We start from the raw sequence: 110936 nt of genomic DNA on the forward strand, positions 1-110936 counted from the left end.
CAGGAGGCGGTCGCCTGGGGGTTCTCGATCTTGAAGGATTGCCCGATCAGGTCATTCACGAAATCGATCGTCGCGCCGCTCATGTATTCCAGCGAGATCGGATCGACGAGGACGGTGGCGCCGTCGCGCTCGATCGCGATGTCGTCGGCGGCCCGCGCCCGCTCGATGTCGAAGGCGTAGGAGAAGCCGGAGCAGCCGCCGCCGTTCACGCTGATCCGCAGGGAAGCCCCGGGGGGCTCGGCTCCCATGATCTCGTTGATGCGCTTGGCGGCGCGGGGCGTCAGGGTGATATCGGCCATCGTGATGCTCGTGAGATCCGTCGGTCGCCAGATCCGTCGATCGCTGGGAATCGTCGATTGCCAGGACTGCGATGAAACACAAGATATGCCTCGCAACCTGATGCTGCAACGCGGCGTGGCGCCGGGGGGCCGAGGGGCGGTTCGGGCGAGGAGGCGACGTGGAGCAGGTGGGCAGAGCGGGAACGGCGCAGGCGGGGCGTGACACCGGCGGCGAGCGGTCGCGCGGCGAGCGCTGGCGGGCGGCCTATGCCACCGATCCCGCTGCCACGCGCGGGCGTCTCATTCCGGAGGCCGTCTCTCCGACCCGCAGCGACTTCCAGCGCGACCGGGACCGCATCATCCATTCCTCGGCCTTCCGGCGCCTCAAGCACAAGACCCAGGTCTTCGTCCATCACGAGGGCGACCATTACCGGACGCGGCTCACCCATACCCTCGAGGTGAGCCAGATCGCCCGGGCGCTCGCCCGGGCCCTGGGCCTCGACGAGGATCTCGCGGAGGCGCTGGCCCTGAGCCACGACCTCGGCCACACCTGCTTCGGCCATACGGGGGAGGATACCCTCGATGCCTGCATGGCGGCGCAGGGCGGCTTCGACCACAATGCCCAGGCCCTGCGCATCGTGACCCGGCTGGAACGGCGCTATGCCGGCTTCGACGGGCTCAACCTCGCCTGGGAGACCCTGGAGGGCCTCGTCAAGCACAACGGCCCCCTGCTGGAGGCCGATGGCCGCCCGACTCCGCGCTGGGCGGAACGCGGTATCCCGGCCGCGATCCTCGAGTACAACGCCCTCAACGACCTCGAACTCGCCCGCTTCGCCGGGCCGGAGGCGCAGGCGGCGGCGCTCGCCGACGACATCGCCTACGACAGCCACGATCTCGACGACGGCCTGCGCGCCGGCCTGTTCGATTTCACGGATCTGGCCGAGGTGCCGTTCCTGCGCGGCCTGCTCGACGAGATCGCGCATCTCCACCCGAACCTCGAAGCATCGCGAAAGATTCACGAGCTGGCGCGGCGCGTCATCACCCGGTTCGTGGAGGACGTGATCACCGAGAGCACCCGGCGCATCGCAGCCCTGGACCCCGGCTCGGTGGCGGACATCCGCGGGGCGGCGGCGCCCGTCATTGCCTTCTCACCCGCGATCGCGCAGGCCGATGCGCAGATCAAGACCTTCCTGTTCGCCCGGATGTACCGCCACCCGGGCGTGCTCGCGGTGCGGGCCAAGGCCAATGTCATCGTGTCCGACCTGTTCGCGCGGTTCACCGCCGAACCCGGCGCAATGCCGGAGGAATGGTCGGCAGGGCTGGACGGCGCGGAGCCGGGCCGCATCGCCCGCCGGGTCGCGGATTACATCGCGGGCATGACCGACACCTACGCGGTCCTCGCCCACAAGGCCCTGTTCAGCACGACGCCGGACCTGCATTGGAGCCCGAACAGCCGGGGCCTCCCGTTGACGGAGCCGTGATCCCGCGATCTGCGCGGAGGCGGCCGCTCAGAGCGTCAGCCCCTCATGGAACAGGTCAGGGGAGATCGGCAGCATGAAGTGCACGCCGATGCCCCCCTCGAAGTAGCGCACCACCCGGCCCGGCGTGCGCCCGACCATCAGGCTCGTGCCGAGGGGCGGGGCCGTGGCGGTGGTGAGGGCGACGCCCGACATGGAGATGTCGATGATGCGGGCGGCGACCTCGCGGCCGCTCTCGAGGCGCAGGACCACGCCGGTCACGTGGGGCGTGAGACGCTCGTGGGTCCGTCCCTCCGGCAGGCCAAGGCTGTCGCGGTTGGCGAGCCAGGTGAGCTGCGAGGCGATCTTGTCGCGCTTGCGCAGGGTGGCGCTGAGCCGGACGGCGAAGCCCCCGGGCAGCAGGCGGGCGATAGTCCCCTCGATCCGCCCGATATGTTCGAGGTAGAGCACGACGCGCTCCTCGATCTCGCCGAGGGCGGCGCAGGTCAGCCGGACGCCGCCCGGGGACATATCCACGGTCTGGCACGGGAATTCCCGGCGATCCGCGAGCATGTAGCGCCCGAGCAGCGAGACCTTGACGCGCTGGTGGCGGCGCAGGTCGGCGGCCCTCGCCTCACGGCTCGGCTTCGGGGCGGGACGGACGGCGGCCTCGATCATGGGGGAGGGACGGCTCACATCGAGGACTCATTCCCCCAATACTAGGAGCCCCAGGTTACGAAAGCTTTGCTCAGCCCTCTCAGGGTGTCCGGAAAAAGCCGTGCTGCGTCCCACCCTGCAACCGGCGGACGACACCTCGCGGTCAGGCCCGGCCGCCCCGGTGGACGAGCAGATGCCCGCGCCGGAGCGGAGCGGTGTCGTTGGCGGGCTCCGGCAGGTTGCGCAGCGTCGCCCCGGCATCGGGGCGACCGGAGGCCGCTTCATGCCCCAACGTTTCGTGACCCAGGACGCGCATGGAGGTCGTCTGGAGGCGCGTGACCGGCCGGATCCCGAGCCAGTGAGGGACGCAAGTCGGACTGAGGGCACCGAGGATGCGCGCCTGGGTCTCGCCGTGGTGGCGCAGGGGCAGCAGCAGCAATTCGAGGTCGATGGCCTCCTCGCGCTCCGTGGTGCCGCGCAGGCCCGCCACCACCCCGACCGTATCGAGGGCCACCGCCTCGACCAGGCGCCAGGGATCGGCGTCGGTGACGCCCCAGATCTCGCCGAAGGCGCGCCCCCGCAACTCGCGCCCGAACAGGGCGCAGACATGGGTACCGGCGAGCCGGACCGATGCCGCCGCACGGGTCATGTCCACCTCCAGGATCAGGCTGTCCGCCAGGAGCGTGCGGATCTCGCCCGGTTCGATCTCGCTGCGCTCGGGCGCGGCACGCTCGCGGCGCAGGCGGTCCCAGTAGCTGTGGAGCATGCGGCTGGTCGGATGCTTCATGGTGTCCCACATTGGCGCGGCCCGGCGATGAACCGTCTCGAATTCGGAATCTTCGACGCGGTTCCGGCCACGCCCGAAGGATCAGGCTCCGTGCGGCGCACAGCCTATGCCGTCCGCCTTTTCCGCGCCCCGTTAAGTTTCAGTCAAGGTTAACGGCTGGGCAGGGTTGTCCACCGTCCGTTTCGGGAAGAGGGCACCACGCCGTGGCCTTCCGCTTTTCCCGCCCCGCACCTCCCGACGCTTTGGGGCCGGAGCATCGCATGAGCCGAGGCGCGTCATTTCTGCGGGCTCCCGCTCTTTCGCCCCGGCGGGGGTTGCCGCCCCGGGTCAGGGGCCGACATGGTGGCGGCATGGATGCCACCCCCGATCCGCCCCGCCGGGACCACGTTCCGATCTTCAACATGCCGGGCGTCGTCACCGCGTCGATCGGCGTGCTCGTCGGCATCCACGGTCTGCGCGAATTCGTGCTGCCGGATACCTGGGACATCACCGCGCTGATCGAACTCGCGCTGATCCCCGGACGCTGGAGCGTCGCCCTCGATCCCGCCCGTGCCGCGGACCTGCTCTCGGCCGCCGCGACCCTGGCCGGCGACCCTGAAGCGGTTCAGGCCCGTCAGGCCTTCGCCCACTACGTGGTGGCCGAGCCCGCCGCGATGCCCTGGACCTTCGCGACCTACGCGCTGCTGCACGGGTCCTGGATGCACGTGATCTTCAACACCATCTGGCTCGCCGCTTTCGGCTCTCCGGTGGCCCGGCGCTACGGTCCCTGGCGCTACGCCCTCGTGGCGCTCGTCGGCGCGGTGGCGGGCGGTATCCTGCACGTCGCCCTCGACCCGCTGAGCACGGCCCCCCTGATCGGCGCCTCGGCCGGGGTTTCCGCCCTGATGGCGGCGGCGGCACGCTTCGTGTTCCGGCCGCCCCCCGTGTACGCCGGTGGCGGCCAGCCCTGGCAGGTGCCCGCCCCGCCGCCCCTCCAGACGATACCGGAACTGATGCGCAACCGCACGGCGGTGGTGTTCCTGGCGATCTGGCTCGCGACGAACTTCCTGTTCGGGGTCATCGCCCTGCCGCTTGGGGCCGAAGCGACGTCGGTGGCGTGGGACGCGCATCTCGGCGGCTTCATCGCGGGCTTCTTCCTGCTGCCGCTGATCGATCGCTACCGGCGCTGAACCACTGCGCCATCCGGGCCAGTCATCTGAATTATGGTGCCGTCTACCCCCAGAGGATATGCGGGATCTTGCCATATGGGCGGGAGGGCCACACTATCAGGCGATGCAGCGCCGGGCGGCGGTCGTTCCCGAGCCCGGCCGCCCAGGCAATCTGAAGACTTAGGAAAGGACCCGCCCATGACCGTTGCCCGCATCCTCGCCGAGAAGGGTCGCTCCGTCGTCACGGTGGAGCCGCAGCGCACCCTCGACGAGGCCATCCACCTTCTGGCCGAGAAGCGCATCGGCGCCGTGGTCGTCAGCGATGCAGAGGGCGCGGTGCGCGGCATCCTCTCCGAACGCGATATCATGCGGGCGCTGGCCGCCAAGGGAGCCAACGCGCTCGACGCTCTGGTCTCCGAGCACATGACGGCCGAGGTCACCACCTGCACCCGTGAGAGCAGCATCGAGGACGTGATGCACCTCATGACCGAGGGCCGATTCCGCCACGTGCCCGTAGTCGAGGCGGGCCGTCTCGCGGGCCTCATCTCCATCGGCGACGTGGTGAAGCGCCGGATCGAGGCCGTCGAGGCCGAACACCAAGCGATGCGCGACTACATCACCATGGCCTGAACGGCGTCAGGTCCGCGCGGCGGCGGCCGCGGCGAGGCTGCGGATCTGCGGCAGGGCGGCGCGCGCCGCCTCGCGGCCGAGGGCGATCCCCTCGGCCGCCCGGTGGAACTCGAATAGGCCCATGCCAGCCAGGCGCGGAACGATGGCGATATCGGGGGGATCGGCGGCGAGGCGTGCCCGCGAGATCCGGTCCTGGGTGATGTTGAACGCGTCGAGCATCACCCGCGCCATGCCGGGGGTGGCGAGGCCGTTTGCCCGCTCGACCTCGGTGACGCGCGGCCCCGGACGGCGCAGAATCCAGCGTCGGGGCCGGCGAGGGACGGGGAGCACGGCCTCAGCCGTGACCCGCGCGGGCGCCGCCTCCCGCACGCCGGCGGTGCGCGGGTCGCCGTTGAGATTCACGCAGATCACGAGGTCGGCCCCGAGGGCCCGCGCGATCGTCACCGGAACCGGGTTGACCAGGGTCCCGTCGAGGAGGAGTCGGCCGCCGCAGCGCACCGGCGGGAAGATGCCCGGCAGGGCGTAGGAGGCGCGCAGGGCTTCCACGAGGCAGCCTCGCGTGAGCCAGACCTCCTCGCCACTGTCGAGGTCGGTGGCGACGCTGGCGAAGCGGATCGGCAGGCCCTCGATGCGGCGATCGGCGAGGTCGTGCTGGAGGCGCCGCTTCAGGCGGTCACCGGCGATGAGGCCGGAGCGGAGCCGAAGGTCGAGGAGGCCCATCACGCTGCGCCGGGTCAGCGACAGGGCGAAGGCCTTGAGCAGGCCGAGTTGGCCCGCCGCGTAGCAGCCCCCCACCACTGCGCCGATGGAGCAGCCCGCCACCACGGCCGGGTGGATGCCGGCCTCCTCCAGCACCTCGATCACCCCGATCTGCGACCAGCCCCGGGCCGAGCCGCCGCCGAGCGCGAGGCCGATGCGGGGACCGGGGGTTGGGGGCGCCGCCACGGGCTCGACGGCACCGGCGGGAAAGCGCGCGCGCGTGGGCGCGACCTGCCGGACCTCGACCCGGGCCGGCCCCGGGGACAGGCCATCCCACATCATCGACACGAAGCGCAGGGACAGGGGACACAGACGTCGCTGCGGGGCCGGACCCGCATCGGACAGGTCCGCATCGCGCCTCGATCAGGCATCGGCGCCCCGTAGGATCACCTGGCCGGTCGCCGGATCGTGCTCGACGCGGCGATAGAAGCAGGCCCGTCGCCCGGTGTGGCAGCAGCCGCCATCTCCGCCGACTTCGACCCGGATCAGCACGGCGTCCTGATCGCAATCGACCCGCATCTCGACCACGCGCTGGACCTGCCCGCTGGTGGCACCCTTGTGCCAGAGTTCGCCGCGCGAGCGCGACCAGTACCAGGCCTCGCCGGTTTCCAGGGTCCGTGCCAGGGACTCGGCGTTCATGTGGGCGAGCATGAGCACCCGCCCATCCGTAGCGTCGACGGCGATGCAGGACACGAGGCCGTGGGCGTCGAAGCGGGGGGTGAAGACCGCCCCTTCCTCGACTTCGGCCCGCGTGCCCGGCGCGGGCAGGACGGTCGTCATCGCAGGCGTCTCAGGACTTGTTGCGCACGAGGGTGAGGAAGCGGACCTGCTCGTTGGCGTCGTTCCGGAACGCGCCCCGGAACTGAGTGGTGATGGTCGAGACGCCGGCTTTCTGGACGCCGCGCATCGCCATGCAGAGATGCTCGGCCTCCACCATCACGGCGATGCCGCGCGGCTTCAGGATGCTCTCGATCACGTCGGCGATCTGCGCCGTCATGGTCTCCTGGGTCTGCAGGCGGCGGGCGAAGGTGTCCACCACGCGGGCGAGCTTCGAGAGGCCGACGACCCCCTTGGTCGGGTAATAGGCGATGTGCGCCAGCCCCATGAAGGGCACCATGTGGTGCTCGCAATGGGAGTAGAACGGGATGTCGCGCACGAGCACGATGTCGGAATAGCCCTCGACCTCCTCGAAGACTCGCTCCAGGAGCGCATCGGCATCCTGGCTGTAGCCGCCGAAGATCTGGCCGTAGGCCTTCACCACCCGCGCCGGGGTGTCGCGCAGGCCCTCGCGGTTCGGGTCGTCGCCGGCCCAGCGCAGGAGCGTACGCACGGCGGCCTCGGCCTCCTCACGGCTCGGGCGGCCGGTGGCGATGGCCTCCGGCACCCGCTGGGCGGACGGAGGAAGGGGCGCGATTTCCGGAACGATCTCGGGCGCGGTGGGTACGGGCAGCTCGGTGGTGCGCGCATTGTCGTTGCGCATTGCGGCGAGGCCACCATTCGGTCGGGTCGGTTCCATCCCGGATTCCTCCGTCTCGGTCAGGCGGTAGGAGAGGGATTTGAGCGCGGCATCCATGGCATCTTCCGCCCGGGCGATCCGGGTCGTCATCGGGTGGCTGTCAGGCTTTGCGTACATCGTCGAACCATGGGGCCGGAGGGCGGCCGATGCCCGGACGGTGCCGTCTGCCGTGGCGCAACCCTGGCCGTGGGCGCGGCCCGGGTCGACGAGCCGCCTCCTCGCGAAACGGTGCGTGGGGGCCTATATCGTCGTTATCGCGCCGTCGCGCAATGCGGCCCGAGCGGATCAGACCTCCGGGATCGGAAGCCGGCTTCGCGTCCGGTCGTCCCGGCGGAACGGCAAGTGGAACGGAATGCCATGCTCGACGACATCTACAACCGTCGCATCCTCGAACTGGCCGCCGACATCCCGCGTCTCGGGCGTCTGGCCGCCCCGGATGCCAGCGCCACCGCGCATTCGAAGCTTTGCGGCTCCACCGTCACGGTGGACCTTGCGGTGGCGGACGGCCGGGTCACCGATTTTGCCCACGAGGTGAAGGCCTGCGCGCTCGGCCAGGCCTCGTCCTCGCTGATGGCACGTCACGTGGTCGGCGCCACGGCCGAAGAATTGCGCGCGGTCCGCGCCGAGATGCGGCGGATGCTCAAGGAAAACGGTCCGGCGCCCGCGGGCGAGTGGGCGGACTTCGCGGTGCTGGAGCCGGTGCGCGACTTCAAGGCCCGTCACGCTTCGACGCTCCTGACCTTCGACGCGGTGGTGGACGCCCTCGACCGAATCGAGGCTGGCGTGGTGGCGGCTGAGTAGGGCATGACATCGAAGCTCCTGCTCCGCCGTTTCGCCCATGGGGCGATCCGGGGCTACCAGCTCACCCTGTCAAGCCTGATCGGGCGGCAGTGCCGACACTGGCCCTCGTGCTCCAGCTACACCGACGAAGCGATCCAGCGACACGGAATCTGGGCCGGGAGCTGGATCGGCTTCTCGCGGATCTGCCGCTGCGGCCCCTTCGGCACCCACGGCATCGATCTCGTGCCGGAGACGCTGCCGGCGCGCGCCGCCTGGTTCAGGCCCTGGACCTATGGGCGCTGGCGAGGCGTCAACGGACCGGAGTCTCAGGCGACCTGCAGGGCCGTGCCGGGATCGACGGGTCCGACCTGAACCCGGTTCCGTCCCTTCTGCTTGGCCCTGTACAGGGCCGCATCGGCGATGGAGATCAGGGTCTGCTGCGGCAGACCGGCATCCGGCACCATCGCGGCGCACCCGATGCTCACGGTGACGCCGAGTCCTCCGGGCGGGCCGCTCGGGAGGCTGATGCGGGCGGCCTCGACCGCAACCCGGATGCGCTCCGCGATCAGGCCGACCCGCTCGGCCTCCGGTCCGCTCAGGATCACGGCGAATTCCTCCCCGCCGTAGCGGAAGGTGGTCGCGGCCGGGCTGCGTATCGTCCGGCCGACGATCCCGGCCACCTCGCGCAGGCACTCGTCGCCGCCGAGATGCCCGTAGGTGTCGTTGAGACGCTTGAAGTTGTCGATGTCGATCATCATCAGGGCGACGGGCGCCTCGGAGAGACCGTTGCGCTGCCAGGCGGCCTCCAGGCGGGCATCGAACGACCGGCGGTTGCCGACGCCGGTCAGTCCATCAGTGTCGGACAGGCTGAGCAGCCTCCGGTTCCACGTGCGCAGACCCTCGGAATGCAGGGTGTCACGCAGGCCCAGGAGGTAGAAGCGGCGCTCGTTGATCTCGTTGCGGAACGCGGCGACGATCAGGTAGGCCGCCATCGAGGCGTTGAGCATGACCGCGAAGAGGCCGCCCCCGAGATCGAAGCCGGGGTGAAGGGCCACCGCGAAGGCCGTGAGGAGCGTGGCGCCGAGCGAAACGATGCCCGCCTGCAGAACCGGAAGCGGCAGGGCGATACTCGCATAGACCATGATCATCGGGATCGCGAAGGCGACCATCACGGCGTTCTGAGCACGCGAGGCCAGCATCAGGCCCAGCATCGCGAGGAGGATCGGGAACAGGAAGGCCGTGCTGGCGACGGTCGCGGGCACGATCCGCCGGTGCATCAGCCAGACCAGAACGAGCAGCGACGGGGTCAGGACCACGAAATCGACGATCATCGTCGGCACGAGGACATCGGGGATGACCAGGGCGTTGATGAAGACGAACAGATCGAACACCATCAGCCCCGAGAGATGGCAGAGGATGTAATGCCGCGTGCGGGCCCGCTCGATCGCGCCCTGATACAGACCTTCGACCGCAGGAGCGAAGTTGATCCTCGTCCAGGGTCGCCGAAGCTCAGCCTCGACCTGGCTGAGCAGCGCTCCGCCCTGATCTGCCTCCTCTTGGTCCGTCATGTTCATTAGATTGATATGCTATCGAAACATGCCAGACCTGCCCGGGAGCAGGTCTGCTCAATCGCCCTTCAGAGCATTTTGCCCTTCAGCCTGATCCAATCATCGCTAGTCCGGCATTTCTTAAAGCCCGTTTATCCGGACCGGTCGATTGCACGCGGACCGCATGAATCCAGTTGAGATCCGACGATGGGCCGCGAACATTCGATCACGATCGCGTGATAGCGCCGAACGAGGCGGCGCCCCCGGACCTCCTCGAAATCCCGGAGACCCGCGTTCCGCCACGGGGTGCGGAGGCCGAGCCAAGGTCTGGATTCAAGGCCTTGGCCCGAAGTCCGGGCGCAAGGCTCAGACCGGCGCCGCGGTGATCCACTTCAGGAACACCAGGGTTCCCGTGACCATGAGCGCGCCGCCGATGCGGGTGGCGATCTGGGCGAAGGGCATCAGCGCCATCCGGTTGGCGGCGGTGAGGATTGCGACATCGCCGGTGCCGCCCTGGCCGCTGTGGCAGGCGTTCACGATAGCGGCCTCGATCGGATACATGCCGAGGCGGCGCCCGACGAGGTAGCCGGTCCCCATCAGGGTGACGACGGTGGCCACGATGGTGATGAGGTTCGGAAGCGTGAAGGCCGCGACCAGCTTGTCCCAGGGCGTCAGCGAGACGCCGATGGCGAAGAGCAGCGGGTAGGTCATGCCGACCTGCACGAACTTGTAGACGATGAAGCCGCCGGCCTGGAGCCGGGGCGAGACCGCGCTGGCGAGCTTGGCCAGCACCGCCAGGAAGAGCATCGCCACGGGGGCGGGCAGGCCGGTGAGGTGGTGGCACATCACGCCGAGGAGATAGAGCGTCACCGCCGTGAGGCCGGCCGCCGCCACGGTGGCGGCGTCGATCGGGCCGGTCTCCGCGGGCCGGGCCGCTTCCATGTCGTTCTCGGTGTCGGGCTGCAGCCGGCCCTCGCCGGTGAGGTGGGGCTTGCGCTTGCCGACCCAGTTGAGGGTGCCGGCCAGGATGATCGCCGTGAGGCTGCCCAGCATCACCGGCGGCAGCACCTGGGCGAAGACGTCGCCCTGCGGGATTCCGAGGATGCCGCCGTAGCCGATGGAGAGGGGAATCGCGCCCTCGCCGACGCCGCCGGCCATGATCGGCACGACGATGAAGAAGAATGTGTGGTGCGCCCCGAGCCCGAGCAGCGTGCCCACCAGGGTGCCGACGCAAGCGGCCGCCAGGGAGCCGAGGCCGAGGGGCACGAAGATCTTGAGGAAGCCCTTGATCAGCACCGCCCGGTCCATGCCCAGGATGCTGCCGACGATGATCGCCGCGATGTAGAGATAGAGGAAGTTGGTGAATTTGGTGAAATCCGTGATCGCCTTGACGATCGGCCCCGGGATCAGCGCGTAGTAGACCAGCGCGGAGGGGATGAAGGTGGCGAAGATCGCCCCCGCCCCGATCTGGCGCAGCACCGGCAGGCGCTTGCCGATCTCCGCGCAGGTGAAGCCGCCGAGCACCAGGACGGCGATCATCGTCGGCGCATCGGCCTTGATCTCGCCCTCGGCGGTCAGCACCCAGAGCAGGCCCACCAGGATCAGGTAGACCGGCAGCGGGATGATGCCGATCTGGATGTCGACGAGGCGCCACCAGCCCTGCGGCCAGAACCGCGCAGCCTGTCCGCCCGGCCGGGGCGCCGTCGTGCTGCCCGCGATGCCCTCGGGATGTGCCGTCTGTGCTGGGCTCGGCATGAGCGTGTCTCCCGGCGAAAGCCCTTCGCCCCGTCAGGACCGGACTTTTCGGCTGTGGCGTGGATTTTTTCTTGCTCTCGACCGTGCGCGCGAGCGCGGCCACGGGCCAGCATCAGTCGCCTCGCGCCCACGTTGTCAATTGATCGGCCGCTACCGCGAGACGCGGTGATTGAGGATCCTCGAGAATTGTCAGGCCCGAGGGCGGACCGGGACCGCCTGCGGTTTCGCGTTCCTTCGCGCCGCGAATGGGTCTAAACGGCCCGGCGCGGCGCCGCGTCGGCGGTCGCCCCGATCCCGTCCCGCCCAACCCGCCCCCGCTTACCTGCCGCGTACGCAGGAGTGAGCCTCCCAGGAGCCCACCGGCCATGCCGACCCTGACCTTCCCCGACGGCAACACCCGCAGCTACGAGGCCGCGATCACCGGACGCGCCATCGTCGAGGGTATCGCCAAGTCGCTGGCCAAGCGCACCGTCGCGATGGCGCTGGACGGCACCGTGCGCGACCTCGACGACCTCGTGGAGCAGGATGCCCGCATCGAGTTCCTCGACCGCACCGACCCGCGCAGCCTGGAGCTGATCCGGCACGATTGCGCCCACGTGCTGGCCGAGGCGGTGCAGGCCCTGTGGCCGGGCACGCAGGTCACCATCGGGCCGGTGATCGAGAACGGCTTCTACTACGACTTTGCCAAGGACGAGCCCTTCACGCCGGAGGACTTCCCGAAGATCGAGGCGAAGATGCGCGAGTTGATCGCGCGCGACGCCCCCTTCACGAAGGAGGTCTGGAAGCGCGACGACATCCGGGCGCTCTTCGCGGAGAAGGGTGAGACCTACAAGGTCGAGCTGGTCGATGCGATCCCGCCGGGCGAGGACCTCAAGGTCTACCGGCAGGGCGACTGGTTCGACCTCTGCCGTGGCCCGCACATGACCTCGACGGGCAAGGTCGGCACCGCCTTCAAGCTGATGAAGGTGGCGGGCGCCTATTGGCGGGGCGATTCCAACAACCCGATGCTGACCCGCATCTACGGCACCGCCTGGGCCACCAAGGAGGACCTCGACGCCTACCTGCACCGCCTGGAGGAGGCCGAGCGCCGCGACCACCGGCGCCTGGGGCGCGAGATGGACCTGTTCCACTTCCAGGAGGAGGGGCCGGGCGTCGTGTTCTGGCACGCCAAGGGCTGGACCGTGTTCCAGGAGCTGATCGCCTACATGCGCCGGCGCCTGCGTGGCGACTACCAAGAAGTCAACGCCCCCCAGATCCTCGACAAGGCCCTGTGGGAGACCTCCGGCCACTGGGGCTGGTACCGGGAGAACATGTTCGCGGCCCAGAGCGCCGGCGACGAGGCCGAGGACAAGCGCTGGTTCGCGTTGAAGCCGATGAACTGCCCCGGGCACGTGATGATCTTCAAGCACGGCCTGAAGTCCTACCGCGATCTGCCGCTGCGCATGGCCGAATTCGGCGTGGTCCACCGCTACGAACCGTCGGGGGCCATGCACGGCCTGATGCGGGTGCGCGGCTTCACCCAGGACGACGCGCACATCTTCTGCACCGAGGACCAGCTGGCCGACGAGTGCCTCAAGATCAACGACCTGATCCTCTCCACCTACGCCGATTTCGGCTTCGGCGAGATCGTGGTGAAGCTCTCGACCCGCCCCGAGAAGCGGGTCGGTTCGGACGCGCTCTGGGACCATGCCGAGGAGGTCATGACCCGGGTGCTGGCCCAGATCGAGGAGCAGTCGGCCGGGCGGATCAGGACCGCGATCAACCCGGGGGAGGGCGCCTTCTACGGGCCGAAATTCGAGTACGTGCTGCGCGACGCCATCGGGCGCGACTGGCAGTGCGGCACCACGCAGGTCGACTTCAACTTGCCGGAGCGCTTCGGCGCCTTCTACGTCGACGCCGAGAGCGGCAAGAAGCCGCCCGTCATGGTCCACCGCGCCATCTGCGGCTCGCTGGAGCGGTTCACGGGGATCCTGATCGAGCACTTCGCCGGGCATTTCCCGCTCTGGCTGGCGCCGGTGCAGGTGGTGGTCGCCACCATCACGGGGGATGCCGACCCCTATGCGCGCGAGGTGGTCGCCGCCGCGACGCGCCTCGGGCTGCGGGTGGAGTCGGACCTGCGCAACGAGAAGATCAACTACAAGGTCCGCGAGCACTCCCTGGCCAAGGTTCCGGTGATGCTGGTGGTGGGCCGCAAGGAGGGCGAGGAGCGCACGGTCTCGGTGCGGCGGCTGGGCAGCCAGCACACCCGCACCGGCGGGCTCGACGAGACCCTGGCCGCCCTGGTGGCGGAGGCCACCGCCCCGGATCGCATTCGCGCGGAGGCGGTGGCCGAGGGCGTGCCGAGCGAAGATGTCGCCCTGGACGCGAAGCACGGCGAAGCCCCGACGCCCTGATTCGGTGCATCATCCGGCACGGGCGGCTGCATCAGGCGGCGCATGGGACCGCATCGCGGGCCCGGATGCGCCGCATCGCGGTGTAAAACTCCCGCGGCGCGGCTTGCGCGGTGCCGGTCCGCCGGTGACCCGCGGTCAGCTCGCCTTGGCGAGGACCTCGACGTCGCGGTTCAGGCCGCTCTCGACCTTGAACTCGCGGGTGTAGACCTGCCCGTCGTGGCGGGCGATGAGGACGTAGTCGCCCTCCGCCAGGGTGACCTGCGGGAAGGCGCCGATGGCCTCGCGGATGGTGTCGCCGCCCGGCGTCAGCACCGAGAAGGCGGTGCCGGCGAAGGCCTCGGCGCCCTCGGCGGCGACCAGCTTCAGGGTCAGGGTGGCGGCCCGGTGGTTGAGGGTGGCGTCCGTGACCTTGCCGTTCTCCACCTTGAGGTCGGCGCGCTGGATCGCGTTGGAGCCGCCATAGGTCGAGACCACGTGATAGGTGCCCTCGGGCAGGCGCAGGAGTTCCCCCGCCTTGACGCCGCTGCGCACGAGGCGGCCCTCGGAGTTCGTCCCGATCGGCACGAAGACCGAGAAGGCGAGCTGGTCGGGGCTCAGCTTCACGTCGCCGATGGCGCCCGAGAGCCGGAGCGCGCCGGCATTGACCTTGAGCTGCTCGGAGACGGGCTGGCCCGCCATCACCACGCGGCGCGAGGCGCTGGCGAAGCCGTAGGTCACGGTGGCGACGTAGGTGCCCGGCGCCAGGGTGAAGCTCGGCTCGGCGGCCTCCGAACGGGCGACGATGCCGGGCCGGGCGTCCGCCCGGTCCTCGTAGACCCGCCAGGCCAGCCCCGAGCGCAGGGGCTTGTCGCCGCCCGCGAACACCGCCGCGAGGGTCAGGGCCGCGCTCGCCTCATTCGGCAGCGGCGGCACGCCCGGCCCGGACATCCCGGAAGACGGCAGGGCGGGGGCAGGCATGGCAGGGGAAGGCATGGCGGGAGAAGGCATGGAGGGCGAGGGGAGATTGGGCCCGATCCGGTTCTGGAAGCCGCCATCCTGGGCGCCGGCGGGCGCGACGAGGCGCAGGAGGGCGCAGCACGCGAGGGCAGCGCCGCCCGGAAGGCTCGATCCGTTCCCCGCCCGCGCCATTCCGCACTCTCCCCGCATCCCGTCCGGCGTTGCCAATCCGCGCCCGGCGCGCCATGTCTGGTCCGCGCCCGGCGCGCCATGTCTGGTCCGCGCCCGGCGCACCCTGTCTCGTCCGCGCCCGGCGCGACATGTCTCGACCGGTCCCCGCCTCTGGCGCCGGACCATGGCGGCGGCAAGGCCGCGATGGCAAGCTCTCGACGCCGAGCGCGCGGCGGCAGGGCCCGAAGGACGGCGCCGCCCCGTCCCCCTCTCCGATCCTGTCCCGGGGTTTCCATGAACGCCACCCTCGACCTCCTGCGCACCCGCCGCTCCGTCCCGCCGCTCCGCCTGGAGGAGCCGGGGCCGAATCCCGCCGAACTCGACGCGATCCTGGCGATCGCCGCGCGGGTGCCGGACCACGGCAAGCTCGCGCCCTGGCGCTTCCTGGTGATCGCCGGGGAGGCCCGCAGCCGGGTCGGCGCGATCATCGCGCAGGCCTATGCCGACGACCATCCGGAGGCCGACGCCGCCCGCCTCGCGCTGGAGGGCAACCGCCTCGCGCTGGCGCCCCTGGTGGTGGCGGTGGTCTCGCGGGCCGGGCCGCACGTGAAGATCCCCGAATGGGAGCAGGTGCTCTCGGCGGGCGCGGTGGCGATGAACCTCGTCGTGGCGGCCAACGCCTCCGGGTTCGCCACCGCCTGGCTCACCGAGTGGTTCGCCTATGACCGGCGCATCCTCGACGCGCTCGGCCTGGAGCCGAGCGAGCGTCTGGCGGGCTTCATCCATGTGGGGCGCGCGGGGGAGGTGCCGCCCGACCGGCCCCGCCCGGACCTCGCCGACATCGTCACCCGGCTCTGAGGGCGCCATGCATTACGATTCCGAGAACCGGACGCTGCCCCACAATCCCCTGAAGGCCCTGGTGGCCCCGCGCCCGATCGGCTGGATCAGCGCCATGGACCGGACGGGGGCGGTGAACCTCGCGCCCTATTCCTACTTCAACCTCGTGGCGGCCGGCCCCGACATGGTCATGTTCTCCTCGTCGGGGCGCAAGGACGCGATGACCTTCGCGGAGGAGGGCGGCGAGTTCGTCTGCAACGTCGCGACCTTCGACCTGCGCGAGGCGGTGAACGCCACCTCGGCCCCGCTGCCCCGGGGCCAGAGCGAGTTCGCCCATGCGGGGCTGACCCCGGCGCCGTCGCGCAAGGTCCGCCCGCCCCGCGTCGCCGAATCGCCGGCCGCCGTGGAATGCAAGTGGCTCCAGACGGTGCCGCTCACCCCCCTCGACGGCAGCGACGCCTCGCATTTCCTGGTGATCGGGCAGGTGGTCTCGATCTACATCGACGACCGCTTCATCAGGGACGGCCTCGTCGATACCGGCGCCATGCGGCCGATCCTGCGCGGCGGCGCCTTCGACTACTTCACCGCCGAGTCCGAGACCCGGTTCGAACTGCGCCGGCCGAAGGGCGGGGGCGGGTAGGGGGCCACGCACCCGAGGCAGGGCGATCGCAGATCCGGACCTGCTGGTTGAAAACCCCCTTGCAGCACCCCGTCATCCCGGGGCCGCGCAGCGGAGCCCGGGATCCAGAAACACAGGGGGTGCCGGACTTGCGCACCCTCGCGTCCCCTCTCCCGAAGGAGAGGGCCCCGTCTTTGTCGTCCCGACCCTGCGAACCCGTCGACGGGACGCCGTATCACCCATGTGATTGACGGTTTGCCGCAGGCCCGCGACCTTGGGCCTCGCCTGAGACTCGGGCTTGGGCCCCGCGCCCGGGACTTCCGGCGCCCAGGCCCAGGAGCCGCCATGCCAGACCCCGCCCGGTTCGACCCCGCCCGGGCGATGAAGCGCCAGCGGGTGCTCGCCGATTTCGGCGAGTTCGCCCTGGGCAGCGAGGACCTGGACCACGTGCTCACCGAGGCCTGCCGCCTCGTCGCGGACGCCCTCGGGACCGACCGGGCCAAGATCCTGGAACGGGAGACGCCGGAACTCGCGATCCCGGCACGGGAGAGCCAGCAGCTTCAGGAGCAGGGCCCGAGCCTGCTGGTGCGGGCCGGCGTCGGATGGGGGCCGGGCATCGTCGGCACGCTGCGCCTGCCCGGAGTTCCGGGTTTCCTGGGCGCGCGTTCCCCCGAGCCCTTGGCGATCCGGGCGGGCCGGGAGACGGGCGTCGAGATCCCCGAGGCCACGATCCCCGAAGCCATGATCCCCGAAGTCATGAGGGCGGCCGGCGTGGTCGCCCTCGCCAGCGTGCCGATCCGCATGCCCGGAGGGGACATCTACGGCCTGCTCCAGGTGGACGCGACCGAACCCCGCGACTTCGACCGGGAGGACACCGAGTTCCTGCGCACCTACGCCGCCATCCTGGGGCCGGTGATCGACCGCCTGCGCAAGGCGAGCACCCTGCGCTTCACGGAGGAGCGCTTCCGCCTCGTGGTCGAGAACGCCCGCGACTACGCCATCTTCACCACCGATCCCGCGGACCGGATCACCGACTGGTACGCGGGCGCGCAGGCCGTGTACGGCTGGACGGCCGAGGAGGCCATCGGCCAGCCCGCCGCCCTCGTGTTCACGCCGGAGGACCGGGCGGCCCAGGTGGACGCGCGGGAGATCGAGGCGGCCCGCCGCGAGGGCTCGGTGCCGAACGTGCGCTGGCACCTGCGCAAGGACGGGACGCGCGTGTTCATCGACGGGACCACCACGACCCTGCGGGCGGCGGACGGCACCCTGCGCGGCTTCCTCAAGATCGGTCAGGACGTCACGGAGCGGCGCGAGGCCGAGGAGGCCCGGCGCGAGAGCGAGGCGCGCCTCACGCAGTTCGGCGAGGCCTCCTCCGACGTGCTCTGGATGCGCGACGCCGTGACCTTCCAGTGGATGTATCTCACCCTGGCCTTCGAGACGATCTACGGCCTCGACCGGGCGACCGCGCTGGCGGGCGACAACATGACGAGCTGGATCGCGCTGATCCTGCCCGAGGACCGCGAAGGCGCCGTCGCGAGCCTCCGGCGGGTGAGGGCGGGGGAGCACGTCACCTTCGAGTACCGCGTCCGGCGGCCCAGCGACGGGCAGATCCGCTGGGTGCGCGACACGGATTTTCCGATGCGGGACGCCGCCGGCACGGTGCGCTGGATCGGCGGCATCGGCCGGGACATCTCGGAGGAGAAGGCCACGGCCGAGCACATGAGCGTGCTGGTCGCCGAGCTGCAGCACCGCACCCGCAACCTCATGGGCCTCGTGCGGGCCACCGCCGACAAGACCCTGCGCAACAGCACGGATCTGGCGGATTTCGAGGCGCGCTACACGACGCGCCTCGCGGCGCTGGCCCGCGTGCAGGGCATGCTCTCCCGCCTCGGCGAGGGCGAGCGCATCACCTTCGACGCGCTGATCCGCAGCGAGGTCTCCGCCCTCGACGGGGATGCCGGCAAGGTCCTGCTGCGGGGGCCGCCCGGCGTGGCCCTGCGCTCCTCGACCCTGCAGATCTTCGCGCTGGCCCTGCACGAACTCGCCACGAACGCGGTCAAGCACGGGGCCTTCGCGCAGCCCCGGGGGCGCCTCGAGATCCGCTGGCGCATGGAGACGGCGGAGCCGGGAGGCGAGCCCTGGCTGCACGTGGACTGGCGCGAGCGCGGCGTCCGCATGGGGGCGGGGGAGGGGGCCCGGCCGAGCGGCGCCGGCCGCGAGCTGATCGAGCGGGCCCTGCCCTACCAGCTCGGCGCCCGCACCACCTACGCGATGGAAGCCGACGGCGTTCACTGCACCATCGCCCTGCCGGTTTCGGGCCATATGAGGACGGGGAGGACGGACAATGCCTGACGGGACGCTCCAGGGACGCCGCATCCTCGTCGCCGAGGACGAGTACTTCCTCGCCGACGAGCTCCACGGCGCGCTGCGGGGGGCGGGCGCGGCGATGCTCGGCCCCGTCGCCTCCGTGCGCAACGGGCTCCACCTCCTGGCGACCGGCCCGGCGCCCGACGCCGCGAGCCTCGACGTGAACCTCGGCGGCGAGGGCGTCTACCCCCTCGCCGATGCGCTCATCGCCCGCGCCGTGCCGTTCGTGTTCACCACCGGCTACGACCAGGCGGCCATCCCGAAGCAGTACGCGCAGATCCGCCGCCTGGAGAAGCCGGTGGAGCCCGAGACCGTGCTCGCGGCGCTGGCGGCGCTCCTGACGGGGTGAGCCAAGGCCCGATCCGGCGAGGCCCAATCCGACAAGGCCCCGTTGGACACACGGCCCCGTTCGCCACACGGCCCCGTTCGACACACGGACGCCGCTCGGAGCCGGGATCAGCGCGCCCGGGCGGGGCCGCGGGAGCGGCCGAGGCGCTCGGCGATGGCGATGCCGCCGATGACCAGCCCGAGCGCCAGGGCGTCGTGCCAGCGGAACGGCTCGCCCACCAGCAGGATGGCGAGGCCGGCCCCGAAGATCGGCACCAGGTTGACGAAGAGGCCCGCCCGGTTGGGGCCGATCAGCTCGACGCCCCGCATGAAGGCGAGCTGCGCCACCAGCGAGGGACCGAGCGCCACGAAGAGCACGATGACCCAGCCCTTGGCGGTCGGCCAGATCGTGTGGCCGAGCGCCCATTCGGCGTAGAGGGGCGGCAGCGAGGTGACGAGGGCGGAGAGGGCGACGGCGGTGAAGAAGCTCAGGCCCGAGACCCGCGGCCTGTGCGTGAGCGCCACGGTGTAGCCGGCATAGAGCAGGCAGGCCGCCAGCATGAGCACGTCGCCCCGGTTGAAGGCGAAGGTCGCGAGCACGCGCCAATCCCCGTGCGTCGCCGCCACCGCGGCGCCCGCGAGGGTCACGGCCACGCCGAGCGCCTGCGCCCCCGTCACCGCGACCCGGTGCACGGCGTAGTTGATGAGGATGACGAGGACCGGGATCGCGCCCTGGAACAGCGCGATGTTGATGCCGCTGGTGAACAGGCCGGCGGCGTAGAACAGGCTGGCATAGAGGGTGTAGCCGCAGGCCCCCATCAGCAGCACGTAGGCCCAGTGGGGCTTGAGCCGGCTCCATTCCGCCACGAGGCCGGCCCGCGCCGGCAGGGCCAGCGCGAGGCAGGCGAAGGCCCAGCGCAGGCAGGTGAGCACCTGGGGCGAGACCTCGCCGGCCGCCCACTTGCTCGCCACCACGTTGCCGCCCCAGAGCAGCATCGTGAAGACGAGGAGCGGGTAGGCCGCGGCCGCCTCACCGCCGGCGGCCGGCCTCTGCGGGACGCGCATGGGGCGGAATCTCCCTCGAAGGTGGTCCGGCACCGCGCCGGCGACCCGGAGCGGGATATCCCGCCGCGCGGCGCGGGGACAGGCCGCCCGGCGCAACGCCGCCATCGCGCGGCCGCGACGCGAAGGCCGCGAGGGAAAGGCCGCGACGCGGAGGCTGGGACGGAAAGGACGCGACGGAAAGGCCGGGACAGGACGCGCGCGCGGTATCGATTCTCCGCGCGACGTCCTATTCGGGACGTTCCGGCAGGTTCGTGACGCAAGTTCGTGGCGCAAATTCGCAGCCTGCGCCGGGGAACGCGGGCAAACCGCGCGAAGGGGAGGGGACATTCCGGTGACGTGGCGGATCCTTGTCCCCGCCGGCCTGCTCGTGGCCGGTCTTCTGGCGGCCGGCCTGCTCGCCCTCGTCGCGACGGAGCAGGGCGCGCGGCACCTCGCCGAGATCCGCGAGCGTCTGGAGCCGGCGCGGACGGGCCCGGCGCATCGGCCGGCCCCACGCGTCGCGGCGGAGGAGGGGCGCGCCGTGGTGCGGCTCTCCGCGCCGGAGCGCGCCCGCATCGGCGTCACCAGCGAGGCCCGGCCCGCCGCCGCCCACCGGGAGGAGCTGCAGGCCTATGGCAGCGTCCTCGACCTCGCCCGCGTCACCGACCTCACCAACGCCTATGCCAGCGCCAAGGCCGCGCTCCAGACCGCGCAGGCCCGGGCGGAGGTCTCGCGCAGCGCCCTGCAGCGGGCCAGAAGCCTCGGGCCCTACGCCACCACCGTGCAGCGCGAGGCCGCCGAGGGCACCTTCCAGACCGACCAGGCGGCGCTGGCGGCGGCGGAGTCGCAGGTGCGCACCCTCTCGGCCACCGCCCAGCAGGAATGGGGCCCGGTGATCGGCCGGGCCATCGTGGAGCGCGCGCCCGCCATCACCCGGCTCATCGAGCGCACCGACTTCCTGGTGCAGGTGACCCTGCCGCCGGGGGAGGGGCTCAAGGGCCCGCCGGCGGCGGCCTTCGCCGAGGTGCCGCCCCAGAGCGCCCGGGTGGCGCTGGCCTACGTCTCGCCCGCCACCCGCACGGACCCGCGCATCCAGGGCCTGAGCTTCTTCTACACCGTGCCGGGCGACAGCGGCTTCCTGCCCGGCATGAGCATGCTGGCCTTCCTCGCCGCCGACCGCAGCGTCACCGGCCTCAGCGTGCCCGAGGAGGCCGTGGTGCACTGGCAGGGGGCGGCCTGGATCTACCGGGCGGTGGGCCCCGACACCTTCGCGCGCCACCGGCTCCGGGCCGACCCGCCGATCTCGGCCGATTCCTACGTGGTGGAGGACCTGCCCGGCGGCACCGAGATCGTGCTCTCCGGCGCGCAGGCCCTCCTCTCCGAGGAGATGAAGGGCCAGAACCCGGCCTCGGGCGCCGTCGATGACGATTGAGGCCCCGCCCCATCGCGGGCCGCAGGCGGCCCTCGTCGCCTTCGCGGTGCGCTTTCGCGGCATCGTGCTGGCGCTCAGCCTGGCGCTCGCCGCCTACGGCCTCGGGGTGCTCGGCGACGCCCAGTACGACGTCTTCCCGGAATTCGCGCCCCCGTCCGTGGTGATCCAGACCGAGGCGCCCGGCCTCAACCCGGAGCAGGTCGAGGTGCTGGTGACGCAGCCGGTGGAGGTCGCGGTCAACGGCCTGCCGGGGGTGGTCTCGCTGCGCTCGAACTCGATCCAGGGCCTGTCGGTGATCACCGTGACCTTCGGGACGGGCAGCGACGTCTACCGGGTGCGCCAGCTCGTCAGCGAGCGTCTGAGCGCCCTCACCGGCCGGCTGCCGCAGGGCGTGCTGCCGCCCGCCATGACCGCGCTCACCTCCGCCACCAGCACCGTCCTGCTCGTCGGCCTGACCACGGACACGCGCTCCGACATGGACCTGCGCACCCTCGCCGACTGGACCCTGCGCCAGCGCCTGCTCGCGGTGCCGGGCGTCGCCCAGGTCTCGGTCTACGGCGGCGCGGTGCGCGCCCTCCAGGTGCAGATCCGCCCCGACGACCTCGTGCGCTTCAACATCGGCGTCAACGACGTGCTCGCCGCCGCGCGCAAGGCCACGGGCGTGCGCGGCGCGGGCTTCGTCGACACCCCGAACCAGCGCATCGCGCTCCAGACCGACGGCCAGGCCCTGAGCCCGGAGGCCGTCGCCCGCACCGTCCTCCTCAACGAGGGCGGGGCCAGCGTGACGCTCGCCGACGTCGCCACCGTGGTGGCCGCCGGGGAGCCCGCCATCGGCGCCGCCCTGGTGGAGGGCCGGCCCGGGGTGCTCCTCATGATCGGCGCGCAGTACGGCGCCAACACCCGCGCGGTCACCGCCCGGGTCGAGGCGGCCCTGGAGGACCTGCGTCCCGTCCTCGCGCGCGAGGGCGTCACCCTCCACCCCGACCTGTTCCGCCCGGCCGACTTCATCGCCACCGCCAACGGCCACGTGCTCCAGGCCCTCGGGCTCGGCGGCATCCTCGTGGTGGTGGTGCTGTTCGTCTTCCTGGCGGACTGGCGCACCGCCGTGATCTCGGCGCTGGCGATCCCGCTCTCGCTCATCGCCGCCGTGGTGGCGCTCCAGGCGCTGGGCCAGAGCCTCAACACCATGACGCTCGGCGGCCTCGCCATCGCCATCGGCGAGGTGGTGGACGACGCGGTGATCGGCGTCGAGAACGTGGTCCGGCGCCTGCGCGAGAACCGCCGCCTCGGCGCCCCGCGCCCCGAGGGGCGGGTGGTGCTCGACGCCATCCTGGAGGTGCGCACGGCGGTGGCCTACGCCACCGTCGCGGTGCTCCTCGTGTTCCTGCCCGTGCTCGCCCTCTCGGGCATCGCCGGGCGGCTCTTCGGCCCGCTGAGCCTCGCCTACATCCTCGCGGTGCTGGCCTCGCTCGCCGTCGCCCTCACGGTGACCCCGGCCCTGGCGATGTGGCTCCTCACCGGCCGGCGCGAGCGGGAGACCGGCGACCCGCCGGTGGTGCGCACCGCCCGGCGCCTCTATGCCGGCCTGCTCGTCCGGATCGACCGGCGCCCGCGCTTCGTGATGGCCGGCGGGGCCCTCCTCACCCTCCTGGGCGCGGCCCTGGTGCCGCTCTTCGGCTCGACCTTCCTGCCCGACCTGAAGGAGGGCCACCTCATCCTGCACATGGCGGCGGCCCCCGGCACCTCCCTGCGCGAATCGATGCGGCTCGGCACCCACCTCACCGCGGCCCTGAAGGAGATTCCCGGCATCCGGGCGGTCGCCGCGCAGATCGGCCGGGCGGAGGCCGGCCAGGACACCGCCGGCACCCATTACAGCGAGGTCCACATCGACCTCGAACCCGGCCTCGACGGGGCGGGGCAGGGGGCGGCCGAGGCCCGCATCCGCGCCCTGATGGCGGGGTTCCCCGGCGCCGCCTTCTCCCTCAAGACCTTCCTCACCGAGCGCATCGAGGAGACGGTCTCGGGCTTCACCGCCCCGGTGGTGATCAACGTGTTCGGCAGCGATCTCGCCGCCATCGAGGCGGCCGCCGGCGACGTCGCCCGCGAGCTCGCCGAGGTCCGGGGGGCCGTCGACATCCAGCAGAGTTCCCCGGCGGGGCTGCCCCAGGTCAATGTCGGCCTCAGGCCCAACGACCTGCGCCACTGGGGGCTCTCGGCCATCGAGGTGATGGAGGTGGTGCGCACCGCCTACCAGGGCGACATCGTCGGCCAGACCTATGCCGGCAACGCGGTCTTCAACGTCCTCGTCATCCTCGATTCGGCCACGCGCGGGCGGCTCTCGGCCCTGCGCGACCTGCCCTTGCGCGGGTCCGGCGGCCGGGTGGTGCGGCTCGCCCAGGTGGCGGACATCTACGAGACCGCCGGGCGCTACGCGGTCCAGCACGAGGGCGCGCAGCGCGTCCAGGCCGTCACCGCCAACGTGGCGGGCCGGGACGTGGCCGGCTTCGTGGCCGAGGCCCGCGCCAAGATCGCCCGCGCGGTCGCCCTGCCCCCGGGGACCTACGTGAGCTTCGCGGGCTCGGCCGAGGCGCAGGCCCGCGCCCGGCGCGACCTCCTGGTCTCGTCGGGGCTCGCGGGTCTCGGCATCGTGCTGCTGCTCGCCCTCGTCACCGGCAGCGCCCGCAACCTCATGCTGGTGCTGGTCAACCTGCCCTTCGCCTTCGTGGGCGGGGTGTTCGCCGTCCTCGCCACCGGGGCGGTGCTGTCGCTCGGCTCCATCGTGGGCTTCGTGACCCTGTTCGGCATCTCGCTGCGCAACACCATCATGATGATCGCCCATTACGAGCACCTCGTGGTGGCGGAGGGCCGGCCCTGGGACCGCGAGACGGCGGTGCTCGGCGCGGCCGACCGCATGGTGCCGATCCTGATGACCTCCCTGGTCACCGGCCTCGGCCTGCTGCCCCTGGCGCTCGGCGCGGGCGAGCCCGGCCGCGAGATCGAGGGCCCCATGGCCCTCGTCATCCTCGGCGGCCTCGTCACCTCGACGGTGCTGAACCTCCTCATCCTGCCGAGCCTGGCCCTGCGCTTCGCGCGCTTCGCCGGGCCGCGGGGCAGGGGGCCCGAACGGGTCTCCTGAGGGCGCCCCGCCCCCGTGACAGCCCCCCGCCGCCCCTCACGCGCCGGGGCGGATGCCGCGTTGGCGCGCGGCCGCGAACCGGCTTTACTCCGGCGGCCCGGACCGTCCGCTCCCCGGGTCCCGCCATCGCCGGACATCCCCATGCGCCGAACGCTCCCGCTGTTCCTCCTGACCGCGCCCTTCCTGGCCGGGCCCTTCCTGTCCGCGCCCTTCCTGGCCGCCCCCCTGGCCGCGGCGCCGATCGCCGCCCCGGCGATCGAGGGGCCGTCCCCGCCCGCCGCGACGCCGGAGCGTCCGGTCCCCATCCCGGTCATTCCCCTGACCCGGGTCGTGCCCAAGGGGGAGGCGCGGGGCATCGCCTTCTTCAGCTACCTCTATCCCGACTGCGCCTCGCAGGGGCCGGTGGTGGCGCGTATCCTGGAACCGGCGCGCCACGGCAGCGTGACCTTCGCCGACATCGAGTCCTTTCCCCGCTACGCCGCCGGATCGCCGCTCGCGGCCTGCGTCGCCAAGAAGGTGCCCGGCCTGCGGATGACCTACGAGACGCAGGACGGCTTCGAGGGCGTCGACAGCTTCCGCATCCTCACCATCCACCCGGACGGGACGGGGGCCGAGTACGCGGTGAAGGTCTGGGTGCGCTGAGGGGAAACCCGGCCCGGACAGGCCCGCCCGACCCCCGAAACGCCGTTCGCATAAGATATATTATGGAACCTCAGAGGGAGAATTCACGGGGAAGGGGGCTGCCGCACGGGCGTTCCCGCGCGGACATCCGGCGGAGAAATCCGGCTTGGAACGAACGCGCCTCGCGCGCACGTATCCTGCGCCCAACCCTGCCGAACCCATCGGGTGGATCGCGGGGCGGCGTCGGGGCAGGGCACGGGTCGAACCCGGCATTCACCCTCTCCGCTCACGCCCCGTTCACGCTCTCCGCTCACCCGCCGTTCACGCAATCCGGCACGAACCGGGGATGCCGGCCCGGAGCCGGTCGCGGCAGGCCGAAATCCGGGCTAAGCCCCCTCGCCTGCGTCACAATTCCAACGCATAATACATGATACCGGGCGCCCGAGCGGATGCCCGTCCGAGCCCGTCTTTCCCGAAGCGAACGCGATGCCGATCCTTGCACGCCCTTCCGCTGCCTCGCTCCTGGCCCTGCTGGCCTTCGGGACCGTCGCCGTCGCATCCGGCCTTCCGGCGCGGGCCCAGTCCGGTCCCGCGCGGCTGGCCCTGGCGCAGCCGGAGGCGGCCCCCGCCGCACCGGTGACGCGCGCCGCCGCGATTCCCCGCCGGGCGCTGGCCCGCCTCCCCCGCCTCGCCTCCCTGATCCAGCAGGGCAGCGCCATCCGCATCGTGGCCTTCGGCTCCTCCTCCACCGAGGGCTCCGGGGCCTCCTCGGCGGCCACCACCTATCCGGCCCAGCTGCAGCGCGATCTCGCCGCGCGGCTGAGCCTGATGGGCGCGGCCCCCACCGCCGTCACGGTGCTGAACCGGGGCAGGGGCGGCGACGATTCCGAGGCCATGGCCCGGCGGCTGGAGGGCGACGTGCTCGCCGACAAGCCGGACCTCGTGATCTGGCAGACCGGCAGCAACGACCCGATGAGCGGCGTCAGCGTCGAGCGCTTCACCGAGCTGACCCGCGCCGGCATCCTCGCCATGCGCGCCGCCGGGGCCGACGTGGTGCTGATGGACCAGCAATGGTGCCGCAAGCTCACCACCACCGAGGGCTCCGAGCGCTACGGCGTCGCCCTCCACGCCGTCGCCACCGAACTCAACGTGCCCGTCATCCGCCGCAACGCGATGATGCGGGCCTGGGCCGCCCAGGGGCTGCTCTCGCCCACCCAGATGATCGGCCCCGACGGCCTGCACATGACCGATGCGGGCTACGACCGCCTCGCCCGGGCCGCCACGGCGCAGCTCCTCACCAGCGCCGGCTTGGCCCAGGACGCCGCCACCCAGAACTGAGGCCGGGGGAGGCGGGGCACGGACCGCCCTGCCCCGGGATGCGGCATCCCTGAGACGCGCCCTCCCCTGAGGTGCGGTTTTTTCCCGAGCCAGAGTTTCTTCCCGAGGCCGGGTTTCTTCCCGAGAGGTCTCGCGCGGCTGCGACCTTGTCGGGCCGGGGGCGATGCGGCTAAGCGTCGGGCTCGCGCCCCAGGACGAACCGAGCCGCCATGCACGACATCCGCGCCATCCGCGAGAACCCGGACGCCTTCGACGACGCCCTGCGCCGGCGCGGACTGGCGCCGCTCGCGGCCGACCTGATCGCCCTGGACGACGCGCGCAAATCCGCGATCTCGGCCGCGCAGGGCAACCAGGAGCGCCGCAACGCACTGGCCAAGGAGATCGGCGGCGCCAAGAAGGCGCGGGACGAGGACCGGGCGCAAGCCCTGATGGCCGAGGTCGCCCGCCTCAAGGACGAGGCCCCGGCCCTGGAGGCCGCGCAGGCGCAAGCCGGCACGGCCCTGGACGAGCGCCTCGCCGCGATCCCGAACCGACCGAACCCGGACGTGCCGGAGGGCGCCGACGAGCACGGCAACGTCGAGTACCGCCGCTTCGAGGCCCACCGGCCGCAACTGGCCACCGGACAGCAGCATTTCGAGATCGGCGAGGCCTCCGGCCTGATGGATTTCGAGGCCGCGTCGCGCATGTCCGGCGCCCGCTTCGTGGTGCTGAAAGGCCAGCTCGCGCGGCTGGAGCGGGCGCTCGGGCAGTTCATGCTCGACCTGCACACCGGCGAGCACGGCTACACCGAGGTGGCGCCGCCCCTCATGGTCCGCGACGAGGCCATGTTCGGCACGGCGCAGCTGCCGAAGTTCCGGGACGATCAGTTCCAGGCGGGTGAGCACTGGCTCATCCCCACGGCCGAAGTCCCCCTCACCAACCTCGTCCGCGAGAGCATCCTGCGCGAGGAGGAACTCCCCTTGCGCTTCACCGCCCTGACCCCGTGCTTCCGGGCCGAGGCCGGCTCGGCGGGGCGCGACACCCGCGGGATGCTGCGCCAGCACCAGTTCAACAAGGTCGAGCTCGTCTCGATCACGACGGCGGAGCAGTCGGCCGACGAGCACGAGCGCATGCTGGGCTCGGCCGAGGCCGTGCTGAAGAAGCTCGACCTACCCTACCGGATCATGACGCTCTGCACCGGCGACATGGGCTTCGCGAGCCAGAAGACCTACGACATCGAGGTCTGGATGCCGGGCCAGGAGACGTTCCGCGAGATCTCGTCCTGTTCGGTCTGCGGCGACTTCCAGGCGCGGCGGATGAACGCGCGCGTGCGGGCCAAGGACGGCAAGGCGGTGAATTTCGTCCATACCCTCAACGGGTCCGGCGTCGCCGTGGGCCGCGCGCTCATCGCCGTGATGGAGAATTACCAGAACCCGGACGGCAGCGTCACCGTGCCATCGGTGCTCAAGGCCTATATGGGCGGGATCGACCGGATCGAAGGGGCCAAGAGCTGATGCGCATTCTCGTCACCAACGACGACGGCATTCACGCGCCGGGGCTCGAGACCCTGGAGGGGATCGCCCGCGCCATCTCGGACGACGTCTGGGTGGTGGCGCCCGAGACCGACCAGTCCGGCGTCTCGCACTCGCTCTCGCTCAACGACCCCCTGCGCCTGCGCCAGGTGGCGGACAAGCGCTTCGCCGTGAAGGGCACGCCCTCCGACTGCGTGATCATGGGGGTGCGCCACATCCTCAAGGACCACGGGCCGGACCTCGTGCTCTCGGGCGTCAACCGGGGCCAGAACGTGGCCGAGGACGTGACCTACTCGGGCACCATCGCGGCGGCGATGGAGGGCACCATCCTCAACGTGAAATCGATCGCCCTGAGCCAGGCCTACGGCGCCGGCGGCCGGGGCGCCATCAAGTGGCACTGCGCCGCCGAGCACGGGCCGGGGGTGGTCCGCAAGATCCTGGAGATCGGGATCGAGCCCGGCATCGTCGTCAACGTGAACTTTCCGGATTGCGAGCCGGGCGAGGTCCAGGGCACGGCGGTGGCGGCGCAGGGGTTCCGCAATCAGGCGCTGCTCGCCATCGACGCCCGCCAGGACGGGCGCGGCAACCCGTATTTCTGGCTGGCCTTCGCCAAGGCGACCTTCGAGCCGGGCCACGGCACCGACCTCAAGGCCATCGCCGAGAAGCGCATCTCGGTGACCCCCCTGCGCCTCGACCTCACCGACGAGCCGAGCCTGACCCGCTTCGCGCAAGGCTTCGCGCAGTAGGGGCTCTTTGGCGACACGCACGTCGTCCCTCCGGCGATGGGTGAGCAGCCCCGCGCCCCGGTGCGGGGAGAGGGGGCCGGGACGCAAGGCATGACGACCGAGAACGCGATCGAGGATGCCGCCTTCGTCATGGCCCTGCGCGGCCGGGGCGTGCGCGACACCGACACCCTGCGGGCCATGGAGCGGGTGCCGCGCGAGCGCTTCGCGCCGGCCCGGCACCGCGACCTCGCCCGACGCGACCTCGCGCTGCCCCTCCCCTGCGGCCAGACCATGACGGCGCCCACCACCGTGGCGGCGATGCTGACGGCGCTGGGCCCGCGCCCCGGCGCCCGCATCCTCGAGATCGGCACGGGCTCGGGCTACGTCACCGCCCTGCTGCTGCGCCTCGGCGCCGACCACGTCCACAGCCTCGAGCGCTACGCGACGCTGGCCGAGGATGCCCGCGACAACCTCCTGCCGGAGGACCGGCCGCGCGCCGCGATCCTCACCGGCGACGGCCTCGCCCCCGAAACCCTCGCGGAGGCCGGGCCCTTCGACCGCATCCTCCTCAACGGCACCGTCCCGGTGCTGCCCCCTCACCTGCCGGACCTGCTGCGGCCGGGCGGGCGCCTCGTGGCGGCGGTGGGGCGCCCGGAGGCGGCGGGGCTCGTCACCCTGGTGCGGGGGGCCGACGGCACCCTCGAGACCCGCTCCGGCTCGCCCCTGCGGCTGGCCCCCCTGACCCCGGGCCGCGCCCGCGTGCTCTGAGCCGCGCCCGCGTGCTCCAGGCCGCGCCCGCGTGCTCTGAGCCGCCGGGTGCCGGGACACGGTTCCCCGCGCCATCATTCGTGGCGCAAACGTGGTGAATCGGAACGGTCCCTTAACCTGAATCGGATTTGAATGACTGCATCAAGTTGCGTCAGGCAAACAGGTGCGTCGATGCGGGTTCGCGGGACTGGTCGAGGGTTGAGGACGCTGTCGCGTTTCGCGCTCATCGGCGTGATCGGAGGCGGTGCGGCCGCCTGTTCTTCGGATGCGTCCCGGCTGGGCGATCCCTTTGGTAATCCGTTCGCCTCGAATCTGTCGAGCGAGCCCGCCGCCACGGGCAGCCTGCCCGACGGCGAAATCGCCCCGGCGCCGGTGGTGCGCACCAGCCGCATCCAGTCCCAGGCGCTCGGCGCGCCCGGCGCGGCGATGTCGCCGCGCCCGATGGCCGCCGCGCCGGTCCCGGCCCGGCCGCAGACCACTCGCCTCGCCTCGACCGAGCCGGTCTCGGGGGGCATGGCCTCCAGTTCGGTCTCGGGCATGAACCCCGATGCCGGCCGCATGACCACCCGGGCGGTCCCCGCCGCCCCGGCCCCGAAGGTGATCGACCGCGCCGCCGAGAAGCGCGCCGCCGAGGCCCGTCGCGAGGCGGAGGCCCGCGAGGCGGCTGAAGCCAAGCGCGAGGCCGAGGCCGCCAAGCTCGCCGAGGCCCGCAGGCTGGTGGAGGCGAGCAAGGCCGCCGACGCGCGCAAAGCCGCCGACAAGGCCGCGGAAAAGGCCGCCGGCGCCGCCAAGCTCGCCGAGGCGAAGAGGACCGTGGAGGCCCGCAAGGTCGCCGACGCCAAGGCAGCCGACGCCGCCAAGAAGGCCCATGCCCGCCCCGGCCAGGCCGTCGCCAAGGCCGAGGACAAGCCGGTCCGCAAGATCGAGATCAAGGAGGCCAAGCTCGAAGCGAAGGCCGACACCGCCAAGGCCGATGCCGCCAAGAAGGCGGACGCGGCCAAGGAAGCGGCCAAGAAGGCGGCGGAGGCCGAGGCCCGGCTCGCCAAGGCGGACGCCGCCAAGGACGCCGCCCGCAAGGTCGCCGAGGCGAAGGCCGCCGAGGCCGCCGCCAAGGAAGCCGCCAAGGAGGCTGCCAAGCCCCCCGTGAAGGTCGCCGCCGTCGAGACCAAGCCGGAGCCCGCCACCACGAGTTCGGTCCCGGACCAGTCCTTCCGCTGGCCCGCCAAGGGCCGGGTGATCTCGGGCTACGGCTCCTCCGGCAACGAGGGCATCAACATCTCGGTGCCCGAGGGCACGGCGGTGAAGGCCGCCGAGGACGGCACCGTCGCCTATGCGGGCTCGGACGTGAAGGGGTACGGCAAGCTCGTGCTGGTGCGCCACTCCAACGGCTACGTCTCGGCCTACGCCCATAACGGCGAGCTCGACGTGCGCCCCGGCGAGAAGGTCAAGCGCGGCCAGACCATCGCCAAGTCCGGCGCCTCCGGCAACGTGACCTCGCCCCAGCTCCACTTCGAGATCCGCAAGGGCGCGACCCCGGTCGACCCGATGCCGCACCTCGCCAGCAACTGATCGTCAGGCGCGCGCGCCGACACACGGAACGGCGGTCCCCCGGGGCCGCCGTTTTCGTTTGGTGAAGCCCCCTCAGCGCCCGGTGCGCACCCGCGTCCAGCTCCGGGTGACGAAGCGCTGGGTGCGGTCGTCCCAGGCGGTGTTGCTGGAGAGGCGCTGCATCGTCGCCTCGTCCGGATAGATGCCCGGGTTGGCGAGGATCTCCGGCTTGACGAACTTCCGGGCCGCGCCGTTGCCGCTGGCATAGGCGACGAAGTTGGTGTTGGCCGCCGCCACCTCGGGCCGCATCATGTAGTCGAGGAAGGCGTGGGCCTCCGCCGGGTGGGGGGCGTCCTTGGGGATCGCGAAGGCGTCGAACCACATCAGCGCCCCCTCGCGCGGGACCAGGTAGGCGATCTCGGCGCCGTTCTTGGCCTCCTCGGCGCGCTTGCGGGCCTGCATCACGTCGCCCGAGTAGCCGACCGCGAGGCAGAGGTCGCCGTTGGCGAGCCCGTTGATGTATTCCGAGGAGTGGAACTTGCGCACCGAGCCGCGCACCTTGGACAGGGCGTCGGTGACCTGGCTGATGTCGTCCCAGCGCTTCGAATCCGGCTTGAAGCCGTAGAACGGCAGCATGCTGGGGATCAGGTCCTCGGGCGAATCGAGCAGCATCACCCCGCAATCCTTGAGCTTGGCCATCAGGCCCGGATTGAGGATGAGGCTCCAGGTGTTGAGGGGCTGGCTCGCCCCCAGGCGCTCGCGCACCAGGGCGAGGTTCACGCCGATGCCGGTGGTCCCCCACATGTAGTCCACGGCGTAGGTGTTGCCGGGATCGTAGGCGGCCAGCCGCGCGGCGATCTCGGGCCAGGCATGGACGAGGTTGGGAATCCGGCTCTTGTCCAGCGGCTGGAACACGCCGGCCCGGATCAGCCGCTGCAGGAACGGCCCCGAGGGCGTCACCACGTCGTAGCCCGAGCGCCCGGCGAGCAGCTTGGTCTCGAGGATCTCGTTGTTGTCGTAGGTGTCGTAGACGACCTTGATGCCCGTCTCCCGGGTGAAGGCGGCGAGCATCCCGGGGTCGATGTAGTCCGACCAGTTGTAGATGTTGACGACGCGCTCGCCGGCCGGCGCCTCGGCCCGGGCACCGGAGCCCGGCGCCAGGGCGGCGAGCGCCCCGGCGACGAGGAGCGCGCGGCGGGTGCCGGCTCGGATCATGCCTGAGCCTTCGCGGCCACCACGACGATCTCGACGCGGTATTCGGGGGCGGCGAGCTTCGCCTCCACCGTGGCGCGGGCCGGCGGGTTGCCCGGCTCCACCCAGGCGTCCCAGGCGGCGTTCATCTCCGCGAAGGTGGCGATGTCGGCCAGATAGATCGTAGCCGTGAGGATGCGGCTCTTGTCGCTGCCGGCCAGGGCCAGCAGGCGGTCGATCTCGCCGAGGATCTCCTGGGTCTGCGCGGTGACGCCGGCGCCCACCACGGTGCCGGCCACCTGACCGGCGAGGAAGACCAGGTCCCCGTGGGTGACGGCCTGGCTCATGCGCGGACCGGATTCGAAGCGCTGGATCGTCATGGTGCGGAATCGTGCCTCTTCGCGTGCCGCCCGACGCCCCCTGGCGCCCGGGTCCGGCGCTCCGCGTTGTGCCGTGCCGGGCCCCCGGGCGTAAAGGGGCCGGATGCCTGGACCGTCCGGGGCCAGTCGGTGCCGCTCGCGCGACAAAGTCACCTCTTGCAGCGCAACTCATCCCGTCGCTGCAGCGTTCTCGAATCGGGCACCAAAGCCAAGGCTACGAAGCCGAGGCAAGCAAGCCGGCCGGTTCGGCCAAGCGGGTCCGACCAGATCGGGTCGGCCGGATCGGTTCAGCCACGTTCGAGGATCAGCGCATGGGTATCATCTGGACCATCATCATCGGCTTCGTCGCCGGTGTCATCGCCAAGTTCATCATGCCGGGCAACAACGAGCCGTCCGGCTTCATCCTGACGACCATCCTCGGCATCGTCGGCGCGTTCGTCGCCACCTTCCTCGGCCAGGCGCTGGGCTGGTACGGGCCGAACCAGGGCGCCGGCCTCATCGGCGCGGTGGTCGGCGCCATCGTGGTGCTGGCGATCTACGGCTTCATCCAGGGCCGCCGCTCGACCACCACGCTCTGACACGGACAGGCCGGCGGGGAGACGGCGCAAGCCCCCTCCCCGCGACGGGGTGCTCGTTCCGGTCCGGTCATCCCAGGATGACCGGACGAGACTGGTCCAGAACCGTATCACGGGCTCGACACGAAGAAGGGCGCCTCCCGACGGAGGCGCCCTTCTTCGTGTCCGGTCGATTCCGGTGCCAGCGCGGATCCCGTGCCCCGCAAGGGGAGAGACCCGCGCCGATCAGGACCGACGCCCTCTCAGGCGTCGTGGGTCACGGCCTTGACGGCACAGTGGCCGGTGGCGCCCCGGATCGCGAGACCGGCGCCGACCACCAGGGCGGCGAGGCTGAGCCACTTGTTCGGACGGGGCTGCGCCGCCGCCGCCGCGATGCCGAGTCCGAGCACCACCGAGACGGCGCGCTCGGTGGTGGTGAGGTTCGGGGTGCCGCTGAAGATGTCGTGGATCATCGCGTTGGCCATGGGCAGGGTTCTCCGATGCTGCGTCGCGGGGCGAACGCGGCGGGCGGGGCGGCGTTCCACCGGCCATGGCCGGTGCGGTGCCGCTGCGGCACCGGGCCTCCTCAGCGCGCGCCGGGCAGGCGGACCTTGACGCCGGCCTTCTCGGCGGGCGCCGTCGCCTCCCCGCCCCAGCGCGTCGCGTCGATCCGCACCGTGCCCCAGCCGGTGGCGACCGCGATCGACAGGGGCAGCAGCAGGGTGCCGTCGGGCACGGGCGCGAAGCGCACGCGCAGGTCGTCGTTCTCGGCCATGCGCCGGACGTTGGGCCCCTGCGCCCGGTGGCCCGAGATCGGGACCCAGCGCACGCGGCAATCGAGGGCCGGGCCGCGATAGGCGCCCTCCGTCACCGTGACCACGCCACCGCGCGACAGCACGAGGTCGGCCCGCGTCGCCCCGTCGAAGACGGGGATGCGCCGGTCGCACAGGGCGGGGTACAGGGTTTCGGACTCAAGACGATCGGACTCCGGGCGATCGGCCTTCACACGATCGGCCTTCACGCGGGCGGGACCGAGGGGGACCATCAGCATGGTCAGGGGATCGACGACGCCGACCCGGTCCTCCGGCGCCACCGGGACCCGGTCCGGGCGCGGGGTCGGGGGCGGCTCCACCACGGCCTCGCGCACCCGCCCGCCGGCGAGATCCAGCGTCACCGCGATGGGCTTGCCGGCATAGCGGCTGTCGACCCGGAACGTCGCCGTCACCGCGCCGCCGCGCGCCCGCGATCCCGCGACCATGGCCTTGCCGGTGCCGTCGACGAAGAAGCCCGCCAGGCCGCGCAGGCCCGCCGCGAGTTCGAGCGCGTAGCGCTGCGCGTCGCGGTCGGGGGCGTGTTCGAGGCTCAGGGTCGCCTCGCCCACGCGCAGGTTCAGGAAGCTGAGGCTGTAGGTGATGGTGAAGCGCGGGGCGGGCGACGCACCGAGCGCCCGCGCGGGAGCGCTCCCAGCCGCAAGCCCGAGGAGCGCGAGCCCGAGGAGCGCGAGCAGTACGGGCCCGAGGCGTGCCGACCCAAAGAAAGCCGACTCGAGCGGGGCGAGCGCCGGGGAAGGTTTCAGGGCCTGCCCCGGGGCCGGACGCCGCGTTCCACCCCGGGAATGTTCAGGCCCGCGACCGGACACGGGGGTCATGCCTCAACCTCGCCTCGCGCGCTGCCCGGACGGATCCGATCGTCCAGGGCCTAGCAGCCCGGGGACCACCAATGATGCGTGCTTCGGCACCCCGCGCGGGCCGGCGCCCTCCCCCGGGGCGCAACGAAAAAGCGCGGCCCCCGGGGGACCGCGCTTCGTTCATTCGAAGATCGGTCTCCCCGGCGACCCGCCGGGGATCGGCCTCACGCCTCCTGGCGAGGTCCGCGCGCGCGGTCCTGCTCGGCGTTGCGCTCGGCCTTGAGCTTCTCGGTGAGGTCCTCGCCGGTCTCCTGGTCGACGACCTTCATCGAGAGGCGGATCTTGCCGCGGTCGTCCTGGCCGAGGAACTTGACCTTGACCTTCTGGCCTTCCTTGACGACGTCCGTGACCTTGGCGACCCGCTGGGCGGCGAGTTCCGAGATGTGGACGAGGCCGTCCTTGGCGCCGAAGAAGTTCACGAAGGCGCCGAACTCCATCGTCTTCACGACGGTGCCGTCATAGATCATGCCGACTTCGGCTTCCGCCACGATCGAGCGGATCCAGTTGTAGGCGGCCTTGATGGCCTTGCCGTCGCTGGAGGCGATCTTCACCGTGCCGGTGTCGTCGATGTTGATCTTGGCGCCGGTCTTCTCGACGATCTCGCGGATCACCTTGCCGCCGGTGCCGATCACTTCCCGGATCTTGTCGGTGGGGATCTGCATGGTCTCGATGCGCGGCGCGTACTCGCCGAGCTCGGGACGGGCGTCGGTGAGCGCCTTGGACATCTCGCCGAGGATGTGGACGCGGCCTTCCTGCGCCTGGTGCAGGGCGACCTTCATGATCTCCTCGGTGATCCCGGCGATCTTGATGTCCATCTGCAGCGAGGTGATGCCGGCTTCCGTGCCCGCCACCTTGAAGTCCATGTCGCCGAGGTGATCCTCGTCGCCGAGGATGTCGGACAGCACGGCATAGCGCTCACCCTCGAGGATGAGGCCCATGGCGATGCCCGCCACCGGACGGCGCAGGGGCACGCCCGCATCCATCAGCGAGAGCGAGGCGCCGCAGACGGAGGCCATCGAGGAGGAGCCGTTCGACTCGGTGATCTCGGACACGACGCGGATCGTGTACGGGAACTCGTGGGCCGGCGGCAGCACGGGGTGCACGGCGCGCCAGGCGAGCTTGCCGTGGCCGATCTCGCGACGGCCCGGGGAGCCCATGCGGCCGGTCTCGCCCACCGAGTAGGGGGGGAAGTTGTAGTGCAGCAGGAAGGTTTCCTTGTAGGTGCCTTCCAGCGCGTCGATGAACTGCTCGTCCTCGCCGGTGCCGAGGGTGGCGACCACGAGGGCCTGGGTCTCGCCGCGGGTGAACAGCGACGAACCGTGGGCGCGGGGCAGCACGCCGACCTGGGACTCGATCGGGCGCACGGTGCGGACGTCGCGTCCGTCGATGCGCGAACCGGTGTCGAGGATGTTCCAGCGCACGACCTTCGACTGCGCTTCCTTGAACGCGGCCTTGACCTTCTCGGGCGAGAACTTCTGCTCGCCTTCGGCCGGGCAAAGGGCCTCGATCACCTTCGCCTTCACGGCGTCGACGGCGGCGTAGCGCTCCTGCTTGACGGTGTTCTTGTAGGCGGCGCGCAGGTCGGCCTCGCAGACGTCGAGGACGGCCTTCTCCACGTCGCCGTTCTCGGGGGCCTGGAAGTTGCGCGGCTCCTTGGCGGCCTTCTCGGCGAGGCGGATGATCGCCTCGATGACCGGCTGGAAGTGCTTGTGGCCGAACATCACGGCGCCGAGCATGACGTCCTCGTCGAGCTCCTTGGCCTCGGACTCGACCATCAGCACGGCGTCCTGGGTGCCGGCGACGACGAGGTCGAGGGTGGAGGCCTCGAGGTCGGCCACGTGCGGGTTCAGGCTGTACTGGCCGTTGGTGTAGCCGACGCGGGCGGCGCCGATCGGGCCCATGAAGGGCACGCCGGAGAGCGTCAGGGCGGCGGAGGCCGCGACCATGGCGAGGATGTCGGGATCGTTCTCGAGGTCGTGGGTCAGCACGGTGACGACGACCTGGGTGTCGTTGCGCCAGCCCTCGACGAAGAGGGGGCGGATCGGACGGTCGATCAGGCGGGAGACCAGGGTCTCCTTCTCGGAGGGACGGCCCTCGCGCTTGAAGTAGCCGCCGGGGATGCGGCCGGCGGCGTAGGCGCGCTCCTGGTAGTTCACGGTGAGCGGCAGGAAGTCGATCCCGGCCTTGGGCTCCTTGCCCGAGACGACGGTGGCGAGCACCGAGGTCTCGCCGTAGGTCGCCATCACGGCGCCGTCGGCCTGGCGGGCGACCTTGCCCGTCTCGAGGACGAGCTTGCGGTCGCCCCACATCAGCTCTTCACGTTGTACGTCGAACATCTTCCAACCCTTCCTGCGGTCGGGCGAACCCGGCGCCGCCAGGGGCAAGATGGCGGGGAGCGCCGTTCGGCAACGCTCCCCGCGATCCTGTCCCCGACGCGTTCGCCTTCAAGTCGCCCGGTTTCTCGGGGGGCCGGACCCATTCCGGCAACCCGACCTGTCGAAACGCGGTCCCGGGCCGGGCCCGGAACCGCGTGAACGCCGTGCTTAGCGGCGGATGCCGAGACGCTCGATGAGGCTGCGGTAGCGGGCCTCGTCCTTGCGCTTGACGTAGTCGAGCAGCGAGCGGCGCTGCGAGACCATCTTCAGGAGGCCGCGGCGGGAGTGGTTGTCCTTGCCGTGGGTCTTGAAGTGGCCGGTGAGGTTAGTGATCCGCTCGGTGAGGATCGCCACCTGGACCTCCGGAGAACCGGTGTCCTTGCCGCCGTTCGCGTATTCCTTGATGAGCGCGGTCTTGCGCTCTGCCGTGATCGACATCGCAGTGCCTTTCGGTACGGGTGTTGGGGTCGGGCGGCCTCGTCGCGAGGGCCGCGCCACGCTCGGGGCTGGCCAGTGCCGGGATGTCGTCCAGCACGGTCGGGCCCACAAGCAGCTCATGCCCCGGCCCCGTCGGAACGGGTCGGAGCGGCGCGGACCATACACGAAACCCGGTGGGATGCCAGCCCTCAGGCCGCCGCGGCCGCGATCGCACCCACCGCGCGGATGTCCGCCGCCAGGGCCGCGACCCGGGCCGGGTCCGAATCCCAGGCGAACATGAAGCGCGCGCCGCCGCCGATGAAGGTGTAGAAGCGCCAGCCCCGCATCCGCAGGGCGTCGAGGTGCTCCGGCGCGGCGCGCAGGAACACCGCGTTGGCCTCCACCGGGAACATCAGGTCGAAGCCGGGCACGTCCGCCACCGCCTCCGCGAGGCTGCGCGCGCAGGCATTGGCATGGGTCGCGTGGGCGAGCCAGGCGCCGCCCTCCAGCACGCCCACCCAGGGGGCGGAGAGGAAGCGCATCTTCGAGGCGAGCTGGCCCGCCTGCTTGCAGCGATAGCCGAAATCCTCCGCCAGGGTGGGCTCGAAGAACAGGATCGCCTCGCCCGCCGCCATGCCGTTCTTGGTGCCGCCGAAGCAGAGGAGATCGACGCCGGCCCGCCAGGTCATGTCGGCGGGCGAGCAGCCGAGGCTGGCGCAGGCATTGGCGAAGCGGGCCCCGTCCATGTGGAGGCGAAGCCCCAGGGCCCGGCAGGTCCCGGCGATCGCGCGGATCTCGGGCAGGCTATAGAGCTGGCCGGTCTCGGTGGGCTGGGTGATCGTGACCACCCGGGCCTTCGGGAAGTGGATGTCCGAGCGGCCGGTGGCGACGCCCCGGATCAGCTCAGGGGTCAGCTTACCGTCGGGGCTCGCCACCACGAGGAGCTTCGAGCCGTTGGAGAAGAATTCCGGCGCGCCACACTCGTCGGTCTCCACGTGGGCCGAGGCCGAGCAGATCACGCTGTGGTAGGACTGGCAGAGGGAGGCCAGCGCCAGGGCGTTGGCGGCCGTGCCGTTGAAGGCGAAGAACACCTCGGCCGTGTCGGTCTCGAACAGGGTCCGGAACGCGTCCGCCGCCCGCTTCGTCCACGGGTCCTCGCCATAAGCCGGCATCGAGCCCCGGTTGGCCGCCGCCATCGCCGCCCAGGCCTCGGGGCAGATGCCGGCGTAGTTGTCGCTCGCGAATTGCTGGGGCTCGGGGGGTAGCGTGTCGGGCGTCATGGCGCGTTCTCGTCCGGTTCCGTCGCGCTTCAAGGGCGACCGGCACGGAATCGAGATGAGGCGAGGCCCGTTTGGTTGCCGGTCCGGCCACATCCCCACCGCTGTCCGGAGGGCGCCACCTTGCTCGGGCGAGCAGGTTGGCGTCGGGGCTCGCCCCGACTCTTGATGCGGCGCAACGGGTAGCAGAGCGCCGCGCCGGCGACAACACCGGCGGGCTAGACCTCTCGCCCTGTGCTCCGGCCGGGACTTCAGGGGTCGGCCCGGCGATCATCCGCATTTGTCCGTCGAGCACTTCGGCGTCGGGGCTTTGCGGCTGATATGAACCATGACGGCACATCTTTCTTCACCGATCGTGATTTCTGATTTTTCTGTACTCCACTTTCCTTTGGTTCCAACCGCATCCCTCAAAGTATACGAAACCTTACCCTTTGAGACCGTAATCCTGATTTCCTGTTCACGACAGTCCGAATTCTCATCGTAGAATTTATTTTGAAAAATTCGATCCTTCATAGGGCCAGTGATGATCAATTTATTTTTTTCAATTTTGCTGTCACCTGAATCGGTGATGTCTCGCGCGAATGCGGTCGATGGCCTCGACAGTCCGAGCGCCACCAGGAAGACAAATATAACGATGAAAATTTTGCTTCGTTCATAGTCACGAATATGACCGCGATCGACAATCCCTCCAGACAAAGCTGTCCGGATGGACCGCTTCTCTGTGCATGATACGAGAGTCAGGTTGGTTCGAAACCTGTTTTCGGGATGATCTCGAAAATCCCATCGGCGCCGTCACGGCGCTGACCGCCGGCCTGCTGCCGATCGACATCTTGGGCGAACGCGTAAGCATCGGGACGCTCCTCGCCTTGGTGGTCATCTGCGCCGCCGTGCCGGTGCTGCGCTGCCCCTTCCGGGTGCCCGCCCTGCCGGCGGCGGCGGGGCTCGGCATCCTGTCCCGCCTCGGACTGATGCGGGGCCTGCCGGCCGACACCTGGCTGCGCCTCGGCGCCTGGCTCGCCCTGGGGCTGGTGCTTTCTGCCGACTCTGGCCGCCGGGCGGCGCGGCGGCATCGATTGGCCACGCCGGGGTCCGTTCAGGCCCCGGCGCCCTGATCCCTGGGTTCAGTACTGGCGCGGGCTCGGGCGGCCGGAATAGCGGCGGCGCAGGTAGGACACGAGCTTGGGCAGCAGGAAGGCGACGAGGAGCTTGCGCATGAGGGTCTCCGGTTGGGGTGAGGCGGCCGCGGGGGCCGTCATATGGAGACCTAATGCGGGCGGGCCGCCTCCCGTTCCGGATCCGGGCGGGCGATCACCGCCTGCACGGCGTAGCCGCCGAAAAGCTGGCGCACCGTGGCCCGCGCGCCCAGGCCCGCCGCCACCCGCGCCACCGCCTCCGGCAGGCTGACGCGCGGCGTCACCGCGAAGGTGGCGAGCCAGCGGTTGAGGAGGGCGCGGGCCGGGCCCGGCAGACCCGCCTGGCCGCCGAAATCCACCACGTGGAGCTGTCCGCCGGGCGCGAGGTGGCCGGCGGCCTGGGCCAGCACCCCCTCCCAGGGCGGGATCATCGACAGGGCGTAGGAGATCACGATCCGGTCGAAGCTGTCCCGCCCGAACAGGGCGGCGGGGTCGAAGGCGGTCGCGTCCCCGCAGGCGAGGCGGATGCGGGGCCCGAGGCCGGCGCGGGCGATGCTGCGGGCGGCGGTGTCGAGCATCGCGGCCGAGACGTCGAGGCCGTGGCAGGCCGCGTCCGGATAGGTCCGGGCGATCCGCACGAGGTTGCGCCCGGTGCCGCAGCCGACCTCCAGCACCGCGCTGCCCGCCGGCACGGCGAGGTCGGCGATCACCCGGTCGCGGCCCAGCAGGTAGAACTTGCGGCTGGCGTCGTAGAGGTGGCGCTGGTGCCGGTACATCCGGTCCATCGCGCGCGCGGCGTCGCTCATGCGGCAGGGCTCATGCTGCAAGGCTCACGCGGGACGCAGGCGATAGAGGTGGAAGCCCCCGTAGATCGCGGAGCGGTCGCGGGCCTGGCCGGCGCGGCTCTCGGCCTCGGCGTAGTCCCAGGCGTTCAGGATCGCGTCCGGGATCCGGCCGGGCAGGCAGCGTTCGTCGGCCGCCGTGCGGAAGATAACCCGGGCGCCGGGCCGGGCGGTGCGGGTGATCTCGGTCCAGAGGGCGGTGAGGTCCGCGTCGCTCATCCAGTCCTGCGCGTCGAGGAGCACGTAGGCGTCGGCGCTGGCATCCGGGCTGGCGGCGAGGAACGCGGTCATCGATTGCTGGTGGTAGCCCACCCGCTCGGTCCGCTCCCGCAGGGCCTCGAAGTGCCGGGGCTGGAGGTAGGGCGGCAGCGCGGCCTCGGGGCCGGGCGCGTAGCCCCGGCCGAAGGCCTGCCAGGCGAAGTAGTTGTCGGCGAGGTCGAAGTCGCAGGCGAGGCGTTCCAGGCGGCCGCGCAGCGCCGCCACCATGCCGCCGGGATGGTCGCCGGCCAGCGCCGTGTACTGCGCCGGCGGGATACCGAGGCCGTAGAGGGAGGCGGGCCGCCGGATCAGCCAGCGCACGAGGCGCTTCTCGAACAGGGGAGCGACGTGCGCGGCGAACAGGGTGCGCTGCTCGGCCCGGTCGCGGGCCGTGAGCACGCGGGAGAGGTCGCAGCCGTAGAGCCGGGCCAGCCCGTGCCCGGTGCCGATGAAGCGCCCGAGCAGGCCGTGCCGGAAGACCCCCTCGGCGAAGGCGGCGATGCGCCGGCGCCCGTCGAGGCGCCGCGCCTCCCAGTAGGCCCGCGCGCTCGCGTCGAGGCCGGGGGCGATCTGCGCGTCGTAGGCCGCCACGTTGGCGGGCGTGTCGGCCCGCCCGAAGAAGCGCAGGTAGGCCGCGTGGTCGGGGAGCCGGGTCAGGGCCGCGAGCTTGAGGCGCCCGAGCGCGATGTGGGCGCCGTTGAGGTCGACGGCGCTGATCCGGGCCGGGTCGGCCGTGAGGTAGGACAGCACGTTGCAGCTGCCCGAGGCGATGGCGACGACGTGGTCCTCCGGCGTCAGCGCCAGGGCCTCCAGGTCGACGACGGGATCCTCCCAGATCTGCGGGTAGACGAGCCCGCTGAAGGCCAGGGTGAACAGGCGCTCGGCGAGCCCGGCGCGGGAGAGCGCCCGGCTGCGATGCACGGCGCGGGTGAGGCCGAGGCTGGTTTCGCGGCGGACCGCCCGGGCGGCTGACGTCATGCGGGCTCTCGGACTGTCCATCGGGGTCGATGGATGCCGCCCCTACGCGCCGCGCATGACCGGCCGGTGACAGGTCCGTGCCGGACGGCGGGAAGATCGTCACCGTGGCGGGAGCGCCCCGGAGCCGGATCGCCCCCGAACCCCGGCGATCCGGGAACGAATCGGCTCCCGGGCGCCGGTCGCGCGTCACAGGGTCGGCGTCACAGGTCCAGGGTCAGCGTCACCGGGGCGTGGTCGGAGGGACGCTCCCAGCCACGCGCGTGCCGGGCGACCGCGACATCGCGTACCGTGCCGGCGAGGTCGGGCGAGACCCAGGCATGGTCGAGGCGCCGGCCCTTGTCGGCCGCCGCCCAGTCCGGCGAGCGGTAGCTCCACCAGGTGTAGATCTTCGTCGGCTCGGGCACGAGCAGGCGGGCCGCGTCGACCCAGCCGGCCTCCCCCCGCAGGGTCTCCAGCGCCTGCGTCTCCACGGGGGTGTGGCTCACCACGTCGAGGAGCTGCTTGTGCGACCAGACGTCGTGCTCCAGCGGCGCCACGTTGAGGTCGCCCACCAGGATGGCCGGGCCGGCGGGCCGGCGCCCGCCCCAGGCGCGCAGTTCGGCGAGGAAGTCGAGCTTGTGCGCGAATTTCGGGTTGAGGTCGCGGTCGGGCACGTCGCCGCCGGCGGGCACGTAGAAGTCGTGCAGCGCGATGCCGGCGGCCTTGCCGGCCTCCGGCCCCAGCACCGCCGCGATGTGGCGCGCGTCCTGGCGCTCGCAGAAGGCCATCACCGCGCGGCCCAGCAGGGGGAAGCGCGAGAGGATCGCGACGCCGTTATAGCCCTTCTGGCCGGCGAACACGACGTTCTCGTAGCCCGAGCCGCGCAGGGCTTTCAGGGGGAAGGCGTCGTCCGGGCACTTCGTCTCCTGCAGGCAGAGCACGTCCGGCTGCTGCTCGGCCAGGAAGCGCAGCACCGAGTCGATGCGCAGGCGCACCGAGTTGATGTTCCAGGTGGTGACGGTGAAGCGCACGGCGTTCGGCTCGCGTGAGGCTGGAAAACGTTTAAAGGATCGGGCGCGCGACGGCGCGGCGGGTCGGCATAGACCGGATCGCCGCCGCCGTCGCCGGGGAAATGCCGCGCTCCGGGCGCCCGGATCCGTAGGGGGTCGGGGACGCCGCGCGCGAGATCGAAGGACCGTCCCGTGTCGCGCATCCGTTCCGCGCTCTTCAACGCCTACTGGGCCGGCTGGACCGCCCTGTTCATCGTGCCGCTGGCGGTGCTCGCCCTGCTGGGCGCGCCGGCCCGGCCCATCCGGGCCTTCACGCGCCTGTGGTCGCGCGGAATCCTGTTCGGGCTCCGGCACATCGTCGGGCTCACCTACGTCGAGGAAGGGCGCGCCCACATCCCCGCCGAGCCCTGCCTCATCGTGGCCAACCACCAGTCGGCCTGGGAGACGCTCGCCTTCCTCGTGCTGGTGCCCAACGTCGCCATCGTGGCCAAGCGCGAACTCGTCGCGATCCCGATCGTGGGCTGGTTCCTGCGCCGCTCGCCGATGATCATCATCGACCGGGCCAACGGCACCCAGGCCCTGCGGGTGATGATCGACGAGAGCCGCGCGGCGATCGCGCAGGGGCGCTCGGTGCTGATGTTCCCGGAGGGCACGCGGGGCGGCATCGCCGAGCCGGTGCAGTTCAAGCGCGGCGTCGAGCTGCTCTACGCCAAGCTCGGGCTCCCGGTGCTGCCGGTGGCGGTGAATTCCGGGCTGTACTGGCCCCATGGCGGAGCCCGCCACAGCCCCGGCGCGGTCACGGTGAGCTACCTGCCCCCCCTGCCCCCGGGCCTGAGCGGCGCCGAATTCATGCGCGGCACCCAAGGGGCGATCGACGCCGAGCTCGACCGCTGGCGCGAGCCGGGCGCCGCGGCGGAGGCGGCGCCCGGCGTCCCGGCGTCGTAGGGGCCGCGCCCTACGGCTCCAGCCCCTCGGCGACGCGCCGGGCCTTGCGGCGGCGCTCGACGCGGGCGACCGAGAAGATCGAGGCCTCGTAGAGCAGCAGCATGGGGATCGCCAGCGAGAGCTGCGAGATCACGTCCGGCGGGGTCAGGATGGCGGCGGCCACGAAGACGAGGACGATGGCGTAGCGGCGCTTCTCGCGCAGGAACGCCGTGTCGATGACGCCGATCTGACCCAGCAGGGTCAGGATCACCGGCAGCTGGAAGGCGATGCCGAAGGCGAAGATCAGCGTCATGATGAGCGAGAGGTACTCGTCCACCTTCGGCAGGAGGGCGATCGTCGCCTCCCCCGGCTGGCCGATCTGCTGCAGCGAGACCGAGAACTGGATCAGCAGCGGCATCGCCAGGAAGAACACCACCAGGGCGCCCAGCACGAAGAACACCGGGGTCGCCACGAGGTAGGGCAGGAAGGCCTGGCGCTCGTTGCGGTAGAGGCCCGGCGCCACGAAGGCGTAGATCTGCGTGGCGATGACCGGGAAGGCCAGGAAGCCGGCCCCGAACACGCTGAGCTTGATGTTGGTGAACACCTGCTCGAGGAAGTGCGTCGCGATGAGCTTGGCGTTCTCGACCCCCACCACGGAGACGTACGGGTAGACCAGCACGTTGTAGATGTGCCGGGAGAAGAAGAAGCACGCGAAGAACATCACCACGAAGGCGGCCAGCGACTTGATCAGCCGCGACCGCAATTCAATGAGATGGTCGAGGAGCGGGGCCCGCGAGGCTTCGATCTCGGCGTCGTCGGTCTCGGTGCTCATCGGCCGGAATCAAGCTGCGGGTTGGCCGGCGTCTCTGGACGAGGGGACTCGGCGCGAGGCGGCTCGGCATGTGTCGGGGAATTCAGGGGATCGCCGGTCCGGCTCTGGGTCGTCGGCACCGGCTCGACCGGGGCGGGGGCGGGCCCCTGGGCGGGGGTCTGGCCAGGAGCTTGGATCGTGTTCTCGCCCTCGGCGAGCCGGTCGGCCACGTTGGCGAGTCCCTGCGTCGGGGACGGCGTGGTCTTCGTCGCGGGCTGGCCGTCGACGGCGCCCTTCAGCTCGTCGCGGATGGTCTGGACCGGGTTGAAGGTCGGCCCCATCGTGCCGGCCGATTTCTTGACGCCGTCCACCTCGCGGCGGATCTCGTCGAACTCGGCCTCGCGGATCGCCTCGTTGAACTGCGACTGGAACTCGCCGGCCATGCGCCGCATCTTGCCGGTGATCTGCCCGACCGTGCGCAGGGCCTTGGGCAGGTCCTTCGGGCCGATGACGATGAGGGCGACGCCGCCGATCAGCATCACCTCGCCCCAACTCATGTCAAACATGGTGTCGACTGTCCCGCGACCGCGCGCTGTCCATCAACGGCGCGCAGGCCATGGCAGGTCACGGCGGATTCCGCCAGACCCGCACGGCCGGAGCGCCTCACTTCACGTCGCGCGTGCGTCAGACGACCTTGCGGTCGGCCGAGACCGTGTTGGCGGTGGCGGGCTCGCCCTGGTGGGGCAGCGTGCGCACGGGCTCGCCCGCGCTCGGCGGCGGCACGGCGGTGGTGGCCGGCGTCTCGTCCTCGGCCATGCCCTTCTTGAAGGCCTTGATGCCCTTGGCGACGTCGCCCATCAGGTCCGAGATCTTGCCGCGCCCGAACAGCAGCATCACGATGCCGGCGACGATGATCCAGTGCCAGATACTCATGCTGCCCATGGCAACCTCCCGCGCCGCAGCCAGAACGCTGCGCGGCGCCGTTACGTGTGTCGGTTCAGGGCGAACCTAAGGGTCGGGCCGCGCGAGCACAAGAAGCGCCGGCGCGCCCGCGCCGTTCCGATCGCCGCATCGCGGGCCGGAGACGATCGGGCGGCAAGGGTCAGAAGGCAAGCGTCAGGCAGCGAGGGTCAGGCGGCGAGCGTCAGGGCCGCCTCGAAGCGGGCGCGGGCCTCGCGCACGTCGAAGGCCTCGGCCGCCGTGGGCAGGCGCGCCAGGGCGCCTTGCGCCCGGCGCAGGGCCGCCCCGGCGAGGCGTGGGGCCCCCTCGGCGACGCCGCGCATCTCCTCCGGGTCGCCGTTGCAGTGCAGGCCGACATCGATGCCGGCGGCGAAGCAGGCCTCGGTGCGGGCCCGGAACGTCCCCTGGAGGGCGTGCATCGAGAGGTCGTCGGTCATCAGCAGGCCGTCGAAGCCGATCGTGCCCCGGATGACGTCGCGGATCACCCGCGCCGACTGGGTGGCCGGGTGGGCGGGGTCGAGGGCGGTGAGCACCACGTGGGCGCTCATGGCCATGGGCAGGTCGGCGAGCGCCCGGAACGGCACGAAGTCCTGCGCGCTCAGGGCCTCCAGGCTCGCCTCCACCACGGGCAGGCCCTTGTGGCTGTCGCAGCCCGCGCGGCCGTGGCCGGGGATGTGCTTCATCACCGGCAGGACGCCGCCCTGCATCAGCCCCTCGGCGACCGCCCGGCCGATCTCGGCCACCCGCTCCGGCGTGGTGTCGTAGGCCCGATCGCCGATCACGTCGTGGGCACCGGCCACGGGCACGTCGAGGACGGGGGCGCAATCGACGTTGATGCCGACGCCGGCGAGGTCGTGGGCCATGAGCCGGGCCCCGAGGCGGGCCAGGGCGGCGGCCGAGCCGTCGAGGGCCCGGAAGCGCCCCCCGGCCGGGTAGGCCGGCCAGTGCGGCGGCCCCATGCGCTGCACCCGGCCGCCCTCCTGGTCGATCAGGATCGGCGCGTCGGCGCGGCCCAGCGTGGCCCGCAGGGCGTCGGTCAGCGCCCGGACCTCGTCGGGCGTGCCGATGTTGCGCTTGAACAGGATGAAGCCCCAGGGCGCCACATCGCGGAAGAACGCGGCCTCCTCCCGCGAGAGGGTCTTGCCGGCGCAACCGAGGATCAGGGCACGGGAGGTCATGACGGGGGACGCGTCCTCGGGGATGGGACCGGGTCGCCGGCCCGGAGGGAGCGCGGCGCGGATTCGACGCAACGCGCATCGCGTCCGGATGCGGCGAGATCAGGGTCGGACGGGACGCGGGACGACGCAAGGGCGGCGGCGTGGCCCGGGAGCCACAGATCGCCCTGTGCGGGGAACCCGCCGCGTCCCGCTCCGGCGGCTCAGCGGGAGCGGGTCGCCGCGCTCAGTTCTTGGCCACGAAGCACTGGCCGCCGGCGCCCTGCAGCTGCGTGCAGAGGCTGGTCGCCTCGTTCTTGCCGAGGGGCCCGACGCGGACGCGGTAGATCGTCTTGCCGTTGACCTCGGCCTGGCGGATCAGGGCGGGCTGGCCGGAGAGCTGGCTGAACTTGCCCTGCATCTGCTTGAAGGCGGCCTGGGCCTCGCCCTCGCTGGTACGCACGCCGAGCTGGACGGCGTAGCCACCACCACCCGAGGTCGCAGCCACGGCGGGCGGGCTGGCGGGCGGGTTCGCGATGGCGGAGGTCGCCTCCGGCGCCACGGCGGCGACGCGCTGGGGGGCCTTGGGGCGCGGGGCCGGCTCGGGCGGCGTCGCGGCGGGCGCTTCCGCCACCGGCATGGTCGGCACCGGCGGCGGCAGCCGGGTGGCGCGCTGGCGCAGGGACGCGTTGCCCGTGGCGCCATCGCTGGCCGCACCCGGCAGGGTCATGGTCGGGATGACGGAGGCGGGGGTGGCCGTCGCCTCGGCCTCGCGCTGGGGCGGCGGGGGCGGCGTATCGGGCTTCACCGAGACGGTGCGCACCCGGCGCGGCTCGCCGAGGGAATCCGCGAGGGCGCCCTGGGGCGGCTGCGCCGGGGGCGCCGACGCGGCGCTGCCGGGCGTCGCCCCGCCCTCCCCCGAACCCGAGACGGCCCCGGACCCCAGGGCCGCGCGGGCGGCCTGGGCCACGTCGAGGGGCTGCTCCTCGCGATTGACGATGCGGATCTGGCCGTCCTTGGCGGTGCGGTCGTAGATCTGCTTGTTCTGGTCCGGAATCTCGACGCCGTCGGATTTCTGCGGCGCGATCTTCAGGGGCGCGGTGTCGGCCATGATGGTCGGCACGCCGTTGCCGTCGCCGGACAGGCCATGCAGGCCGCGCCAGGCCAGGGCGCCGGTGACGCACACGGCCAGGATGCCGAGCCCGGCGCCCACCGAGACGAGGCGGTTGCGCTGGGGCGCCCGCTCCAGGGGACGGACCCGCGTGTCGGCGTCGTTGGGCGCGAACTCGGCCGCGTTCGCATCCGGGTACGGCTCCTGCGGATAGGCGCCTTGCGCGTCGTGATAGGGCCCGCGATCGACGGAGGCGAGGTACTGGTCGAAGGCGTCCGTGGGCGAGGCGCCCTGGACCGCCGGGGCATAGGGCTGCGAAACTTGGCCCTGCGAAACTTGGCCCTGCGGAACTTGGCCCTGCGGAGCTTGACCATGGACAGCGGGGGCCGGCGCCGGGGCAGGCCCGTCCGCGAAGCTCGGCTCCACGCGGCCCCGCGCCGCTTGGGTGGCGTCGACGCGGGCGTCGCGGGCCTGGAGCAGGGCCCGGAACGGGTCGTCCTGCCCGACGATGCGGGCGAGTTCGGCGAGCGGATCGGCCTTGACGCCGGGGGTCTCCCGGGCGCCGTGCGCCTGCACCGGAGCCTGAGGCTGCTGCAGATCCCGCGCAAAGGCGTCGAAATCGACCGTCGCTCGCGAAGCGTTCGTCGTCATGGCAGCATCCCTCTTCACGCCGAGATCACCTCACCGCATTTCATCCGGCGCGGTGACGCCCAACACCGCGAGGCCGGAGGCGACGACGCCCCGCAAAGCCTCAACGAGGGCCAATCGAGCCCGAGTGGAGTTTCGGTCACTAGGATTAATAAAACGTAATTGCGGCAAGTCTTTGCCCTTGTTCCATAAACCGTGCAGGGCACTTGCGAGTTCGTAGAGATAGAACGCCACCCGGTGCGGCTCGTGTGCGGTGGCCGCAGCCTCGATGACGCGGGGATACTGCGCGACGAGGCGCATGATCTCGACCTCGCCCGGATCGCTGAGACGCGTGAGGTCGGCCTCGCGGAGCAGGCCGGCGCGCGAGAGGTCCTCGTCCGGCAGCGCCTGCGCGGCCTGCCGGAACACCGAGACGCAGCGCGCATGGGCGTACTGCACGTAGAAGACCGGGTTCTCCTTCGACTGCTCGACCACCTTGGCGAGGTCGAAGTCGAGGGTGGCGTCGTTCTTCCGGTAGAGCATCATGAAGCGCACGGGGTCGCGCCCGACCTCGTCCACGACCTCGCGCAGCGTGATGAACTCGCCCGCGCGCTTCGACATCTTCACGGGCTCGCCCGCCCGCAGCAGCCGCACGAGCTGGCACAGCTTCACGTCGAGGGTGGCGTGCCCGTCGCTCACCGCCTTCACGGCGGCCTGCATGCGCTTGACGTAGCCGCCGTGGTCGGCCCCGAGCACGTCGATGAGGTCGGTGGCGCCCCGGGCGATCTTGTCCCGGTGATAGGCGATGTCGGAGGCGAAGTAGGTGAAGCTGCCGTCCGACTTCAGGAGCGGCCGGTCGACGTCGTCGCCGAATTCCACGGTGCGGAACAGGGTCTGCTCGCGGTCCTCCCAATCCTCGGGCAGCTGGCCCTTGGGCGGCGGCAGGCGGCCCTCGTAGACGAGGCCCTTTTCGCGAAGCTCCGCCAACAGGACGGGCACCGCCGCCTTCAGGGTGGCTTCGGAGAAGAACACGTCGTGATGGATGCCGAGCCGCGCCAGGTCGGCGCGGATCAGGTCCATCATGGCGTCGATGGCGAAGGCCCGCACCTCCGGCAGCCATTCGGAATCCGGCCGGTCGAGCAGGGCGCGCCCGTGCGCCTCGGCGAGGGCCGCGCCCACCGGCACGAGGTAGTCGCCCGGGTAGAGCCCCTCGGGGACCGGGCCGACCGGCTCGCCGAGCGCCTCGCGGTAGCGCAGGAACGCCGAGCGGGCGAGCACGTCGACCTGCGCGCCCGCGTCGTTGATGTAGTATTCGCGCGTCACGTCGCGCCCGGCCGCCACCAGCAGGTTGGCCAGCGCATCGCCGAACACCGCGCCCCGGCCGTGGCCCACATGCATCGGGCCGGTGGGGTTGGCCGAGACGTACTCGATGTTGACCTTCCCCCCCGGCATGGCGCCGCGCCCGTAGGCCTCGCCCTGGCTCAGCGCCGCCCGCACCACGTCGTGGAAGGTCCCCGGCGCCAGGCGCAGGTTGATGAAGCCGGGGCCGGCGACGCTCGCCTCCACCACGTCCGGGTCGGCGCGCAGGGCCGCCGCCAGGGTCTCGCCCAGCGCCTTCGGGTTGGTCCGGGCCTCCTTGGCCAGCACCAGGGCGGCGTTGGTGGCGAGATCCCCGTGGCTCGCGTCGCGCGGGGGCTCCACCACCACGCGGGAAAGGTCCAGCCCCTCGGGCAGCTGCCCGGACTGGATGAGGCCCTGCACGGCCGCGCGGACGCGGGCCTCGAAGGTGGCGAAGATGTTCATGGGGCGCGGAAACTCATGGGGCAAGGAAACTCTTGGGGCGACGAAACTATGGAGCGACGAGATTCATGAGGACGTACGGATCCGCTTTGGGGGCTCGCGCGAGGCGCGTCGTCCCGGGCGGTTCCGGGGCATAGCAAGGCCGCCCCCGGGTGTCACGGCGGGCGCCCCGCCGCGCCCTCGCGGCGATCGCGGTTACCGATGCGTTGGCGCGACCGCGTGATTTCGCCGAATCGCCGTGACCGCGCGTTCGGTCTGCCACCGGTCTGCCACATGCGCGGCGGCGCGGGGCGGCGATTCGATAAAATTGCGCGGATCGACTTCAGCGCGGGACAGGTCCCGGGGCGGCACGGTGACGGCGTTGGACTTGAGGACGCCGCCATGGGCAGGACGAAGACGATCGCGCTGGCACTGTTCGCTGCCCTCGCCACCCTGGCGACGGGGGCCTCCGCGCCCCGGGCCCAGACCCTGGCGGCCCTGCCCCTGCCCTCCCCCTCGGCCCAGCCCCTGAACCCGGCCAAGCCGCTGGCGGCCTGGACCGCCTTCTGCCAGCGCTACGCCGCCGAATGCGCCCTCGACCCCAACGAGCCCGCCCGCATCACCCTGACCCCCGCCACCTGGGCCACCATCGCGGCGGTGAACCGCCGGGTGAACACGGCCCTGGCGCCCATCACCGACCTGGAGCACTGGGGCACCCCGGACCGCTGGGATCTCGCCGAGGACGGCGCGGGCGATTGCGAGGATTACCAGCTCCTCAAGCGCAGGCTCCTGGCGGATGCCGGCCTGCCCCGCCGGGCCATGCGGATGACCGTGGTCATCGACGAGAAGGGCGAGGGCCACGCGGTGCTCACCCTGGTCACGGATCGCGGCGACTTCGTCCTCGACAACAAGGTGAGCGAGGTGATGGCCTGGCACCGCACCGGCTACGTCTTCATCAAGCGCGAGTCGGCCGACGTCGTGGCATGGGTTTCGCTGGGCGGTGTCACCTCGCCCGTGACCACGGCCAATCGCTGAGATCTGGTCAGTCGCTGAGACCCGGCCAATCGCCGAGATCTGGTCAGTCGCTGAGACCTGGCCCCCATGGGGGGCCGCCGGCGGCCTGCGCGTCGGACGAGGATTCCGCGCGCCCAGCTGGAACCTTCGCCTGTCTGGCGGGTTAACGGGGGTTTAACTTTCCGATTGAGCCTCGCTCGTTCCCGTGCAAACCTTGCCGTCTCATAAGGGATGGCAGGGCGACCGGCATGCGGCACGCGATTCTGCGAAGCACTGATGGGCTCCCCCACCGCTGGGCGGGCGGGACCCTGTGGCGGCGCCTCGGCCGCGCGGTCCAGTTCTCCCTGGTGGGCACGATCCTGCTGCTCGGCGGTGCGACCACCGAGGCCCAGACCGTAGCCGCCCTGCCCGATGCGCAGGCGCTCCAGGCGGGACCGCCCGCCAGACCGGTGGCGGCCTGGACGGCCTTCTGCGCCCGGCTGCCGTCCGAGTGCACGGTCGATCCGGGCGAGCCGGCGGTCATCACCCTGACCCCGCGCATCCGCGACCTCCTCAGCCGCGTCACCCGCCGGGTCAACGCCCGCATCAAGCCGATCACCGACCTCGCCCATTGGGGCGTGGTCGACCGCTGGGACTATCCCGACGACGGGTTCGGCGATTGCGAGGATTACCAGCTCCTCAAGCGCCGGATGCTGGTGGAGCGCGGCCTGCCCCGCCGGGCCCTGCGCATGACGGTGGTGATCGACGAGATCGGCGAGGGCCACGCGGTGCTGATGGTCCGCACCGACCGGGGCGACCTGATCCTCGACAACAAGACCAACGCGGTCCTCTCCGGCCCGCGCACCGGCTACACCTTCATCAAGCGCGAGGGGCAGGACGGGCTGGCCTGGGTCACCCTGGAGGGCGGCGCCTCGCCGGTGGCCACCGCCAACCGCTGATCCATCGCGGGGCGGGCACGGAACGGACCGCCGGCGGGCGGTCCGTTCCCTTTTCTGCGTTCCCCTGCCCCACTCCGCCCGCGTCCCGCGAAGGGGCCGGCCGGGCCGGTCCCCCTCTCCCGTTCGGCGGCGGGCCGGTGTAAGCAACGCCGGCCCCGGTGAGGCCGCTCGGTCGATGCCGTGCCGTCCCTCCCCCCAGCCGTCGCATATTCGCCACAGGGCGGGCCTCTAAGCGGGCACCACCCGCAGGGTTCGAACTGCCTTCAGGAGAGCGTCCCGATGATCGGCCGCCGTCACCGCCTCGCCGCCGGTCCGCTGCTCGTCCTGGCGGCCGGACTCAGCCTGCCGCAACCGGCTTCCGCCCAGGTCTCCTCGTTCCTCGATGGGCTGTTCGGGCGCAAGGAGCAGCCCGCGCCCGCCCCCGAGCCGGAGCCCGCCCCGGCGACGCCCCCGGCCGCACCGAAGAAGCCCGTCGCCCAGGCGCCGAAGCCGGCCAAGCCCGCCGACAAGGCCGCGTCCGACAAGGCGGCCCCCGCCAAGGGGTCGGAGGCGAAGGCGGCCAAGGCGTCGGAGGCCAAGGCGTCGGAGTCGAAGACGCCCGACGCGAAAAAGGTCGCCGCCGTCGGCGCCCCCGCCGGCGCGGTCGCGGCCGAGATGGACGACGCCACGGTGGTCGCGCAGGCCAACGCCTATTTCAACGGCATCACCACGCTCACCGGCAGCTTCATCCAGATCGGTCCGGACGGGCGCCGCATCGGCGGCAAGCTGACGCTGGCCAAGCCCGGCCGCCTGCGCTTCGACTACGACCAGCCCTCGCCGCTGGAGATCGTGGCCGACGGCACCTCGGTCGCGGTCAAGGACCGCAAGCTCGGCACCCAGGACCTGTACTTCATCTCGCAGACCCCCCTGAAGTTCCTGCTGCGCGAGCGGATCGACCTCGCCAAGGATCTGACCGTCAACGACGTGGCGAACGATCCGGGCGGCATCCGGATCAGCCTGGAGGACCGCTCGACGCTGGGCGGCACCTCGAAGATCCAGCTCTTCTTCGACGCCGAGGTGAAGATCCTGAGCCAGTGGCGGATCACCGACCCGCAGGGCTACCAGACCACCGTGCAGCTCTCGAACCTGCAGAAGGGCCGCGCCGTCGAGGGCAACGCGTTCTTCATCAATTACGGGCGCGCCGAGGACAAGGCGGCCGAGCGCCAGATCCGGGCCCAGTAGGTCCCGGAGCGACGGCCCTACAGGTCCAGCGTGACGCTCAGGCCGTCATGGGCCGGTACGACGTTCGACGGCAGGCGGGCGCTCAGCGTGGCGTAGTCGAGATCCGTGTGCAGGTTCGTCAGGATGGCCCGGCGCGGGCGCACCCGCTCGATCAGCGCCAGGGCGTCCGAGACCGAGTAGTGCGTCGGGTGCGGGGTCTCCCGCAGGGCGTCGATGATGAGGAGGTCGAGGCCGTGCAGGCACGCCTGCGCCGCCTCCGGCATCCGGCTGACGTCGGGCGCGTAGGCGAGGGGCCCGAAGCGGAAACCGAGGGCCGCCTCGTTGCCGTGCTCCATCCCGAAGGGCAGGGCCGACACGGCGCCGCCCGGGCCCTCCACCGCCATCGGCTCCCCGTCCGCCAGGTCGTGCATGTCGAGGATCGGCGGGTACTCGCTGCCCGGCGGCGTCTCGAAGCAGTAGCCGAAGCGGGTCTCCAGCAGGCGGCGGGTCCGCGCATCGGCGAAGACCGGGATGCGCCGGCGCATGTGGATGACCAGCGCGCGCACGTCGTCGATGCCGTGGGTGTGGTCGGCATGGGCGTGGGTGAACAGGATCGCGTCGAGGCGCTGCACCCGCGCGGCGAGGAGCTGCTCGCGCAGGTCCGGCGCGGTGTCGACGAGGAGGGTGGTGGCGGCCTCGTCCGGCCCGTCCCGCCGCTCCACCAGGATCGAGCAGCGCCGGCGCCGGTTGCGCGGCTCGCCCGGATCGCACGCCCCCCAGCCGTAGCCCACGCGGGGCACCCCGCCGGACGAGCCGCAGCCGAGGATCGTCACTGTCAATGCGCCCATCGGCACCTCCGCGCCCGTTGGTATCGGAGGGGGCCGGGCCCTGTCACGCCCTCATCCACGGCTTGGCCGGCCCCTCAGCCCGCCGCCTTGGGGAACAGGCGGTGGAAATTGGCCGTGGTCAGCGCGGCGAAATCCGCAAACGGCATGTCGAGGGCCTGGGCCAGGGCGCGGGCGGTGTCCGCCGTGTAGGCGGGCTCGTTGGTGCGGCCGCGATGGGGCTCGGGTGCCAGGAAGGGCGCGTCGGTCTCCACCAGCAGGCGGTCGCGCGGGACGCTCAGGGCGATCGCCCGCAGGTCGTGCGAGCGCCGGAAGGTGACGATGCCCGAGAACGACACGAACAGGCCGAGTTCGACGCCCACCTGTGCCAGCCGCGCCCCCGACGAGAAGCAGTGCAGCACCGCCGTGAAGGCGCCGCGCCCCATCTCGTCGACGAGGATCGCCTCCATCTCCGCATCGGCGTCGCGCGAATGGATGACCAGCGGCAGGCCGGTCTCGCGGGCGGCCGCGATGTGGCGCCGGAAGACCCGCTCCTGCACCGCTTCCGGCGCGGCGTTGTCGTAGTGGAAGTCGAGGCCCGCCTCGCCGATGCCGATGCAGCGGGGGTGGTGCGTGTGCGCCACGATGGCCTCGGTCGGCACGTCCGGCTCGTCGCCCGCCCCGTCCGGATGGGTGCCGACGGTGTGCCAGATCTCCGGATGCGCCTCGGACAGAGCCTCGTAGGTCCGGGCCTTGGCGATCCGGGTGGAGATCGTGACCATCCGGGTGACGCCGGCGGCCTTCGCGCGGGCGATGACGGTGGGCAGATCCTCCGAGAAGTTCGGAAAATCGAGGTGGCAATGGCTGTCGACCAGCATGAGGAGACTCGAGAACGGTAGGAGGAGCGGTGCGCCGTCCTCAAACGGACGGCGCCTCCGGCTCGACGAAGCGCGGGAACAGGCCGGCGGGGGCGGGGAGCGCCGTGCCGGGGACGAGGCGGCCGCCCTCCCCCACATCGGTGAGCTGGCGGCGGTCCGCCGGGACCGCCAGGAGGTCGAGGAGCCGGGCGGCGGAGCCCGGCATGAAGGGCTGCACCAGGATGCCGATGGCCCGCAGGGTCTCGGCCACCACGTAGAGCGAGGCCGCCATGCGCGCCGGGTCGGATTTGCGCAGCACCCAGGGCTTCTGCGCGTCGAAGTAGCGGTCGGAGGCCGTCACCACGGCCCAGATCTCCGCGAGCGCGGTGTGGAGGGCGAGCCGGTCCATGGCCGCCCGGACCACGCCCGGCAGCGCGTCGGCGAGCGCCAGCAGCGCCCGGTCGTCCTCGGTGAGGTCGCCGTGCTCGGGGACCGACCCCGAACAGTTCTTGGCGATCATCGAGAGCGAGCGCTGGGCGAGGTTGCCGAGCCCGTTCGAGAGGTCCGCCGTGTAGCGGGTGATGATCGCCTCGTGGCTGTAATTGCCGTCGCCGCCGAAGGGCACCTCGCGCAGCACGAAATGGCGCACCGCGTCGACGCCGTAGGTGGCCACGAGGTCCATCGGATCGACGACGTTGCCGAGCGACTTCGACATCTTCTCGCCCTTCGAGAGCAGGAAGCCGTGGCCGAACACGCGCTTGGGCAGCGGCAGCCCCGCCGACATCAGGAAGGCCGGCCAGTAGACCGCGTGGAAGCGCACGATGTCCTTGCCGATGACGTGCAGGTCCATCGGCCAGAATTTGTTCCGCGGATCGGCGTCGTCGGGAAAGCCCGTCACGGTGAGGTAGTTCGTCAGCGCGTCGACCCAGACGTACATGACGTGGTCGGGATGCCCCGGCACGGGCACGCCCCAGTCGAAATTGGTGCGGCTGACGGAAAAATCCTTGAGGCCCGAGCGCACGAAGCTCGCCACCTCGTTGCGCCGGGTCTCCGGGCCGATGAAGTCGGGCTCGGCCTCGTACAGGGCGAGCAGCCGGTCCTGGTAGGCCGAGAGGCGGAAGAGGAAATTCTCCTCCTCCATCCAGGTCACGGGCGTGCCGGTGGCCTTGGCCACGGGCGTGCCGTCGGGGCCGGTCTCGAGTTCGTCCTCGGCGTAGTAGGCCTCGTCGCGCACCGAGTACCAGCCGGCGTATTTCGAGAGGTAGAGGTCGCCGTTGGCCTCCATCCGGCGCCAGAGTTCCTGGGCGGCGGCGTAATGATCGGGCTCGGTGGTGCGGATGAAGCGGTCGTGGCTGCAATCCAGCGCCTCGGCCATGGCGCGGAAGCGCGCGGACATCGCGTCCACGAGTTCGCGGGGCGTGATTCCGGCCCGGGCGGCGGTCTGCTGGATCTTGACGCCGTGCTCGTCGGTGCCGGTGGAGAACAGCACGTCGTAGCCGTCGATCCGCTTGAAGCGCGCGATCGCGTCCGTGGCGATCACCTCGTAGGCGTGGCCGATATGCGGCGCGCCGTTGGGGTAGGAGATCGCGGTGGAGAGGCTGAAGGTCTTGGCGGTTGCCGGGTCGGTGGCGGTCACGTCGGTGGGTTCCCCGAAGACAGGGTTCATGGGATCACGGGCTGAGGGCGACGGTATCGGATCACAGGATACCATGCCGCGTCAGGCGGCGCGGAGCGCACCCGCGAGATCGCCGAACAGGGACAGGACCAGCGGCCGGCGGTCGAGATTGTAGGTCGCGGCCTCCCGCGCGGCGCGGGCAATCTTGTCACATACCTCGACCAGGGCCGCAAGGCGGGCGGGCGGCTCGTGCCGGCGCCGGTCGAGCTCGGCCGAGACGAAGCGGAACACGGTGTCGAGGCTGGTGGCGAAGAGCTCGTCGGATTCGCGTGCCGAGAGCTTCTCCGCAAGCGCCAGGATGCGCCGCCAGTCGGGCTGGTCGAGGCGCGCGAGCAGGGTCTCGACCTCGGCGACGAGGTTCGCCCTTACGGGGTCGAGCAGCGCCACGGCGCCCGCCACCGAGCCCTCCGAGAGGCGGGCCGCGCGGGCGAGGGTGTCCGCGTCGGGCTGCACGAAGGGCGGGGCGAAGCGCCCGATCACGCGGGCGACGTCGTCCTCCTCCAGGGGCCGCAGGGTCAGGGCCCGGCAGCGCGAGCGGATGGTCGGCAGCAGGCGCCCCGGCGCGTGGCTGACGATGAGGAAGAGGCTGCGCGGCGGGGGCTCCTCCACCATCTTGAGGAGCGCGTTGGCGCTGTTGGCGTTGAGATCCTCCGCGCTGTCGACGATGCAGATGCGGTAGCCCGCATTGCCGGCGGTGGCGCCGAACAGCTCAAGCGCGTTGCGGGCCGCGTCCACCGAGATCTTGGTGGCCAGGGTCTTGGCGTTCGCCGCGCGGGTCCGGCGCAGGGCCACGAGGTTGGGATGCGACAGGGCCGCGACCTGGCGCGCCACCGGGTGGGCCGGGTCGACGGCGAGGCTCTCGGGGGCGCTCCGCGCGCCCGGATGGGCGATGAGCCAGCGGGCGACCCGGTAGGCGAGCGTCGCCTTGCCGATGCCGCGTGGGCCGCCGATCAGCCAGGCATGGTGCAGGCGGCCGGAGGCGATCGCGTCCCGGAAGGCGGCCTGCGCCTCGGCATGACCGATGAGCGCGTCCTGCTCGCGCGGACGCGGGACCTCGGGGAGATCCCCCGGCTCGACATCCTCGGGGGCACGTTCAGGCCGCATCGCCACCCGCCATCTCCAGATGGCCGCCGGCGAGGCGCGGCAAGCGCTCCGCCACGACGGCGCGGATCGCCGCCTCCACCGCATCCGCCGGCAGGGTCGCGTTCACGACGGCGCAGCGCCCGGGCTCCGCCGCCGCGATGGCGAGGAAGGCCGCGCGCAGGCGCGCGTGGAAGGCCAGGGCCTCCGCCTCGAACCGGTCGGGTCCGGCCTCCCCGTCCGCCGCCTGCCGGGCCCGGGCGCGGGCCAGCCCGAGTTCCGGGTCGCAATCGAGGACCAGGGTGAGGTCGGGCCGGGTCGGGCCGACCACCACGCGCTCCAGGCTCGCCAGCACGGCCGGGTCGAGGCCGCCGGCGGCGCCCTGGTAGGCCCGCGTCGAATCCGCGAAGCGGTCGCAGAGCACGATCTCGCCCCGCGCCAGCGCCGGACGGATCAGGGTGTCGAGGTGGTCGATCCGGGCGGCGCTGAACAGCAGCGCCTCGGCGAAGGGGCCGTGGGCCTTGGCGAGCCCGGAGAGCAGCGCCTCCCGGATGGCCTCGGCGCGCGGCGAGCCGCCGGGCTCGCGCGTCGTCAGCACGGGGCGCCCGGCCTGCGCGCGCAGATGCGCGGCCAGGCGCCGGATCTGCGTCGACTTGCCGGCCCCTTCCCCGCCCTCGAAGGTGATGAAGGTGCCCCCCGCCCCGGCCGCCGTCACGATTTGGCGCCGGCCTTCTCGAACGCCTTGCGGAACAGGCCGGTCCCGACCTCCCAGGTCGCGTCGAGGGCCCGCTGCGGGATGCTGCCCGCCTCCACCGCGTCGCCCGCGTAGAGTGGCTGGTCGAGGGCCTGCGTGTCGCCGCGCGTGATGCGCAGACGGGCGACCTCGCGGCCCTGCTCCACGGGGGCGACGAGGGGTCCCTGGTAGACCGCCCGCGCGGTGATCCGGTCGCCGGAGCCGCGCGGCAGCAGCACGCGCACGGGCTTCTTGGCCACCAGCGGCACGCTCCCCTGGGTGCCGCCGTAGACGGAGGCCTCCGCCACGGTCTCCCCGGCGGCGAAGATCTGGCGTGGCTCGAAGGCGCGGAATCCCCACTCCACCAGCTTGCGCGATTCCGAAGCGCGGTCGCGGGCGGTCTTGAGGCCGCTCACCACCATGATGAGGCGCTGGCCGTTCTGCACCGCCGAGCCGGTCAGGCCGTAGCCCGATTCCTCGAGGTAGCCGGTCTTGAGCCCGTCCGCCCCGATATCGAGGGTGAGGAGCGGGTTGCGGTTCTGCTGCTTGATCTTGTTCCAGGTGAACTCGCGCTCGGCGAAGATCTTGTAGAGGTCCGGGTAGGTCTCGATCAGGTGCAGGGCGAGCTTGGCGAGGTCGCGCGCGGTCACCTTCTGGTCGGGGGCCGAGTAGCCGGTGGCGTTGCGGAAGGTCGAGCGCGTCAGGCCGATTTCCTTGGCGCGCGCCGTCATCATCCGCCCGAAATTCTCCTCCGAGCCGGCGATGCCCTCGCCGATGGCGATGGCGGCGTCGTTGCCCGACTGCACGATGAGGCCGCGCAGGAGGTCGGACAGCTTGATGCGGCTGTTGAGCTGGGCGAACATCGAGGAGCCACCGCCCCCCGCCCCGCCCCGGCGCCAGGCGTCCTCGGTGATCTGGAACTCGGAATCCATCGTGAGCCGGCCCTGCCGGATCTCGTTGAACACGATCTCGGTGGTCATCAGCTTGGCCATGCTGGCCGGAGAGAAGGGATCGTCGGCCCCCTTCTCGAACAGCACCGAGCCGGAATCGGCATCGATCAGGATCGCGTGCGGGGCCGCCGTCTGAAAGACCTGGGCGCGGGCGCCGCGCGCATCCGCCAGGCTCAGGGCCACCAGCGCGGTGGCGAGGACGACGCCCGACCGTACGTTACGTCCCATCGCGCCGCGCTCCGCGAGGCGCCGTCGCATCTGCCCCGCGAGGACCAATCTCAGACCCATTCCGTGCCCCACGCCAACCCCATCATCGCCCCCAAGCGTGACGTTACAAGCATTTGCCCCCGAGATCGAACGCAAATCGCGGCGCGAGGCCGCACGCGCGACGATCCGCCCGCGGCACCGGCCGGCGGGATCGGCCCGCCCCCTTGAGCGGGATTTCGCCCTCAGCGGGCTTCGGCGAAGCGAGCGCGGGCGTGGGCCGGCGCCTTCGCGAGGAGGGCGGGCTTGGCGGCGGGCGAAGGTTTGGCGGCGGACGCCTTGGCGGCAGGTGTCTTGGCTGCAAGTGTCTTGGCGGCGGGCTCGGCCTTGCCGGAGGCGACCTGCACCGGCGGCGCCTTCGGCGCGGCGAGCCGGGCCGGAGCGGGCTTCGCGGCGGCGTGCAGCGGCGCGACCGCGCCCGCCGTGGCCGGACGGGCGCCGCCCGCGGTCCGGACCGGCAGCGCGGGCTTCTCGGATGACGGGGCGATCCGGTCGGACGCCGAGGCCATCCGATGGGACGCCGGCACGGGCTTGCCTGAGAGGGGCGAATCCTTGCCGGCCATGGACACGGCCTTGCCGGACGTCGGCGAAGCCTTGCCGGTCGTGGGCAGGGCGGCGAAGCGGCTCGCGCCGGCCTCGGCCCGCACCGTGTCCGGCCGGGCTCCGGCCAGGCGCAGGGGCGGGGGCGCGAGGCCGAGCGGGGCGGCGCGCGGCGCAGCCTGCGCCACGGCGGGATGGGATTCGGAAGGGGCGTGCCGCACGGGCCGGAACCCTTCGCCGCGCAGCGCCGTCGGCTGCACGGCGGCCGGGACGGCCACGGTGGCGGCCCCCGCCACGAGGACCGGCGCGGGCCGGACCGGGCGTGGGGCCGGGGCCGTCTCGGGGACCTCGGCCGACCCGGCGGATTCGTCCTCGCCGGCCTGCTTGAAGGCGAGCGCCGGGCGGCTGGCCCGGGCGAGGCGCTCGGAGGACACCTGCGGCGCGTCGGGGCCGAGATCGGCCATCATCACGGGCGACTGCCCCCGGATGCTGGCGGGCTGGCCGTCGGTGCGCAGGGTGGCGAGGAGCTTGCGATCGTCGCTGCCGGCGGTGGAGGCCTTGCCCGCATACTCGACGCGGACCCGCGCGGTGCCGCTGCGGCGGAATTCCAGGGCCTCGGCCACCTCCTCGGAGACGTCCATCAGGCGGTTGGCGTGGTAGGGGCCGCGATCGTTCACCCGCACGATCATCGAGCGGCCGTTGGACAGGTTGGTGACCCGGGCATAGCTCGGCAGCGGCAGGGTCGGGTGGGCGGCGGCGATGGATTGCCGGTCGAAGACCTCGCCGTTGGCGGTCATGCGTCCGTGGAAGGCCGCGCCGTACCAGGAGGCCAGCCCCTCGCGGACGTAGCCCTTGGCATCCTCGCGCGGCACGTAGGTGCGCCCCGCCACCACGTAGGGCTTGCCGGAGAAGCGGCGTCCGCCGCCCTTGGGGATGACGTCGCCCTCGTTGTAGAGGCGCGGGCTCGCCTTGACGCCGTATTTCGGATCGATGCCCGAGCCGCCGCCGGAGCCGGCGGCGAGTTTCTGGGCGTTCTGCGCGCAGTTCGCGGTGGTGAGGGCCACCGCCGAGACGGCCAGCAGCCGCCAGAGCGGCAGCGGGGCCGGCCCCGGATGTCCGGCCTTCGTCGTACGCGCCATCGCGATGATCCGCCCCAAGCCCTTGCCCCAATACGCTGAACACGCTGGATCGGCCCACCGGCGGACAAGAGCAGGACCGGCCGGGCCCTCGGACCGTGGCGCCGGGCGCCGCGTCCGAGCGGCTAGAATTGTCCGGACGGCGTAAAGGAAGCCTGAACGATGCCGGGCCGGCCGCGGCCCGCCCGCCGGACCCTACCGAACTAAAAGAATTCGGAACCGCCCGCAGGTCACTGCGCTGAAATGGAATTACCCGGTTTGCCCCCGCGCCGGGACACGGCGTCCGGACACAGCCGGACACGTCATCCGAAAAGACAAAAAACCCCGGCAAAGGCTTGCCGGGGCTCGGGATTTCACGAAACTTCGACTTAGCGGCCGTCGGGCTCGTTGAGCTGGTCGATGGAGCGGGCGCCGCGCTGCTTGAACAGCAGGTCGAGGGCTTCCAGCATCAGGCCGTGCATCTTGGCGCGCTCGGCATGGGCGAGGTCGCGCAGCTGATCGTAGACCGGCGGCTCGAGATAGACCGACATTTGCCGGGCCCGCTCCTTCAGGGTCGCGTTGCCGCGCCGGGGCGGGGGGCCGGCGGTGCCGAGCTGGACGATCTCGGCGGTCTGCTGGGGTTTGCCCGGAGGGACGGCGGCGGCCACGATGGAAGCGAGACTCAGCTTAGGCGGCTTTGGCATGCTTGCTCACCTGCATGCGCTTCTCGATCCAGCCCCAGAGCCGGCGCACCTCCTGGGCGGCCTGGCCCTTCGGGTTGAACTCGGTCACACCCTGGCCGACGCCGATGGCGTCCTGGTGGTCCGTGCGGGCGACGATGTTGACGTCGGGCAGGATGCCGAGGACGGCGAGGCCGTCGGCGGCGTCGCGGATGCGGTAGGAGCGCGGGGGCGTCTGGTTCAGCACGAAGGCGAACTTCTTCTCCAGCCGGTAGATCGCTGCCAACGTCGGCTTGAAGGCGCGCAGGTCCGCCGGGGTCGGGCGGCACGGGATGACGCAGAGGTCGGCGGCGCGGATCGCCGAGAGGGTGCCGGCCGAGTCGACGCCGGGCGTGTCGATGAAGACGTAGTCGTAGGCCGACTCGCGCAGCTGGGCCATCACGCCCTCGATCTGCGTCGCGTCGATCTGCGCCACCTCAGGGCCCTCGGCGGTGCGGTGGTCGAGCCAGTCGCTGATCGTGGCCTGGCGATCCATCTCGAGGATGCAGACCGAGAGCCCGCGCTCCTGGGCGGCCACGGCCAGCGAGATGCAGAGCGTGCTCTTGCCGCTCCCCCCCTTCTGGGTGACGAACGTGATGGCTTTCATCCTGGCATCCCTTCGCGAGCGTCGACGTATCCGGGTGGAGAGGGTTGGCGGACAGGCCCGGATCGCCGGGGACGCGAGGCGCTGGCCCGCGTCCTGTGACCCAAGGATGCTGCGATCCCGGATGTCGCCGATCATGGTTAACCAACGGTTAAGCCCACGCCGATCCGCGCGTCCCGTAAAGCCAATCTCAGGTTGATCAAATCTCAGCCCGCATGGACCGGGCGGCCTTTCCGCCTCGTTCAATACGCTCTAGGGTTGGGTGCATGGGCTACCCTTCCCGCCCCAAGAATAAACCTCAAGTCACCCTTCCCATTCGCCATCGAGCTTATCGCGGACGCCAATGACGCGACATTCGTCCCCCGATCCGGACCTTGCCGACGGAATCGGCGGCCTGTGCGCCGCCCTGGCGGCCTCGGGCGTCGTCGGCGTCTGGCTGCACGACATCTGGGCCGATCGCCTGGTCGTCTCCGTGCCCCTGGCCCTGGCCCTGGGGCTCACCCCGGAGGAGGGCACGCGCGGCGTGCCCCTCGCCGCCCTCCTCGCCGCGATCCACGGGGACGACCGGGCCCGCGTCGAGAACGCGCTCCACGCGGCCATGGCGCGGGGCGGCGGCTTCGCGGTGGCCTTCCGCACCGCCCCCGTCCCGCGCTGGCTCGACCTGCGCGGGCGCTTCGAGGGCGATGCCACGGGGCGGACGACGCGGGGGCGGGGGATCGTCCTCGACCTCAGCGAGGATCGGGCCGGCGGCCCCCAGGACCAGCACGTTGTGAACCGGATGGCCGAGCACGCCATCGCCCTGCGGGGCCTCGCCGACGACCTCGAACGCCCCGGCCTGAGCCGCCTCCTCGATCACCTCATGCTGGAGATCGGCGCCGAACTCGCGCGCCACCTCCGGTCCGCGCCGGACGGGCAGCGGCACTGAGCGACGCTCGGAGCCTCGCTGGCGCGGGCGCCCTGATCAATCCGGCCCCGGTCCGCGCAGGAGGTAGGTGTCCATGATCCAGCCGTGGCGGGTGCGGGCGGCCTCGCGGACCGCGCCGATCTCGGCCGCGACGTCGCCGAGGCGGCCCGCGATCAGGATCTCGTCGGCGCTGCCGAGGAAGGCGCCCCAGTAGATCGTCAGGTCGGGGTCGAGGTGGTCGAAGCGCGGTTGCCCGTCGAGCATCACCACGGTGGTGTCGGCCCCCTCGGGCAGGCCGCCGGCGACCTGCCGGCCGGTGGTGATGGTGATGGGCGCGCCAATGCGGTTGAGGGGGATGCGGTGGCCGGCCGCCAGCGCCTGCACGCTGGTGATGCCCGGGATCACCCGGACCTCCAGGGCCAGGCGGCCGCGTGCCCGGATGCGGTCGAGGATCCGCAGGGTGCTGTCGTACAGGGAGGGGTCGCCCCAGACCAGGATGGCGCCGCAATCCTGGGGGCCGAGCTCGCCCGCGATCATCGCCTCGTAGAGGGCGGCGCGCGCCGCGTGCCAGGCCTCCACGGTGGCGCCGTAATCGGACGGGCTCCGGTCCCGCTCGGGGTCCTGCGCCTCCACGAAGCGGTAGGGCTTGTCCGTGAGGTAGCGGGCGCAGATCGCCCGGCGCAGTTCCACGAGGTCGGCCTTCTCGCGGCCCTTGTCGAGGGCGAAGACCACGTCGACGGTGTTGAGGGCGCGGATGGCCTGGATCGTCATGTGCTCGGGATTGCCGGTGCCGATCCCGATCACCAGGAGTGTTCTCATCGCGCGCCGTCCTCCGCCCCCCGAGAGGCATCCCCCGCCGCCCGCTTAGAGCATGCGGCGGGGAAGGGGAACCGGCCGCGCGCAGAAACCCCGTGCATTGCCAGCCCCTTAGGGCGTGCCGGGGTGTCCGCCGGCACGCCGCCCGTCAAAAGCGGCCTGTCGCCGCCCCTTCGGGTATGCTAACCTTGCATCCGACATGACGCGCGTCCGGCACATGGCACTCTGGCTCGCGGCGGTGATCCTCCTGATCGCCGTCGGCCTCATGCCGTCCGGAGCCCAGGCCCATGCCGGCCATGCGCCCGCCGCCGCTCCGGCTGCCCCTGCCCTTTCCGCCGCTTCCGCCCCGTCCGCCTCGGCAGACATGCGCTCGGCGGACATGCGCATGGGTCTTCCCGACGCGGCGATCCGAGCGGTCGTGCTGGCGGCCGCGCCGGTCAGAGCGCTGAGCAGCGGCGCCTGCGACGGCACCTGCTGCAACGGCGGCTGCCGCGGCCCCGGCTCCTGCTGCACCGGGGCCGGGCTCGCCCCGGACGGCCCCGACGCCACCGGACCGCGCGGTCCCGGTGACCGCGCCCTGGCGCGCGCCCTCCCCGCCCGGACGGACGTCGTCCCGGAAGCCCTCTCCGAACCACCCAGATTCCTCGCCTGACGCTGCCCTGCGTCCCCGAGGCGCTCGAGATCCCCGACGGGGTCCCGAGGCCGGGACGCCGCTCCGTGCTCTCCGGCGAAAGAATCCTGGTCCATGCCCCGTTCCGTCGCGGCCGCGCTGCGCGCGCTCGCCCGCCTCCTCACCCTCGCGCTCCTCTGCGCCCCCGCCCTGCCCCTCCTGTCCGGGGCGGCCTTCGCCCATGAGGGCCACGACCACGGGGCGGAGGCGGCCCCCGTCCCGGCCGCGACGGCGCCCCGCGCGGAGGCCGTCTCCGAGCGCTTCGAACTCGTCGCGCGGCCGGCGGGGGGCGACCTCGTGCTCTACCTCGACGCCTTCGTCACCAACGCCCCGGTCACGGGAGCGACCGTCGCCATGAAGACCCCGGAGGGCCGGCGCAAGGCCGCCGAGACGGCGCCCGGCACCTACCGCCTCGCGGCCCCCTGGCTGGCGGCGGACGACCACCATGAGCTCGTCGTCGGCGTCTCGGCCGAGGGCCGCACCGACATCCTCACCCTCGACCTGCACCTGCCCGCCCCGCTGGAAGCTCCGGACGCCGGCCCGTCGGATTCCGGCCCCGCCACGACGGCCCGGGCGCTGGCCGACCGCCTCGCCCGGCAGAACCCGGCCGCCCTCGCGGCGGGGGGCTTCCTGATGGGGCTCGGCGCCTTCGCCCTGGCGCGCCGGCGGCGCACGGGCCAGGTGCTCGCCCTCCTCCTCGCGCTCGGCGCGACCCTGGTGCTCGGCGGCGCGGCCCTCGCGCACGAGGGCCATGGCGCCGACGCGAAGGACCCCGCCCTCACCCCGGCCGCCCTCACCGCCGGTCCCCTGATGGAGCGGGCGCGCCGCCTGCCCGACGGCTCGGTCTTCGTGCCGAAATCGCTGCAGCGCCTGCTGGCAATCCGCACCGGCCTGACGGCGCAGGCCTCCGTCACCCGCAGCACCGAATTGCCCGGACGGATCATCCCCGACCCGAATGCCAGCGGCGTGGTGCAATCCTCCGTCGGCGGGCGCCTGTCGCCCCCCGAGAGCGGCTTTCCCCGCCTCGGCACGCGGGTGAAGCGCGGCGACGTGCTCGCCAGCGTGACGCCGCCGGTCCAGGCGGTGGACGTCTCCGACATGCGCCAGCGCCAGGGCGAGCTCGACCAGCAGATCGCCATCCTGGAGCGCCGGGTCGACCGCTTCGCGCGGCTCTCCACCACCGGCGCGGTGGCGCAGACCCAGCTCGACGATGCCCGCTCGGAACTCGGCGGCCTCAGGGACCGCCGCGCCGCCCTCGACGCCGTCCGGCGCGAGCCCGAAGCCCTGGTCGCCCCGGTGGACGGGGTCGTCGCCGAGGCCAACGCCGTGGCGGGCGCCATGGCGGCCCCCGGCACGGTGGTCTACCGCATCGTCGATCCGGGCAAGCTCTGGGTCGAGGCCCTGAGCTTCGAGGCCCTGGCCGAGGGCAGCCGGGCCACCGCGCGGCTGGGCGACGGCGGCACCCTGCAGCTCGCCTATCGCGGTACGGGGCTCGCCGACCGCAACCAGGCGGTCCCGGTCCAGTTCGCGGTGGAGGGAGACACGAAGGGCCTGCGGCTCGGCCAGTTCGTCACCGTGCTGGCCCCCGTCGGCGACGCCCGCCCCGGCCTGCCCCTGGCGCGCTCCGGCATCGTGCGGGCGGAGGGCGGCAGCCTCGTCTACGAGCACGTCAGCGCCGAGCGCTTCCTCGGCCGCCCGGTGCGGGTGGCGCCCCTCGATGCCGACCGGATGCTGGTGGATGACGGGATCGCGGCCGGGCGCCGCGTCGTGATCCAGGGCGCCGAACTCCTCGATCAGATCCGCTGAGGCCCCGATGTTCGAAGCGATCGTCGCGCAGTCCCTGCGCAACCGCCTGCTCGTCCTGGCGCTCGCCGCCGCCCTGGTGCTCACGGGCCTCCTCGCCCTGACCCGCCTGCCGGTCGACGTGCTGCCCGACCTCAACCGCCCCACCGTCACGGTGATGACGGAGGCCGAGGGGCTCGCGCCCCCGGAGGTGGAGCAGCGCGTCACCTACCCGATCGAGACCCGGATGAACGGCCTGCCCGGCGTCACCCGCGTGCGCTCGGTCTCGGGCATCGGCCTCTCCATCGTCACCGTGGAATTCGCCTGGGAGGCCGACCTCTACCGGGCCCGCCAGTTCGTGGCCGAGCGCCTGGCGCTCGCCCGCACCGAACTCCCCGCCAACGTGATGCCCCAGATGGGCCCGGTCTCGTCCATCATGGGCGGCATCCTGCTGGTGGCGGTGACCTCCGAGACCGCGACGCCGATGCAGGTGCGCGAGGCCGCCGACTTCACCATCCGCCCGCGCCTGCTGGCGATTCCCGGCGTCGCCCAGGTCATCCCCATCGGCGGGGAGGTGCGCCAGTTCCGGGTCGCCCCGAACCCCGCCGCCATGCGGGCGCTGGGCGTCACCCATGCCAGCCTGACCCAGGCGCTGGAGGGCTTCGGCACCAATGCGGGCGGCGGCTTCACCGACGCGGGCGCCCGCGAGGTGCTGATCCGCGCCATCGGCCGGACCATCGACCTCGACGACCTGCGCAACCTCGTGGTCGGCACGGCCGCGGGGCCGGTCTACCTGCGCCAGGTGGCGGAGGTGGATTTCGCGCCCCGGCCCCGGCGCGGCGACGGCGGCTACATGGGCCAGCCCGCCGTGATCGTCTCGGTGGAGAAGCAGCCGGGCGTCGACACGGTGCGGCTGACGCAGACCGTGGAGGCGGCGCTCGCCGACCTCGGCCCCAGCCTGCCGCCGGGCATCGCGGCACAAAAAATCCTGTTCCGGCAGGCGGATTTCATCGAGACGTCGCTGCGCAACGTCGTGACCGTGCTGCTGGAGGCGGTCGCCGTGGTGGCGGTGGTGCTGTTCGCCTTCCTGATGAACGCGCGCACCACCCTGATCTCGCTCACCGCGATCCCGGTCTCGATCCTCGCCACGGCGGCGATCTTCTCAGCCCTCGGCCTCTCCATCAACACGATGACCCTGGGGGGCCTCGCCATCGCCATCGGCGAGCTCGTGGACGACGCGGTGGTGGACGTGGAGAACATCCTGCGGCGCCTGCGCGAGAACCGACAGGAGGGGTCGCCGCGCTCGTCCTTCCCGGTAATCGTGGCGGCCTCCAACGAGGTCCGCTCCGGCATCGTCTACGCCACGGTGATCATCTGCCTCGTCTTCGTGCCGCTCTTCGCGCTCTCGGGCATCGAGGGCCGGCTCTTCGCGCCGCTCGGCCAAGCCTACATCATCGCGATCCTGTCGAGCCTTCTCGTCTCGCTCACCCTGACGCCGGCGCTCGCCTCCTGGCTGCTGCCCGGACTAAAAGGCCTGGAGGCGCCGGAGGGCCGTCTGATCCGGGGGCTGAAATCCGGCAACACCCGGCTCGTGGCCTTCGCCTTCGGGCACCAGCGCGGCGTGATGGCGGCGGCGGTGCTCGGCGTCGGGGTCGCGGCCTGCGCCGCCACCGGGCTGCCCCGGGCCTTCCTGCCGCAGTTCAACGAGGGCTCGTTCACCGTCAACCTCGCCTTCACGCCGGGCATCTCGCTCGCCGAATCGAGCCGGATCGGCGCCATCGCGGAGGGGCTGGTTCTCGACATCCCGGAGGTGGACCGGGTCGGGCGCCGCACCGGCCGGGCCGAGCTCGACGAGCATGCCGAGGGCGTTCACTCCACCGATCTGGAGATCGGCATGAAGGCGAGTGGGCGGCCGCGCGAGGCCATCGTGGCTGCCTTACGGGCCCGCCTCGGGGTGCTGCCGGTCGCGGTGAATATCGGCCAGCCGATCTCCCACCGCCTCGACCACATGCTCTCGGGCGTGCGCGCCGAGATCGCCCTCAAGCTGTTCGGCGAGGACCTCGACGGCCTGCGCCGCACGGCCGAAGCCCTGAAGACGGAGTTCGAGAAGATCCCCGGCATCGCGGATCTCGCCATCGAGAAGCAGGTCCGCATTCCGCAGCTCGAGGTCCGGGTCGATTCCGGCCGGGCCGCCCTCTACGGCATCGCCCCCGGCGCCGTGGTGGAGGCGGTGAGCCGGCTGGCCAACGGCCGGGTGGTCTCGACGCTCGTCGACGGCCTGCGCCGCTACGACGTCACCCTGCGCCTGCCCGAATCCGGCCGCTCGGTGGCGGCCTTGCGCGACCTCCTCATCGAGACGCCCACCGGCTGGGTGCCGGCCCATGCGCTGGCCGACATCGCCGAGCGCGACGGCCCCAACCAGATCCTGCGCGAGAACGGCCGGCGCCGGCTCGTCGTCCAGGCCAATACCGGGGCGGGGGCGGACGGCTCGGCCGTGGCCGCCGCCATCGCCGAGACGCTCGCGCGGACCACCCTGCCCCAGGGCATCACCGCCAGCCTGGAGGGCGCGTTCCAGGCGCAAGGGGAGGCGACCCGCACCATCGGACTCCTCAGCCTCGTCTCGCTGACCCTGGTCTTCGCCCTGCTGGCGAGCCGCTACCGCTCCGGGGTGCTGGCGCTGATCGTCATGGGCAACGTGCCGCTGGCGCTGATCGGCAGCGTCGCGGCGCTCTTCATCGCGGGGCTGCCCCTCTCGGTCGCCTCGATGATCGGCTTCGTCACGCTCACCGGCATCGTCGCGCGCAACGGCATCCTGAAGATCAGCCACATCCTGAACCTCGGTCTCAACGAGGACCTGCCCTTCGGACCGGCCCTGGTGCTGCGGGCCAGCAACGAGCGTCTGGTGCCGGTACTGATGACGGCACTCGCCGCCGGCATCGCCCTGGTGCCGCTGCTGGTGGACGGCACCGCGCCCGGCAAGGAGATCCTCCACCCCGTCGCCGTGACGATCTTCGGCGGCCTGTTCAGCGCCACCCTCCTCGACGCGGCGCTCACCCCCGTCCTCGTCCTGCGCTTCGGCCGGGACGCCTTCGCCCGCCTCCAGGCGGCGCGGGCGCCCGAGCCGGCCCCTGCGACGGGCGCCCCCGCCCCTGCCCTCTTCTGACCTTCCGCGAACGGAGATCACCCCATGAAGACCGCGACACACCTGCTGGCCGCCCTCGCGCTCCTCGCCCTGACGGGCGCCGCCCCGGCCCACGAGGACCACCGCGACGGGGACGGGCACGATCACGGCCACGGCACGCCGGGCCACACGCATGAGGGGCCCGCGAAGGCCGGGGCGCCCACCCCCTCCACCAAGGCGTTCGAGGAAGCCGCCATGCGCATGCACGGCGACATGGAGATCCGCTATTCCGGCGACGTCGACCGCGACTTCGCCGCCGGCATGATCCCGCACCACGACGGCGCCATCGCCATGGCCCGCATCGCCCTGCAATATTCGAAGGACCCGGAGGTCCGGGCGCTCGCCGAGACCATCGTCAAGGCGCAGGAAACCGAAATCGCGCAGTTGCGGGCGATCCTGAAGCGGAAGGAGGCGGCGCCGAAGGCCGCGACCGCGCGCTGAGGCGCCGCCCCTGGTCGGGGTGGGCGGCGGCGCTATCTGGACCGGTTCCAGACAGGCATCGCGGAGCCGCCCCGGCATGAGCTTCCCCATCTCGCTGACTGTGAACGGCGTGGCGCGCAGCCTCGTCCTGGAGGATGCGCGCGTCACCCTCCTCGACCTGCTGCGCGAGCGCCTCGACCTCACCGGGGCCAAGAAGGGCTGCGACCGCGGCCAGTGCGGCGCCTGCACCATCCTGGTGGACGGCGTGCGGCTGAATGCCTGCCTGGCGCTGGCCGTGAGCTACGATGGCGCGGCGATCACCACCATCGAAGGGCTGGCCGAGAACGACGCCCTGCACCCGGTCCAGGCCGCCTTCCTGGAGCATGACGGCTTCCAGTGCGGCTTCTGCACCCCGGGCCAGATCCTCAGCGCCGTCGGGCTGATCCGGGAGGGCCAGACCGGGGGCGACCCGGAGCGGGTGCGCGAGGGCATGAGCGGCAATCTCTGCCGCTGCGGCGCCTATGCGGGGATCACGCAGGCCGTGCTCGCCGCCCACGGGGCGATGACCGGCGCCGACGTGCTGCCCGGCCGCCAGATCGCGGAGGATGCGGCATGAAGGCCTTCGACTACATCCGCCCCGCCAGCGTCGCCGAGGCGGTGGCGGCCGCCGCCCGGCCGGGCGCGGCCTACCTCGCCGCCGGCACCAACCTCCTCGACCTGATGAAGGGCGGTGTCACCCGGCCCGACGCCCTCGTGGACATCACCCGCCTGCCCGGCCTCGACCGGATCGAGCGTCTGGCCGACGGCACGACGCGCATCGGCGCCCTGGTGCGCAACGCAGCGCTGGCGCACGATCCCGTCATCGCCAAGCGCTATCCGGCGCTCGCCGAAGCGCTGCTCTCGGGCGCCTCCGGCCAGTTGCGCAACGTCGCCACCACCGCCGGCAACGTGCTGCAGCGGACCCGCTGCCAATACTTTTACGACACCGCCAGCGCCTGCAACAAGCGCGACCCCGGCGCGGGCTGCGAGGCGCGCGGCGGCGTCACCCGCGGCCACGCGATCCTCGGCTGGAGCCAGCACTGCATCGCCACCCACCCCTCCGATTTCTGCGTGCCGCTCGCCGCCCTCGACGCCAGCGTGGAGATCGCGTGGCCGGCCGGCGCGCGCTCCGTGCCGCTGGAGGCGTTCCACCGCCTGCCCGGCGACCACCCGGAGCGCGAGACCGTGCTGGAGCCGGGCGACCTCATCGTCGCCGTGACGCTGCCGGCCGACGCGGAAGGCTTCGCCGGCCACAGCCGCTACCTCAAGGTGCGCGAGCGCACGTCCTACGCCTTCGCGGTGGTCTCGGCGGCCGTGGGTCTGCGAATGGAGGGGGACCGGATCGCCGAAGCCCGCATCGCGCTGGGTAGCGTCGCCCTGAAGCCGTGGCGGGCCCGGGAGGCGGAACACCTGCTCGCCGGCGCCGCGCCGACGCCCGAGACCTTCGCCAGAGCCGCGCAGGCCGCGCTCGCGGAGGCGACGCCGTCCGGCGACAACGCCCACAAGATCGAGCTCGCCCGCCGCCTCGTGGTGCGCGCCCTGACCCTGGCCGCCGCCGGCACCCCGGCCCTCGTCCCCGCGCTGCCTGCGAGCCCCTTCGCCCCCCTCCCCTCGGCCGGAGCCCCTGTGCATGCCTGAGCGTCAGCGCCACGGCGCCTCCATCGGCCAGCCGCTCACCCGGCGCGACGGCCATGCCAAGATCACGGGCGCGGCCCGCTACAGCGCGGATGTCAGGCCCGAGGGCCTGGCCCACGCCGTGATGGCGGTGAGTTCGATTGCCCGCGGCCGGGTCACCCATCTCGACGTGGCGGCGGCCCAGGCGCATCCCGGCGTGATCGCCGTGATGACCCCGGAGAACGCCCCCACCCTCGCCAAGTCCCCGGACCTGAAGGACAATCCCTTCGCGTTCCGCCTCGACCTCCTGCAGAACGACGGCGTGCGCTACGCCAACCAGCCCATCGCGGTGGTGATCGCCGAGACGCTGGAGGCCGCCACCGAGGGCGCGGCCCTGCTGGCACCCCGCTACGAATCGCAGGCCGTCAGCGTCGCCCTCGGGGCGGGCGAGGTGTTCTGCCCCGAGACCATCGGGGCGGGTTCGGCCACCGACGAGGGCTCGGGCGATGTCGGCGCCGGCATGGCGGCCGCCGAGACCCGGATGGAGGCGACCTACGACACGGCCGCGCAGTACCACAACGCCCTGGAGCCGCATTCCAGCGTGGCCGAGTGGGACGGCGACCGCCTGACGCTCCACACGCCGACCCAGGCGCTCTGGATCGCGAAGGGCCGGCTCGCCGGTCTGTTCGGGATCCCGCCGGAGAACATCCGCGTGATCTGCCCCTATCTCGGCGGCGGCTTCGGCTCGAAGGGCTTCATCGCCTCGCCCCAGATCCTCGGGATCATGGCGGCCCGATTCGTCGGGCGTCCGGTCAAGCTGGTGACCCGGCGCGAGCAGATGTTCGGCCCCGTGGGCCACCGCGCCGCCACCCGCCAGACCCTGACGCTCGGCGCCGCCCGGGACGGCACCCTCACCGCCCTCGACCACCACACCCTGACCCTGACGAGCCGGCACGACGACTTCGTCGAGCCCTCCGGCATCCTCTCGCGCCACCTCTACGCGGCCGGCGCGATCGCCACCACGCACGCGGTCTCGCGGGCCGATATCGGCACGCCGATCTTCATGCGCGCGCCGGGCGAGGCCTCGGGCAGCGTCGCGGTGGAGAGCGCCCTCGACGAACTGGCCCTGGAGCTCGACCTCGACCCCCTGGAGATCCGCCTGCGCAACTACGCCGAGGTGGAGCCGATCAGCCACCGGCCGTTCTCCTCCAAGGCTCTGCGGGAATGCTACGCGCAAGGGGCGGAGCGCTTCGGCTGGGCCGCCCGCCCGAGGCAGCCGCGCCAGATGCGCGACGCCGACGGGCTCCTCGTGGGCTGGGGGCTCGGCACCGCCACCTACCCGGCCGGGATGATGCAGGGCGAGGCCCGCGCCACGATCCGGGCCGACGGCACCGCCCTGATCGAGACCGCCGCCCAGGACATGGGCCAGGGCGCCTGGACCGTGCTGGCGCAGATCGGCGCCGACGGGCTCGGCCTCCCCCTGGCCCAGGTGGAGCTGCGCATCGGCGATTCGGACCTGCCGAACGGCGGGCTCGCCGGCGGTTCCACCGGCACCGCCACCGGCGGCACCGCGGTCCACAACGCCGCGCAGGCCGCGATCGCCGAGCTCGCGGAGCTGGCGGTCAACGATCCCGCTTCGCCCCTCTACGGCGCCGGCAATGCCGGCGTCACCGCCCTCGACGGACGCCTCGCCCGCAACGACGACCCCGCCCGCTCGGAATCGTTTTCCGAGATCCTCGCCCGCGCCGGCAAGGCCTCGGTGGAGGCGAAGGGCCAGGGCGCGGGCGACCCCGCCTCGCGAAAGGCCTATGCGATGCACGCGCACGGGGCGGTCTACGCGGAGGTGAAGGTCGATCCCGATCTCGGCCAGATCCGGGTGACGCGGCTGGTGGGCGCCTTCGCGGCCGGGCGGATCGTCAACCCGCACCTCGTGCGCAGCCAGTATTACGGCGGCATGATCTGGGGCGTGTCCCTGGCGCTGCACGAGCACGCGGTGCTCGACCCGCGCTCGGGCCGGGTGATGAACGCCAACCTCGCCGAGTACCACATCCCGGTGAACGCCGACGTGCCGTCGCTGGAGGCGATCCTGGTGGAGGAGCACGACCCGCACGTGAACCCCCTCGGGATCAAGGGGGTCGGCGAGATCGGCATCACCGGCACCGCCGGGGCCATCGCCAACGCGGTCTGGCACGCGACCGGGATCCGCGTGCGCGACATCCCGATCACCCTCGACCGCCTGCTGGGGTGACCCCGTCTCCGCTCCAACGGGGCGGAGACGGGAGCCTCCGGCCACCGCCCTATTCGCGGATCAGCTTGCCCGAATACACCACCGGCCCGGTGGGCTGGCCGGTGGGCGAGCCGCCCTCCGGCTCGACGGAGACCGCGAAGGTGCCGGCGGCGAGCGCGTCGCCCTGCGCCGGCAGGGTCAGGCCCCGCGCCCCCGCCCCGACGAGGCCGAGGGTCCTGGGGGCCTCGCCGGCGCCGACATACCAGAGTTCGAGGCTGCGTCCCGCCGGGGCCTGGGCGCCCACGGGGCGCACCCGCGCGGTGCCGGCCCGGGTGTCGATGCTGACGAGGAGCGCCGGCGCCTCGCCGCCGCTGCTGACCACGGCGAGGTAGCGGCCCTCCCCGTTCGTCGCCGGCCGCGGGCCGGCCGCGATGAACAGGGCGAGCCCCGCGGCCAGGACGGCCGCCGTGCCGGCGGCGAGGCGCCAGCGCCGCAGGGAGCGGTGGAGCGCGCCGACGTGGTCGTCGTTCGCCGCGGCCGGGTGGCCGGCGCCCGCCGGAGGGGCGACGGCTCGGGCGATGGCCGGCCACACGCCGGGACCCGGCTGGACCTCGGGGGCGGCGAGGGCGAGGGGTGCCAGGCGGCGTTCCCAGGCGTCCCGCGCGGCGCGGGCGGCGGGGTCCACCGCGAGTTCGAGGTCCACCGCCGCCCGCTCGGACGGCGACAGGGTGCCGAGCACGTACTCGGCCAGCCGCAGGTCGCGCTCGTTCGGATCCGGGGTCATGCGGCACCGTCCAGACAGCCGCGCAGGGAGGCGAGACCGCGATGCAGCCAGGTCTTGATGGTGCTCACCGGCCGGTCGTAGCGCTGGGCCAGGTCCTCGCGGGACCGGCCCTCGCAATAGGCCAGCACGATGCAGTCGCGATGCAGGGCCTCCAGCCGGCCGAGGCAGGCCCGGAGCGCGTGGCTGTCGAGGATCGCGCCCGCGCTGTCATGTGGGTCGGCCAGCCGCTCCACCCAATCCTCCCCGTCCTCGGTCGCCGGCCCCTGGATCTCGCTGCGCCGCCGCACCCCGTCGATCGCGCGGTTGCGCGCGATGGTACAGAGCCAGGCCAGCGGCCGACCGGCCTCCGGGCTGTAGGACGCGGCGTTCTGCCAGACACGCAGGTAAACGTCCTGCAGCACATCCTCGGCCAGGCTGCGATCCGCCTGGATACGCAGGATCACGCCGAAAAGTTTCGGCCCCGTCCGGTCGTACAACGCCCGCAGGGCGGCCTGATCGCGCCGGGCGATCCGCGCGATCAGCCCCGCCAGGGCGGCGTCGGTGCGCGCGGGATCGTCGGCCGGGGGACCGCCGAGCTGAGGGCTGGCACGCAACGGTTGGGCTTCCTCTCTGCGCGCGGGCCGGCTCGGGGCCCGGTGGCGGGTCTCAACTCAGGTTAGTCGAGGCCGAGCCGCCGCGCCACCGGATCGCGCGCGATCGCTGCGGATACCGGCCCGAGGAGCGGCCCAACTCAGCGGCGCTCGTAGAGCAGGCGGGCCCGGATCGTGCCGTCGAGCGCCCGGATCTCCTCCAGCAGCGTCTCGGCATCGGCATCGGTCACGTCGGTCTCCACCACCACGTAACCGACCTCGCCGTCCGTCTGGTAGAACTGCGCGGCGATGTTCACCCCGCGCCGCGCGAAGGCCTCGTTGAGGCGGCCCAGCATGCCCGGGATGTTGCGCTGGACGTGGATGAGGCGGGTGCCGGTGGGACGCGCGGGCAGCTGCACCTGCGGGAAGTTCACGGTGCCCACCGTGGAGCCGATGTCGGAGTAATCCACGAGCTTGCGCGCCACCTCGGAGCCGATGCGCTCCTGCGCCTCCTCGGTGGAGCCGCCGATATGCGGCGTCAGGATCACGTTCGGCAGGCCCTGGAGCGGGCTGACGAAGCGCTCCTGGTTGGAGCCGGGCTCCACCGGGAACACGTCGACGGCGGCGCCCCGCAGGTGGCCGTCGCGCAGCGCGGATGCCAGGGCGTCGAGGTCCACCACGGTGCCGCGCGCGTTGTTGATGAGGAAGGCGCCGGGCTTCATCGCCCGGATCTCGGCCTGCCCGATCATGTTGTGGGTCTCGGGCGTCTCCGGCACGTGCAGCGAGACCACGTCGCTCTGGGCGAGCAGGGCCTCCAGGGTGTCGGTGGGCTCGGTGTTGCCGTGGCGCAGCTTGTCGGTCTGGTCGTAATAGACCACCCGCATGCCCATCGCCTCGGCCAGCGTCGAGAGCTGCGAGCCGATATTGCCGTAGCCGACGATGCCCAGCGTCTTGCCGCGCACCTCCTGCGAGCCCGTGGCCGACTTGTCCCATTCGCCCGCATGCGCGCCCACCGAGCGCGGCACGATCCGGCGCAGCAGCATCACGATCTCGCCGATGACGAGTTCGGCCACCGAGCGGGTGTTCGAGTAGGGCGCGTTGAAGACCGGGATGCCGCGGTGCCGCGCGGCCTCGAGGTCGACCTGGTTGGTGCCCACCGAGAAGCAGCCCACCGCGAGCAGGCGCTCGCCGGCCGCCAGGGCGGCCGCGTCGAGCTGCGTGCGCGAGCGGATGCCGAGGATGTGCGTGCCCTTGAGCGCCTCGTGCAGGGCCTCGCGGTCCAGGGCCTTGGCCACCCGCACGACGTTGGTGTAGCCGGCGGCCGCGAAGAGGTCGGCGGCGCTGTCGTTGATGCCTTCGAGCAGCAGGACGCGGATCTTGTCCTTCGGGAAGGAGAGTCGTTCGGCCATGGATGTCTTCTTCTTGAATGGCGCGTACTTGGATGGCGCGCCCCTGGGGGCGACAGGGGCGCCGGGCCCGTCACGGACCGCGCGGCCGGGCATGGCGCGCCCCCGAATGGGGGGTGTGAGAGGCCAGTTCGCCGGAACGGTCAAGGCCCGGCCTTGAGCATCGGCGGGGTTTGTCAGGCCGCCCCCTTGACCCCGGCCGCCGGCCCCGAAATGCCGGGCCCAGCTTTGCCCCGGGTCCCCGACCCCGCCCCGAGCCCCGAGCACGAGGACCATTCCGATGAGCCAGACCACCGCGCGGGCCGACCTTCTCGGCCGGCTGGACTCCCGCCTCGGCCGGGGCGGCCTGCTCACGGCGGAGGCGGATCTCGCCCCCTACGCGGTGGATTGGCGCCGCCTGTTCCCGGGCCGGCCGCTGGCGGTGGCGCGCCCGGCCTCCACCGCCGAGGTCTCCGCTGTGCTGGCGGCCTGCCACGCGGCCGGAGTCGCGGTGGTGCCCCAGGGCGGACATACCGGCCTTGCGGGGGGCGCAACCCCCGACGCCTCCGGGGGCCAGGTCGTGCTGTCGCTCGCCCGCATGAATGCGATCCGCCGGGTCGACCCCCTCGGCCTGACCCTGGAGGCCGAGGCCGGCTGCATCCTCAAGGTGGCCCAGGACGCGGCGGAGGCGGAAGGCCGCCTCCTGCCCGTCAGCCTCGCGGCGGAGGGCTCGGCCATGCTCGGCGGCATCATCGCCACCAACGCGGGCGGCATCAACGTCCTGCGCTACGGCATGACCCGCAACCTCGTCCTCGGGCTCGAGGTGGTGCTGGCCGACGGCACCGTCGTCGACGGCCTGCGGGCCCTGCGCAAGGACAATGCGGGCTACGACTGGAAGCAGCTCTTCATCGGCAGCGAGGGGACGCTGGGCGTCGTCACCGCCGCCATCCTGCGCCTCGTGCCGCGCCCGCGCCACACCGCCACGGCGCTCCTCGCGGTGCCCGACCCGGACGCGGCCCTGCGCCTCCTGAAGGCGGCGCAGGACGCCCTCGGCGACACCATCCAGGCCTTCGAGCTGATCGCGGGCGCGTCCCTCGCCCTGGTGGCCGAGCATGCGGGGCTCGCCAGTCCCATCGGCGCGGCGGACTGGACCGTGCTGATGGAGGCGGGCTCGAGCCTCGACGGCCTGCGCGAGGCGGTGGAGACGCTGCTCGGCGAGGTCCTGGAGCGAGGCGACGCCGTGGACGGCGTGCTCGCCGAGTCGGGCCAGCAGGCGGCGGCCCTCTGGGCGCTGCGCGAGCACATCACCGAGGCCGAGGCCCGCGCGGGCAAGAGCGTCAAGCACGACGTCTCCGTGCCGATCCCGGCGATCCCCGGCTTCCTGGCGGCGGCGGACGAGGCCCTCGCCGCCGGCGCGCCCGGCACCCGGCCCAACACCTTCGGCCACATGGGCGACGGCAACATCCACTACAACGTGCTGATCGGGCCCGAGCACGACCCGGAGGCCATCAACCGCCTCGTCCACGACGCGGTGGCGCGCTTCGGCGGCAGCATCTCGGCCGAGCACGGCATCGGCCAGTACCGGGTCGACGAACTCGTGCGCCACCGCCGGCCGGAGGAGATGGCGCTGGCCCGCCGCATCAAGCACGCCCTCGACCCGCAGGGCCTGCTCAACCCCGGCAAGGTTCTGCGCCCGGGAGCCTGATCGGACCCCCGAGACTGTCGAAATCCGAGCCGGCGTCCTATCTCCGGGGTGACACGCGACACGACGGCAGGAAGGACGCTGGCATGGCCTCGCCCGGAGACTGGAAGATCCCCGCATCCGCGCAGCCCCGGGCCGCCGATTACGGCTACGACCTCGAGGCGGCGCTCACCGCCATCGTGGCGCTCTCGACGCGGGTGCCCCCCGAAGCCTTCACCGCCGAGACCCTCGGCACGGAGCGGGCGGGCAACGGCGTCGTGATCGGCGAGGACGGGCTCGTGCTGACCATCGGCTACCTCGTGACGGAGGCGGATTCCGTCTGGCTCACGACCCATGACGGGCGCTCGGTGCCCGGCCACGTGGTCGGGTTCGACGCGGTGACGGGGTTCGGCCTCGTCCAGGCCCTCGGCGACCTCAAGGTGAAGCCGCTGAAGCTCGGGCGCTCGGGGCCCGTGCGCATCGGCGACCGGGCCGTGATGGCGGGGGTCGGCGGCCGGGCGCGCAGCCTCGCCGTGGAGATCGTCGCCCGCCAGGAATTCGCCGGCTACTGGGAATACGTCCTCGACGAGGCCCTGTTCACCGCCCCCTCGCACCCGCACTGGGGCGGGGCCGCGCTGATCGGCCCGGACGGGTCGCTCCTCGGCATCGGCTCCCTGCAGCTTCAGCAGGGCGGCCCGGAGGGCCCGAAGACCATCAACATGATCGTGCCGATCGACCTGCTGCCGCCGATCCTCGAGGACCTGACCACGCGCGGCCGGGTCGACCGGCCCGTGCGCCCCTGGCTCGGCCTCTATGCCAGCGACGGCGAGGAGGCCGTGGTGGTGATGGGCCTGGCCGATGACGGCCCCGCCGAGGCGGCGGACCTGCGCCCGGGCGACGTCATCGTGGCGGTGGCGGGCGAGCCGGTGGCGGATCTCGCCGGGTTCTTCCGGCAGGTCTGGGCGCTCGGCGAGGCCGGGGTGCGGGTGCCGCTGACCATCCAGCGCGACGGCAAGCCGCTCAAGCTCTCCCTGACCTCCTCCGACCGCGAGCGCTTCCTCGTCGGGCCACCTCTCCATTGACCGCCCTCCATTGATCGAAGGACCGGCCGGGTTTATTTCAGGGCGATGACGGACAGTCCCATCCACATCGTCGGCGGCGGCCTCGCCGGGTCGGAAGCCGCCTGGCAGGTCGCCGAGGCCGGCCATTCCGTGATCCTCCACGAGATGCGCCCGGTGCGCGGCACGGAGGCGCATCACGGCGGCGATTTCGCCGAGCTCGTCTGCTCGAACTCGTTCCGGTCGGACGACGCCAACGGCAACGCCGTCGGGCTGCTGCACCAGGAGATGCGCACCCTGGGTTCGCTGATCCTGCGCGCGGCCGACGCGCATCAGGTCCCAGCCGGCGGGGCGCTGGCGGTCGACCGCGAGGGCTTCGCCAAGGCCGTCACCGCCGCGATCGAGGCGCATCCGCGCATCGCGATCGCGCGGGAGGAGGTCGAGGGCCTGCCCCCCGAGGCCTGGGGCTCCACCATCATCGCGACGGGGCCGCTGACCGCCCCGTCCCTGGCGCAGGCCATCCGGGCGCTGACGGGGGCGGATGCCCTCGCCTTCTTCGACGCGATCGCGCCGATCGTGCACCGCGATTCCATCGACATGGGCAAGGCCTGGTTCCAGTCGCGCTACGACAAGGTCGGGCCCGGCGGCACGGGGGCCGACTACATCAACTGCCCGATGAACCGGGAGCAGTACGACGCCTTCATCCAGGCGCTGATCGGCGGCGACAAGATCGGCTTCAAGGAGTGGGAGGCCTCGACCCCCTACTTCGACGGTTGCCTGCCCATCGAGGTCATGGCCGAGCGCGGCCCCGAGACCCTGCGCCACGGACCCATGAAGCCGGTGGGCCTGACCAACCCGCACGACCCCACCGTGAAGGCCTGCGCCATCGTGCAGCTGCGCCAGGACAACGCGCTCGGCACCCTCTACAACATGGTCGGATTCCAGACGAAGCTGACCTATTCCGAGCAGGTCCGGGTGTTCCGCACCATTCCCGGCCTCGAGAACGCCGAGTTCGCGCGGCTCGGCGGCCTGCACCGCAACACCTACCTCGACAGCCCCCGCCTCCTCGACGCGACCCTGCGGCTGAAGGCGCGGCCCAGCTTGCGCTTCGCCGGCCAGATCACCGGCTGCGAGGGCTATGTCGAGAGCGCCGCCATCGGCCTGATGGCCGGCCGCTTCGCCGTGGCGGAAGCGCGCGGGGAGACGCTGGCGCCGCTCCCGGCCACCACGGCGCTGGGCGCGCTGATCGGCCACATCACCGGCGGCCACATCGCGGCCGAGGATGCCGGTGCGCCGCGCTCGTTCCAGCCGATGAACGTGAATTTCGGCCTGTTCCCGCCCCTCGACCATGCCGTGAAGGGCGAGGGCGGCCGGCGCCTGAAGGGCCCCGAGAAGGCGGTCGCCAAGAAGAAGGCCCTGACCGACCGGGCGCGGGCCGATCTCGCGGGCTGGATGGGGATCGGCCCGGCGCAGATCGCGGCGGAGTAGCGGGGGCCTGCGTCCGCTTGTGGGTGCCGGCCTCGTGATGGGCCGGCCCCAGCCGGGGCCTGGAACGTCATGGGTCTTTCGGGGGAATGCCTCCGACGCGAAAGCGTCCATTCCCGCTCCCTGTCCGTTCCGTCTGCGGACACGAGGCGCAACGACGGGCGCGTGCAACGCTCAGTCGCGGGTGGAAGGTCGAGACGCGACGGCGGCGATTGGCAGGGTGAGCGTGATGGGATTCAATCCTCGCTCCGCATGAAACGAATGGCCGTATGGCCATCTTTGCGGAAACCGGCCTGTCCCTGCACCGGCCGGACCATGCAAGCAGCTCCGAAGGTTGCGATCGAGAGGGCGTTGCAGCGTGTCGCGAGCAATTTCACAGGCGCGTTGAACCGCCTCGCGATGTATCTTCGATTCCGGCCCTCAGCCACGACGTGACGCCCACGGGAGCCGAAATAGCCGAGCCGCTTCAATCAACCGTTGGGTCGCGGTCAGCCCGGCTCGTACGTGAAGATCCGCCGGCCTGGCCGGTGGCCCTCGTCGCCGGTGTCACGGAACCCGACCTTCTTGAGCAGCCCCACCGAGGCTGCGTTCTCGGGGCGGCACTCGGCGACGATGAAGCGGTGGGGGAAGCGCTGGCGCAGCAGGCCGAGGGCGGCCGAGACCGCTTCGCTGCCGTAGCCCTGCCCGCGCGCGGCGCCGCCGACCCAGTAGCCCACCTCCACCGCCTGGTCTCCGCGCAGGTGCAGGCCGAGGATGGCCACGAGGGTGCCGTCGGGGCGCTTGGCCCCGAGGAAGCAGTCCTTCGTCACCTTGGCCGGGCCGATGAGCTGGCGCGCGTTCGCCAACGTGAAGGGATCGGGCAGGAAGTCCACCGCCCCGGTGATCGCCGGATCGTCGGTGAGCGCCCGCACGGCCTCGGCATCCGCCGGCTCCAGCCGGTTCAGACGCAGGCGCGCGGTCTCGACGGGGGGCAGCTTGGCGAGGGTGTAGCGCGAGGCGAGATTGAACATGGCCCCGCGAGCCTACCATATCCGCGCCGCGGGATCCGTGTGCGATGGCGGGTTCAGGCGAACCGCTTGGCGCCCGCCACGCAGAGGACGACCAGCCCGGTCACCGCCAGCATGGAGGGGGCGACGGGCTCGCCGAGGAGCCAGCCCGCGAGCGCCAGCCCCAGGAACGGCTGCAGCAATTGCAGCTGGCCCACGCCCGCGATGCCGCCCAGCGCCAGTCCGCGATACCAGAACACGAAGCCGACCAGCATGCTGAACACCGAGACGTAGGCGAGGCCAGCCCAGGCCGGCCAGCCGATGCGGCCCCCGGTCTCGGGCCGGATTCCCGGCCAAGTCTCGGGCCACGTCTCGGGCCAGGTCTCGGGCCAGGTCTCGGGCCAGGTCTCGGGCCAGGTCTCGGGCCAGGTCTCGGGCCAGGTCTCGGGCCAGGTCTCGGGCCAGCTCGCCAGGGCCATGACGGCCATCACCGGCAGGGCCAGGAGGAGCGACCAGGAGATGACCTGCCAGCCTCCGAGACGGCGCGACAGCACCGCCCCCTCGGCATAGCCGAGGCCGCAGAGCAGGATGGCCGCCGTCATCAGGAGATCGCCCGCGACGGAGCCGCCCCCGCCCTGCACGAGGGCGAACCCCGCCACGGCGGCCGCGCCCACGAGGGAGAACAGCCAGAAGGCGGGCCTCGGGCGCTCGCCCCCGCGCAGGACGCCGAACAGCGCGGTGGCGAGGGGCAGGATCCCGACGAACACCACCGAATGCGCGGCGGTGACGTGCTGCAGCGCCAGGGCGGTGAGCAGCGGAAAGCCCAGCACCACGCCGAGCGCCACCAGGGCCAGGGCGCCGAGGTCGTCGCGCCCCGGCCGGGGCTGGCGCAGGAGCGCCAGCAGGGCGGCGCCGAGCACGGCGGCGATCACCGCCCGGGCGGCCGTGAGGAAGAGCGGCGCGAACCCCGTCACCGCCACCCGCGTGGCCGGCAGCGAGGCGCTGAAGATGAGGACGCCCACGAGGCCGCTGCCCCACCCCGCCGTTCCGCTCCGCATGATCCGCCTCCCGATGCTCCCGGCCCCCCCGATAGCGCCGCGGAGCGGCGCCGCGACAGCGACAGAGCCCGAAGGATCCGGATGAACTGTCCGGCGCACGGACCGGACACCGGGTCGGGAACCCCGAGCCGGAAGACTTGGAGCGGAAGACGTGGACACGAAAAGGCCCGCCCCGGTGGTGCCGGGGCGGGCCGATGTCGTCAGCCTGTCGATCAGGCGGCCCTTACGGGTGGATGACCATCGCGGTGAACGGGTAGACGTAGGCCTGTAGCATCACGAGCACGCCGACGAGGCAGGCGAGCACGATGGAGTGCCAGAACACGAAGCGCAGGATCTTGCTCTCCTGGCCGAAATAGCCGGTGGCGGTGGAGGCGACGACGATCGACTGGGCGTCGATCATCTTGCCCATCACGCCGCCCGACGAGTTCGCCGAGGCCATGAGGATGCCCGAGAGGCCGAGCTGCTCCGAGGTGATCTTCTGGAGTCCGCCGAAGAGCACGTTCGAGGCCGTGTCCGATCCCGTCAGCGCGACGCCGAGCCAGCCGAGCAGGGTGCCGAAGAACGGATAGAGGATGCCGGTTCCGGCAAACGCCAGGCCGAGGGTGGCATCGACGCCCGCGTAGCGGGTGAGCACGCCGAGCGCCAGCATCGCCGCGATGGTGATGAGCGAGTAGCGCAGCACCCAGATCGTCTCGAGATAGGCCGTCACCAGCCGCCACGGCGAGAACCGCATGATCAGGCCGGAGAGGAGCGCCGCCAAGAGCACGCCGGTGCCGGTGTAGGACATGTAGGTGAAGGCGAAGACGGCGGCTTCCGGATGGGCGGTCGCCACCACCGGCGGCACCTTCATGATGACGTTGTGCAGGCCCGGCACCTCGTAGCGCCAGGTGAAGATCGGGTTGACGATGGCCTTGAACCAGCCCGTGCCCCAGATCGCCACGATCACCGAGAGGATGATCCACGGCACCCAGGCCATCAGGATCTCGCGGCTCGAGGCGGTGCGGGCACCGGCGGGGGTGGGCATCGCGCCGCCCTTGGCGGTGACGTAGCCGAGCGACGGGTCGTTGCCGCGCAGAGCCGGCGAGGTCCAGATCGTGGCCGGGCGCCAGTACTTCAGGAACAGCACCAGGGCGCCCATGGAGACGAGGGCGGCGCCGATGTCGACGATCCACGGGTTGACGTAGTTCGAGATGCCGAACTGGGCGAGTGCGAACGAACCGCCGCAGACGAGGATGGCGGGCCAGATCTGGAGCATGCCGCGAAAGCCGGCGAACACCCAGATGAGCCAGAACGGCACCAGCACGGAGAAGAACGGCAGCTGCCGGCCGATCATCGCGCCGAGGATGTAGGGGTCGTAGCCCGTCACCGAGGCGAGGCCCTGGATGGGCGCGCCGAGCGCTCCGTAGGCCACCGGCGCGGTGTTGGCGATGAGCGAGAGGCCGGAGGCGGCGAGCGGCGAGAAGCCGAGGCCGATCAGGATGGCGCCCGTCACCGCCACCGGGGTGCCGAAGCCGCCCGCGCCCTCGAAGAAGGCGCCGAAGGCGAAGGCCACGAGCAGGAGCTGGAGCCGCCGGTCCGTGGTGATGCCCGCCACCGATTGCTGCAGCGTGGCGAACCAGCCCTTCTCCACCGTCAGGCGGTAGAGGAAGATGACGTTGAGGATGATCCAACCGATGGGGAACAGGCCGAGCGCGATGCCGTAGCCGGAGGCGCGCAGGGCGAGATCACCCGGCATGCCGAACAGGAAGACGGCGACGCAGAAGGCCAACACCAGGGAGAGTACGGCGGCGATATGGGCCTGCACCTTGCCGCTCGCGATCATGCCAAGCAGGGCGATGACCGGCAGCGAGGCCGCCAGGGTAGAGAGCCAGGCATTCCCGAACGGGTCGTAGACCTGATTCCAAGTGGTGATTGTATTCACGGGCGCCGTACTCCTCCGGGTCGAGCCCGATCTCACGCCGGGCCTTGTTGCGTTGCTAGCAGAGCCGTAAGGGCGGCTCAACGCGGTTAATCATGTATTCAGAGGGTGTTGCAGGGCGGCCTCCGCTCCACGGGCGGTGCGCCGGGCCGAAGTCCCTTGCGTGATCGGCGCACAGGGCCGGAACATGACTCCCTGCGACCCGTTCCCTGCCGGACGATCCTTCTGACCTCTCCGGAGTACAACCCTATGTTCATGCGCGTCGACCAACTCCAAGCCGAGCTTCCCGCGCCGAAGCGCAAAGATCCCAATGCCGCCGCGGCCCTGCAGGAACTGCTCGGCGGCAAGTATGGCGAGATGTCGACGCTGGGGAACTACATGTTCCAGAGCTTCAACTTCCGTAGCAAGTCTAAGCTGCGCCCGTTTTATAGCCTGGTGGCCGCGATCACGGCCGAGGAACTCGGCCATGTCGAGCTCGTCAGCAACGGCGTCGCGATGCTCAACAACGGCCCCGACAACGACGGCGACACCCAGGATGGCGGCGACATCTCGGGCGCGCCCTTCGAGGACATGAAGGACATTCGCCTCGCGGCGGCCTTCCTGTCCAACGGCGGCGGCGTGACCCCGGTCAATTCCAACGGCGCTTCCTGGAACAACGATTTCATCACCACCACCGGCAACGTGGTGGTCGATCTGCTGCACAACTTCCATCTCGAATGCGGCGCGCGCCTGCATAAGCTTCGCGTCTACGAGACCCTGACCGATCCGACCGGCCGCGAAGTCTGTGGCTACCTGCTCGTGCGCGGTTCCGTCCACGCCCACGCCTACGCCCTGGCGCTCAAGAAGATCACCGGCGTGGAGATCGAGAAGTTCCTGCCGACCCCGAACATCAACCTCGACAAGATCCCGGAGTGCCAGAAATACCTGCAGGAGGGCTCGCACCGCCGGCTCTACACCTTCAGCCCGAGCGACTACAAAGAGATGGCCGGGATCTGGGGCAACGGCGAGGTGGCGCTTCCGGGCGACCCGCCGGGCGAGCTCACCGTGGTCGAGGGCATGCCCGACGGCGGCAAGATCCACCAGCTCACCGGCGTCCCCTCCGCCTTCACCCCGGACTACGCCCCGGAGGAGATGTTCGAGATCGCCGCGAAGCTGACGAAGAAGGCCCGCTGAGGCGCTCGTCTCCGGCCTGATTCAGGGGCGGCTCCTTCGGGGGCCGCCTTTTCGTTTGCGTGCGGGCCGGCGTTCGATCCGGCTGGCGTGGTCAACTCCCACGCCGGCCCGCACCACTGCCCGCGTCACTGCGCCGGCGAAGTCCGCGCGGTGAGCTTGTTTCCATCCGGGTCGCGAAGATACGCGACGAAGGCCCCGTTCGGACGCTCCGCGGGCGGGCTCTCGATCGCCATGCCCCCATGCGCGGTGCCGGCCTCATGCCACGCCAGAACGTGATCGCGGCTGGTCGCGGCGAGACCGATGGTCCCGCCGTTGGCGGCGGTCGCCGGCTGGCCGTCGATGGGTGTCGTGATCATCAGCCGACCGCCCGCGTAGGCGTAGATCAGCCGGCCCCTGGCATCCATCTCGCCGGGCTCGCCGCCCAGCGCGACGAACGTGGCATCGTAGAAGCGCCGGGCCTGCTCCAGGTCGTTGCTGCCGATCATGACGTGGGTGAACATGGTGTCTCTCCGCAACAGGGGCAGCACGTGACCGCCGCGCACGGCAGCCCTTTTGAGGTGCGCCGTTCGGAAGCCCCGGCGCGCGTCGGCACGTCCGGTCCCCTAGAACGCGCCCCGCGACGCCCGCCACAGGCGCCAGAGCCGGCGCCAGCGCGGCATCTCGACGACGGTGTTCAGCGGGTCGTAGCCCGGCCGCTCCATCGCGGCGAGGTAGGGCTCCACCAGCGCCACGGGCAGGAAGGCGGGGCGCGCGGCCGGCGCGATGGTGGCGCGGGCCGCCTCGTAGGCCTTGAGGTGGCGGCGGGCGAGCGCCCGCAGGTCGGCGGTCGCGCCGAGCAGGCCCGGCCCGCCGCGCCCGGTGACGATGTCCTCGCGGGTGACGCCGTAGGATTTCAGGATGTCGGCCGGCAGGTAGACCTGGCCCGCGCGGGCGTGCCAGGGCAGCGCCCGCAGGAGGCCGGTGACGCCGTAGGCGACGCCGGCATGGCCGGCCGCCGCCGCGCCCCCGGGCTCGACCCCGTCGCAGAGGACGAGGGCGCCGAGGCGGATCAGCGCCGAGACGGTCTCGCCGCAATAGCCTTCGAGGTCGTTCACCCGGGGCATCGGGTCCTCGTAGAGGTCGAAGACGCGGGCATCGATGAGGTCGACGAAGGGCTGGCGCCCGAGCTTGCGCGCCACGATGGCGTCGTCCAGCGCGGCGGCCACGGGGTTGGCCTTCACGTCGCCCCGCGCCTCGCCCTGGAGGGCGTCGCGCCACCATTGCAGGCGGATCTCGCCGGCCATCGGGTTCGAGGCCGCCTCGCGGACCCGCGCGATGGTGAGGCTGAAGGCGATGAGTGCGAAGAGGTGGGGCCGGGCGCTCGCGGGGGCGAACAGGGTGGCGAAGTAGCGGTCGGGGTCGCCCTCCCGCACCAGGGCCTCGCAATGCTGGAAGGCGAAGGCGAGGCTGCCCTCGGTCCGACCGGTCCGGGTCTCGGATTCCGTCATGTCCAGGATTCCCTCAAGACCCGTGACTCCGTCATGCGACCGCGATCAGGGCGGCGGCGACCTTGCGGTTCTCCGCCATGAGGATGTTGTAGGTGCGCGCCGCCGCGCCCGTCTGCATCACGTCGAGGCCGATGCCGCCCTCCTTGAGCCAGCGCCGGAGGGCATCGGGGAAAGGCGCGATCTCGAGCCCGGTTCCGACGAGGAGGAGTTCCACCGCCCCCGCCTCGGCGAGGACGGGGCGCAACGCCGCGCGGTCGATGCCGCGCGGCTCGGTGACGTCCCAGGCCCGGACGCCGGACGGCGTCACCAGGATCGAGCCGCGATGCGACATCTCGGCGAAGCGGAAGCCGCCGTTGCCGTAGGCGTCGATGAGGTGGCGCCCGGGAACGAAGCCGTCATGCAGGCTGCCGGTGGACGCCATGGCTCCCTACTCCGCCGCCTGGGGCACGCGCCCGCCGGTGGGGCGCGCCTGCGCCTTCACGCCGGAGAGCATCAGGCCGAGATAGATCAGCACCGGGGTCGAGACGAAGATCGCCGAGTAGGTGCAGATCACGACGCCGGCCAGCATCACGATGGCGAAGCCCTTGATCGCCTCGCCGCCGAACAGCACCAGGGCCAGCAGCGACAGGAAGGCGGAGGTCGCCGTCATCACCGTACGCGACATGGTGGAGTTGATCGACAGGTTGAGGAGTTCGACGGTGGGAATCGTCTTGTAGCGCCGCATGAGCTCGCGGGTCCGGTCGAACACCACCACGGTCTCGTTGAGGGAGTAGCCCACGATGGTAAGGATCGCGGCGATCGAGGTCATGTTGAACTCGATGCGGGTGATGACGAAGACGCCGAGCGTCAGCACGATGTCGTGGAGCGTGCCCACGATGGCGCCGAGCGCCAGCTCCCGCTCGAAGCGGAACCACAGGTAGAACAGCACCGCGAGCACCGAGAGCACGACGCCGATGGTGCCGGACTGCACGAGTTCGCCCGAGACGCGGGGGCCGACCGTCTCGGTGCGGCGGAACTCGTAATCGGCGTCGAAGGCGGCGTGCGCCTTCTGCATCACCGCCGTCTGGCCCTGCTCGCCCGGCTGCAGGGGGAAGCGCACGAGGATGGTGCCCTCGCCGCCGAGTTCCTGCACTTCGGTCTCGCCGAAGCCGAAGGCGTTCGCCGTATGGCGCACGGCCCCGACATCCGCCGTCTTCGACTTCGCCTGGAGCTCCACCAGGGTGCCGCCCTTGAAGTCGATGCCGAAGTTCAGCCCGACGGTGAGGAACAGCACCACGGTCGCCACCGACATGAAGGCCGAGAGCGGAAAGGTGAAGCGCCGGAAGCGCATGAAGTCGACGTGCGACTCGTCGGGCCAGAGGCGGAGCAGGCGCATGATCGGTCTCGAAACTCTCCTCCGCGACGCCGGCCGCGAGGGCCGGTCGTCCGGAATGACGGCAGGGCCGGCGACTAGAACGGCAGGGCTTTGGGCCGGGCCATGTTGTACCACAGGGCGATCATCATGCGGGTCAGCGTCACGGCGGTGATGACCGTCGTGAGGATGCCGAGGATGAACACCACGGCGAAGCCCTTCACGGGCCCCGAGCCGAGGAAGAACAGGATCAGGGCGGCGATCGCCATGGTCGAGTTCGAGTCGATGATGGTGGCGAAGGCCTTGTCGAAGCCCGCCTGGAGCGAGGAGACGATGGAGCGGCCCGCCCGCACCTCCTCGCGCACGCGCTCGTAGATCAGCACGTTGGAATCCACCGCCGTGCCGATGGTGAGCGCGATGCCGGCGATGCCCGGCAGGGTCATGGTCGCCTCCAGCACCGACATCAGGCCGAGGATGAGGCCCACATGGACGATGAGGGCGATGTTGGCGAAGAAGCCGAACACCCCGTAGGTGGCGAACATGAAGACGACGACGAGGGCGCCGGCCACCAGGGTCGCCATCTTGCCCGCCTCGATGGAGTCGCGGCCGAGGCCCGGACCGACGACGCGGCGCTCGACCACCGTGAACTTCGCCGGCAGCGCGCCGGCGCGCAGCAGCACCGAGAGGTCGTTGGCCTGGGCCACGGTGAAGTTGCCGGTGATCTGGCCGGAGCCGCCGGTGATCGGCGTGTTGATGCGGGGCGCCGAGACCACCTCGTTGTCGAGGACGATCGCCATGCGGCGGCCGACATTCTCCGAGGTCGCCTGGCCGAAGCGCTGGGCGCCCTTCAGGTTGAACTTGAAGCTGACCATCGGCTCCTGGGTCTGATGGTCGAAGGCCGGCTGGGCGTCGGTGAGGTCGCCGCCATCGGCCATGATCCGGCGCTCGACGGGCACGCGGGCGCCCTTCTCGTCGCGGGACGGCAGGAGGTCGACGTCGCCGGAGGGCGAATCCGCCAGCATGCGGAACTCGAGCTTGGCGGTGGAGCCGAGCAGCTTCTCCAGGCGCTCCGGGTTCTGCTCGCCCGGCACCTGGATCAGGATGCGGTCGGCGCCCTGCTGCTGAATCGAGGGCTCGGTGGTGCCGGTGGAATCGAGGCGGCGGCGGATGACCTCGATGCCCTGGCTCACGGCCCGGCGGGTGCGCTCGGTGATGCCCGCATCCGTCAGCGTCATGCGCACGAGCCCGTCGGGCTGCTCGGCGATGTCGAGGGTGCGCCCGCCGCCCTGGCCGACGAGGGGATTGGCGATGGGCTGGGCGAGTTCGCGCAGCTTCGGCAGCAGCTTGGCGCGGGCGGCCGCGTCCGTCACCCGGACCTGGACGCCGCGCTGGAGCAGCTGGATGCCGCCTTCGGCCCGCACGCTCTCCTGCTGGAGGATGCGGCGGACGTCGTCGCGCAGGCCCTTGGCCTGCGAGGCCACGAGCTCGCCCTGGTCGACCTCGAGCAGGAGCTGCGAGCCGCCCTGGAGGTCGAGGCCGAGCACGATGGCACGCTGCGGCACGATCCAGCTCGGGAACCAGCCCGGCAGGGAGGCCATGAAGCCCTTGCGCTGCTCGGCCGAGAAGAAGCTCGGCACGGCGAGGCTGAGGCCGATCAGGATGACGGCCAGCGTCGTGACGATCTTGGTTCTCGAAAAGCGCAGCATCCGCCGGGTCCGTCCCTTGAAGTCGGTCTTGTCGTTATGCGGCCGGTGCGGACACCGGCCTCTTCGCGCGCGCCGTTCAGGCGGCCTTGACCGGGGCGCCCTTGACGCGGACCTCGGAGATCATGGTGCGCACGACCTTGACGCGGACGTTGGGCGCGATCTCGACCTCGACCTCGGAGGCCTCGTCGGCGACCTTGGTGACGCGGCCGACGATGCCGCCGGTGGTGACGACGGTGTCGTCGCGGCGCAGGTTCTTGACCATGTTCTGATGCTCCTTCACGCGGCGCTGCTGCGGGCGGAGGATCAGGAAGTACATGATGACGAAGATGAGGACGAACGGCACCACCTGCAAGGCGATGTCCGCTCCGCCAGCGGCCGAGGTGGCCCCTTGCGCGAAGGCGGGGGTGATCAACGGGTGACTCCTCAAGGATGCGGCCCGCGCCGCCAGACCCTCGGTCGAGGGGGCGTCCGGGCTTGCCAAAAAGCGCGCGGACTATAGCCACGGGCAGGTCGAAAGCAACGCCGCCCGGGTGGGGCGAATGGGCCGCCCGTCCGGATTTCGCCGGCCGCGAGGCGATTTACCGGGTTCATGCCGGCCGCCCGGGGCCGTAAAGGACGGCACGCTCCGTTGTCCCCGCGTTCGAGGATCCGCCCATGACCGCCACGCCCGCCGACCCGGCCGCCCTCGCGGCGTTCCTGCCCGTGCTGGAGCGGATCGCCGCCGCCCTGGAGCGCGCCGCCCCCGCACCGCGCCCGCCCGTGGACCTCACCGCGGCGGATGCCTTCCTGTGGGGGCCGGAGCGCCGGCTGATCCCGGTGGCCCGCGTCAACCGGGTGGCGATCGGGCTCCTGACCGGCATCGACCGGGCCCGCGACACCCTGGTGGAGAACACCCAGCGCTTCGCCGCCGGCCTGCCCGCCAACAACGCCCTGCTCTGGGGCGCGCGCGGCATGGGCAAGTCGTCGCTGGTCAAGGCGGCGCATGCCGAGATCAACGCGGCCCGCCCCGCGGGCACCCTCCCCCTCAAGCTCGTGGAGATCCACCGCGAGGACATCGAGGCCCTGCCCGACCTGATGGCGACGCTGCGGAGCGACGCCCATCGCTGGATCGTCTTCTGCGACGACCTCTCCTTCGACGGGGACGACACCTCGTACAAGTCCCTGAAGACGGCGCTCGACGGCGGCATCGAGGGGCGCCCCGAGAACGTGCTGTTCTACGCCACCTCGAACCGGCGCCACCTGCTGGCCCGCGACATGGTGGAGAACGAGCGCTCCACGGCGATCAACCCGGGCGAGGCGGTGGAGGAGAAGGTCTCGCTGTCCGACCGCTTCGGCCTCTGGCTCGGCTTCCACAAGTGCAGCCAGGACGAGTACCTGGCGATGATCCGCGCCTACGTTGAGCGCCACGGTCTCAGGGCCGAGCCCGACCGAGTGCGGGCCGAGGCGCTGGAATGGGCCACCACCCGCGGCTCGCGCTCGGGCCGCACCGCCTTCCAGTTCATCCAGGATTTGGCCGGACGCCTGGGGCAGCGCCTGGAGGCGTGAAGGGGCGTCGTTGGACGTGGCTCCTGCGGCACCGCCCCCTCACCCCCGGCTGCCGCCTTGCCACGCCGACGACAGGGTCGTCGCAGCCCTCTCCCCGCAAGCGGGGCGTGGGAATGCACACGCCGCTGGGCGATCAGGGCGAAATGGCTGGGACCGGCATCGGCATGGCTCAACACGAAAAAGGGGCAGAGGACGATGTCCCCTGCCCCCGCGAGCGCGACCCGGATTCAGGCCGTGCCGAACCTCCGAAAAAGATCAGTCCTTGAGGTCGGCCGGGACCTTGCCGCCGTTCTCTTCCAGCTTCTTGATGACCTGCTTGTGCAGCCAGACGTTCATTGAGGCCGAGTCGTCCTTGTCACCGGTGTAGTGAAGCTCGTCGGCGAGCTGCTTGCGGGCGGTGAGGCTCGAATCGAGGTCGAGGAGCTTCATCAGGTCGACGATGGAGGTGCGCCAGTTCAGGGACTGCGCGTTCTTCGCCGCCATGCCGTTCAGCACCGCCTCGACATCGACGGGACCGCCCGCCGGGGTACCGGTACCGGTCGAGGCGGGAGCGTCCGAACCACCGGCCGAGGGCTGGGCCGGGGCATCGGCCGGCTTGGCCTGCGCGTCTCCGCCGCCGAAGGGATGGAGGATCTTGCTGACGATGCTGCCGAGGAGGCTCATAACAGGTGTTCCCTCAATCTCACGTCGGCGGCCGGTGCCGCGACGGGGTGACAACGGAACTTACCCCACCCTGTTCCCGTGAGCGGGCAGATGGTTCGGATCGCCTCATCCTGCGCTGTACGGTCCCAAGGGCCTGGAGGCGGAGAACAATCGTCTCCCGCTTCTCCGAACAGGAGACGAAAACGCCAAAGATCTCGGAGGTATCACGCGGGCGAGAGTGCATTCTTGCGTCGCAACCCCGTGCATGCCACTCGCGACCTCTCCGCTTCCCGACCGCGCCGCCGCAGGCGCCCGCATCGCGCGCGCCCTGCGATCCAGCCTGCTCTCACCGGACCTGCCCGATGCGCCTGACCCGCCGAGCCCTCGCCACCGCCCTCGCCGCCTGCGCGGGCCTCCTCGCCGCCGGCCCGGCGTCCGCGCAGACCGCCGTGCCCGTGCGCATCGGCGTCATCCCGGTGATCGGCGCGGCGCCGGTCTTCGTGGCCAACGGCGAGGGCTGGCTCAAGGAGGCGGGCCTCGCCCCCACCTTCACCACCTTCGAATCCGGCCCGAACATGATCCAGGCGCTCGCGTCCGGCACCATCGACGTCTACGTCGCGGGCGTGGCGCCGCTGGCGGTGGCCCGCACCAAGGGCATCGACGTGCGGGTGGTGGCCTCCACCGCCATCGAGGAGATGGTGTTCGTGGCGGGCCCGAAGCTCGCGCCCTACTTCGCCGACGGCGCCAATAAGGCCGAGGCCTTCGCGAAGTTCCGGGCCAAGGAGGGCAAGGCCGCCCGCCTCGCCACGCAGCCGCCGGGCTCGGTGCCCAACACCACCCTGCAGCATTGGCTCTGGCAGGTGGCCAAGGCCGACAAGGCGAATGCCGAGGTGGTGGCCATGGGCATCGACGCGACGCAGCAGGCGATGCTGGCGGGTGCCGTCGACGGCGCCTCGATCCGCGAGCCGGCGCTCACCATCGTGCAGATGCGCAACCCCGCCATCAAGCTGATCGCCACCGGCGGCGAGATGTTCCCCGACCAGCCGGGCACGGTGGTGGGCGTGTTCGGCGCCTTCGCCGACAAGAACCCCGCCGCGGTGGAGGGCCTGGTGAAGGCCGTGGTGCGCGCCACCGAGCTCCTGAAGAGCGATCCGGCCCGCGCGGCCAAGCCCGTGGAGGCGGCGCTCGGCAAGGGCATCACGGATCTGGTCACCATCACCAGGGCCATCACCTCGCCGGCCGCGAAGTTCACCGCCGACCCGCGCGCCATCATCGAGGCCACCAAGCAGATGCAGGCCTATCAGGTCTCCATCGGCACCCTCGACAAGGACGTGCCCCTCGAGGGCCTGTTCGAGCCGAAATACTACGAGGCCGCCACGAAGCGCTGAGGCGCTTCGGTCAGGCCCGGTCCCGGGCGCGCCGCGCCTGGGTCAGCCCGCCATAGCCCCAGGACTCCGCCGGCACCTCGTCCACCACCACGTAGGTGGCGAGGGGCAGTCCCGCCCCGAGCGTCTCGGCCAGCAGCCGGTGCGCCGCGGCGATGAAATCCGCCTTCTGCGCCGGGCTGTTGCTGCCCGCCGTGACCGTGGCGGCGAGATGGGCGGCGACGTCCACGGGCTCGGCCCCGACGCTCCAGGCGCCCGGCGCCACCCGCTCCACCAGCACCGCCGTGAGATCGGCGCGCTTGGCCAGGGTCCCGGCCATCAGGCGGGTGACGCCCGCCCGCAGGGCCGCGAGGGCGGGCTCCGTCAGGGACGGGCTGGCGAGGGTGACACGAACGAACGGCATGGGCTGCGCCTCCAGAGGGTCGGTTCACGGGGATGCCGTGTTGACGAGCCCAGGCTTAGGTGCGCAGCATCGTCGCGAATATCGCGAAGATCCCAACGGATCGTTTGGGAAAACCGAATGGTCGCCCCGCCCGCCACCCTCGACCTCGAGGCCCTGCGCAGCTTCGTCACCGGGATCGACCTCGGCAGCTTCGCCAAGGCCGCCGCGCGCCTGGACCGCTCGCCCTCGGCGATCAGCCTGCAGCTGCGCAAGCTGGAGACGCAGACCGGCCGTTCGCTGACCCGGAAATCCGGCCGCGGCCTCGCCCTGACCGAGGCCGGGGAAGCACTCCTCGGCCCGGCCCGGCGCCTGCTCGCCCTCAACGACGAGACCCTGGCCGCCCTGCACGGACCGGCCCTCTCCGGCCCCGTGCGCCTCGGCCTGCCCCAGGATTTCGCCGAGACCTGGCTGCCCGGCCTCCTCGGCCGCTTCGCGCAGCAGCATCCCGGCGTGCGGGTGGAGGTGCTGGTGGACACCAACGGGGCCGTGCTGGCGGGCCTCGCGGCCGGGCGCCTCGACCTCGCCTTGGTCTGGGAGAGCCCGGCCCTGGTCCGGGACAGCCCGCAGGCCCCCGCGGCGTGGCCGGGCTCGCAGCCCCTGGCGTGGCTCGACCTGCCGATGGCCTGGATCGGGCCGCGCGCGGGCTTTGCGCGTAACCCCGGGGAACCGCTGCCGCTGGTGGCCTTCGCCGCGCCGTGCCTGTTCCGCCAGGCCGGCCTGCAGGCCCTCGACGCGGCCGGGATTCCCTGGCGGGTGGCCTTCACCTCGCCGAGCCTGACCGGCCTCTGGGCGGCGGTGGCCGCCGGCCTCGGCCTCGGTCTGCGGGTGCCCCACGGGCTGCCGGCGAATCTGGCCGCCCTCGCGGCGGGCGACGCGACCCTGCCGGCCCTGCCCCGGATCGGGCTGTCGCTGCGGGCCTCCGGCACGGGCCGCTCACCGGCCCTCGAGCGCCTCGCGGACCTGCTGCGGGCCGCGATGGCCCCGACCCTGTTCGCCTGAGGCGGCCGGAGTCACTCGGCCGGCGTCACTCGGCCGCGAACAGACCCGGCATCTCGGGGGCCTGGGCCGCGTTCTGGCCCCCCTCCGACGGGGCGGCCTTGCTCGAAGGTCCGTCGGCGAGGGGCGCCTTCGGGTCGCCCGGCGCGGTCTCGCAGTTCAGGGCCGGCAGGGCGACGATGCGGTTGCCGCGGTAATCCATGCGGCACACGATGGTGCCGCGCGTCTCGACATAGGCCAGCAGGCGCTTGGCGCGGCCGGGCGAGCGGCTGCCGATGGCCCGGGCCAGGGCCTCGTCGCCGGGGCAGGGCTCGTCGGCGAGCGCCGCGCGGGCCAGCAGCAGGAACAGGCCCTGGACCTCGTCCGGCAGGGTGGCGGCGACGCCCTGCGCCTCCTCCCAGCGCCCGTCCACCTCGCCCGGGGCGGCATCGGCCGCGTCGAAGCCCGCGCGGGCGACGCCGAGGCGGCGGCGGAACGTGGCCAGGTTCATCGCCTCGCCGTCGAGGCCGCGCATGCGGCAGCGCACGAGAAAGTCCTGGTAGACGACCGCCACGGGCTGGCCGCCGGCATCGGGGTCGGCGGCGATGCCGCGCAGGACCGCGTCGAGCCCGGCGCGGATCTCCGCCTCGCTCAGCGGCTCGGGCGCCTCCACCGGCTCGGGGCGGTAGGCGCTGAGTTCGCGCATGAGGTCGGCGGGCGTGGCGCGCGGGGTCGGCGGCGTGCGCGGGGCCGGGGCCCAGGCGTTGCCGGGCTCGTCGGGCGAGCGGGTGAGGATGAGCGCGCGTAGGTCCGCATCCGCGGGGGCGGGGAGCGGCACGAGCTTCGGCGAGCCGGAGCGGGCCGAGGTGGTGACGGGCCCGATGCGGAGCGCCAGGGGCCGCCGGCTCAGGGCCGGGCCCAGCGCCACGAACTCGCCGCGCGCCAGATCGCGGAAGCGCTCGGCCCCGCGCCGGTCGAGGCCGAGGAGGTCGGCCGCGCGCGCCATGTCGATGTCGAGGAAGGTGCGGCCCATGAGGAAGTTGGTGGCCTCCGCCGCCACGTTCTTGGCGAGCTTGGCGAGGCGCTGCGTGGCGATGATGCCGGCCAAGCCCCGCTTGCGGCCCCGGCACATCAGGTTGGTCATGGCGCCGAGCGAGGCCTTGCGGGCCTCGTCCGAGACGTCGCCGGCGGCGGCCGGCGCGAAGATCTGCGCCTCGTCGACGACGATCAGGGCGGGGTGCCAGTGGGTGCGCTCGGCCTCGAACAGCCCGCCGAGGAAAGCGGCAGCGGCGCGCATCTGCGCCTCCATGTCGAGGCTCTCCAGGGTGAGCACCACCGAGACCCGGTGCGCCCGCACCCGCGCGGCGATGGCCTGGAGGTCGGCTTCGCCGTGGGCGCCGTCCACCACCACGTGGCCGTAGGCCTCCGCCAGGGTGACGAAATCGCCCTCGGGGTCGATGATGACCTGCTGCACCGCGCCGGCGCTCTGCTCCAGCAGGCGCCGCAGCAGGTGCGACTTGCCCGAGCCGGAATTGCCCTGGACCAGGAGACGCGTCGCCAGGAGTTCCTCGAGGTCGAGGCGCGCGGGCTCCGCCCCCGGCCCCATGCTCAGACCCATCTCGATGCCGACCGTCATGCCTGCTCCGGCTCCCGCGCGGGGGCTCGTTCCCCCGTGCTCCCTGGCTCTCGCACGAAGACCTTAACACGCGCCGCCGCCGGCGGGTCCGGGCGGCGGGGCCCGCATCCACAGGCCAGGGGTCGCAGAAGGACAGCGGCGGCGGCCGCCAGACGCTTTTTGTTCGATTTTTGTTCTCAGCGAGAGAGTCAACAACGGCGCAGGACAAAGAACCTAGGCCTACAGTCTTAGGTGCGTAGACCTAGGTCTTTCTTCCGGTACGTTTTATCTTGCCGCCTGCTTCGGGGTGCGTCGCGGAACAAACGATAAACATCATGCCGCGCCGACAGGATCGGCATCCCCCTGCATGAACTTCCCTGCATGAGATGACGGGCGCGGCCCTTGCCGCACGGGCGGGCTGATCCAGGTAATCCGGGCATGAACCCAGTCCTCGTCGTCGCCCTCGTCTGCGCCTCCACCGTCCAGGCCCCGGATTGCTCCCGGGACACGGCGCTCGACATCATCACCGGGCCGGCCCACACGCTTCAGGAATGTCTGATGCAGGGGCCGGTGCTCGCCGCCAATGCCGGCCACGGCAATGACCAGGGCACCTACGTGAAGACGCGCTGCGAACCGCGCCGCTGAGCGTGAGCCGACCGGAGACGGAACAGCCGATGGACGATGTCAGCCCCGAGCGCGCGGTGATGATCCGCCTGCGGGCCCGCCTCGCGGTGGTGGAGCGTGCGGCCTGGTTCGGCCTCATCGAGGCCATGCGCGCGCGGCCCGCCGAGACGGAGGCCTACCTCACGGCCGAGCGGGCGAAATGCGCCGAGGGGTTCGGCCAGCGCGGCTGGGCCGCCGACCTGACGGAGGCCGAGCGCCGCCTGCTCGGCGCCGAGGTCGATGCCGGGCTCGCCGGCCTCATCGCGGATGCCAAGTCGGAACTCGGTCAGGGCTGAGGCCGGCCCCGCGAAGGGGCGGCGTCCCGCCCGGTCACATCGCGGCGCGCAGGCGCGCGAAGCCCGCATCGAGATCCGCCTGCAGGTCCGAGACCTCCTCCAGCCCGATATGGAAGCGCAGGGCCGGCCCGTCGGGATCCCAGCGGGTGGCGGTGCGGTAGGTCCTGCAGTCGAACGGAATCACGAGGCTCTCGAAGCCGCCCCAGGAAAACCCCATCCCGAAGAGTTCGAGCCCGTCGAGCATCGCCGCCACGGCGTGCTCCGGGGCGGGCTTCAGGATCACGCCGAACAGGCCGGAGGCGCCGGAGAAGTCCCGCTTCCAGATCGCGTGGCCGGGATCGTCGGGGAGCGCGGGATGGAGCACGCGGGCCACCTCCGGCCGGGCCTGCAGCCATTGCGCCATGGCGAGCCCCTGGGCGCCGTGCTCGCGCAGGCGCAACGCCATGGTGCGAAGGCCCCGCAGCGCCAGGAACACGTCCTCGGGGCCGGGGCACATGGCGAAATGCTCGAAGGTCCGGTGCAGGGCCGGCCAGTAGCGTTCGTTGGCGGAGGTGAGGCCGAGGAGCAGGTCCGAGCCGCCGGAGAGGTACTTGGTGCCGGCCTCCACCGCGATGTCGACGCCCCGCGCATGCGGCGGGAACAGCAGCGGGGTCGCCCAGGTGTTGTCCATGATCACGGCGGCCCCGCGCGCCTGCACGACCTCGGCGATCGCCGGCACGTCCTGCATCTCGAAGCTCTGCGAGCCCGGCGCCTCCACGAGCACGGCCCGGGTGTTCTCGCGCATCAGGGCCCCGATGCCGGCGCCGATCAGGGGGTCGTAGTAGGTGACCTCCACGCCGAAGCGCTTCAGCACGCCGTCGCAGAAGATGCGCGTGGGGCGATAGGCGGAATCGGAGACCAGCAGGTGGTCGCCCGCCGAGACCGCCGCCATCAGGGCCACCGTGAGCGCCGCCAGCCCCGAGGGGGTCAGCACGGTGCCGGCCGCGCCCGCGAGCTCGCTCCAGGCGCTCGTCAGCGCATCCGTGGTCGGGGTCCCGGAGGTGCCGTAATCGTAGCGCCCGCGCCGGTGCTTGAGGTCGTCATAGGTCGGGAACAGCACCGTGGAGCCGCGATAGATCGGCGTGTTGACGAAGCCGTGCTGGGCGGAGGGGTCGCGCCCCGCATGGACGAGGCGGGTGCTCGGCCCGAAGCGGGCGGGATCGCGGGGCGGGGTGTTCGACATCGGCACCGAGGGCAGAAGGCTGAAGACAGGGGATGAACCGGCCGCGACCTCAGCCCGGCCCGCGCGCTCCCGTCAACCCGACGTGCTTGGCCGCGGAAGTCTCGCAGGCGTCTCGTAGGCCGAAGCACGCGTGACGTCTGCACCACCCACCCGTCACTCCGGTGCGCCGCAAATCCTCTGAGACGTGGCACCGGGACGGGAAGATCCCGCGGATCGCGGAGTTCGACCTGGACGGGTCCGATCCGACCGCGCGCCTGTCTTTTCGGCGGTGGCAAGGCTGCGCATGAGCCCTGATCTCGCGGAGCCCGGTCCCGAACTCCGCTGGGCGGCACCGGGATCACGGGGTGGATATGAGGCGCCGCGCGCAAGCTGAAGGGCGCCGGCTTGACCCCGGCCCCCGATCCTCTGCAATGCGCGGATGCGACCCCTCTCGATCCCGCTCCTCGGCGCGCTCCTCGCCGTCATGCCGGCCCAGGCCCAGGAGGGCACCCTCGCCCAGGTGAAGGCGCGCGGGCACCTCGTCTGCGGGGTCAGCGGGGGGGTGGCGGGCTTCAGCATGCCGGACGGCCAGGGGCGCTGGCACGGGCTCGACGTGGATTTCTGCCGGGCGCTGGCGGCGGCGATCTTCGACGATCCGGACAAGGTGCGCTTCATCCCGCAATCCTCGGCCGCGCGCTTCACCGCCCTGCAATCGGGCGAGATCGACGTGCTCGCCCGCAACACCACCTGGACCCTGTCGCGCGACACCGCCGCGATGAACTTCCCGGTGATCACCTTCTTCGACGGGCAGGGATTCCTGGTCCGCAAGGCGCTGAACGTCACGAGCGTGAAGCAGCTCGACCGGGCCACGATCTGCCTGCAGCAGGGCACCACCACGGAGCTCAACACCGCCGACTGGTTCCGCACGCGCGGGCTGAGCTATCAGGTCGTCACCTTCGCCAACAGCGAGCAGACGCTCGGCGCCTATGAATCGGGGCGCTGCGACGCCTACTCCACGGACAAGTCCTCCCTCTACGGCGAGCGCCTGAGGACCGCGCACCCGGAGGAGCACGTCATCCTGGAGGAGGCGATCTCGAAGGAGCCCTTCGCGCCGGGCGTGCGCCAGGGCGACGACGCCTGGCGCGACCTCGTCGCCTGGACCCACTACGCCATGGTCGACGCGGAGGAGGCGGGCATCCGCCAGGACAATGTCGATGAGTTGCGGAAGGAAGCCCTGAGCCCGGACGTGAAGCGCATCCTCGGGGTGGAAGGCAAGTACGGGCAGGCCCTCGGGCTGACCACCGACTGGGCCTACCGGATCGTCCATCACGTCGGCAATTACGGCGACGTCTTCGCGCGCAACCTCGGGGACGCGACGCCGCTCAAGATCCCGCGCGGGCTGAACGCCCTCTGGACGCAAGGGGGCCTGCAATACGGGCCGCCGATCCGGTGAGGGTGGGGGCAAGACGGATCGTGGGCGCGCGGTTCCTCCCTCCTCTGCCGGATCGGAACCGCTGGATCCCTCCATCGTGCGGGAAGCACGGGTCCCCTCTCCTGGAAGGAGAGGAGCCCCGCTGCGCGCGACGCACGCGACCGACGGCCGCCTTCGCACGGTCGCGCACGGACGATCGATCCGGGTCCCGTCGTATGAATCCCGCCCCGCGATGGGGGACGGACCGTGCCTAGCCGCCCGCTCCGCCCCCGCGCCCTCGCGCTCCAGGCCCTCGTCGTGCTGGCACTCGCGGCGCTGGCGTATCTCGCCGCGACCAATGCCTCCGAAAAGCTCGCGCGCCAGGGCATCACGGCCGGGTTCGGGTTCCTGTCGCGCGCCGCCGGGTTCGACATCAGCCAGCGGCTGATCCCCTACGCGGCGGCGACCTCGACCTATCTCGACGCGTTCTGCGTCGGGCTCCTCAACACGCTGCTGGTCTCGAGCCTCGCCATCGTGCTGGCCACGGTGATCGGGTTCGCGGTGGGCATCACCCGGCTCGCGCCGAACTGGCTCGCCCGGACGCTCGCGGCCACCTATGTCGAGACGCTGCGCAACCTGCCGCTGCTGCTCCAGCTCCTGGTCTGGTACGTGGCCGTGCGGGTGGCGCTGCCCGAGGCGCGCGACCCGGCCGCCTGGGGCGGCGCCTATCTGAGCCAGCGCGGGCTGGTCCTGCCGCGCCCCGAGTTTTCCGGGGCCGCCTGGCTCGTGCCCCTCGCCGTCGCGGCGGGCCTGCTCGGTGCGTTCGCCCGGGTGCGTCGCGGGGCCCGGCGGGTCGAGGCCGGGGCCGAACCCGGCCCGGTCGCGGGGCCCGCCCTCGCCCTGGTGCTCGGCCTGCCGGCCCTGGCCTGGATCGGGCTGGCGCTCGCCGGCCACCCCGTCGCCATCGCCTGGCCGGCCCCCGGCCCCTACGGCCCCGAGGGCGGTCTCGGGGTGCTGCCGGAATTCGCCGCCCTGCTCCTCGGCCTCTCCACCTACACGGCGGCCTTCATCGCCGAGATCGTGCGCGCCGGCCTCGCCAGCGTGGCCCGCGGCCAGGGCGAGGCCGCCGCCGCCCTGGGCCTCGGCCGCGCCAAGGCTCTGCGCCTCGTCACCATCCCGCAGGCGATGCGGGTGATCGTTCCGCCGCTCACCAGCCAGTACCTCAACGTGACGAAGAACTCGTCGCTGGCGGTGCTGATCGGCTATCCCGACCTCGTCCACGTCTTCATGGGCACCGTGCTCAACCAGACCAACCAGGCCGTGGAGGTCGTGGCGATCACCATGGCGGTCTACCTCACCCTCAGCCTCGGCCTCGCCGCCGTGATGAACGCCTACAACCGCCGCGCGGCCCCGGTGATCCGATGAGCGGCGTGACCCGATGAGTGGCGTGACCCGATGAGCCGCGTGCCCCGATGAGTATCGTGCGCGAAACCCTGCTGCCCCCGGCGCCCCCGCCGCGCCGGACCGGCGGGCCCCTCGGCTGGCTGCGGAACAACCTGTTCTCGGGGCCCGGCAACACCGTCGCCACGCTGGTGATCCTGGCGGGGCTGGCGCTCCTCGTGCCGCCGCTGATCCGCTTCCTCGTCACCGACGCGGTCTGGAGCGGCGCTTCGGGCGAGGCCTGCCGGCCGGAGGTCGCCGGGCATCCGGTCGGCGCCTGCTGGGCCTTCATCGGCGACAAGATCAACTACCTCGTCTACGGCTCCTACCCGGCCGCCGAGCGCTGGCGCCCGAACCTGTTCTTCGCGCTGGTGGCCTTCGGCGCCGCCTGGATGCTGTGGCTCGACGCCCCGCGCCGGGGGCTCGGCGCGCTCTTCGTCTTCCTCGCCGGCCCGCTCCTGTCCTTCTGGCTGCTCTCGGGCGCCCCGCTCCTCGGCCTGGTGCCCGTGGCCACCAGCCTCTGGGGCGGCATGCTGGTGACCCTGGTGGTCTCGCTGGTCGGCATCGTCGCCTCCCTGCCGCTCGGCATCCTGCTGGCGCTGGGACGGCGCTCGGAGCTGCCGATCGTGCGCTATGCCTGCATCGGCTTCATCGAGTTCTGGCGCGGGGTGCCGCTGATCACCGTCCTGTTCATGGCCAACGTGATGCTGCCGCTGTTCCTGCCCGGCGACCTCACCGTGGACCGACTGGTGCGCCCCCTCGTCGGGATCGCGCTGTTCGCCTCCGCCTACATGGCCGAGGTGGTGCGCGGCGGCCTGCAGGCGATCCCCGAAGGCCAGGGGCGGGCGGCCCTGGCCCTCGGCCTGACGCGGGCCCAGGCCATGCGCCTCGTCGTCCTGCCCCAGGCCCTCAAGGTGGTGGTGCCGGGCATCGTCAACACCCTGATCGGCCTGTTCAAGGACACCACCCTGGTCTCCATCGTGGGCATCGCCGACTTCATCCGGGTGCTGGAGGCGGCCCGCGCCGATCCGCGCTGGTCGGCGCCGACGATCCCCGCCACGGCCTACGCCTTCGCGGCCCTGTTCTACCTCGCGTTCTGCTTCGCGATGGCGCGCTATGCCGGCTTCGTCGAGCGTCGGCTCGCCGCCGGGGAACGGGACCGGTCATGACGGCGCCCGCGGTCGAATTCTTCGGGGTGAACAAGTGGTTCGGCACCACCCACGTCCTGCGCGCGGTCTCGCTGAGCGTCGCCCCGTCCGAGCGAATCGTGATCTGCGGCCCCTCGGGCTCGGGCAAGTCGACCCTGATCCGCTGCGTCAACGGCCTCGAACCCTACCAGGGCGGCACGATCCGGCTGGACGGCCGGGACCTGACCCCGGCGCGCATCCCGGCGGTGCGACGCACCGTCGGCATGGTGTTCCAGCACTTCAACCTGTTCTCGCACCTCACCGTGCTGGAGAACTGCACCCTGGCGCCGATCCACGGGCGCGGGATCGGGCGCCGGGCGGCCGAGGCGCGGGCGCGCGCGGAACTCGAGCGCCTCGCCATCGCGGACCTGGCGGGGCGCCATCCCGGCCAGCTCTCCGGCGGGCAGCAGCAGCGCGTCGCCATCGCCCGCGCCCTCTGCCTCGACCCGAGCGTGATGCTGTTCGACGAGCCGACCTCGGCCCTCGACCCCGAGATGGTGGGCGAGGTCCTCGACACCATGACGGCGCTCGCCGAGCGGGGCATGACCATGCTCTGCGTCACCCACGAGATGGGTTTTGCCCGGCGGGTGGCCGACCGGGTGGTGTTCATGGACGAGGGCCAGATCGTCGAGGTCGCCCCACCGCAGGCGTTCTTCGATCACCCCGAGCATCCGCGCACGCAGGCCTTCCTCGCCCGCCTGCTCTGAGATTCCCAACCTCCCGGACCCCGGATCGCATCGGACCCGTCGCGCTCCGGGACGCGGGCACAACTGTGCCGGCGCAGGAAGTCTCGCGAAGCGCTCCGCTCCGGTTCGTTAACGCCGATGCGCTAAATCCCGTCTGGTACTCGCGTATCCGGGAAGTTGATCCCTTGCGTATCCTGCGTCACATCGTGGTCGGCAGCGTCTTCGGCGGCAGCGTCCTCGCCATCGCCTTCGCCTGCGTCGACCGGCTCGACCACCCGGCGCCCGTCCGGTCCGCCGCCCCGGTGGCGACGCTCACCCGGCTCCGCCCGCCCGAACCCGCCGTGACGGGCTCGCTGCCCGCCGAGACCGGCCCCTCGATCAGCGACATCCTCGGGCGCGACGCGGCGCCCCGGAACGCGGTGACCCGGACCGCGCCCCCCGCCCCCAAGGCGGCCGCGGTCCGCGAGGCGACGGCCAAGGTCGCGCCGAAGCCCGCCGCTGCAAAGCCCGTGGTGAAGAAGACCGCCGAGGGCTTCGACACCGAGCGCCTGAACGCCCTGATGCGCGGCGATCCCACCGTCACCCTCACCCGCAGCCGCTGAACCGGCTTCGAGGCAAGCGACTCCCAGGCAAGCGACTCCCAGGCAAGCGACTCCCAGGCAAGCGGCTCCCAGGCAACCTCCCGCGCCGCCTTGCGTGCCCGGCATACCGGTGCGCGCCATCCCGCACGCCGCGATCCCGCCCCGCCTTGTATGATACCGAGCCTCACCGGCCCCGACCGAGGGTCGGGGCCGGCGGATGGCCGCCGCCGCGCGGTCGCGCGGGCAGACCGCGACGAGTCCGGCTCATCGCGGTCCGGTATGAGCCGCTCCGGATGGGCGAAGGGCGGCGGGGGAGACGGTCCTTGGGTCTGATCTACGCGCTCGGCGCCTACCTGAGCTGGGGCCTCGTGGTCCCGGTGCATTTCCGCCTCCTCGACGCCGTGCCGGCCCCGAGCATCCTCGCCCACCGCATCGTCTGGTCGAGCCTGCTCGTCGCCGGGCTGCTGCTCGCCCTGCGCCGCCGCATCCGGAACCCGTTCCCGCTGGTGCGCCGGCACGGGCTGCTCGTGCTGTCGGCCGGGCTGATCGGCGTGAACTGGCTCCTCTACCTCCAGGCGGTGCAGTCCGGGCACATGCTCGACGCGAGTCTCGGCTACTTCATCAACCCGCTGATGAGCGTGGCCCTAGGCGCCCTGGTGCTCGGCGAGCGGCTGCGCCCGGTCCAGGCGGGGGCGGTGGCGCTCGCGGCCGGCGCCGTGCTGCTGGCGGTGGCGATGGCGGGCAGCCTGCCCTGGGTCTCGCTGGCGCTGGCGGGGAGCTTCTCCCTCTACGGGCTCGCCCGGAAGGTCGTCGGCGTCGACGCCATGGTGGGGTTCGCCGCCGAGACGCTGCTGCTCCTGCCGGTGGCGCTGGTCTATCTCGCGGCCGTCGCCCCGCCGGTGATCCAGGGCGATCCGGTGCGGGCCGGGCTGATCCTGCTCACCGGGGCCACCACCGCCCTGCCCCTGATCTGGTTCGCGGCGGCCGCCGAGCGACTCACCCTCGCGACCCTGGGGCTGATGCAGTACCTCGCGCCCTCCTGCCTCCTCGCCCTGAGCACCCTCGTCTACGGCGAGCGGCTGGAGCCCCACCGCATGGTGCTGTTCGAGCTGATCTGGCTGGCGCTGGCGATCTACGCCGCCGATGCCTATCGTGCCGCCCGGCAGGCGCGGGCCGCCTGAGGGCTTTCCGGACCGGACGGGCCCGGGACGCCGACGCCCGCCGATCCTGGAGACTGCCATGTCCCTGACCGTCATGTCCCTGACCGCGCTTCTCGTGCCGACATATCGGAACATGCTGGGGACCCTCGCCGGGCTGCTGGACACGGTCGAACGGCAGGCGCCGACCCAGGCCGAAAGCCTGCTGTCGGCGCGCCTCGCCACGGATATGCTTCCGCTGGCCGCCCAGCTGCGCTTCGCCGCCTTCCTGGCGCAGGAAGCGACCTTCCGCCTGCGCGGGCAGGCCATGCCTCCGTCGCTCGAGGCGGTGGCGGCAGAGGGGCGCCATGCCGGTGACGCTCCCGGATCCTTCGCCGAGGCGCGTGACCGGATCGGCCAAGCCCTGTCCCATCTGGACGGTCTGGCCGGGGACGCGCTCGACGCAGGAGCAACGTTGCCGATCGCGATCGAGCTTCCGGGCGGCCTGACCTTCGACATGACGGGCGAAACGTATGCGCGCGACTGGGCGCTGCCGCAATTCTACTTCCACGTCGTCACGGCCTACGCCATCCTGCGGAACCAGGGGATCGAGATCGGCAAGGCCGAGTACGTGCCGCACATGTTCGCCTATCTCAGGTCCACACCGGCGGCATCGGCCCAGGCGGAGCCCGGCGACGCGCGGTCCTGAATCCTGCGGGCTCTCCGATCGGAGACCGCGCCGAGGGACCCGCGGGAAGGCGCCGTGCTGACCAACCGCATCACCGACATCGCCGGCATCCGGGTCGGCCACGCCACCGACCTCCGGCTCGCCAGCGGCGTCACCGCCCTCCTCTTCGACGCCCCCGTGGTGGCGGGCGTCGACGTGCGCGGCGGCGGCCCCGGCACCCGTGAGACCGACCTCCTCGACCCGGAGCGCACGGTGGAGCGCATCGACGCGCTGGTGCTCTCCGGCGGCTCGGTCTTCGGCCTCGACGCGGCCGCCGGCGTCGTCGCGCACCTGGCCGAGACCGGGCGCGGCTTCGCGGTGGGGCCGGCGCGGGTGCCCCTCGTGCCCGCCGCGATCCTGTTCGACCTCCTCAACGGCGGCGACAAGGCCTGGGGCCGGTATCCGCCCTATCGCGACCTCGGCTACGCGGCGGCCCGCGCGGCCGGGCGGGCCTTCGCCCTGGGCTCCGTCGGGGCGGGGACGGGGGCCGCCACCGCCAACCTGAAGGGCGGGATCGGCTCCGCCTCGACCGAGGTGACGGGCCTGCCGGTCCGGGTCGGGGCACTGGCGGCGGTGAACGCCTTCGGCCGCGTGACGATCGGCGAGGGCCCGCATTTCTGGGCCGCCCCCTACGAGACCGGGCCGGAATTCGGCGGGCTCGGGGGCCCCGCGGCGATGCCGGACGACGCCTTCGCGTGGCCGCGCGAGGCTCTGGCGGGGGCGAGCACCACCCTCGCCGTGGTCGCCACCGACGCCGCCCTGACCAAGGCGCAGGCGCGCCGCCTCGCGGTGATGGCCCAGGACGGGCTGGCCCGGGCGATCCACCCGGTTCACACGCCCCTCGACGGCGACGTGGTCTTCGCCGTCTCCACCGGCCGGGCGGCGCTCGCCGACCCCGTCACGGATCTCGCCCGGATCGGCGACGCGGCGGCCCGGACGCTCGCCCGCGCGGTGGCGATCGGGGTCTTCTCCGCCACGTCCCTGCCGGGGTTCGCCGGTCCGCCCGCCTGGCGGGACCGCTTCGGGCCGTGAGCCGCGCCCCTACGGCGCCAGCCAGCACCCGCGCCAGCCGTCGGCGCGCATCCAGGCGGCGCGGCGGTGTCCGCGCCGGTCGAGGAAGAGGAATTCGAGGCGGGCCACCTCGACCACCACGGCGCAGAAGTTCGGGCGCCCCGTGGTCAGCGCCGTCTCGGCATCGGGCAGCGCGTAGGCGCCGCCCGTGGGCAGGACCGCCCCGGGGGCCGGGTCGGCACCGTAGCAGACCCGGCTCATCGCCCGGGATTCGGCCCAGGCGGCCTCGGCGAGCGCGTCGTCGGTGTGGAGCCGGGCGGGGCCCGACGCCCGGATCTGGATCTTGGCGTCGGAATCGTAGCCGTGCAGGGCCGCGACGCCCGTGGCCGCGATCTCGACCGCCTTGTCCGAGCGGCGGTCACAGTGGAAGCGCAGGGCCCCGCTCGCGCGGTCGGCCGCGCGCAGCACCACGGTGCGCACCTGCGGCTGTCCGGCCGCGTCCACGGTGGCGAGCGCCGGCATGTGGAAGGCGTTGCGGCGCAGGACGGGCCCCGCCTCCAGCAGGCGCCAGATCTCGGTGAGCGCCGCCTCGAGGTCGTCGTGGAAGGGCGGCAGCGGATCCATTCAGGATCCCGCGCGGGCGGCGCGGCGCTCGCGCAGGATCAGGTTGACGTTGCGCAGATAGATGAAGGTCGAGAGCGCCTGCCCGAAGATGATCACCGGCTCGCGCCGCACGAGGCCGTAGACCAGGGTCATCAGGCCGCCCGCGATGGACAGGAACCAGAAGGCCAGCGGCATCACGCTCTTGCCCGCCCGCTCGGAGGCGAGCCACTGCACCACGAAGCGGGCGCCGAACACCGCCTGGGCCAGGATGCCGAACACGAGCCAGGCATCGAAGCGGGTGACGAAGACGTCGTAGACGTAGCCGCGGATGTCCTCGGCGAGCTGGATCAGCATGGCCTCAGGCCTCCGTCACGTCGGTCACGCGCGGCGTCACGCGCTTGCGCCGGATCAGCCACCACACGCCGGCCAGGTCGAGGAGCCCCACCCAGAGCCGGTCGAACAGGCCGTATTTCGAGGTGCCGGTGAAGCGCGGCCGGTCGACCACGTCGCGGTGGACCACGCCGAAGCCTTCGCGGGCGACGAGGGCCGGCATGAAGCGGTGCTGCCCGTCGAAGAACGGCAGCGTGTGGTAGACCGCCCGGCGCACGAGCTTGTAGCCGCAGCCGGTGTCGCGGGTGGCGTCCTTGAGGATGCGCACCCGGACCCCGTTGGCGATGCGCGACTGGAGGCTCTTCAAGCGGCCGTCCTTGCGCCCGACGCGCTGCCCCTGGGCGAGGCCGGTGCGGTCGCCGCCCGCCTCGATGGCCTCGAGCAGGGGGGCCAGGTACGCCGGGTCGTTCTGGCCGTCGCCGTCCATCAGGGCGCAGACCGGGGCGCGGGCCACCGCGATCCCGCTGCGGAGGCCGGCGGCCTTGCCGGCGGTGCGGTCGTGGGCGAGCACCCGGAGCCAGGGGCGCCCGATCCGCGCCGCCGCCAAGGCCTCGGCGGTGCCGTCGGTGGAGCCGTCATCGACGTAGATGACCTCGAAGGGGCCGAGGGTGGCGCAGGCGGTCTCGAGTTCGGAAACCAGGCTCGCGATGTTGCCGGCCTCGTTCTTCACCGGAATGATCACGGAGAGGCGCATGGGTGTTCGGTCCGTGAGGTTTCAGGGCGTCACCGCGTAGGCCGAGAGATCGACCGCACGCCCGCCATTGATGTTGAAGCCCGAGACGGTGCCGACCCGGTGCGGCGCCAGCCCGGCGGCCGTGGCGGCCTCGGCGAAGCTTTTCGCGAAGCGGCCCTCCACGTAGACGAGGCGGCAGCCTTCCCCCGTGGGAGCGCCTTGCCCCTTCAGGAAGTCCGCGGCCTCCGCGCCGGTGCCGAGCATGGCGAGATCGGTGCCGATCAGGAAGACGAAGCTCGGCTCGCGGTAGCCGAGGCTCGCCACCCGGGGCTGCGGGCAGGGCAGGCGGTCACGGATCGCGGCCAGGCGCGGCGAGACCTTGAGGGCGGCGATCACCGGCTGGGTCAGGCCGAACACCGCCGGCGAGAGCAGCATCGCGGCCACGATGCCGAGGGCGAGCGCCCGCTCCGCCAATCCCCGGGAAAAGGCGCGCCAGCTCGAGACCGCCACGGCGCTGGCGGCCAGCAGCAGGGGCAGCCCGGCGAGCGGCAGGGTCCGGTCGTAGGCCCAGGCGAAGGCCGAGAGCCCGAGGGTGAGCGCGACGGGGATCAGCACCACGAGCCCGGCGGTGAGGCGCGCGCCCCGGCGCTCCGGGTGGAGCGCGCCGGCGGCGAGCGCCCGCAGGGTGAGGATGGCGATGGCGGGCATCAGGGGCAGCACGTAGTGCGGCAGCTTGGTCGGCACGATCTCGAACAGGATCCAGGTCGGCACGATCCAGGCGACCAGGAAGGCGATGGCGGGCTCGCGCCGGAACCCCCAGGCGAAGGGCGCGCTCAGCGCCGCGAAGGCGGCGCCCGGCCAGAAGGTGCCGAAGAAGGCGATGAGGTAGGCGCCGGGCGGGGCGAAGTGCTTCTCCGAGCCGCCCTGCACCTTGCTCAGCATGTCGTGGCCCACCGCCTCGCCGTAGAAGGCGCCGCCGCTCTTCC

The 110936-nt window shown here is 72.0% G+C and carries 106 protein-coding genes and 1 riboswitch (2 of these 107 running past the window's edge); of the genes, 49 read left to right on the forward strand and 57 right to left on the reverse strand.

The window, feature by feature from the left end; all coding sequences use genetic code 11:
• Positions 1–299, reverse strand: the 5' portion of a protein-coding gene (locus OF380_RS22150) for a HesB/IscA family protein (protein ID WP_264047644.1). It extends 28 nt beyond the left edge of the window; 299 of the gene's 327 nt are visible here — the first part of the coding sequence; the start codon lies at positions 297–299; the stop codon falls past the left edge of the window.
• Positions 300–466: 167 nt separating this feature from the next.
• On the opposite strand from OF380_RS22150, the gene OF380_RS22155 reads away from it, so the two are divergent.
• Positions 467–1759: a deoxyguanosinetriphosphate triphosphohydrolase gene (locus tag OF380_RS22155; RefSeq protein ID WP_264051442.1), complete on the forward strand. Its 1293-nt coding sequence runs from the start codon at positions 467–469 to the stop codon at positions 1757–1759.
• Between the two features lie 27 nt (positions 1760–1786).
• On the opposite strand, the gene OF380_RS22160 is transcribed toward OF380_RS22155, so the two are convergent.
• Together OF380_RS22160 and OF380_RS22165 are read right to left on the reverse strand one after the other, a co-directional pair.
• Complete coding sequence (locus OF380_RS22160; RefSeq protein ID WP_264051443.1) at positions 1787–2413, reverse strand: PilZ domain-containing protein; 627 nt, start codon at positions 2411–2413, stop codon at positions 1787–1789.
• 142 nt (positions 2414–2555) lie between these two features.
• Positions 2556–3179, reverse strand: coding sequence for a PAS domain-containing protein (locus OF380_RS22165; RefSeq protein WP_264047646.1), 624 nt, complete (start codon positions 3177–3179; stop codon positions 2556–2558).
• Between the two features lie 350 nt (positions 3180–3529).
• Between OF380_RS22165 and OF380_RS22170 the strand changes: the two genes are divergently transcribed.
• Positions 3530–4348 (forward strand): rhomboid family intramembrane serine protease, encoded by an 819-nt coding sequence (locus OF380_RS22170; protein WP_264047648.1) that lies wholly within the window; start codon positions 3530–3532, stop codon positions 4346–4348.
• Between the two features lie 177 nt (positions 4349–4525).
• Positions 4526–4957 carry a CBS domain-containing protein gene (locus OF380_RS22175; protein ID WP_264047649.1) on the forward strand — a complete coding sequence of 144 codons (432 nt, stop codon included), beginning with the start codon at positions 4526–4528 and terminating at the stop codon, positions 4955–4957.
• A 6-nt stretch (positions 4958–4963) separates the two neighbouring features.
• On the opposite strand, the gene OF380_RS22180 is transcribed toward OF380_RS22175, so the two are convergent.
• The 3 genes from OF380_RS22180 to folE all read right to left on the reverse strand — a co-directional run bounded on the left by OF380_RS22180 (position 4964) and on the right by folE (position 7349).
• Entirely contained in the window at positions 4964–5998 is a 1035-nt protein-coding gene (locus OF380_RS22180; RefSeq protein WP_264047651.1) for a patatin-like phospholipase family protein, read from the reverse strand.
• 81 nt (positions 5999–6079) lie between these two features.
• Positions 6080–6496: a phosphoribosyl-AMP cyclohydrolase gene (hisI, locus tag OF380_RS22185; protein WP_264047653.1), complete on the reverse strand. Its 417-nt coding sequence runs from the start codon at positions 6494–6496 to the stop codon at positions 6080–6082.
• A gap of 10 nt (positions 6497–6506) precedes the next feature.
• Positions 6507–7349 carry a GTP cyclohydrolase I FolE gene (gene folE / locus OF380_RS22190; RefSeq protein WP_264047655.1) on the reverse strand — a complete coding sequence of 281 codons (843 nt, stop codon included), beginning with the start codon at positions 7347–7349 and terminating at the stop codon, positions 6507–6509.
• A gap of 240 nt (positions 7350–7589) precedes the next feature.
• Between folE and OF380_RS22195 the strand changes: the two genes are divergently transcribed.
• Positions 7590–8033: an iron-sulfur cluster assembly scaffold protein gene (locus tag OF380_RS22195; RefSeq protein ID WP_264047657.1), complete on the forward strand. Its 444-nt coding sequence runs from the start codon at positions 7590–7592 to the stop codon at positions 8031–8033.
• 18 nt (positions 8034–8051) lie between these two features.
• A complete protein-coding gene (yidD, locus tag OF380_RS22200) occupies positions 8052–8384 on the forward strand; it encodes a membrane protein insertion efficiency factor YidD (RefSeq protein ID WP_264051444.1) in 333 nt (110 codons plus the stop codon).
• Here yidD and OF380_RS22205 read toward each other — a convergent pair.
• Both OF380_RS22205 and OF380_RS22210 read right to left on the reverse strand, forming a co-directional pair.
• Complete coding sequence (locus tag OF380_RS22205; protein ID WP_264047659.1) at positions 8339–9580, reverse strand: GGDEF domain-containing protein; 1242 nt, start codon at positions 9578–9580, stop codon at positions 8339–8341. The two genes, yidD and OF380_RS22205, sit on opposite strands and share 46 nt — an antisense overlap.
• A 345-nt stretch (positions 9581–9925) precedes the next feature.
• A complete protein-coding gene (locus OF380_RS22210; protein WP_264047661.1) occupies positions 9926–11314 on the reverse strand; it encodes a 2-hydroxycarboxylate transporter family protein in 1389 nt (462 codons plus the stop codon).
• A 365-nt stretch (positions 11315–11679) separates the two neighbouring features.
• Between OF380_RS22210 and thrS the strand changes: the two genes are divergently transcribed.
• Complete coding sequence (thrS, locus tag OF380_RS22215) at positions 11680–13707, forward strand: threonine--tRNA ligase (protein ID WP_264047663.1); 2028 nt, start codon at positions 11680–11682, stop codon at positions 13705–13707.
• 135 nt (positions 13708–13842) lie between these two features.
• On the opposite strand, the gene OF380_RS22220 is transcribed toward thrS, so the two are convergent.
• Positions 13843–14694 (reverse strand): hypothetical protein, encoded by an 852-nt coding sequence (locus OF380_RS22220; RefSeq protein WP_404810627.1) that lies wholly within the window; start codon positions 14692–14694, stop codon positions 13843–13845.
• A gap of 414 nt (positions 14695–15108) precedes the next feature.
• Here OF380_RS22220 and OF380_RS22225 point away from each other — a divergent pair, with 414 nt between their 5' ends.
• From OF380_RS22225 to OF380_RS22240, 4 genes are all read left to right on the forward strand, one after another.
• Positions 15109–15672, forward strand: coding sequence for a nitroreductase family protein (locus OF380_RS22225; RefSeq protein WP_264047667.1), 564 nt, complete (start codon positions 15109–15111; stop codon positions 15670–15672).
• 7 nt (positions 15673–15679) lie between these two features.
• Positions 15680–16291 carry a flavin reductase family protein gene (locus OF380_RS22230; protein ID WP_264047668.1) on the forward strand — a complete coding sequence of 204 codons (612 nt, stop codon included), beginning with the start codon at positions 15680–15682 and terminating at the stop codon, positions 16289–16291.
• 324 nt (positions 16292–16615) lie between these two features.
• Positions 16616–18622 carry a PAS domain S-box protein gene (locus OF380_RS22235; RefSeq protein ID WP_264047670.1) on the forward strand — a complete coding sequence of 669 codons (2007 nt, stop codon included), beginning with the start codon at positions 16616–16618 and terminating at the stop codon, positions 18620–18622.
• The gene (locus tag OF380_RS22240) at positions 18615–18986 is read left to right on the forward strand and encodes a response regulator (protein ID WP_264047672.1); all 372 of its coding nucleotides are present in this window, start codon (positions 18615–18617) and stop codon (positions 18984–18986) included. Before OF380_RS22235 ends, OF380_RS22240 begins: the two co-directional genes overlap by 8 nt.
• A 107-nt stretch (positions 18987–19093) precedes the next feature.
• Here the strand turns inward: OF380_RS22240 and OF380_RS22245 are convergent, their stop codons facing one another.
• The gene (locus OF380_RS22245) at positions 19094–20029 is read right to left on the reverse strand and encodes a DMT family transporter (protein WP_264047673.1); all 936 of its coding nucleotides are present in this window, start codon (positions 20027–20029) and stop codon (positions 19094–19096) included.
• 331 nt (positions 20030–20360) lie between these two features.
• Between OF380_RS22245 and OF380_RS22250 the strand changes: the two genes are divergently transcribed.
• The 8 genes from OF380_RS22250 (at position 20361) to OF380_RS22285 (ending at position 31108) form a co-directional block, all read left to right on the forward strand.
• Entirely contained in the window at positions 20361–21440 is a 1080-nt protein-coding gene (locus OF380_RS22250; RefSeq protein WP_264047674.1) for an efflux RND transporter periplasmic adaptor subunit, read from the forward strand.
• Positions 21430–24576 carry an efflux RND transporter permease subunit gene (locus OF380_RS22255; protein WP_264047676.1) on the forward strand — a complete coding sequence of 1049 codons (3147 nt, stop codon included), beginning with the start codon at positions 21430–21432 and terminating at the stop codon, positions 24574–24576. Before OF380_RS22250 ends, OF380_RS22255 begins: the two co-directional genes overlap by 11 nt.
• A gap of 141 nt (positions 24577–24717) precedes the next feature.
• A complete protein-coding gene (locus tag OF380_RS22260) occupies positions 24718–25218 on the forward strand; it encodes a hypothetical protein (RefSeq protein WP_264047679.1) in 501 nt (166 codons plus the stop codon).
• A gap of 465 nt (positions 25219–25683) precedes the next feature.
• Complete coding sequence (locus tag OF380_RS22265) at positions 25684–26535, forward strand: SGNH/GDSL hydrolase family protein (protein WP_264047680.1); 852 nt, start codon at positions 25684–25686, stop codon at positions 26533–26535.
• 209 nt (positions 26536–26744) lie between these two features.
• Positions 26745–28028: a serine--tRNA ligase gene (serS, locus tag OF380_RS22270; protein WP_264047682.1), complete on the forward strand. Its 1284-nt coding sequence runs from the start codon at positions 26745–26747 to the stop codon at positions 28026–28028.
• Positions 28028–28792 carry a 5'/3'-nucleotidase SurE gene (surE, locus tag OF380_RS22275; RefSeq protein ID WP_264047686.1) on the forward strand — a complete coding sequence of 255 codons (765 nt, stop codon included), beginning with the start codon at positions 28028–28030 and terminating at the stop codon, positions 28790–28792. Before serS ends, surE begins: the two co-directional genes overlap by 1 nt.
• A 90-nt stretch (positions 28793–28882) precedes the next feature.
• A complete protein-coding gene (locus OF380_RS22280; RefSeq protein WP_264047689.1) occupies positions 28883–29539 on the forward strand; it encodes a protein-L-isoaspartate O-methyltransferase family protein in 657 nt (218 codons plus the stop codon).
• Positions 29540–29710: 171 nt separating this feature from the next.
• Entirely contained in the window at positions 29711–31108 is a 1398-nt protein-coding gene (locus OF380_RS22285) for a murein hydrolase activator EnvC family protein (RefSeq protein ID WP_264047691.1), read from the forward strand.
• Between the two features lie 72 nt (positions 31109–31180).
• Here OF380_RS22285 and OF380_RS22290 read toward each other — a convergent pair whose 3' ends face one another.
• Together OF380_RS22290 and OF380_RS22295 are read right to left on the reverse strand one after the other, a co-directional pair.
• On the reverse strand, positions 31181–32302 hold the full coding sequence (locus tag OF380_RS22290) for a polyamine ABC transporter substrate-binding protein (RefSeq protein ID WP_264047693.1): 1122 nt from the start codon (positions 32300–32302) through the stop codon (positions 31181–31183).
• Positions 32299–32658 carry a RidA family protein gene (locus OF380_RS22295; RefSeq protein ID WP_264047695.1) on the reverse strand — a complete coding sequence of 120 codons (360 nt, stop codon included), beginning with the start codon at positions 32656–32658 and terminating at the stop codon, positions 32299–32301. The genes OF380_RS22290 and OF380_RS22295 overlap by 4 nt, the downstream gene beginning before the upstream one ends.
• Positions 32659–32969: 311 nt before the next feature.
• Here OF380_RS22295 and OF380_RS22300 point away from each other — a divergent pair, with 311 nt between their 5' ends.
• Positions 32970–33236 (forward strand): GlsB/YeaQ/YmgE family stress response membrane protein, encoded by a 267-nt coding sequence (locus OF380_RS22300; protein WP_244009251.1) that lies wholly within the window; start codon positions 32970–32972, stop codon positions 33234–33236.
• A gap of 239 nt (positions 33237–33475) precedes the next feature.
• Here the strand turns inward: OF380_RS22300 and OF380_RS22305 are convergent, their stop codons facing one another.
• The 6 genes from OF380_RS22305 to OF380_RS22330 all read right to left on the reverse strand — a co-directional run bounded on the left by OF380_RS22305 (position 33476) and on the right by OF380_RS22330 (position 39664).
• Positions 33476–33697, reverse strand: a complete 222-nt coding sequence (locus OF380_RS22305) for a YgaP family membrane protein (protein WP_264047700.1) — start codon at positions 33695–33697, stop codon at positions 33476–33478.
• A gap of 101 nt (positions 33698–33798) precedes the next feature.
• Positions 33799–34860, reverse strand: coding sequence for a DUF3108 domain-containing protein (locus OF380_RS22310; RefSeq protein WP_264047702.1), 1062 nt, complete (start codon positions 34858–34860; stop codon positions 33799–33801).
• A 203-nt stretch (positions 34861–35063) separates the two neighbouring features.
• Positions 35064–37235 (reverse strand): polyribonucleotide nucleotidyltransferase, encoded by a 2172-nt coding sequence (gene pnp / locus OF380_RS22315; RefSeq protein ID WP_264047704.1) that lies wholly within the window; start codon positions 37233–37235, stop codon positions 35064–35066.
• Positions 37236–37442: 207 nt separating this feature from the next.
• Positions 37443–37712, reverse strand: coding sequence for a 30S ribosomal protein S15 (gene rpsO, locus OF380_RS22320; protein WP_264047706.1), 270 nt, complete (start codon positions 37710–37712; stop codon positions 37443–37445).
• Between the two features lie 188 nt (positions 37713–37900).
• Positions 37901–38971, reverse strand: coding sequence for a threonine aldolase family protein (locus tag OF380_RS22325; RefSeq protein WP_264047707.1), 1071 nt, complete (start codon positions 38969–38971; stop codon positions 37901–37903).
• A gap of 61 nt (positions 38972–39032) precedes the next feature.
• A riboswitch (SAM-I-IV-variant riboswitch) is annotated at positions 39033–39145 on the reverse strand.
• Between the two features lie 93 nt (positions 39146–39238).
• The gene (locus OF380_RS22330) at positions 39239–39664 is read right to left on the reverse strand and encodes a hypothetical protein (protein WP_264047709.1); all 426 of its coding nucleotides are present in this window, start codon (positions 39662–39664) and stop codon (positions 39239–39241) included.
• Between the two features lie 134 nt (positions 39665–39798).
• Here OF380_RS22330 and OF380_RS22335 point away from each other — a divergent pair, with 134 nt between their 5' ends.
• On the forward strand, positions 39799–40080 hold the full coding sequence (locus OF380_RS22335) for an amino acid permease C-terminal domain-containing protein (RefSeq protein ID WP_404810492.1): 282 nt from the start codon (positions 39799–39801) through the stop codon (positions 40078–40080).
• Positions 40081–40232: 152 nt separating this feature from the next.
• Here the strand turns inward: OF380_RS22335 and OF380_RS22340 are convergent, their stop codons facing one another.
• The 3 genes from OF380_RS22340 to OF380_RS22350 all read right to left on the reverse strand — a co-directional run bounded on the left by OF380_RS22340 (position 40233) and on the right by OF380_RS22350 (position 43189).
• Positions 40233–40907 (reverse strand): class I SAM-dependent methyltransferase, encoded by a 675-nt coding sequence (locus OF380_RS22340; protein ID WP_264047711.1) that lies wholly within the window; start codon positions 40905–40907, stop codon positions 40233–40235.
• 24 nt (positions 40908–40931) lie between these two features.
• Complete coding sequence (locus tag OF380_RS22345) at positions 40932–42179, reverse strand: DUF3419 family protein (protein ID WP_264047714.1); 1248 nt, start codon at positions 42177–42179, stop codon at positions 40932–40934.
• A 200-nt stretch (positions 42180–42379) separates the two neighbouring features.
• Positions 42380–43189 (reverse strand): exodeoxyribonuclease III, encoded by an 810-nt coding sequence (locus OF380_RS22350; RefSeq protein ID WP_264047716.1) that lies wholly within the window; start codon positions 43187–43189, stop codon positions 42380–42382.
• Between the two features lie 171 nt (positions 43190–43360).
• Between OF380_RS22350 and OF380_RS22355 the strand changes: the two genes are divergently transcribed.
• Positions 43361–44113 carry a lysophospholipid acyltransferase family protein gene (locus OF380_RS22355; protein WP_264047717.1) on the forward strand — a complete coding sequence of 251 codons (753 nt, stop codon included), beginning with the start codon at positions 43361–43363 and terminating at the stop codon, positions 44111–44113.
• 10 nt (positions 44114–44123) lie between these two features.
• Here OF380_RS22355 and tatC read toward each other — a convergent pair whose 3' ends face one another.
• The 6 genes from tatC to argS form a co-directional block, all read right to left on the reverse strand.
• Positions 44124–44924 (reverse strand): twin-arginine translocase subunit TatC, encoded by an 801-nt coding sequence (gene tatC / locus OF380_RS22360; protein ID WP_264047719.1) that lies wholly within the window; start codon positions 44922–44924, stop codon positions 44124–44126.
• Positions 44921–45469 (reverse strand): Sec-independent protein translocase protein TatB, encoded by a 549-nt coding sequence (gene tatB / locus OF380_RS22365; RefSeq protein ID WP_264047721.1) that lies wholly within the window; start codon positions 45467–45469, stop codon positions 44921–44923. The genes tatC and tatB overlap by 4 nt, the downstream gene beginning before the upstream one ends.
• 118 nt (positions 45470–45587) lie before the next feature.
• Complete coding sequence (locus OF380_RS22370; protein ID WP_264047723.1) at positions 45588–45845, reverse strand: twin-arginine translocase TatA/TatE family subunit; 258 nt, start codon at positions 45843–45845, stop codon at positions 45588–45590.
• Positions 45846–46033: 188 nt separating this feature from the next.
• The gene (gene nagZ / locus OF380_RS22375; protein WP_264047725.1) at positions 46034–47041 is read right to left on the reverse strand and encodes a beta-N-acetylhexosaminidase; all 1008 of its coding nucleotides are present in this window, start codon (positions 47039–47041) and stop codon (positions 46034–46036) included.
• A 223-nt stretch (positions 47042–47264) separates the two neighbouring features.
• Complete coding sequence (locus OF380_RS22380) at positions 47265–48779, reverse strand: SPOR domain-containing protein (protein WP_264047727.1); 1515 nt, start codon at positions 48777–48779, stop codon at positions 47265–47267.
• 30 nt (positions 48780–48809) lie between these two features.
• On the reverse strand, positions 48810–50558 hold the full coding sequence (argS, locus tag OF380_RS22385; RefSeq protein ID WP_264047730.1) for an arginine--tRNA ligase: 1749 nt from the start codon (positions 50556–50558) through the stop codon (positions 48810–48812).
• Between the two features lie 378 nt (positions 50559–50936).
• Here argS and OF380_RS22390 point away from each other — a divergent pair, with 378 nt between their 5' ends.
• The 3 genes from OF380_RS22390 to OF380_RS22400 all read left to right on the forward strand — a co-directional run bounded on the left by OF380_RS22390 (position 50937) and on the right by OF380_RS22400 (position 53707).
• Positions 50937–51569, forward strand: coding sequence for a transglutaminase-like cysteine peptidase (locus OF380_RS22390; RefSeq protein ID WP_264047732.1), 633 nt, complete (start codon positions 50937–50939; stop codon positions 51567–51569).
• Positions 51570–51796: 227 nt separating this feature from the next.
• Complete coding sequence (locus tag OF380_RS22395; RefSeq protein ID WP_264047734.1) at positions 51797–52486, forward strand: transglutaminase-like cysteine peptidase; 690 nt, start codon at positions 51797–51799, stop codon at positions 52484–52486.
• Positions 52487–52765: 279 nt separating this feature from the next.
• A complete protein-coding gene (locus OF380_RS22400) occupies positions 52766–53707 on the forward strand; it encodes a LolA family protein (protein ID WP_264047737.1) in 942 nt (313 codons plus the stop codon).
• A 17-nt stretch (positions 53708–53724) separates the two neighbouring features.
• Here OF380_RS22400 and OF380_RS22405 read toward each other — a convergent pair whose 3' ends face one another.
• The 9 genes from OF380_RS22405 to OF380_RS22445 all read right to left on the reverse strand — a co-directional run bounded on the left by OF380_RS22405 (position 53725) and on the right by OF380_RS22445 (position 63050).
• Complete coding sequence (locus OF380_RS22405) at positions 53725–54534, reverse strand: MBL fold metallo-hydrolase (protein WP_264047739.1); 810 nt, start codon at positions 54532–54534, stop codon at positions 53725–53727.
• Positions 54535–54608: 74 nt separating this feature from the next.
• On the reverse strand, positions 54609–55388 hold the full coding sequence (locus tag OF380_RS22410; protein ID WP_264047741.1) for a TatD family hydrolase: 780 nt from the start codon (positions 55386–55388) through the stop codon (positions 54609–54611).
• A gap of 40 nt (positions 55389–55428) precedes the next feature.
• Positions 55429–57033, reverse strand: coding sequence for a methionine--tRNA ligase (metG, locus tag OF380_RS22415; protein ID WP_404810493.1), 1605 nt, complete (start codon positions 57031–57033; stop codon positions 55429–55431).
• Between the two features lie 51 nt (positions 57034–57084).
• Positions 57085–58146, reverse strand: a complete 1062-nt coding sequence (locus tag OF380_RS22420; RefSeq protein WP_264047743.1) for a DNA polymerase III subunit delta' — start codon at positions 58144–58146, stop codon at positions 57085–57087.
• Positions 58136–58837 (reverse strand): dTMP kinase, encoded by a 702-nt coding sequence (tmk, locus tag OF380_RS22425; RefSeq protein WP_264047745.1) that lies wholly within the window; start codon positions 58835–58837, stop codon positions 58136–58138. The genes OF380_RS22420 and tmk overlap by 11 nt, the downstream gene beginning before the upstream one ends.
• On the reverse strand, positions 58834–60033 hold the full coding sequence (locus OF380_RS22430) for a D-alanyl-D-alanine carboxypeptidase family protein (RefSeq protein WP_264047747.1): 1200 nt from the start codon (positions 60031–60033) through the stop codon (positions 58834–58836). The genes tmk and OF380_RS22430 overlap by 4 nt, the downstream gene beginning before the upstream one ends.
• Positions 60034–60254: 221 nt before the next feature.
• Positions 60255–61748 (reverse strand): septal ring lytic transglycosylase RlpA family protein, encoded by a 1494-nt coding sequence (locus OF380_RS22435; protein ID WP_264047749.1) that lies wholly within the window; start codon positions 61746–61748, stop codon positions 60255–60257.
• A 365-nt stretch (positions 61749–62113) separates the two neighbouring features.
• Positions 62114–62428: a ribbon-helix-helix domain-containing protein gene (locus tag OF380_RS22440; RefSeq protein WP_264047751.1), complete on the reverse strand. Its 315-nt coding sequence runs from the start codon at positions 62426–62428 to the stop codon at positions 62114–62116.
• Positions 62412–63050, reverse strand: a complete 639-nt coding sequence (locus OF380_RS22445) for a ParA family protein (protein ID WP_264047753.1) — start codon at positions 63048–63050, stop codon at positions 62412–62414. Before OF380_RS22445 ends, OF380_RS22440 begins: the two co-directional genes overlap by 17 nt.
• A 340-nt stretch (positions 63051–63390) precedes the next feature.
• Between OF380_RS22445 and OF380_RS22450 the strand changes: the two genes are divergently transcribed.
• The gene (locus tag OF380_RS22450; protein WP_264047754.1) at positions 63391–63972 is read left to right on the forward strand and encodes a PAS domain-containing protein; all 582 of its coding nucleotides are present in this window, start codon (positions 63391–63393) and stop codon (positions 63970–63972) included.
• 36 nt (positions 63973–64008) lie between these two features.
• On the opposite strand, the gene cobF is transcribed toward OF380_RS22450, so the two are convergent.
• Complete coding sequence (gene cobF, locus OF380_RS22455) at positions 64009–64770, reverse strand: precorrin-6A synthase (deacetylating) (RefSeq protein WP_264047756.1); 762 nt, start codon at positions 64768–64770, stop codon at positions 64009–64011.
• A 196-nt stretch (positions 64771–64966) separates the two neighbouring features.
• Here cobF and OF380_RS22460 point away from each other — a divergent pair, with 196 nt between their 5' ends.
• The 7 genes from OF380_RS22460 to OF380_RS22490 all read left to right on the forward strand — a co-directional run bounded on the left by OF380_RS22460 (position 64967) and on the right by OF380_RS22490 (position 74721).
• Entirely contained in the window at positions 64967–65419 is a 453-nt protein-coding gene (locus OF380_RS22460; RefSeq protein ID WP_264047759.1) for a hypothetical protein, read from the forward strand.
• Between the two features lie 93 nt (positions 65420–65512).
• Positions 65513–67243, forward strand: a complete 1731-nt coding sequence (locus OF380_RS22465) for an efflux RND transporter periplasmic adaptor subunit (protein ID WP_264047761.1) — start codon at positions 65513–65515, stop codon at positions 67241–67243.
• 7 nt (positions 67244–67250) lie between these two features.
• On the forward strand, positions 67251–70382 hold the full coding sequence (locus tag OF380_RS22470; protein WP_264047763.1) for an efflux RND transporter permease subunit: 3132 nt from the start codon (positions 67251–67253) through the stop codon (positions 70380–70382).
• A 24-nt stretch (positions 70383–70406) separates the two neighbouring features.
• On the forward strand, positions 70407–70841 hold the full coding sequence (gene copM, locus OF380_RS22475; protein ID WP_264047765.1) for a CopM family metallochaperone: 435 nt from the start codon (positions 70407–70409) through the stop codon (positions 70839–70841).
• 76 nt (positions 70842–70917) lie between these two features.
• The gene (locus OF380_RS22480; RefSeq protein WP_264047767.1) at positions 70918–71436 is read left to right on the forward strand and encodes a (2Fe-2S)-binding protein; all 519 of its coding nucleotides are present in this window, start codon (positions 70918–70920) and stop codon (positions 71434–71436) included.
• Positions 71433–72497, forward strand: a complete 1065-nt coding sequence (locus OF380_RS22485; protein WP_264047769.1) for an FAD binding domain-containing protein — start codon at positions 71433–71435, stop codon at positions 72495–72497. The genes OF380_RS22480 and OF380_RS22485 overlap by 4 nt, the downstream gene beginning before the upstream one ends.
• Positions 72490–74721 (forward strand): xanthine dehydrogenase family protein molybdopterin-binding subunit, encoded by a 2232-nt coding sequence (locus tag OF380_RS22490; RefSeq protein WP_264047771.1) that lies wholly within the window; start codon positions 72490–72492, stop codon positions 74719–74721. Before OF380_RS22485 ends, OF380_RS22490 begins: the two co-directional genes overlap by 8 nt.
• A 49-nt stretch (positions 74722–74770) precedes the next feature.
• On the opposite strand, the gene OF380_RS22495 is transcribed toward OF380_RS22490, so the two are convergent.
• The 3 genes from OF380_RS22495 to serA form a co-directional block, all read right to left on the reverse strand.
• A complete protein-coding gene (locus OF380_RS22495; RefSeq protein ID WP_264047773.1) occupies positions 74771–75484 on the reverse strand; it encodes an anti-sigma factor in 714 nt (237 codons plus the stop codon).
• The gene (locus tag OF380_RS22500; RefSeq protein ID WP_404810494.1) at positions 75481–76077 is read right to left on the reverse strand and encodes a sigma-70 family RNA polymerase sigma factor; all 597 of its coding nucleotides are present in this window, start codon (positions 76075–76077) and stop codon (positions 75481–75483) included. Before OF380_RS22500 ends, OF380_RS22495 begins: the two co-directional genes overlap by 4 nt.
• Positions 76078–76214: 137 nt before the next feature.
• Positions 76215–77462 carry a phosphoglycerate dehydrogenase gene (serA, locus tag OF380_RS22505; protein WP_264047775.1) on the reverse strand — a complete coding sequence of 416 codons (1248 nt, stop codon included), beginning with the start codon at positions 77460–77462 and terminating at the stop codon, positions 76215–76217.
• Between the two features lie 277 nt (positions 77463–77739).
• Between serA and OF380_RS22510 the strand changes: the two genes are divergently transcribed.
• The 3 genes from OF380_RS22510 to trmFO all read left to right on the forward strand — a co-directional run bounded on the left by OF380_RS22510 (position 77740) and on the right by trmFO (position 81665).
• The gene (locus tag OF380_RS22510) at positions 77740–79143 is read left to right on the forward strand and encodes an FAD-binding oxidoreductase (RefSeq protein WP_264047777.1); all 1404 of its coding nucleotides are present in this window, start codon (positions 77740–77742) and stop codon (positions 79141–79143) included.
• Positions 79144–79226: 83 nt separating this feature from the next.
• Positions 79227–80201 (forward strand): S1C family serine protease, encoded by a 975-nt coding sequence (locus OF380_RS22515; protein WP_264047779.1) that lies wholly within the window; start codon positions 79227–79229, stop codon positions 80199–80201.
• A 45-nt stretch (positions 80202–80246) separates the two neighbouring features.
• Entirely contained in the window at positions 80247–81665 is a 1419-nt protein-coding gene (gene trmFO, locus OF380_RS22520) for a methylenetetrahydrofolate--tRNA-(uracil(54)-C(5))-methyltransferase (FADH(2)-oxidizing) TrmFO (protein WP_264047780.1), read from the forward strand.
• A 485-nt stretch (positions 81666–82150) separates the two neighbouring features.
• Here trmFO and OF380_RS22525 read toward each other — a convergent pair whose 3' ends face one another.
• The 3 genes from OF380_RS22525 to OF380_RS22535 form a co-directional block, all read right to left on the reverse strand.
• Positions 82151–82672 (reverse strand): GNAT family N-acetyltransferase, encoded by a 522-nt coding sequence (locus OF380_RS22525; protein WP_264047781.1) that lies wholly within the window; start codon positions 82670–82672, stop codon positions 82151–82153.
• A gap of 53 nt (positions 82673–82725) precedes the next feature.
• Positions 82726–83706, reverse strand: a complete 981-nt coding sequence (locus tag OF380_RS22530; protein ID WP_264047783.1) for a DMT family transporter — start codon at positions 83704–83706, stop codon at positions 82726–82728.
• A 223-nt stretch (positions 83707–83929) separates the two neighbouring features.
• On the reverse strand, positions 83930–85618 hold the full coding sequence (locus OF380_RS22535; protein ID WP_264051447.1) for an L-lactate permease: 1689 nt from the start codon (positions 85616–85618) through the stop codon (positions 83930–83932).
• A gap of 255 nt (positions 85619–85873) precedes the next feature.
• Here OF380_RS22535 and OF380_RS22540 point away from each other — a divergent pair, with 255 nt between their 5' ends.
• A complete protein-coding gene (locus tag OF380_RS22540) occupies positions 85874–86797 on the forward strand; it encodes a manganese catalase family protein (protein WP_264047785.1) in 924 nt (307 codons plus the stop codon).
• A 125-nt stretch (positions 86798–86922) separates the two neighbouring features.
• Here OF380_RS22540 and OF380_RS22545 read toward each other — a convergent pair whose 3' ends face one another.
• From OF380_RS22545 to yajC, 6 genes are all read right to left on the reverse strand, one after another.
• Positions 86923–87297: a VOC family protein gene (locus tag OF380_RS22545; protein ID WP_264047787.1), complete on the reverse strand. Its 375-nt coding sequence runs from the start codon at positions 87295–87297 to the stop codon at positions 86923–86925.
• A 102-nt stretch (positions 87298–87399) separates the two neighbouring features.
• On the reverse strand, positions 87400–88284 hold the full coding sequence (locus OF380_RS22550; protein ID WP_264047789.1) for a phytoene/squalene synthase family protein: 885 nt from the start codon (positions 88282–88284) through the stop codon (positions 87400–87402).
• 31 nt (positions 88285–88315) lie between these two features.
• Complete coding sequence (locus OF380_RS22555; RefSeq protein WP_264047791.1) at positions 88316–88705, reverse strand: Mth938-like domain-containing protein; 390 nt, start codon at positions 88703–88705, stop codon at positions 88316–88318.
• Positions 88706–88711: 6 nt separating this feature from the next.
• Positions 88712–89659 (reverse strand): protein translocase subunit SecF, encoded by a 948-nt coding sequence (secF, locus tag OF380_RS22560; RefSeq protein WP_264047793.1) that lies wholly within the window; start codon positions 89657–89659, stop codon positions 88712–88714.
• Between the two features lie 74 nt (positions 89660–89733).
• Positions 89734–91341, reverse strand: a complete 1608-nt coding sequence (secD, locus tag OF380_RS22565) for a protein translocase subunit SecD (protein ID WP_264047795.1) — start codon at positions 91339–91341, stop codon at positions 89734–89736.
• A gap of 76 nt (positions 91342–91417) precedes the next feature.
• Positions 91418–91753 carry a preprotein translocase subunit YajC gene (yajC, locus tag OF380_RS22570; protein WP_264047797.1) on the reverse strand — a complete coding sequence of 112 codons (336 nt, stop codon included), beginning with the start codon at positions 91751–91753 and terminating at the stop codon, positions 91418–91420.
• A gap of 242 nt (positions 91754–91995) precedes the next feature.
• On the opposite strand from yajC, the gene OF380_RS22575 reads away from it, so the two are divergent.
• Positions 91996–92886, forward strand: a complete 891-nt coding sequence (locus OF380_RS22575; RefSeq protein ID WP_264047798.1) for an ATP-binding protein — start codon at positions 91996–91998, stop codon at positions 92884–92886.
• A 255-nt stretch (positions 92887–93141) separates the two neighbouring features.
• Here OF380_RS22575 and OF380_RS22580 read toward each other — a convergent pair whose 3' ends face one another.
• Positions 93142–93549, reverse strand: coding sequence for a DUF3597 domain-containing protein (locus OF380_RS22580; RefSeq protein WP_264047800.1), 408 nt, complete (start codon positions 93547–93549; stop codon positions 93142–93144).
• Between the two features lie 341 nt (positions 93550–93890).
• On the opposite strand from OF380_RS22580, the gene OF380_RS22585 reads away from it, so the two are divergent.
• On the forward strand, positions 93891–94916 hold the full coding sequence (locus OF380_RS22585) for an ABC transporter substrate-binding protein (protein ID WP_264047802.1): 1026 nt from the start codon (positions 93891–93893) through the stop codon (positions 94914–94916).
• 10 nt (positions 94917–94926) lie between these two features.
• Here the strand turns inward: OF380_RS22585 and OF380_RS22590 are convergent, their stop codons facing one another.
• Positions 94927–95316: a tautomerase family protein gene (locus OF380_RS22590; RefSeq protein WP_264047804.1), complete on the reverse strand. Its 390-nt coding sequence runs from the start codon at positions 95314–95316 to the stop codon at positions 94927–94929.
• A 117-nt stretch (positions 95317–95433) separates the two neighbouring features.
• Between OF380_RS22590 and OF380_RS22595 the strand changes: the two genes are divergently transcribed.
• Entirely contained in the window at positions 95434–96354 is a 921-nt protein-coding gene (locus tag OF380_RS22595) for a LysR substrate-binding domain-containing protein (protein ID WP_264047806.1), read from the forward strand.
• A 25-nt stretch (positions 96355–96379) separates the two neighbouring features.
• Here the strand turns inward: OF380_RS22595 and OF380_RS22600 are convergent, their stop codons facing one another.
• A complete protein-coding gene (locus tag OF380_RS22600) occupies positions 96380–97966 on the reverse strand; it encodes an ATP-binding protein (protein ID WP_264047808.1) in 1587 nt (528 codons plus the stop codon).
• 417 nt (positions 97967–98383) lie between these two features.
• Between OF380_RS22600 and OF380_RS22605 the strand changes: the two genes are divergently transcribed.
• Together OF380_RS22605 and OF380_RS22610 are read left to right on the forward strand one after the other, a co-directional pair.
• Positions 98384–98590 (forward strand): hypothetical protein, encoded by a 207-nt coding sequence (locus OF380_RS22605; RefSeq protein ID WP_056222048.1) that lies wholly within the window; start codon positions 98384–98386, stop codon positions 98588–98590.
• A 29-nt stretch (positions 98591–98619) separates the two neighbouring features.
• Entirely contained in the window at positions 98620–98904 is a 285-nt protein-coding gene (locus OF380_RS22610) for a hypothetical protein (protein WP_264047813.1), read from the forward strand.
• A gap of 34 nt (positions 98905–98938) precedes the next feature.
• Here the strand turns inward: OF380_RS22610 and metC are convergent, their stop codons facing one another.
• Positions 98939–100126 (reverse strand): cystathionine beta-lyase, encoded by a 1188-nt coding sequence (gene metC / locus OF380_RS22615; RefSeq protein ID WP_264047816.1) that lies wholly within the window; start codon positions 100124–100126, stop codon positions 98939–98941.
• Positions 100127–100544: 418 nt separating this feature from the next.
• Between metC and OF380_RS22620 the strand changes: the two genes are divergently transcribed.
• The 8 genes from OF380_RS22620 (at position 100545) to OF380_RS22655 (ending at position 108305) form a co-directional block, all read left to right on the forward strand.
• A complete protein-coding gene (locus OF380_RS22620; RefSeq protein WP_264047818.1) occupies positions 100545–101558 on the forward strand; it encodes an amino acid ABC transporter substrate-binding protein in 1014 nt (337 codons plus the stop codon).
• A 225-nt stretch (positions 101559–101783) separates the two neighbouring features.
• Entirely contained in the window at positions 101784–102941 is a 1158-nt protein-coding gene (locus OF380_RS22625) for an amino acid ABC transporter permease (protein WP_264047820.1), read from the forward strand.
• A gap of 47 nt (positions 102942–102988) precedes the next feature.
• Entirely contained in the window at positions 102989–104125 is a 1137-nt protein-coding gene (locus tag OF380_RS22630) for an amino acid ABC transporter permease (RefSeq protein WP_264047822.1), read from the forward strand.
• Positions 104122–104850 carry an amino acid ABC transporter ATP-binding protein gene (locus OF380_RS22635; RefSeq protein ID WP_264047824.1) on the forward strand — a complete coding sequence of 243 codons (729 nt, stop codon included), beginning with the start codon at positions 104122–104124 and terminating at the stop codon, positions 104848–104850. Before OF380_RS22630 ends, OF380_RS22635 begins: the two co-directional genes overlap by 4 nt.
• A 164-nt stretch (positions 104851–105014) precedes the next feature.
• Entirely contained in the window at positions 105015–105431 is a 417-nt protein-coding gene (locus OF380_RS22640; protein WP_264047825.1) for a hypothetical protein, read from the forward strand.
• Positions 105432–105733: 302 nt separating this feature from the next.
• Positions 105734–106591, forward strand: coding sequence for an EamA family transporter RarD (gene rarD / locus OF380_RS22645; RefSeq protein ID WP_264047827.1), 858 nt, complete (start codon positions 105734–105736; stop codon positions 106589–106591).
• Between the two features lie 58 nt (positions 106592–106649).
• A complete protein-coding gene (locus OF380_RS22650; RefSeq protein WP_264047829.1) occupies positions 106650–107255 on the forward strand; it encodes a DUF1993 domain-containing protein in 606 nt (201 codons plus the stop codon).
• Between the two features lie 54 nt (positions 107256–107309).
• Positions 107310–108305: a P1 family peptidase gene (locus OF380_RS22655; protein WP_264047832.1), complete on the forward strand. Its 996-nt coding sequence runs from the start codon at positions 107310–107312 to the stop codon at positions 108303–108305.
• Positions 108306–108314: 9 nt separating this feature from the next.
• Here the strand turns inward: OF380_RS22655 and OF380_RS22660 are convergent, their stop codons facing one another.
• The 4 genes in view from OF380_RS22660 to OF380_RS22675 are tightly spaced (at most 21 nt apart) and all read right to left on the reverse strand, a layout consistent with a single transcriptional unit that may run on beyond the window.
• Positions 108315–108908, reverse strand: a complete 594-nt coding sequence (locus tag OF380_RS22660) for a pyridoxamine 5'-phosphate oxidase family protein (protein WP_264047835.1) — start codon at positions 108906–108908, stop codon at positions 108315–108317.
• Positions 108909–109241: a lipid-A-disaccharide synthase N-terminal domain-containing protein gene (locus tag OF380_RS22665; RefSeq protein ID WP_264047838.1), complete on the reverse strand. Its 333-nt coding sequence runs from the start codon at positions 109239–109241 to the stop codon at positions 108909–108911.
• 4 nt (positions 109242–109245) lie between these two features.
• Complete coding sequence (locus OF380_RS22670; protein WP_264047840.1) at positions 109246–109971, reverse strand: glycosyltransferase; 726 nt, start codon at positions 109969–109971, stop codon at positions 109246–109248.
• A gap of 21 nt (positions 109972–109992) precedes the next feature.
• A protein-coding gene (locus tag OF380_RS22675; protein WP_264047842.1) for an ArnT family glycosyltransferase crosses the window boundary here: on the reverse strand, positions 109993–110936 show its 3' portion. 790 nt of this gene lie beyond the right edge of the window; 944 of the gene's 1734 nt are visible here — the last part of the coding sequence; its start codon lies off the right edge, out of view; the stop codon is at positions 109993–109995.

This window comes from Methylobacterium sp. FF17 (assembly GCF_025813715.1).
Taxonomy (GTDB): domain Bacteria; phylum Pseudomonadota; class Alphaproteobacteria; order Rhizobiales; family Beijerinckiaceae; genus Methylobacterium; species Methylobacterium flocculans.

Excerpts from the sequence above, each read along its gene's own strand:
- OF380_RS22160 (WP_264051443.1), bottom strand. The coding sequence starts at position 2,413 with ATGATCGAGGCCGCCGTCCGTCCCGCCCCGAAGCCGAGCCGTGAGGCG.
- OF380_RS22165 (WP_264047646.1), bottom strand. The coding sequence starts at position 3,179 with ATGAAGCATCCGACCAGCCGCATGCTCCACAGCTACTGGGACCGCCTG.
- OF380_RS22170 (WP_264047648.1), top strand. The coding sequence starts at position 3,530 with ATGGATGCCACCCCCGATCCGCCCCGCCGGGACCACGTTCCGATCTTC.
- OF380_RS22175 (WP_264047649.1), top strand. The coding sequence starts at position 4,526 with ATGACCGTTGCCCGCATCCTCGCCGAGAAGGGTCGCTCCGTCGTCACG.
- OF380_RS22180 (WP_264047651.1), bottom strand. The coding sequence starts at position 5,998 with ATGATGTGGGATGGCCTGTCCCCGGGGCCGGCCCGGGTCGAGGTCCGG.
- hisI (WP_264047653.1), bottom strand. The coding sequence starts at position 6,496 with ATGACGACCGTCCTGCCCGCGCCGGGCACGCGGGCCGAAGTCGAGGAA.
- folE (WP_264047655.1), bottom strand. The coding sequence starts at position 7,349 with ATGTACGCAAAGCCTGACAGCCACCCGATGACGACCCGGATCGCCCGG.
- OF380_RS22195 (WP_264047657.1), top strand. The coding sequence starts at position 7,590 with ATGCTCGACGACATCTACAACCGTCGCATCCTCGAACTGGCCGCCGAC.
- OF380_RS22205 (WP_264047659.1), bottom strand. The coding sequence starts at position 9,580 with ATGACGGACCAAGAGGAGGCAGATCAGGGCGGAGCGCTGCTCAGCCAG.
- OF380_RS22210 (WP_264047661.1), bottom strand. The coding sequence starts at position 11,314 with ATGCCGAGCCCAGCACAGACGGCACATCCCGAGGGCATCGCGGGCAGC.
- thrS (WP_264047663.1), top strand. The coding sequence starts at position 11,680 with ATGCCGACCCTGACCTTCCCCGACGGCAACACCCGCAGCTACGAGGCC.
- OF380_RS22220 (WP_404810627.1), bottom strand. The coding sequence starts at position 14,694 with ATGCCTTCTCCCGCCATGCCTTCCCCTGCCATGCCTGCCCCCGCCCTG.
- OF380_RS22225 (WP_264047667.1), top strand. The coding sequence starts at position 15,109 with ATGAACGCCACCCTCGACCTCCTGCGCACCCGCCGCTCCGTCCCGCCG.
- OF380_RS22230 (WP_264047668.1), top strand. The coding sequence starts at position 15,680 with ATGCATTACGATTCCGAGAACCGGACGCTGCCCCACAATCCCCTGAAG.
- OF380_RS22235 (WP_264047670.1), top strand. The coding sequence starts at position 16,616 with ATGCCAGACCCCGCCCGGTTCGACCCCGCCCGGGCGATGAAGCGCCAG.
- OF380_RS22240 (WP_264047672.1), top strand. The coding sequence starts at position 18,615 with ATGCCTGACGGGACGCTCCAGGGACGCCGCATCCTCGTCGCCGAGGAC.
- OF380_RS22245 (WP_264047673.1), bottom strand. The coding sequence starts at position 20,029 with ATGCGCGTCCCGCAGAGGCCGGCCGCCGGCGGTGAGGCGGCCGCGGCC.
- OF380_RS22255 (WP_264047676.1), top strand. The coding sequence starts at position 21,430 with ATGACGATTGAGGCCCCGCCCCATCGCGGGCCGCAGGCGGCCCTCGTC.
- OF380_RS22260 (WP_264047679.1), top strand. The coding sequence starts at position 24,718 with ATGCGCCGAACGCTCCCGCTGTTCCTCCTGACCGCGCCCTTCCTGGCC.
- OF380_RS22265 (WP_264047680.1), top strand. The coding sequence starts at position 25,684 with ATGCCGATCCTTGCACGCCCTTCCGCTGCCTCGCTCCTGGCCCTGCTG.
- serS (WP_264047682.1), top strand. The coding sequence starts at position 26,745 with ATGCACGACATCCGCGCCATCCGCGAGAACCCGGACGCCTTCGACGAC.
- surE (WP_264047686.1), top strand. The coding sequence starts at position 28,028 with ATGCGCATTCTCGTCACCAACGACGACGGCATTCACGCGCCGGGGCTC.
- OF380_RS22280 (WP_264047689.1), top strand. The coding sequence starts at position 28,883 with ATGACGACCGAGAACGCGATCGAGGATGCCGCCTTCGTCATGGCCCTG.
- OF380_RS22285 (WP_264047691.1), top strand. The coding sequence starts at position 29,711 with ATGCGGGTTCGCGGGACTGGTCGAGGGTTGAGGACGCTGTCGCGTTTC.
- OF380_RS22290 (WP_264047693.1), bottom strand. The coding sequence starts at position 32,302 with ATGATCCGAGCCGGCACCCGCCGCGCGCTCCTCGTCGCCGGGGCGCTC.
- OF380_RS22295 (WP_264047695.1), bottom strand. The coding sequence starts at position 32,658 with ATGACGATCCAGCGCTTCGAATCCGGTCCGCGCATGAGCCAGGCCGTC.
- OF380_RS22300 (WP_244009251.1), top strand. The coding sequence starts at position 32,970 with ATGGGTATCATCTGGACCATCATCATCGGCTTCGTCGCCGGTGTCATC.
- OF380_RS22305 (WP_264047700.1), bottom strand. The coding sequence starts at position 33,697 with ATGGCCAACGCGATGATCCACGACATCTTCAGCGGCACCCCGAACCTC.
- OF380_RS22310 (WP_264047702.1), bottom strand. The coding sequence starts at position 34,860 with ATGACCCCCGTGTCCGGTCGCGGGCCTGAACATTCCCGGGGTGGAACG.
- pnp (WP_264047704.1), bottom strand. The coding sequence starts at position 37,235 with ATGTTCGACGTACAACGTGAAGAGCTGATGTGGGGCGACCGCAAGCTC.
- rpsO (WP_264047706.1), bottom strand. The coding sequence starts at position 37,712 with ATGTCGATCACGGCAGAGCGCAAGACCGCGCTCATCAAGGAATACGCG.
- OF380_RS22325 (WP_264047707.1), bottom strand. The coding sequence starts at position 38,971 with ATGACGCCCGACACGCTACCCCCCGAGCCCCAGCAATTCGCGAGCGAC.
- OF380_RS22340 (WP_264047711.1), bottom strand. The coding sequence starts at position 40,907 with ATGAGCGACGCCGCGCGCGCGATGGACCGGATGTACCGGCACCAGCGC.
- OF380_RS22345 (WP_264047714.1), bottom strand. The coding sequence starts at position 42,179 with ATGACGTCAGCCGCCCGGGCGGTCCGCCGCGAAACCAGCCTCGGCCTC.
- tatC (WP_264047719.1), bottom strand. The coding sequence starts at position 44,924 with ATGAGCACCGAGACCGACGACGCCGAGATCGAAGCCTCGCGGGCCCCG.
- tatB (WP_264047721.1), bottom strand. The coding sequence starts at position 45,469 with ATGTTTGACATGAGTTGGGGCGAGGTGATGCTGATCGGCGGCGTCGCC.
- OF380_RS22370 (WP_264047723.1), bottom strand. The coding sequence starts at position 45,845 with ATGGGCAGCATGAGTATCTGGCACTGGATCATCGTCGCCGGCATCGTG.
- nagZ (WP_264047725.1), bottom strand. The coding sequence starts at position 47,041 with ATGACCTCCCGTGCCCTGATCCTCGGTTGCGCCGGCAAGACCCTCTCG.
- OF380_RS22380 (WP_264047727.1), bottom strand. The coding sequence starts at position 48,779 with ATGACGACGAACGCTTCGCGAGCGACGGTCGATTTCGACGCCTTTGCG.
- argS (WP_264047730.1), bottom strand. The coding sequence starts at position 50,558 with ATGAACATCTTCGCCACCTTCGAGGCCCGCGTCCGCGCGGCCGTGCAG.
- OF380_RS22390 (WP_264047732.1), top strand. The coding sequence starts at position 50,937 with ATGGGCAGGACGAAGACGATCGCGCTGGCACTGTTCGCTGCCCTCGCC.
- OF380_RS22395 (WP_264047734.1), top strand. The coding sequence starts at position 51,797 with ATGCGGCACGCGATTCTGCGAAGCACTGATGGGCTCCCCCACCGCTGG.
- OF380_RS22400 (WP_264047737.1), top strand. The coding sequence starts at position 52,766 with ATGATCGGCCGCCGTCACCGCCTCGCCGCCGGTCCGCTGCTCGTCCTG.
- OF380_RS22405 (WP_264047739.1), bottom strand. The coding sequence starts at position 54,534 with ATGGGCGCATTGACAGTGACGATCCTCGGCTGCGGCTCGTCCGGCGGG.
- OF380_RS22410 (WP_264047741.1), bottom strand. The coding sequence starts at position 55,388 with ATGCTGGTCGACAGCCATTGCCACCTCGATTTTCCGAACTTCTCGGAG.
- metG (WP_404810493.1), bottom strand. The coding sequence starts at position 57,033 with ATGAACCCTGTCTTCGGGGAACCCACCGACGTGACCGCCACCGACCCG.
- OF380_RS22420 (WP_264047743.1), bottom strand. The coding sequence starts at position 58,146 with ATGCGGCCTGAACGTGCCCCCGAGGATGTCGAGCCGGGGGATCTCCCC.
- OF380_RS22430 (WP_264047747.1), bottom strand. The coding sequence starts at position 60,033 with ATGGGACGTAACGTACGGTCGGGCGTCGTCCTCGCCACCGCGCTGGTG.
- OF380_RS22435 (WP_264047749.1), bottom strand. The coding sequence starts at position 61,748 with ATGGCGCGTACGACGAAGGCCGGACATCCGGGGCCGGCCCCGCTGCCG.
- OF380_RS22440 (WP_264047751.1), bottom strand. The coding sequence starts at position 62,428 with ATGCCAAAGCCGCCTAAGCTGAGTCTCGCTTCCATCGTGGCCGCCGCC.
- OF380_RS22445 (WP_264047753.1), bottom strand. The coding sequence starts at position 63,050 with ATGAAAGCCATCACGTTCGTCACCCAGAAGGGGGGGAGCGGCAAGAGC.
- OF380_RS22450 (WP_264047754.1), top strand. The coding sequence starts at position 63,391 with ATGACGCGACATTCGTCCCCCGATCCGGACCTTGCCGACGGAATCGGC.
- cobF (WP_264047756.1), bottom strand. The coding sequence starts at position 64,770 with ATGAGAACACTCCTGGTGATCGGGATCGGCACCGGCAATCCCGAGCAC.
- OF380_RS22460 (WP_264047759.1), top strand. The coding sequence starts at position 64,967 with ATGACGCGCGTCCGGCACATGGCACTCTGGCTCGCGGCGGTGATCCTC.
- OF380_RS22465 (WP_264047761.1), top strand. The coding sequence starts at position 65,513 with ATGCCCCGTTCCGTCGCGGCCGCGCTGCGCGCGCTCGCCCGCCTCCTC.
- OF380_RS22470 (WP_264047763.1), top strand. The coding sequence starts at position 67,251 with ATGTTCGAAGCGATCGTCGCGCAGTCCCTGCGCAACCGCCTGCTCGTC.
- copM (WP_264047765.1), top strand. The coding sequence starts at position 70,407 with ATGAAGACCGCGACACACCTGCTGGCCGCCCTCGCGCTCCTCGCCCTG.
- OF380_RS22480 (WP_264047767.1), top strand. The coding sequence starts at position 70,918 with ATGAGCTTCCCCATCTCGCTGACTGTGAACGGCGTGGCGCGCAGCCTC.
- OF380_RS22485 (WP_264047769.1), top strand. The coding sequence starts at position 71,433 with ATGAAGGCCTTCGACTACATCCGCCCCGCCAGCGTCGCCGAGGCGGTG.
- OF380_RS22490 (WP_264047771.1), top strand. The coding sequence starts at position 72,490 with ATGCCTGAGCGTCAGCGCCACGGCGCCTCCATCGGCCAGCCGCTCACC.
- OF380_RS22495 (WP_264047773.1), bottom strand. The coding sequence starts at position 75,484 with ATGACCCCGGATCCGAACGAGCGCGACCTGCGGCTGGCCGAGTACGTG.
- serA (WP_264047775.1), bottom strand. The coding sequence starts at position 77,462 with ATGGCCGAACGACTCTCCTTCCCGAAGGACAAGATCCGCGTCCTGCTG.
- OF380_RS22510 (WP_264047777.1), top strand. The coding sequence starts at position 77,740 with ATGAGCCAGACCACCGCGCGGGCCGACCTTCTCGGCCGGCTGGACTCC.
- OF380_RS22515 (WP_264047779.1), top strand. The coding sequence starts at position 79,227 with ATGGCCTCGCCCGGAGACTGGAAGATCCCCGCATCCGCGCAGCCCCGG.
- trmFO (WP_264047780.1), top strand. The coding sequence starts at position 80,247 with ATGACGGACAGTCCCATCCACATCGTCGGCGGCGGCCTCGCCGGGTCG.
- OF380_RS22525 (WP_264047781.1), bottom strand. The coding sequence starts at position 82,672 with ATGTTCAATCTCGCCTCGCGCTACACCCTCGCCAAGCTGCCCCCCGTC.
- OF380_RS22530 (WP_264047783.1), bottom strand. The coding sequence starts at position 83,706 with ATGCGGAGCGGAACGGCGGGGTGGGGCAGCGGCCTCGTGGGCGTCCTC.
- OF380_RS22540 (WP_264047785.1), top strand. The coding sequence starts at position 85,874 with ATGTTCATGCGCGTCGACCAACTCCAAGCCGAGCTTCCCGCGCCGAAG.
- OF380_RS22545 (WP_264047787.1), bottom strand. The coding sequence starts at position 87,297 with ATGTTCACCCACGTCATGATCGGCAGCAACGACCTGGAGCAGGCCCGG.
- OF380_RS22550 (WP_264047789.1), bottom strand. The coding sequence starts at position 88,284 with ATGACGGAATCCGAGACCCGGACCGGTCGGACCGAGGGCAGCCTCGCC.
- OF380_RS22555 (WP_264047791.1), bottom strand. The coding sequence starts at position 88,705 with ATGGCGTCCACCGGCAGCCTGCATGACGGCTTCGTTCCCGGGCGCCAC.
- secF (WP_264047793.1), bottom strand. The coding sequence starts at position 89,659 with ATGCGCCTGCTCCGCCTCTGGCCCGACGAGTCGCACGTCGACTTCATG.
- secD (WP_264047795.1), bottom strand. The coding sequence starts at position 91,341 with ATGCTGCGCTTTTCGAGAACCAAGATCGTCACGACGCTGGCCGTCATC.
- OF380_RS22575 (WP_264047798.1), top strand. The coding sequence starts at position 91,996 with ATGACCGCCACGCCCGCCGACCCGGCCGCCCTCGCGGCGTTCCTGCCC.
- OF380_RS22580 (WP_264047800.1), bottom strand. The coding sequence starts at position 93,549 with ATGAGCCTCCTCGGCAGCATCGTCAGCAAGATCCTCCATCCCTTCGGC.
- OF380_RS22585 (WP_264047802.1), top strand. The coding sequence starts at position 93,891 with ATGCGCCTGACCCGCCGAGCCCTCGCCACCGCCCTCGCCGCCTGCGCG.
- OF380_RS22590 (WP_264047804.1), bottom strand. The coding sequence starts at position 95,316 with ATGCCGTTCGTTCGTGTCACCCTCGCCAGCCCGTCCCTGACGGAGCCC.
- OF380_RS22595 (WP_264047806.1), top strand. The coding sequence starts at position 95,434 with ATGGTCGCCCCGCCCGCCACCCTCGACCTCGAGGCCCTGCGCAGCTTC.
- OF380_RS22600 (WP_264047808.1), bottom strand. The coding sequence starts at position 97,966 with ATGACGGTCGGCATCGAGATGGGTCTGAGCATGGGGCCGGGGGCGGAG.
- OF380_RS22605 (WP_056222048.1), top strand. The coding sequence starts at position 98,384 with ATGAACCCAGTCCTCGTCGTCGCCCTCGTCTGCGCCTCCACCGTCCAG.
- OF380_RS22610 (WP_264047813.1), top strand. The coding sequence starts at position 98,620 with ATGGACGATGTCAGCCCCGAGCGCGCGGTGATGATCCGCCTGCGGGCC.
- metC (WP_264047816.1), bottom strand. The coding sequence starts at position 100,126 with ATGTCGAACACCCCGCCCCGCGATCCCGCCCGCTTCGGGCCGAGCACC.
- OF380_RS22620 (WP_264047818.1), top strand. The coding sequence starts at position 100,545 with ATGCGACCCCTCTCGATCCCGCTCCTCGGCGCGCTCCTCGCCGTCATG.
- OF380_RS22630 (WP_264047822.1), top strand. The coding sequence starts at position 102,989 with ATGAGTATCGTGCGCGAAACCCTGCTGCCCCCGGCGCCCCCGCCGCGC.
- OF380_RS22635 (WP_264047824.1), top strand. The coding sequence starts at position 104,122 with ATGACGGCGCCCGCGGTCGAATTCTTCGGGGTGAACAAGTGGTTCGGC.
- OF380_RS22650 (WP_264047829.1), top strand. The coding sequence starts at position 106,650 with ATGTCCCTGACCGTCATGTCCCTGACCGCGCTTCTCGTGCCGACATAT.
- OF380_RS22660 (WP_264047835.1), bottom strand. The coding sequence starts at position 108,908 with ATGGATCCGCTGCCGCCCTTCCACGACGACCTCGAGGCGGCGCTCACC.
- OF380_RS22665 (WP_264047838.1), bottom strand. The coding sequence starts at position 109,241 with ATGCTGATCCAGCTCGCCGAGGACATCCGCGGCTACGTCTACGACGTC.
- OF380_RS22670 (WP_264047840.1), bottom strand. The coding sequence starts at position 109,971 with ATGCGCCTCTCCGTGATCATTCCGGTGAAGAACGAGGCCGGCAACATC.